The 113,953-nt window shown below is 52.4% G+C and carries 113 protein-coding genes and 5 tRNA genes (2 of these 118 cut by a window edge); 56 read left to right on the top strand and 62 right to left on the bottom strand.

All coding sequences use genetic code 11. From position 1 onward, the window contains the following. On the top strand, window positions 1-2 hold a 2-nt sliver of the coding sequence (gene csiR, locus GFB57_RS10125) for a DNA-binding transcriptional regulator CsiR (RefSeq protein ID WP_003037236.1). 685 nt of this gene lie to the left of the window's left edge; just 2 of its 687 coding nucleotides fall inside the window; its start codon lies beyond the left edge, outside the window; only part of the stop codon is in view: it crosses the left edge, with 2 bases visible at window positions 1-2. 12 nt (window positions 3-14) lie between these two features. On the opposite strand, the gene lysM is transcribed toward csiR, so the two are convergent. Next, window positions 15-464, bottom strand: coding sequence for a peptidoglycan-binding protein LysM (gene lysM / locus GFB57_RS10120; protein WP_003037241.1), 450 nt, complete (start codon window positions 462-464; stop codon window positions 15-17). Window positions 465-559: 95 nt separating this feature from the next. Then, window positions 560-718 carry a YqaE/Pmp3 family membrane protein gene (locus GFB57_RS10115; protein ID WP_003037242.1) on the bottom strand — a complete coding sequence of 53 codons (159 nt, stop codon included), beginning with the start codon at window positions 716-718 and terminating at the stop codon, window positions 560-562. Between the two features lie 184 nt (window positions 719-902). On the opposite strand from GFB57_RS10115, the gene GFB57_RS10110 reads away from it, so the two are divergent. The 3 genes from GFB57_RS10110 to GFB57_RS10100 all read left to right on the top strand — a co-directional run bounded on the left by GFB57_RS10110 (window position 903) and on the right by GFB57_RS10100 (window position 2,009). Beyond that, entirely contained in the window at window positions 903-1,202 is a 300-nt protein-coding gene (locus tag GFB57_RS10110) for a metalloregulator ArsR/SmtB family transcription factor (RefSeq protein ID WP_003037247.1), read from the top strand. A 9-nt stretch (window positions 1,203-1,211) separates the two neighbouring features. Next, entirely contained in the window at window positions 1,212-1,739 is a 528-nt protein-coding gene (locus tag GFB57_RS10105; RefSeq protein ID WP_003037250.1) for a rhodanese family protein, read from the top strand. 90 nt (window positions 1,740-1,829) lie between these two features. Further along, a complete protein-coding gene (locus GFB57_RS10100; RefSeq protein WP_003037253.1) occupies window positions 1,830-2,009 on the top strand; it encodes a hypothetical protein in 180 nt (59 codons plus the stop codon). Between the two features lie 36 nt (window positions 2,010-2,045). Here GFB57_RS10100 and stpA read toward each other — a convergent pair whose 3' ends face one another. Beyond that, window positions 2,046-2,447 carry a DNA-binding protein StpA gene (gene stpA, locus GFB57_RS10095; protein WP_003037256.1) on the bottom strand — a complete coding sequence of 134 codons (402 nt, stop codon included), beginning with the start codon at window positions 2,445-2,447 and terminating at the stop codon, window positions 2,046-2,048. 557 nt (window positions 2,448-3,004) lie between these two features. Here stpA and alaE point away from each other — a divergent pair. Next, a complete protein-coding gene (gene alaE / locus GFB57_RS10090; protein WP_003037259.1) occupies window positions 3,005-3,454 on the top strand; it encodes an L-alanine exporter AlaE in 450 nt (149 codons plus the stop codon). A 36-nt stretch (window positions 3,455-3,490) separates the two neighbouring features. Here alaE and GFB57_RS10085 read toward each other — a convergent pair whose 3' ends face one another. After that, a complete protein-coding gene (locus GFB57_RS10085) occupies window positions 3,491-3,841 on the bottom strand; it encodes a DUF2002 family protein (RefSeq protein WP_003037262.1) in 351 nt (116 codons plus the stop codon). 248 nt (window positions 3,842-4,089) lie between these two features. Then, window positions 4,090-5,424 (bottom strand): PLP-dependent aminotransferase family protein, encoded by a 1,335-nt coding sequence (locus tag GFB57_RS10080; protein ID WP_003037264.1) that lies wholly within the window; start codon window positions 5,422-5,424, stop codon window positions 4,090-4,092. A 90-nt stretch (window positions 5,425-5,514) separates the two neighbouring features. On the opposite strand from GFB57_RS10080, the gene GFB57_RS10075 reads away from it, so the two are divergent. The 14 genes from GFB57_RS10075 to emrB all read left to right on the top strand — a co-directional run bounded on the left by GFB57_RS10075 (window position 5,515) and on the right by emrB (window position 19,683). Then, complete coding sequence (locus GFB57_RS10075; RefSeq protein ID WP_003037267.1) at window positions 5,515-5,946, top strand: carboxymuconolactone decarboxylase family protein; 432 nt, start codon at window positions 5,515-5,517, stop codon at window positions 5,944-5,946. A 279-nt stretch (window positions 5,947-6,225) separates the two neighbouring features. Beyond that, the gene (gene nrdH, locus GFB57_RS10070) at window positions 6,226-6,471 is read left to right on the top strand and encodes a glutaredoxin-like protein NrdH (protein WP_003037270.1); all 246 of its coding nucleotides are present in this window, start codon (window positions 6,226-6,228) and stop codon (window positions 6,469-6,471) included. Further along, window positions 6,468-6,878 (top strand): class Ib ribonucleoside-diphosphate reductase assembly flavoprotein NrdI, encoded by a 411-nt coding sequence (nrdI, locus tag GFB57_RS10065; RefSeq protein WP_003037273.1) that lies wholly within the window; start codon window positions 6,468-6,470, stop codon window positions 6,876-6,878. Before nrdH ends, nrdI begins: the two co-directional genes overlap by 4 nt. Continuing rightward, complete coding sequence (gene nrdE, locus GFB57_RS10060; RefSeq protein ID WP_290366967.1) at window positions 6,851-8,995, top strand: class 1b ribonucleoside-diphosphate reductase subunit alpha; 2,145 nt, start codon at window positions 6,851-6,853, stop codon at window positions 8,993-8,995. Before nrdI ends, nrdE begins: the two co-directional genes overlap by 28 nt. Before the next feature lie 10 nt (window positions 8,996-9,005). Then, window positions 9,006-9,965 carry a class 1b ribonucleoside-diphosphate reductase subunit beta gene (gene nrdF / locus GFB57_RS10055; RefSeq protein WP_290366966.1) on the top strand — a complete coding sequence of 320 codons (960 nt, stop codon included), beginning with the start codon at window positions 9,006-9,008 and terminating at the stop codon, window positions 9,963-9,965. Window positions 9,966-10,319: 354 nt separating this feature from the next. Beyond that, window positions 10,320-11,522 (top strand): glycine betaine/L-proline ABC transporter ATP-binding protein ProV, encoded by a 1,203-nt coding sequence (gene proV, locus GFB57_RS10050; protein WP_003037282.1) that lies wholly within the window; start codon window positions 10,320-10,322, stop codon window positions 11,520-11,522. After that, window positions 11,515-12,579 (top strand): glycine betaine/L-proline ABC transporter permease ProW, encoded by a 1,065-nt coding sequence (proW, locus tag GFB57_RS10045; protein ID WP_003037285.1) that lies wholly within the window; start codon window positions 11,515-11,517, stop codon window positions 12,577-12,579. The genes proV and proW overlap by 8 nt, the downstream gene beginning before the upstream one ends. Before the next feature lie 68 nt (window positions 12,580-12,647). Next, complete coding sequence (gene proX, locus GFB57_RS10040; RefSeq protein WP_003037288.1) at window positions 12,648-13,643, top strand: glycine betaine/L-proline ABC transporter substrate-binding protein ProX; 996 nt, start codon at window positions 12,648-12,650, stop codon at window positions 13,641-13,643. Window positions 13,644-13,834: 191 nt separating this feature from the next. Next, entirely contained in the window at window positions 13,835-15,019 is a 1,185-nt protein-coding gene (locus tag GFB57_RS10035) for an MFS transporter (RefSeq protein ID WP_003037289.1), read from the top strand. Window positions 15,020-15,141: 122 nt separating this feature from the next. Beyond that, window positions 15,142-15,879: an AzlC family ABC transporter permease gene (locus GFB57_RS10030; protein WP_003037292.1), complete on the top strand. Its 738-nt coding sequence runs from the start codon at window positions 15,142-15,144 to the stop codon at window positions 15,877-15,879. Further along, on the top strand, window positions 15,869-16,204 hold the full coding sequence (ygaH, locus tag GFB57_RS10025) for an L-valine transporter subunit YgaH (protein ID WP_003037297.1): 336 nt from the start codon (window positions 15,869-15,871) through the stop codon (window positions 16,202-16,204). Before GFB57_RS10030 ends, ygaH begins: the two co-directional genes overlap by 11 nt. A gap of 90 nt (window positions 16,205-16,294) precedes the next feature. Beyond that, window positions 16,295-16,825, top strand: coding sequence for a multidrug efflux transporter EmrAB transcriptional repressor EmrR (emrR, locus tag GFB57_RS10020; protein WP_003037300.1), 531 nt, complete (start codon window positions 16,295-16,297; stop codon window positions 16,823-16,825). 130 nt (window positions 16,826-16,955) lie between these two features. Next, entirely contained in the window at window positions 16,956-18,128 is a 1,173-nt protein-coding gene (gene emrA / locus GFB57_RS10015; RefSeq protein ID WP_003037303.1) for a multidrug efflux MFS transporter periplasmic adaptor subunit EmrA, read from the top strand. Window positions 18,129-18,144: 16 nt separating this feature from the next. Next, entirely contained in the window at window positions 18,145-19,683 is a 1,539-nt protein-coding gene (gene emrB / locus GFB57_RS10010; protein WP_003037306.1) for a multidrug efflux MFS transporter permease subunit EmrB, read from the top strand. 48 nt (window positions 19,684-19,731) lie between these two features. Here emrB and GFB57_RS10005 read toward each other — a convergent pair whose 3' ends face one another. From GFB57_RS10005 to mltB, 16 genes are all read right to left on the bottom strand, one after another. After that, a complete protein-coding gene (locus GFB57_RS10005) occupies window positions 19,732-21,099 on the bottom strand; it encodes a carbohydrate porin (RefSeq protein WP_003037309.1) in 1,368 nt (455 codons plus the stop codon). Between the two features lie 346 nt (window positions 21,100-21,445). After that, window positions 21,446-21,961: an S-ribosylhomocysteine lyase gene (gene luxS, locus GFB57_RS10000; RefSeq protein WP_003037312.1), complete on the bottom strand. Its 516-nt coding sequence runs from the start codon at window positions 21,959-21,961 to the stop codon at window positions 21,446-21,448. A 149-nt stretch (window positions 21,962-22,110) separates the two neighbouring features. Continuing rightward, window positions 22,111-23,667, bottom strand: coding sequence for a glutamate--cysteine ligase (gene gshA, locus GFB57_RS09995; protein ID WP_003037314.1), 1,557 nt, complete (start codon window positions 23,665-23,667; stop codon window positions 22,111-22,113). Window positions 23,668-23,744: 77 nt separating this feature from the next. Beyond that, window positions 23,745-24,173 (bottom strand): YqaA family protein, encoded by a 429-nt coding sequence (locus GFB57_RS09990; protein ID WP_003037317.1) that lies wholly within the window; start codon window positions 24,171-24,173, stop codon window positions 23,745-23,747. Then, a complete protein-coding gene (yqaB, locus tag GFB57_RS09985; protein ID WP_003037319.1) occupies window positions 24,170-24,736 on the bottom strand; it encodes a fructose-1-phosphate/6-phosphogluconate phosphatase in 567 nt (188 codons plus the stop codon). Before yqaB ends, GFB57_RS09990 begins: the two co-directional genes overlap by 4 nt. Before the next feature lie 247 nt (window positions 24,737-24,983). After that, window positions 24,984-25,060 (bottom strand) — tRNA-Arg (locus tag GFB57_RS09980). Window positions 25,061-25,231: 171 nt separating this feature from the next. Further along, window positions 25,232-25,308, bottom strand: a tRNA-Arg gene (locus GFB57_RS09975). A gap of 39 nt (window positions 25,309-25,347) precedes the next feature. Continuing rightward, window positions 25,348-25,424: transfer RNA gene (locus GFB57_RS09970), tRNA-Arg, on the bottom strand. Window positions 25,425-25,514: 90 nt separating this feature from the next. After that, window positions 25,515-25,591 (bottom strand) — tRNA-Arg (locus GFB57_RS09965). Window positions 25,592-25,594: 3 nt separating this feature from the next. Then, a tRNA-Ser gene (locus GFB57_RS09960) sits at window positions 25,595-25,687 on the bottom strand. 351 nt (window positions 25,688-26,038) lie between these two features. Continuing rightward, entirely contained in the window at window positions 26,039-26,224 is a 186-nt protein-coding gene (gene csrA, locus GFB57_RS09955) for a carbon storage regulator CsrA (RefSeq protein WP_000906486.1), read from the bottom strand. Window positions 26,225-26,461: 237 nt separating this feature from the next. Further along, on the bottom strand, window positions 26,462-29,089 hold the full coding sequence (gene alaS, locus GFB57_RS09950) for an alanine--tRNA ligase (RefSeq protein ID WP_003037323.1): 2,628 nt from the start codon (window positions 29,087-29,089) through the stop codon (window positions 26,462-26,464). Window positions 29,090-29,217: 128 nt separating this feature from the next. Beyond that, on the bottom strand, window positions 29,218-29,718 hold the full coding sequence (recX, locus tag GFB57_RS09945) for a recombination regulator RecX (protein ID WP_003037326.1): 501 nt from the start codon (window positions 29,716-29,718) through the stop codon (window positions 29,218-29,220). Between the two features lie 86 nt (window positions 29,719-29,804). After that, on the bottom strand, window positions 29,805-30,869 hold the full coding sequence (recA, locus tag GFB57_RS09940) for a recombinase RecA (RefSeq protein WP_003037330.1): 1,065 nt from the start codon (window positions 30,867-30,869) through the stop codon (window positions 29,805-29,807). 92 nt (window positions 30,870-30,961) lie between these two features. Continuing rightward, complete coding sequence (pncC, locus tag GFB57_RS09935; RefSeq protein WP_003037333.1) at window positions 30,962-31,459, bottom strand: nicotinamide-nucleotide amidase; 498 nt, start codon at window positions 31,457-31,459, stop codon at window positions 30,962-30,964. A gap of 192 nt (window positions 31,460-31,651) precedes the next feature. Beyond that, a complete protein-coding gene (mltB, locus tag GFB57_RS09930; RefSeq protein WP_003037336.1) occupies window positions 31,652-32,731 on the bottom strand; it encodes a lytic murein transglycosylase B in 1,080 nt (359 codons plus the stop codon). A 265-nt stretch (window positions 32,732-32,996) separates the two neighbouring features. Between mltB and srlA the strand changes: the two genes are divergently transcribed. From srlA to gutQ, 7 genes are all read left to right on the top strand, one after another. After that, on the top strand, window positions 32,997-33,560 hold the full coding sequence (gene srlA / locus GFB57_RS09925; protein WP_003037339.1) for a PTS glucitol/sorbitol transporter subunit IIC: 564 nt from the start codon (window positions 32,997-32,999) through the stop codon (window positions 33,558-33,560). Beyond that, a complete protein-coding gene (locus GFB57_RS09920) occupies window positions 33,557-34,528 on the top strand; it encodes a PTS glucitol/sorbitol transporter subunit IIB (protein ID WP_003037341.1) in 972 nt (323 codons plus the stop codon). Before srlA ends, GFB57_RS09920 begins: the two co-directional genes overlap by 4 nt. Before the next feature lie 13 nt (window positions 34,529-34,541). Further along, window positions 34,542-34,904, top strand: a complete 363-nt coding sequence (gene srlB / locus GFB57_RS09915) for a PTS glucitol/sorbitol transporter subunit IIA (RefSeq protein ID WP_003846051.1) — start codon at window positions 34,542-34,544, stop codon at window positions 34,902-34,904. A gap of 17 nt (window positions 34,905-34,921) precedes the next feature. Further along, entirely contained in the window at window positions 34,922-35,701 is a 780-nt protein-coding gene (gene srlD / locus GFB57_RS09910) for a sorbitol-6-phosphate dehydrogenase (RefSeq protein ID WP_003037345.1), read from the top strand. A 55-nt stretch (window positions 35,702-35,756) separates the two neighbouring features. Further along, window positions 35,757-36,116, top strand: a complete 360-nt coding sequence (gene gutM / locus GFB57_RS09905) for a transcriptional regulator GutM (RefSeq protein WP_003037348.1) — start codon at window positions 35,757-35,759, stop codon at window positions 36,114-36,116. 137 nt (window positions 36,117-36,253) lie between these two features. Beyond that, window positions 36,254-37,027, top strand: coding sequence for a DNA-binding transcriptional repressor (locus tag GFB57_RS09900; RefSeq protein WP_003037350.1), 774 nt, complete (start codon window positions 36,254-36,256; stop codon window positions 37,025-37,027). Beyond that, window positions 37,020-37,985: an arabinose-5-phosphate isomerase GutQ gene (gene gutQ, locus GFB57_RS09895; RefSeq protein WP_003037353.1), complete on the top strand. Its 966-nt coding sequence runs from the start codon at window positions 37,020-37,022 to the stop codon at window positions 37,983-37,985. Before GFB57_RS09900 ends, gutQ begins: the two co-directional genes overlap by 8 nt. Here gutQ and norR read toward each other — a convergent pair. Further along, window positions 37,982-39,502: a nitric oxide reductase transcriptional regulator NorR gene (gene norR, locus GFB57_RS09890; protein ID WP_003037356.1), complete on the bottom strand. Its 1,521-nt coding sequence runs from the start codon at window positions 39,500-39,502 to the stop codon at window positions 37,982-37,984. The two genes, gutQ and norR, sit on opposite strands and share 4 nt — an antisense overlap. Window positions 39,503-39,690: 188 nt before the next feature. Between norR and norV the strand changes: the two genes are divergently transcribed. Both norV and norW read left to right on the top strand, forming a co-directional pair. After that, a complete protein-coding gene (gene norV / locus GFB57_RS09885) occupies window positions 39,691-41,139 on the top strand; it encodes an anaerobic nitric oxide reductase flavorubredoxin (protein WP_003037359.1) in 1,449 nt (482 codons plus the stop codon). Further along, window positions 41,136-42,269 carry an NADH:flavorubredoxin reductase NorW gene (norW, locus tag GFB57_RS09880; protein WP_003037362.1) on the top strand — a complete coding sequence of 378 codons (1,134 nt, stop codon included), beginning with the start codon at window positions 41,136-41,138 and terminating at the stop codon, window positions 42,267-42,269. The genes norV and norW overlap by 4 nt, the downstream gene beginning before the upstream one ends. Window positions 42,270-42,379: 110 nt before the next feature. Here norW and hypF read toward each other — a convergent pair whose 3' ends face one another. The 3 genes from hypF to GFB57_RS09865 form a co-directional block, all read right to left on the bottom strand. Continuing rightward, window positions 42,380-44,620: a carbamoyltransferase HypF gene (gene hypF / locus GFB57_RS09875; RefSeq protein WP_003037364.1), complete on the bottom strand. Its 2,241-nt coding sequence runs from the start codon at window positions 44,618-44,620 to the stop codon at window positions 42,380-42,382. A 143-nt stretch (window positions 44,621-44,763) separates the two neighbouring features. Then, window positions 44,764-45,309, bottom strand: a complete 546-nt coding sequence (gene hydN, locus GFB57_RS09870; RefSeq protein ID WP_003037366.1) for an electron transport protein HydN — start codon at window positions 45,307-45,309, stop codon at window positions 44,764-44,766. A 145-nt stretch (window positions 45,310-45,454) separates the two neighbouring features. Then, window positions 45,455-46,468, bottom strand: a complete 1,014-nt coding sequence (locus GFB57_RS09865) for a LacI family DNA-binding transcriptional regulator (protein ID WP_003037371.1) — start codon at window positions 46,466-46,468, stop codon at window positions 45,455-45,457. A gap of 264 nt (window positions 46,469-46,732) precedes the next feature. Here GFB57_RS09865 and ascF point away from each other — a divergent pair, with 264 nt between their 5' ends. The 3 genes from ascF to GFB57_RS09850 all read left to right on the top strand — a co-directional run bounded on the left by ascF (window position 46,733) and on the right by GFB57_RS09850 (window position 50,046). Beyond that, on the top strand, window positions 46,733-48,187 hold the full coding sequence (gene ascF, locus GFB57_RS09860; RefSeq protein ID WP_003037374.1) for a PTS cellobiose/arbutin/salicin transporter subunit IIBC: 1,455 nt from the start codon (window positions 46,733-46,735) through the stop codon (window positions 48,185-48,187). A 22-nt stretch (window positions 48,188-48,209) separates the two neighbouring features. After that, complete coding sequence (locus GFB57_RS09855; protein ID WP_003037376.1) at window positions 48,210-49,634, top strand: 6-phospho-beta-glucosidase; 1,425 nt, start codon at window positions 48,210-48,212, stop codon at window positions 49,632-49,634. A 172-nt stretch (window positions 49,635-49,806) separates the two neighbouring features. Further along, window positions 49,807-50,046 (top strand): SymE family type I addiction module toxin, encoded by a 240-nt coding sequence (locus tag GFB57_RS09850; RefSeq protein WP_003037379.1) that lies wholly within the window; start codon window positions 49,807-49,809, stop codon window positions 50,044-50,046. Window positions 50,047-50,102: 56 nt separating this feature from the next. Here the strand turns inward: GFB57_RS09850 and hycI are convergent, their stop codons facing one another. The 9 genes from hycI to hycA all read right to left on the bottom strand — a co-directional run bounded on the left by hycI (window position 50,103) and on the right by hycA (window position 57,981). Beyond that, window positions 50,103-50,573: a hydrogenase maturation peptidase HycI gene (hycI, locus tag GFB57_RS09845; RefSeq protein WP_003037382.1), complete on the bottom strand. Its 471-nt coding sequence runs from the start codon at window positions 50,571-50,573 to the stop codon at window positions 50,103-50,105. Further along, a complete protein-coding gene (locus tag GFB57_RS09840) occupies window positions 50,566-50,976 on the bottom strand; it encodes a formate hydrogenlyase maturation HycH family protein (protein WP_003037385.1) in 411 nt (136 codons plus the stop codon). The genes hycI and GFB57_RS09840 overlap by 8 nt, the downstream gene beginning before the upstream one ends. After that, window positions 50,973-51,740, bottom strand: a complete 768-nt coding sequence (gene hycG, locus GFB57_RS09835) for a formate hydrogenlyase subunit HycG (protein ID WP_003037388.1) — start codon at window positions 51,738-51,740, stop codon at window positions 50,973-50,975. The genes GFB57_RS09840 and hycG overlap by 4 nt, the downstream gene beginning before the upstream one ends. After that, on the bottom strand, window positions 51,740-52,282 hold the full coding sequence (gene hycF, locus GFB57_RS09830; protein WP_003037391.1) for a formate hydrogenlyase subunit HycF: 543 nt from the start codon (window positions 52,280-52,282) through the stop codon (window positions 51,740-51,742). Before hycF ends, hycG begins: the two co-directional genes overlap by 1 nt. Window positions 52,283-52,291: 9 nt before the next feature. Further along, window positions 52,292-54,001: a formate hydrogenlyase subunit HycE gene (gene hycE, locus GFB57_RS09825; RefSeq protein ID WP_003037393.1), complete on the bottom strand. Its 1,710-nt coding sequence runs from the start codon at window positions 53,999-54,001 to the stop codon at window positions 52,292-52,294. A 17-nt stretch (window positions 54,002-54,018) separates the two neighbouring features. Continuing rightward, on the bottom strand, window positions 54,019-54,942 hold the full coding sequence (locus GFB57_RS09820) for a respiratory chain complex I subunit 1 family protein (RefSeq protein ID WP_003037395.1): 924 nt from the start codon (window positions 54,940-54,942) through the stop codon (window positions 54,019-54,021). A gap of 2 nt (window positions 54,943-54,944) precedes the next feature. Continuing rightward, window positions 54,945-56,771: a formate hydrogenlyase subunit 3 gene (hycC, locus tag GFB57_RS09815; protein ID WP_003037397.1), complete on the bottom strand. Its 1,827-nt coding sequence runs from the start codon at window positions 56,769-56,771 to the stop codon at window positions 54,945-54,947. Then, window positions 56,768-57,379, bottom strand: a complete 612-nt coding sequence (hycB, locus tag GFB57_RS09810) for a formate hydrogenlyase subunit HycB (RefSeq protein ID WP_003037401.1) — start codon at window positions 57,377-57,379, stop codon at window positions 56,768-56,770. The genes hycC and hycB overlap by 4 nt, the downstream gene beginning before the upstream one ends. 143 nt (window positions 57,380-57,522) lie before the next feature. Next, a complete protein-coding gene (gene hycA, locus GFB57_RS09805) occupies window positions 57,523-57,981 on the bottom strand; it encodes a formate hydrogenlyase regulator HycA (protein WP_003037403.1) in 459 nt (152 codons plus the stop codon). Between the two features lie 198 nt (window positions 57,982-58,179). Here hycA and hypA point away from each other — a divergent pair, with 198 nt between their 5' ends. The 7 genes from hypA to GFB57_RS09770 all read left to right on the top strand — a co-directional run bounded on the left by hypA (window position 58,180) and on the right by GFB57_RS09770 (window position 64,690). Next, window positions 58,180-58,551: a hydrogenase maturation nickel metallochaperone HypA gene (gene hypA / locus GFB57_RS09800; protein WP_003037406.1), complete on the top strand. Its 372-nt coding sequence runs from the start codon at window positions 58,180-58,182 to the stop codon at window positions 58,549-58,551. 103 nt (window positions 58,552-58,654) lie between these two features. Continuing rightward, on the top strand, window positions 58,655-59,527 hold the full coding sequence (gene hypB, locus GFB57_RS09795; protein WP_003037409.1) for a hydrogenase nickel incorporation protein HypB: 873 nt from the start codon (window positions 58,655-58,657) through the stop codon (window positions 59,525-59,527). Further along, entirely contained in the window at window positions 59,518-59,790 is a 273-nt protein-coding gene (gene hypC, locus GFB57_RS09790; RefSeq protein ID WP_003037411.1) for a hydrogenase 3 maturation protein HypC, read from the top strand. Before hypB ends, hypC begins: the two co-directional genes overlap by 10 nt. Next, window positions 59,791-60,912: a hydrogenase formation protein HypD gene (hypD, locus tag GFB57_RS09785; RefSeq protein ID WP_003037413.1), complete on the top strand. Its 1,122-nt coding sequence runs from the start codon at window positions 59,791-59,793 to the stop codon at window positions 60,910-60,912. Further along, a complete protein-coding gene (gene hypE / locus GFB57_RS09780) occupies window positions 60,909-61,919 on the top strand; it encodes a hydrogenase expression/formation protein HypE (protein ID WP_003037416.1) in 1,011 nt (336 codons plus the stop codon). Before hypD ends, hypE begins: the two co-directional genes overlap by 4 nt. 219 nt (window positions 61,920-62,138) lie before the next feature. Then, window positions 62,139-64,217 carry a formate hydrogenlyase transcriptional activator FlhA gene (flhA, locus tag GFB57_RS09775; RefSeq protein ID WP_003037419.1) on the top strand — a complete coding sequence of 693 codons (2,079 nt, stop codon included), beginning with the start codon at window positions 62,139-62,141 and terminating at the stop codon, window positions 64,215-64,217. Window positions 64,218-64,261: 44 nt separating this feature from the next. Then, window positions 64,262-64,690, top strand: coding sequence for a TOBE domain-containing protein (locus GFB57_RS09770; RefSeq protein WP_003037421.1), 429 nt, complete (start codon window positions 64,262-64,264; stop codon window positions 64,688-64,690). A 120-nt stretch (window positions 64,691-64,810) separates the two neighbouring features. On the opposite strand, the gene GFB57_RS09765 is transcribed toward GFB57_RS09770, so the two are convergent. After that, a complete protein-coding gene (locus GFB57_RS09765; RefSeq protein ID WP_003037424.1) occupies window positions 64,811-65,155 on the bottom strand; it encodes a nitrous oxide-stimulated promoter family protein in 345 nt (114 codons plus the stop codon). 187 nt (window positions 65,156-65,342) lie between these two features. Here GFB57_RS09765 and GFB57_RS09760 point away from each other — a divergent pair, with 187 nt between their 5' ends. From GFB57_RS09760 to GFB57_RS09700, 13 genes are all read left to right on the top strand, one after another. After that, window positions 65,343-66,260: a metal ABC transporter substrate-binding protein gene (locus tag GFB57_RS09760; RefSeq protein WP_003037427.1), complete on the top strand. Its 918-nt coding sequence runs from the start codon at window positions 65,343-65,345 to the stop codon at window positions 66,258-66,260. Continuing rightward, complete coding sequence (gene sitB / locus GFB57_RS09755) at window positions 66,257-67,072, top strand: iron/manganese ABC transporter ATP-binding protein SitB (protein ID WP_003037430.1); 816 nt, start codon at window positions 66,257-66,259, stop codon at window positions 67,070-67,072. Before GFB57_RS09760 ends, sitB begins: the two co-directional genes overlap by 4 nt. A gap of 2 nt (window positions 67,073-67,074) precedes the next feature. Further along, entirely contained in the window at window positions 67,075-67,932 is an 858-nt protein-coding gene (gene sitC, locus GFB57_RS09750; protein WP_003037433.1) for an iron/manganese ABC transporter permease subunit SitC, read from the top strand. After that, entirely contained in the window at window positions 67,929-68,780 is an 852-nt protein-coding gene (gene sitD, locus GFB57_RS09745; RefSeq protein WP_003037436.1) for an iron/manganese ABC transporter permease subunit SitD, read from the top strand. Before sitC ends, sitD begins: the two co-directional genes overlap by 4 nt. A 766-nt stretch (window positions 68,781-69,546) precedes the next feature. Further along, a complete protein-coding gene (locus GFB57_RS09740) occupies window positions 69,547-69,876 on the top strand; it encodes a multidrug efflux SMR transporter (protein WP_225623509.1) in 330 nt (109 codons plus the stop codon). Continuing rightward, window positions 69,873-70,202 (top strand): multidrug efflux SMR transporter, encoded by a 330-nt coding sequence (locus GFB57_RS09735; protein WP_008322725.1) that lies wholly within the window; start codon window positions 69,873-69,875, stop codon window positions 70,200-70,202. The genes GFB57_RS09740 and GFB57_RS09735 overlap by 4 nt, the downstream gene beginning before the upstream one ends. 13 nt (window positions 70,203-70,215) lie before the next feature. Continuing rightward, a complete protein-coding gene (cutC, locus tag GFB57_RS09730) occupies window positions 70,216-72,594 on the top strand; it encodes a choline trimethylamine-lyase (RefSeq protein ID WP_003037444.1) in 2,379 nt (792 codons plus the stop codon). Continuing rightward, window positions 72,557-73,531 carry a glycyl-radical enzyme activating protein gene (locus tag GFB57_RS09725; protein ID WP_003037447.1) on the top strand — a complete coding sequence of 325 codons (975 nt, stop codon included), beginning with the start codon at window positions 72,557-72,559 and terminating at the stop codon, window positions 73,529-73,531. The genes cutC and GFB57_RS09725 overlap by 38 nt, the downstream gene beginning before the upstream one ends. A 284-nt stretch (window positions 73,532-73,815) precedes the next feature. Further along, window positions 73,816-74,583, top strand: coding sequence for a winged helix-turn-helix domain-containing protein (locus GFB57_RS09720; protein WP_003840308.1), 768 nt, complete (start codon window positions 73,816-73,818; stop codon window positions 74,581-74,583). Then, entirely contained in the window at window positions 74,580-75,059 is a 480-nt protein-coding gene (locus GFB57_RS09715) for a hypothetical protein (RefSeq protein WP_003034214.1), read from the top strand. Before GFB57_RS09720 ends, GFB57_RS09715 begins: the two co-directional genes overlap by 4 nt. Window positions 75,060-75,586: 527 nt before the next feature. Beyond that, a complete protein-coding gene (locus tag GFB57_RS09710) occupies window positions 75,587-76,672 on the top strand; it encodes an efflux RND transporter periplasmic adaptor subunit (RefSeq protein ID WP_003034211.1) in 1,086 nt (361 codons plus the stop codon). Next, a complete protein-coding gene (locus GFB57_RS09705; RefSeq protein ID WP_003034209.1) occupies window positions 76,672-79,725 on the top strand; it encodes an efflux RND transporter permease subunit in 3,054 nt (1,017 codons plus the stop codon). Before GFB57_RS09710 ends, GFB57_RS09705 begins: the two co-directional genes overlap by 1 nt. 64 nt (window positions 79,726-79,789) lie before the next feature. Next, the gene (locus GFB57_RS09700) at window positions 79,790-80,791 is read left to right on the top strand and encodes an AI-2E family transporter (protein ID WP_008322738.1); all 1,002 of its coding nucleotides are present in this window, start codon (window positions 79,790-79,792) and stop codon (window positions 80,789-80,791) included. Between the two features lie 82 nt (window positions 80,792-80,873). On the opposite strand, the gene GFB57_RS09695 is transcribed toward GFB57_RS09700, so the two are convergent. Continuing rightward, window positions 80,874-81,017 carry a hypothetical protein gene (locus GFB57_RS09695; protein WP_003034206.1) on the bottom strand — a complete coding sequence of 48 codons (144 nt, stop codon included), beginning with the start codon at window positions 81,015-81,017 and terminating at the stop codon, window positions 80,874-80,876. A 152-nt stretch (window positions 81,018-81,169) separates the two neighbouring features. On the opposite strand from GFB57_RS09695, the gene mutS reads away from it, so the two are divergent. Next, entirely contained in the window at window positions 81,170-83,731 is a 2,562-nt protein-coding gene (gene mutS, locus GFB57_RS09690; RefSeq protein ID WP_003034204.1) for a DNA mismatch repair protein MutS, read from the top strand. A gap of 109 nt (window positions 83,732-83,840) precedes the next feature. Here mutS and GFB57_RS09685 read toward each other — a convergent pair whose 3' ends face one another. From GFB57_RS09685 to GFB57_RS09670, 4 genes are all read right to left on the bottom strand, one after another. Next, entirely contained in the window at window positions 83,841-83,993 is a 153-nt protein-coding gene (locus GFB57_RS09685) for a Hok/Gef family protein (protein WP_003034202.1), read from the bottom strand. Between the two features lie 339 nt (window positions 83,994-84,332). Continuing rightward, window positions 84,333-84,569 carry a non-oxidative hydroxyarylic acid decarboxylases subunit D gene (locus GFB57_RS09680; RefSeq protein WP_003034200.1) on the bottom strand — a complete coding sequence of 79 codons (237 nt, stop codon included), beginning with the start codon at window positions 84,567-84,569 and terminating at the stop codon, window positions 84,333-84,335. A 10-nt stretch (window positions 84,570-84,579) separates the two neighbouring features. Beyond that, the gene (locus GFB57_RS09675; protein WP_003034198.1) at window positions 84,580-86,007 is read right to left on the bottom strand and encodes a non-oxidative hydroxyarylic acid decarboxylases subunit C; all 1,428 of its coding nucleotides are present in this window, start codon (window positions 86,005-86,007) and stop codon (window positions 84,580-84,582) included. After that, window positions 86,007-86,600 carry a non-oxidative hydroxyarylic acid decarboxylases subunit B gene (locus GFB57_RS09670; RefSeq protein WP_003034196.1) on the bottom strand — a complete coding sequence of 198 codons (594 nt, stop codon included), beginning with the start codon at window positions 86,598-86,600 and terminating at the stop codon, window positions 86,007-86,009. The genes GFB57_RS09675 and GFB57_RS09670 overlap by 1 nt, the downstream gene beginning before the upstream one ends. Window positions 86,601-86,757: 157 nt before the next feature. Between GFB57_RS09670 and GFB57_RS09665 the strand changes: the two genes are divergently transcribed. After that, window positions 86,758-87,162: a MarR family transcriptional regulator gene (locus tag GFB57_RS09665; RefSeq protein ID WP_003034194.1), complete on the top strand. Its 405-nt coding sequence runs from the start codon at window positions 86,758-86,760 to the stop codon at window positions 87,160-87,162. A 142-nt stretch (window positions 87,163-87,304) separates the two neighbouring features. Here the strand turns inward: GFB57_RS09665 and rpoS are convergent, their stop codons facing one another. The 12 genes from rpoS to cysD form a co-directional block, all read right to left on the bottom strand. Further along, on the bottom strand, window positions 87,305-88,297 hold the full coding sequence (rpoS, locus tag GFB57_RS09660; protein ID WP_000081498.1) for an RNA polymerase sigma factor RpoS: 993 nt from the start codon (window positions 88,295-88,297) through the stop codon (window positions 87,305-87,307). Between the two features lie 62 nt (window positions 88,298-88,359). Beyond that, complete coding sequence (gene nlpD / locus GFB57_RS09655) at window positions 88,360-89,442, bottom strand: murein hydrolase activator NlpD (protein ID WP_226999271.1); 1,083 nt, start codon at window positions 89,440-89,442, stop codon at window positions 88,360-88,362. A gap of 184 nt (window positions 89,443-89,626) precedes the next feature. Beyond that, window positions 89,627-90,253: a protein-L-isoaspartate(D-aspartate) O-methyltransferase gene (locus GFB57_RS09650; RefSeq protein WP_003034172.1), complete on the bottom strand. Its 627-nt coding sequence runs from the start codon at window positions 90,251-90,253 to the stop codon at window positions 89,627-89,629. Next, on the bottom strand, window positions 90,247-91,008 hold the full coding sequence (gene surE, locus GFB57_RS09645; RefSeq protein ID WP_003034170.1) for a 5'/3'-nucleotidase SurE: 762 nt from the start codon (window positions 91,006-91,008) through the stop codon (window positions 90,247-90,249). The genes GFB57_RS09650 and surE overlap by 7 nt, the downstream gene beginning before the upstream one ends. After that, window positions 90,989-92,038, bottom strand: a complete 1,050-nt coding sequence (gene truD, locus GFB57_RS09640; protein ID WP_003034168.1) for a tRNA pseudouridine(13) synthase TruD — start codon at window positions 92,036-92,038, stop codon at window positions 90,989-90,991. Before truD ends, surE begins: the two co-directional genes overlap by 20 nt. Continuing rightward, window positions 92,035-92,514 carry a 2-C-methyl-D-erythritol 2,4-cyclodiphosphate synthase gene (gene ispF, locus GFB57_RS09635; protein ID WP_003034167.1) on the bottom strand — a complete coding sequence of 160 codons (480 nt, stop codon included), beginning with the start codon at window positions 92,512-92,514 and terminating at the stop codon, window positions 92,035-92,037. Before ispF ends, truD begins: the two co-directional genes overlap by 4 nt. A gap of 55 nt (window positions 92,515-92,569) precedes the next feature. Then, a complete protein-coding gene (ispD, locus tag GFB57_RS09630; RefSeq protein ID WP_003034165.1) occupies window positions 92,570-93,265 on the bottom strand; it encodes a 2-C-methyl-D-erythritol 4-phosphate cytidylyltransferase in 696 nt (231 codons plus the stop codon). Window positions 93,266-93,283: 18 nt separating this feature from the next. Further along, window positions 93,284-93,595, bottom strand: a complete 312-nt coding sequence (gene ftsB, locus GFB57_RS09625) for a cell division protein FtsB (protein WP_003034163.1) — start codon at window positions 93,593-93,595, stop codon at window positions 93,284-93,286. A 215-nt stretch (window positions 93,596-93,810) separates the two neighbouring features. Continuing rightward, window positions 93,811-94,134 (bottom strand): DUF3561 family protein, encoded by a 324-nt coding sequence (locus GFB57_RS09620; protein ID WP_003034160.1) that lies wholly within the window; start codon window positions 94,132-94,134, stop codon window positions 93,811-93,813. A gap of 47 nt (window positions 94,135-94,181) precedes the next feature. Then, entirely contained in the window at window positions 94,182-94,787 is a 606-nt protein-coding gene (gene cysC, locus GFB57_RS09615) for an adenylyl-sulfate kinase (protein WP_003034157.1), read from the bottom strand. Next, window positions 94,787-96,214, bottom strand: a complete 1,428-nt coding sequence (cysN, locus tag GFB57_RS09610) for a sulfate adenylyltransferase subunit CysN (RefSeq protein ID WP_003034155.1) — start codon at window positions 96,212-96,214, stop codon at window positions 94,787-94,789. Before cysN ends, cysC begins: the two co-directional genes overlap by 1 nt. Before the next feature lie 9 nt (window positions 96,215-96,223). Continuing rightward, entirely contained in the window at window positions 96,224-97,132 is a 909-nt protein-coding gene (gene cysD / locus GFB57_RS09605) for a sulfate adenylyltransferase subunit CysD (protein WP_003034152.1), read from the bottom strand. Between the two features lie 254 nt (window positions 97,133-97,386). Here cysD and GFB57_RS09600 point away from each other — a divergent pair, with 254 nt between their 5' ends. Continuing rightward, the gene (locus GFB57_RS09600) at window positions 97,387-98,430 is read left to right on the top strand and encodes an aminopeptidase (protein WP_003034151.1); all 1,044 of its coding nucleotides are present in this window, start codon (window positions 97,387-97,389) and stop codon (window positions 98,428-98,430) included. A 44-nt stretch (window positions 98,431-98,474) separates the two neighbouring features. On the opposite strand, the gene cysH is transcribed toward GFB57_RS09600, so the two are convergent. From cysH to cysJ, 3 genes are all read right to left on the bottom strand, one after another. Continuing rightward, a complete protein-coding gene (gene cysH, locus GFB57_RS09595) occupies window positions 98,475-99,209 on the bottom strand; it encodes a phosphoadenosine phosphosulfate reductase (RefSeq protein ID WP_003034149.1) in 735 nt (244 codons plus the stop codon). Window positions 99,210-99,292: 83 nt separating this feature from the next. Next, window positions 99,293-101,005, bottom strand: a complete 1,713-nt coding sequence (cysI, locus tag GFB57_RS09590) for an assimilatory sulfite reductase (NADPH) hemoprotein subunit (protein ID WP_003034148.1) — start codon at window positions 101,003-101,005, stop codon at window positions 99,293-99,295. Then, entirely contained in the window at window positions 101,005-102,804 is a 1,800-nt protein-coding gene (cysJ, locus tag GFB57_RS09585) for an NADPH-dependent assimilatory sulfite reductase flavoprotein subunit (protein WP_003034146.1), read from the bottom strand. Before cysJ ends, cysI begins: the two co-directional genes overlap by 1 nt. Before the next feature lie 305 nt (window positions 102,805-103,109). Here cysJ and queD point away from each other — a divergent pair, with 305 nt between their 5' ends. Continuing rightward, window positions 103,110-103,472: a 6-carboxytetrahydropterin synthase QueD gene (gene queD, locus GFB57_RS09580; RefSeq protein WP_003034142.1), complete on the top strand. Its 363-nt coding sequence runs from the start codon at window positions 103,110-103,112 to the stop codon at window positions 103,470-103,472. A 91-nt stretch (window positions 103,473-103,563) separates the two neighbouring features. On the opposite strand, the gene queE is transcribed toward queD, so the two are convergent. From queE to GFB57_RS09565, 3 genes are all read right to left on the bottom strand, one after another. Further along, the gene (gene queE / locus GFB57_RS09575) at window positions 103,564-104,235 is read right to left on the bottom strand and encodes a 7-carboxy-7-deazaguanine synthase QueE (protein WP_003034139.1); all 672 of its coding nucleotides are present in this window, start codon (window positions 104,233-104,235) and stop codon (window positions 103,564-103,566) included. A 71-nt stretch (window positions 104,236-104,306) separates the two neighbouring features. After that, entirely contained in the window at window positions 104,307-104,996 is a 690-nt protein-coding gene (locus GFB57_RS09570; RefSeq protein ID WP_003034135.1) for an N-acetylmannosamine-6-phosphate 2-epimerase, read from the bottom strand. Then, a complete protein-coding gene (locus GFB57_RS09565; protein WP_003034134.1) occupies window positions 104,996-106,552 on the bottom strand; it encodes a maltose/glucose-specific PTS transporter subunit IIC in 1,557 nt (518 codons plus the stop codon). The genes GFB57_RS09570 and GFB57_RS09565 overlap by 1 nt, the downstream gene beginning before the upstream one ends. 165 nt (window positions 106,553-106,717) lie before the next feature. On the opposite strand from GFB57_RS09565, the gene GFB57_RS09560 reads away from it, so the two are divergent. Next, window positions 106,718-107,542, top strand: a complete 825-nt coding sequence (locus GFB57_RS09560; RefSeq protein ID WP_003034131.1) for a MurR/RpiR family transcriptional regulator — start codon at window positions 106,718-106,720, stop codon at window positions 107,540-107,542. 55 nt (window positions 107,543-107,597) lie between these two features. Here GFB57_RS09560 and eno read toward each other — a convergent pair whose 3' ends face one another. From eno to relA, 4 genes are all read right to left on the bottom strand, one after another. Continuing rightward, window positions 107,598-108,896: a phosphopyruvate hydratase gene (gene eno, locus GFB57_RS09555; protein ID WP_003034129.1), complete on the bottom strand. Its 1,299-nt coding sequence runs from the start codon at window positions 108,894-108,896 to the stop codon at window positions 107,598-107,600. Between the two features lie 87 nt (window positions 108,897-108,983). Beyond that, window positions 108,984-110,621: a glutamine hydrolyzing CTP synthase gene (pyrG, locus tag GFB57_RS09550; protein ID WP_003034127.1), complete on the bottom strand. Its 1,638-nt coding sequence runs from the start codon at window positions 110,619-110,621 to the stop codon at window positions 108,984-108,986. Between the two features lie 224 nt (window positions 110,622-110,845). Next, a complete protein-coding gene (gene mazG, locus GFB57_RS09545; RefSeq protein ID WP_003034125.1) occupies window positions 110,846-111,637 on the bottom strand; it encodes a nucleoside triphosphate pyrophosphohydrolase in 792 nt (263 codons plus the stop codon). A gap of 123 nt (window positions 111,638-111,760) precedes the next feature. Further along, a protein-coding gene (gene relA / locus GFB57_RS09540) for a GTP diphosphokinase (protein ID WP_003034123.1) crosses the window boundary here: on the bottom strand, window positions 111,761-113,953 show its 3' portion. Its footprint extends 42 nt past the window's final position; the window shows 2,193 of its 2,235 coding nt (coding positions 43-2,235); the start codon falls outside the window, past its right edge; the stop codon is at window positions 111,761-111,763.

Raw genomic sequence — 113,953 nt, 5'->3', positions numbered from 1 at the left:
AAGCCTGAATAATATTACTGCTCCGGAATACGTAACACCTGCCCAGGATAGATTTTATCCGGACTTTTCAGCATTGGTTTATTCGCTTCAAATATCTGGTTATACAGGTTGGCATTACCGTAAACCTGTTTAGCAATAGCGCTCAGGGTATCCCCTGATTTCACGGTATAAAACTGGCTTTCGCTCGCGGGCGCAGAGGTTTTAACCTGATCATCTACGCTGGCAATACCGGAGATATTACCAATCGCGATCAGAATTTTTTCTTTCGCCTCCTGACTTAATCCATCACCAGAAACAGTGGCTTTGCCTTCGTTAATTTGCACGTCCACTTTATCCGCATCAGGGATGCCAGTTTTGTTCAGGTGTTCCTGCACTTTTTTTGCCAGATCGGCTGTGTCATGGTTTCCAGTGACCGCATCCCACAGTTTTTCACCCGCATCTTTTACAAAATTGAAGAGTCCCATATCCACCTCGGTAATTAACAATTAACACCCAAAAGTGTAGCAGAGGAGAAAGGGGGCCAAAGAAAACGGCGCCAAAGCGCCGTAATTGAAAGGAATTAATTACGCGTCTGTATCCAGAAGGCATGGATCAAACCAGGGATGTAGCCCAGCAGCGTCAGAACGATATTGAGGATAAATGCCCAGCCGAACCCCTTCCCCAGCAGCACGCCAAGCGGGGGCAGAATAATAGTAAAAACGATTCTCCAGAAACCCATACACACTCCCTACAAGCAAAAAATTAATCATTGTTTAAAAAGAGATTTTATCTCTAAGAGTAGCCATTCTACCCAACTCTGCCAGCATTCCGCGGCTGTTTTACCCTCCTTTACGCTCTTTACGCTGGCGTACGTTGGTTGTTTATTTTAGAATATGCTTAATTTAGATTGTGCTTAAATACATATGACTGAACTTGAACAACTCCAGGCCAGCGCAGAACAAGCTGCCGCCCTGCTAAAAGCGATGAGTAACCCGAAACGGTTGCTGATTTTGTGCATGCTCTGCGGTTCACCCGGTACCAGCGCAGGCGAGTTAGCCCGTGTTACCGGCCTTAGCCCTTCCGCCACTTCCCAGCATCTGGCGCGTATGCGTGAAGAAGGTCTGATAGAAAGCCAGCGCGATGCCCAGCGCATCCTCTACTCCATTAAAAATGCGGCCGTGAATTCGCTGATCGCCACATTAAAAACACTGTATTGCCCATAAGGAGCCATCATGACTATTGGGACGATTTCCCCGCGCGAGGCGCAGACACTGGTCGCGCAAGGTGCAAAACTGATTGATATCCGCGACGCTGACGAGTATCTGCACGAGCATATTCCTGAGGCTCATCTGGCGCCGTTGTCCGCGCTTGAACAGGGATCGCTGCCTGCGAATTTACGCGCCGAGCAGGTGATTTTTCACTGCCAGTCAGGCAAACGTACACAAAATGCGGCAACAAAACTGAGCGCCATTGCTGCGCCCGCGCAGGTCTGGCTGCTGGAAGGTGGAATTGACGGCTGGAAAGCCGCAGGGTTGCCGGTGACGAAAGACAGTTCACAACCGTTACCGCTGATGCGTCAGGTGCAGATAGCCGCGGGTAGCCTTGCCTTACTCGGTGTTATTCTGGGTTACGCCGTCAGCAGTGCTTTCTTCCTGCTGAGCGGTTTTGTCGGGGCCGGGCTGATTCTCGCTGGCGTGACCGGCTTTTGCGGCATGGCGCGTCTGCTGGACAAAATGCCCTGGAACCGACGTACTCATTAAGCGGTAATCATTGAAACAACACTGTACCCGCCGGTTGACGTGATCTATGGTGAGTTCTGCGATAAATGATAAATAAAGGAGCGCAACAATATGTTTAAACCTGGCGATCTGGTTCAACCGCGTATGGGCGGTCCAAAACTGAAGGTTGTTGAAGTCAATGACGATCAAATTGTGGCGGTACAAGCCAGTAATGAAAACGGTGATAAATTCACGCTGAAAGCAGCTGATGTCACGCGATATACCGAAGAGGGTGATTTCGGCGTTTGCTGAAAATAAGCGGTGAGGATCTCCTCACCGCCTTCGTAATTAGATCAAAAAGTCATCAAGAGATTTACCGGCAGCCAGCGCCTGGGCAATTGGCTTCGGTGTGCGACCTTGCCCAGTCCATGTTTTCGTTTCACCATTGAGATCGATAAAACGATATTTCGCCGGGCGCGGTTGGCGTTTTTTAACTGAACGTGTCGTAGCCGGTGTTATGCTCAGCAGCTCCTCCGGGCTAATCCCGTCTGCCTGCATCTGCGCCAGCAAGGCATTAATTTTTGCCTGCTGTTCTGCGCGTTGGCGCTGTAGCTGTTCTTCTTCATCGCGCCGTTCTTTGGTCACTACCCTGAATTTTTCAAGCATATCTTCCAGTACATCAACGGAAAATTCACGAGCCATTGCACGCAGCGAGCGGATATTATTTAAGTTTTTTAACATTGAACTCATATTAACAAAACCTCTTTAACGTAAAACATAAAAACGGTATTACGCTAAATATTGTATGCAACTGATTATTATATTTCCAGTCTAATTTATTCACAGGTCATTAAACAAATAGCCAACTCTGATATTTATAGCATCCATTCTGCTATCGCTCAGACAATATATTCTATTACCCTGATTTCAGCTTTGAATATACCTGCAAGGTATCTCAGCGCGTCACTTAAGAAACAGGCCACAGCATCGCGTGGAACCAACGAGTATACATATTGCACATCAGTCAACATTCAGAAAAGGAGCGCAAAAAATTCAGAAAAACAAGCAAAAATAACTCTTTGATCTAAAAGAATTTTAATTAACACAGCAACGAAAACACCAAAACGAACAAAAAACAAACCATTGCAGAGCATTTTATCGACAAAAAGGCAATAAATAAAAATTTTAAGCTAGTTGCTAGTTATTATCCAGGCAGATATCCTATTAAAACACGAAAGCAGCAAGACAAATCACTAGCAGTTAAGGTATTCAAAACCTTTTTCCCCCTTTTTACAAGGAGCATTAACATGTTCTCTCCGCAGTCACGCTTGCGTCATGCAGTAGCAGACACGTTCGCGATGGTTGTTTATTGTTCTGTCGTGAACATGTTGATCGAAATATTCCTTTCTGGAATGAGCTTCGAACAGTCGCTGTATTCCAGATTAGTCGCTATCCCTGTCAACATACTGATCGCGTGGCCATACGGCATGTACCGTGATTTGTTCATGCGCGCGGCGCGTAAAGCCACGCAGGCAGGATGGGCAAAAAATCTGGCGGATGTGCTGGCTTATGTCACCTTCCAGTCGCCGGTGTATGTGATTATTCTGCTGACGGTTGGCGCGGACTGGCACCAGATTACGGCTGCAGTAAGTTCGAACATCGTGGTGTCAATGCTGATGGGCGCTGTCTATGGCTACTTTCTTGATTATTGCCGCCGCTTGTTTAAGGTCAGCAGCTATCATCAGGCTAAAGCCTGACACGCTTCTTTGCGACTGGCACTGCCAGTCGCGTTATTAGTTAGAATTAACGTCGCCAAACAACCCACTCAGATAACGCTCCAGCGCAATTCGCGAGCTAAAGCCGTGCGGAATACCATAATGTTCGTGTGTCTCACCGGCTAAATACAGTGGGAATTGCTGATAATGATCGCAGGTTTTAATATCCGTCGCTGGTTCTGCCAGCGAAGAGCTGCGCTCTTTTAGCGTGGGATGGATAATTAATGCGGTACGTCCCATGCGTGCTTCACGGTTAACGTACACATAATTTTCGCCACGACGATAGCCGTACGTTTTCTGCGTCACTACATCAACGGTAAAGCCCACTTTTTCAAGTACGCGCGCCACCTCATCAGGTCGTAAATACATATTATTTTCCTCGTTATCTTTTACTGCGGGCTTACCTTACCTGATTCAGCATTAGCAACGCTTTCAGAAAAGTCCATAAACGGGTGGCGATGGTGGGACGCATATCGTAAGAACCTTATATACCCTAAATAATTCGAGTTGCAGGAAGGCGGCAAGGGAGCGAATCCCCAGGAGCTTACTAAAGTAAGTGACTGGGGTGAACGAACGCAGCCAACGCACATGCAACTTGAAGTATGACGGGTATAGATTTATGTCAGCGCCATCCGCAGTTGGTACGCCGCCTGTTGCGCCATTTCCGCCGAGCTGATATTGGTAAATGACAGCAATATTCCCCCCTTTCCTTCTGACGTTATTCGCCAGCGGCTTAACGCCTGAACAGCTAACCCGGCCTGATTCGCTTTGCGCACCAGCGCAATATCATCTCCGTCCACACTCATCACCAGTTGAATCCCACCTTCCTGAGGAATGACGCTAAATCCTTGTTCGGTCAGGGCGTTTTCCATCCATTGTCGTCGTTCGGCATAATGTTGTCGCATACGTTTTAAGTGTCGCCAGAAGTGGCCGTCTCGCATAAAATCCGCCAGCGTTTGCTGCCATAGAACCGGAACGCTACAGGCCGTTAGCGCCGCTTGTTGGCGAAAGTGTTCAACCTGGGTCAGGGGCACCACCAGCCATGCCGTACGCAAAGCCGGAAACATCGATTTGCTGAACGTTCCGGCATAAATCACCCGCTGGGGCGCATCCAGACTTTTTAGCGGCGGCAACGGCTTACCGTGGTAACGAAATTCACTGTCATAATCATCTTCGATTACCCACGCCTGCGCACGAGTCGCCCACTCCAGCAACTGGTGGCGACGGTCTAAAGACAGTGCTACCCCCAGTGGGCTTTGATGTGCGGGAGTGAGCAGTACAAAACGCGCCTGCGGGTAGTCGCGGATCCCGGCGCTGACATCCAGACCATCGGCATCCACCGCTACCGGCTTCAACTCAATGCGTTCTTGAGCCACCACAGGCCGAATCAGCGGAAAGCCGGGATCTTCGACCCACATTCCCTCTCCGGGATGCGCCAGAGCGCGCAGGATTAGCGTCATTGATGCCGCATAGCCTGAAGTGATAAAAATCTGCTCTGGCTGGCATTCAATGCTGCGTGAGACCCGCAGGTAATCCACAATCGCCTGACGTAACGCCCGCTCGCCACACACATCGCCCACCGCCAGATCAAAACGCGTTTGGGTGCGTAAACGCCGTCCCATCACCCGCGCCCAGACTTCGCGCGGAAAAAGATCGAGTGCGGGTAATCCCATCTGAAAAGTTTGCGGTCTGGGATTTTCTCCGGCAAAAATGGCAGGAGAAGCAGGTGCCCTTTCTGGTCGCAGTTGCTCACTGACAAACGTTCCTGCCTGTCCACGCCGCGCGAGCCAGCCCTGCGCCACCAGCTCTGCATAGGCATTTTCCACCGTCGAGCGTGATACTCCCAGCTCCTGGGCCCAGGTCCGACTGGAGGGCAATCTGGTACCGGGCTTGAGTTCACCTTTCTCAATTGCGTTTTTTAACTGACGGGCGATTTGCTGATAGCGTGGCATTTATGGTCTGCTTTTTTGGCAACAATATGGCTCTCTGTAGCAGTCCATTATAGTGCTACATTGCGGGTCATCCAAACGAGGAGAAATACCATGACCATGTTACGCCAGCCCTATTATGAACTCAGCCCTGAAATCTATAACGCTCTGGTTCAGGCAAGCAAAGCGCTGGAGAATTGCGCGCTGGAACCTACGCTGACGGAACTGATTTACCTGCGGGTCTCGCAAATCAACGGCTGCGCCTTTTGTCTGGAAATGCACAGTAAAGCACTGCGCAAATCCGGAGTTGCGCAGGCCAAACTGGATGCGCTGGCAGGCTGGCGGGTGAGTCACCACTTCAGCGAGCAGGAACGTGCGGCGCTGGCGTGGGCCGAATCGGTCACTCAAATTGCCACTAGTCACGCCGAAGATGACGTTTATCTGCCGCTGCTCGACCATTTCAGCGCGAAAGAGATTAGCGACCTGACATTTGCCATTAGCCTGATGAACTGCTTTAACCGCCTGGCGGTGGGGATGCGCATGTGATTCTGCGCTTCCGGATGGCGGCATAAACGCCTTATCCGGCCTGGGAAGTGCTTTCCTGTAGGCCGGATTAGACGCGACGCGCGCCATCCGGCAACCTGCGATGGTACATATCACTTCCCCTGCCATGCCCATAACCCAGCCCATCATCAATCTAAAATTCCCATATCTTGTATGGTTGAATCTTTTTAAAACTACATCTAGTATCTTTCCTATCAGGACACACACAACCCGACGCCCTCTATCGCGCCGATCTTTTATTTTTAAATGGAAATACGAATCATGCGTATTATTATTTACACTCGCAATAACTGTGTTCAGTGTCATGCCACCAAACGGGCAATGGAAAGCCGTGGTTTTGACTTTGAGATGGTAAACGTCGATTTACAGCCCGATTTGGCTGATAACCTGCGCGATCAAGGGTTTCGCCAGTTACCGGTCGTAGTCGCGGGTGAAACCAGTTGGTCAGGGTTTCGCCCGGACATGATCAACCGTCTGCATCCGGAACACCGTGTGGCCAGCGCATGAGTCAGCTCGTCTACTTCTCCAGCAGCTCAGAAAATACGCACCGCTTTATGCAGCGTCTGGGGCTGCCTGCCATCCGCATTCCGCTTAACGAACGCGAGCCGATCCGAGTAGACGAACCTTACATATTAATCGTGCCGTCCTACGGCGGCGGCGGCACTGCTGGCGCGGTCCCAAGACAGGTGATCCGCTTTTTAAACGATACACACAACCGGGCGTTAATCCGTGGAGTGATCGCCTCCGGCAATCGTAATTTCGGTGACGCCTACGGTCGCGCGGGTGATGTCATCTCACAAAAATGCGGCGTGCCGTGGCTCTATCGCTTTGAGCTGATGGGCACCCAAAGCGATATCGACAACGTTCGAAAAGGAGTGAGCGAATTTTGGCAACGACAACCGCAGAACGTGTAATGCAGCCAACGCTGGATTATCACGCCCTGAACGCCATGCTGAATCTGTATGATAAAGCCGGGCGCATTCAGTTCGACAAAGACCATCAGGCGGTGGAGGCCTTCTTTGCCGCACACGTCCGCCCCAACTCGGTGGCGTTTGCCAGCCAGCAGGAGCGCCTGGAAACGTTGGTGGATGAAGGCTATTACGATGCCAGCGTGTTAGCCCGCTACGATCGCGCGTTCGTGCTGAAGCTATTCGCCCACGCCCACGCCAGCGGATTCCGTTTCCAGACGTTCCTCGGCGCATGGAAGTTCTACACCAGCTATACGTTGAAAACGTTCGACGGTAAGCGCTATCTCGAAGACTTTGAGGATCGGGTAACGATGGTGGCACTCACGCTGGCGCAGGGCGATGAAGCACTCGCGATGCAACTGACCGATGAAATGCTCTCCGGGCGCTTTCAGCCCGCCACGCCAACCTTTTTAAACTGCGGTAAACAGCAACGCGGCGAGCTGGTCTCCTGCTTCCTGTTTCGTATTGAAGACAACATGGAGTCTATTGGTCGGGCGGTCAACTCCGCACTTCAGCTCTCCAAACGCGGCGGCGGCGTGGCATTTTTGCTCTCCAACCTGCGCGAGTCAGGTGCGCCCATTAAACGCATTGAGAACCAGTCCTCTGGGGTGATCCCGGTAATGAAAATGCTGGAAGATGCGTTTTCTTATGCGAATCAACTCGGGGCACGTCAGGGCGCAGGCGCGGTGTATCTGCACGCACACCATCCGGATATTTTACGTTTTCTCGATACCAAGCGCGAAAACGCCGACGAGAAAATCCGCATCAAAACGCTCTCGCTTGGCGTGGTGATCCCCGACGTCACCTTCCGGCTAGCGAAAGAAAATGCCCGGATGGCACTGTTCTCACCGTATGACGTGGAACGGATTTACGGCAAACCGTTCGGTGATATCGCCGTGAGTGAGCGGTATGACGAACTGGTGGCCGACGAACGCGTGCGCAAAAAATACATTAACGCCCGCGAATTCTTCCAGCGGCTGGCCGAGATCCAGTTTGAGTCTGGTTATCCTTACATCATGTTTGAAGATACGGTGAATCGCGCCAATCCGATTGCCGGTCGGATCAATATGAGCAACCTGTGCTCGGAGATTTTGCAAGTTAACAGTGCCTCCACCTACGATGAAAATCTCAATTACGAGCAGATCGGGCACGATATCTCCTGCAATCTCGGCTCCTTGAACATTGCCCATACCATGGATTCACCCGATTTTGGTCGTACCGTGGAAACGGCGGTTCGCGGCTTAACCGCCGTTTCGGACATGAGCCACATCCGCAGCGTGCCTTCGATCGACGCCGGGAACAGCGCGTCGCACGCGATTGGTCTTGGGCAGATGAATCTGCACGGGTATCTGGCGCGGGAAGGGATCGCCTACGGCTCGTCGGAAGGGCTGGATTTCACCAATCTCTATTTCTACACCATCACATGGCATGCGCTGAATACGTCAATGAAGATCGCTCGCGAGCGGGGTCAAACCTTTGCCGGATTCAAACAGTCACGCTACGCCAGCGGCGAGTATTTTAACCAGTATCTGCAGAGCGACTGGCAGCCAAAAACCGACAAGGTCCGCACACTGTTTGCCGCCAGCGGCATTACGCTACCGACGCGCGAGATGTGGGCACAACTGCGTGAAGATGTGATGCGCTACGGTATTTATAACCAGAATTTACAGGCGGTTCCGCCCACCGGTTCTATCTCCTACATCAACCATGCCACGTCAAGCATTCACCCGATCGTGTCGAAAGTGGAGATTCGCAAAGAGGGCAAAACCGGGCGCGTTTACTACCCTGCCCCGTTTATGACCAATGAGAATCTGGCCTTGTATCAGGATGCCTACGAGATCGGTCCACAAAAAATCATTGATACCTACGCTGAAGCAACGCGACATGTCGATCAGGGGCTTTCACTGACGCTCTTTTTCCCCGATACCGCCACCACGCGCGATATCAACAAAGCGCAGATTTACGCCTGGCGTAAGGGCATCAAATCCTTGTACTACATCCGACTACGCCAACTGGCGCTGGAAGGCACCGAAATCGAAGGCTGCGTGTCATGCGCGCTGTAAGGAGGAGAAAATGACATTATCCCGCGTGAGCGCCATCAACTGGAACAAGATTGAAGATGATAAAGATCTTGAGGTATGGAACCGTCTGACCAGTAACTTCTGGCTCCCGGAAAAGGTCCCGCTCTCCAATGACATTCCGGCCTGGCAAACGTTGAACGCAGCCGAACAGCAGCTAACAATCCGCGTTTTTACCGGGCTGACGCTGCTCGACACCATTCAGAATGTTGCCGGAGCACCAGCGTTAATGACTGATTCGTTAACACCGCATGAAGAGGCGGTGCTGTCGAATATCAGCTTTATGGAGGCGGTGCACGCCCGTTCCTATAGCTCTATTTTCTCCACCCTTTGCCAGACCAAAGATGTGGATGCAGCTTACACCTGGAGTGAAGAAAATACCCCACTCCAGCGCAAGGCGCAGATCGTTTTGGCACATTACGCCAGCGACGAACCGTTGAAGAAAAAAATAGCCAGCGTGTTTTTGGAATCCTTCCTGTTCTATTCTGGCTTCTGGTTACCGATGTATTTCTCCAGTCGCGGTAAACTGACCAATACCGCCGATCTCATTCGTCTGATCATTCGTGATGAAGCGGTTCATGGGTATTACATTGGTTATAAATATCAAAAAGGTCTGGAGCATATTTCCGAATCAGCACGCGAAGAGTTAAAGCATTTTGCCTTTGACCTGTTGATGGAATTGTATGATAACGAAGCGCGTTATACGGAAGAATTGCATGCAGAGACCGGCTGGGTGGATGACGTCAAAGCCTTCCTTTGTTACAACGCCAATAAGGCATTAATGAATTTGGGATATGAGGCGCTATTTCCGCCTGAAATGGCGGAGGTTAACCCGGCAATCCTTGCCGCGCTGTCGCCCAACGCTGACGAAAACCACGATTTCTTCTCGGGTTCCGGTTCATCCTATGTGATGGGAAAAGCGGTCGAAACCGAAGATGACGACTGGAATTTCTAGCACTCATTTTCACGGGAAATACCGTACATTTTTCGCGGAAATATTTTAACAGGATCACACTTTTGTCGTGCAAATATAATTGTGTGATCTACACTCAATATCAGCCGCATTATTCGCCTGCATTCCAGCAATTCAGGCGATTTTTCATTGCCATTTACAAAAAATATTAAGCCGCTCACATTCGCGCTCAGCCCTTATATCATGGGAAGTCCCGCCACCTGGCCTTTGGCAATATTCATGCCACAACCAAATTCAGGGTTGTCTCAGATTCTCAGTATGTTAGGGTAGAAAAAGGTCACTATTTCCATCAGGTAATATATCGATATAAACAAATAACAGGAATCATTCTATTGCATGGCAATTAAATTAGAAGTTAAAAATCTCTATAAGATATTTGGAGAGCATCCGCAGAGAGCCTTCAAATATATTGAAAAAGGACTTTCAAAAGAGCAGATTCTGGATAAAACGGGGCTATCGCTTGGCGTTAAGAACGCCAGTCTGGCCATTGAAGAAGGCGAGATATTTGTCATCATGGGATTATCCGGTTCGGGTAAATCCACAATGGTACGCCTTCTCAATCGCCTGATTGAACCCACCCGCGGGCAGGTATTGATTGACGGCGTAGACATCGCCCGGATATCCGATGCTGAGCTTCGCGAGGTGCGCAGAAAAAAGATTGCGATGGTGTTCCAGTCCTTTGCCCTGATGCCGCACATGACGGTGCTGGACAATACGGCATTCGGCATGGAATTAGCCGGTGTTGGTGCGGATGAACGTCGTGAAAAAGCGTTAGATGCGCTACGTCAGGTTGGTCTGGAGAATTATGCTCACGGATATCCGGATGAACTTTCCGGGGGGATGCGTCAGCGTGTGGGCCTCGCCCGTGCATTAGCCATTAATCCTGACATCTTATTAATGGATGAGGCCTTCTCAGCCCTCGATCCATTAATTCGTACTGAGATGCAGGATGAACTGGTAAAACTACAGGCGAAGCATCAGCGCACCGTGGTCTTTATATCGCATGATCTCGACGAAGCTATGCGTATTGGCGACAGAATTGCCATTATGCAAAACGGTGAAGTGGTCCAGGTCGGCACGCCGGATGAAATCCTGAATAATCCAGCCAATGATTATGTACGCACCTTCTTCCGTGGCGTTGATATTAGCCAGGTCTTCAGTGCGAAAGATATTTCACGCCGTAGCCCCGAAGGTTTAATTCGTAAAACGCCCGGGGTGGGTCCACGTTCGGCGCTGCAATTATTGCAGGACAAAGATCGCGAATATGGTTACGTGATCGAACGCGGCAATAAATTCGTTGGCGTTGTTTCAATCGACTCCTTAAAAACAGCGTTAAGTCAGGCGCAAGGTATTGAAGCGGCATTGATCGATGAGCCGTTAGCCGTAGATGCACAAACTCCTCTCAGCGAGTTGCTTTCTCATGTCGGCCAGGCCCCGTGCGCGGTGCCGGTTGTTGATGAGGAACAGCAGTATGTGGGCGTCATTTCAAAACGCATGCTGTTACAGGCTTTAGATCGTGAGGGGGTAAACAATGGCTGATCAAACTAATCCGTGGGATACCACACCAGCGGCCGACAGCGCCGCACAAACTGCCGATGCCTGGAGCACGCCATCCGGTGCGCCCACTGATGGCGGTGGCGCGGACTGGCTGACCAGCGCCCCCGCGCCGGCACCAGAGCATTTCAATATTATGGATCCGTTCCATAAAACGCTGATCCCGCTGGACAGCTGGGTCACAGAGGGGATCGACTGGGTCGTTACCCATTTCCGTCCAGTCTTCCAGGGCATTCGTGTCCCGGTGGATTACATTCTCAACGGTTTTCAACAGCTGCTGTTAGGTATGCCAGCCCCGGTGGCGATTATCCTGTTCGCGCTGATTGCCTGGCAAATTTCCGGCGTTGGGATGGGCGTTGCTACGCTGATTTCCTTGATTGCCATCGGTGCCATCGGCGCGTGGTCGCAGGCCATGATAACCCTGGCGCTGGTGTTGACCGCGTTGCTGTTCTGCGTGGTGATCGGTCTGCCGATGGGGATCTGGTTGGCGCGCAGTCCACGGGCAGCAAAAATTGTTCGCCCGCTGCTGGACGCCATGCAAACCACACCCGCGTTTGTCTATCTGGTGCCGATTGTCATGTTGTTCGGTATTGGTAACGTCCCGGGCGTAGTGGTGACGATTATCTTCGCCCTGCCGCCAATCGTACGTCTGACTATTCTGGGAATTAACCAGGTGCCAGCCGATCTGATTGAAGCCTCGCGTTCGTTTGGTGCCAGCCCGCGTCAGATGCTGTTTAAAGTGCAGCTCCCGCTGGCAATGCCCACCATTATGGCCGGGGTTAACCAGACGCTGATGCTGGCGCTCTCAATGGTCGTCATCGCGTCGATGATTGCCGTGGGCGGGCTGGGTCAGATGGTTCTGCGCGGAATTGGTCGTCTGGATATGGGGCTTGCCACCGTCGGCGGAGTTGGAATTGTGATCCTCGCCATCATTCTGGATCGCCTGACGCAGGCCGTTGGTCGCGATTCGCGTAGCCGTGGCAACCGTCGCTGGTACACCACTGGTCCCGTTGGGCTTATCACTCGCCCTTTCACGAAGTAATTCACCCGTTGCCCGGTGGCGCATTGCTTACCGGGCCTACACGTCCCTCCAATAATTAAGGAACAACGATGCGACAGAAAGCAATTATTGCCACAGCGTTTGCCACCCTTGTCTCCACCAGCACTTTCGCTGCCGACCTGCCGGGCAAAGGCATCACCGTACAGCCAATCCAGAGCACTATCTCTGAAGAATCCTTCCAGACGCAGTTAGTCGCTCGTGCGCTGGAGAAACTGGGTTACACCGTTAACAAAACCAGCGAAGTTGACTACAACGTCGGCTATACCTCCATTGCCTCTGGCGATGCAACTTTTACCGCCGTGAACTGGCAGCCGCTGCATGATGATATGTACGCCGCGGCGGGCGGAGACAAAAAGTTTTATCGCGAGGGGGTATTCGTTACGGGTGCCGCACAGGGTTATCTGATCGACAAAAAAACCGCTGAGCAGTACAAAATCACCAATATCGCCCAGTTAAAAGATCCGAAGATCGCCAAAATCTTTGACACCAACGGTGACGGAAAAGCCGATATGATGGGCTGTTCACCAGGCTGGGGTTGTGAAGCAGTAATCAACCACCAGAACAAAGCTTTTGATTTGGAAAAAACCGTCGAAGTCAGCCACGGTAACTACGCAGCAATGATGGCTGACACCATTACCCGCTTCAAAGAAGGTAAACCCATTCTTTACTACACCTGGACACCGTACTGGGTCAGCGACGTAATGAAGCCGGGTAAAGATGTGGTCTGGCTGCAGGTGCCGTTCTCTTCCCTGCCAGGCGAGCAGAAAGATATTGATACCAAGCTGCCAAACGGTGCCAACTACGGCTTCCCGGTGAACACGATGCATATTGTCGCCAATAAAGCCTGGGCGGAGAAAAACCCGGCTGCGGCGAAACTGTTTGCCATCATGAAGCTGCCGCTGGCGGATATCAACGCGCAAAACGCAATGATGCACGACGGGAAAGCGTCTGAAGCCGACGTGCAGGGTCACGTTGACGGCTGGATCAAAGCCCACCAGCAGCAGTTTGACGGCTGGGTGAACGAAGCGCTGGCCGCGCAGAAATAACCCACTCGTAGGCCTGATGAGCGTAGCGTCATCAGGCACAATAACCATACCAATGCCGGATGGTGGCGCGATGCGCCTTATCCGGCCTATCCACCCTCCTCCAATCGCACAATCCATCACTCAACAAATCAGCAACATTTAATCACTTCCGTTATGATTGTTTTCTGCAATCCATTATTCAGTTGAAAACCATGACGAAAACAACTCAGGGACTTAGCCCTTCGCTAATCCTGTTAATGTCTATCGCCACCGGCCTCGCCGTCGCCAGTAACTATTATGCGCAGCCGCTGCTCGACACCATCGCGCGCAACTTTTCGCTCTCTGCCAGTACCGCAGGGTTTATCGTCACCTCGGCCCAGCTCGGCTACGCCGCCGGCCTGCTGTTCTTAGTGCCGCTCGGCGATATGTTTGAACGCCGGATGCTGATTGTCTCCATGACGCTGTTAGCGGCTGGTGGCATGCTGATCACCGCCAGCAGCCAGTCGCTGGGTATGCTGATCCTCGGTACAGCCCTGACCGGGCTGTTCTCGGTAGTGGCACAGATTTTAGTTCCGCTGGCGGCAACGCTTGCCACACCGGACAAGCGCGGTAAGGTCGTCGGCACGATTATGAGCGGCCTGCTGCTAGGTATTCTACTGGCACGCACCGTGGCGGGATTACTGGCGAATCTTGGCGGCTGGCGCACCGTATTTTGGGTCGCATCAGTATTAATGGCGCTGATGGCAGTTGCACTGTGGCGCGGCCTGCCGAAGATGAAATCCGATACCCATCTCAACTATCCGCAGCTGTTAGGCTCCGTATTCAGCCTGTTTATTCACGATAAATTGCTGCGTACCCGCGCGATGCTGGGATGCCTGACTTTTGCCAATTTCAGTATTCTGTGGACCTCGATGGCGTTTTTGCTCGCCGCGCCGCCGTTTAACTATTCGGAAGGAATGATTGGTCTGTTCGGTCTGGCGGGTGCCGCAGGGGCGTTAGGCGCACGTCCGGCGGGCGGTTTTGCCGATAAAGGTAAATCCCACCTGACCACAACTATGGGGCTGCTATTACTGCTGCTCTCCTGGCTTGCTATTTGGTTTGGGCACGCTTCAGTCCCCATGCTGATTATCGGTATTCTGGTGTTGGACCTCACCGTTCAGGGAGTGCACATCACCAACCAGACGGTTATCTATCGCATTCATCCTGACGCGCGTAATCGCCTGACAGCCGGATACATGACCAGCTATTTTATTGGCGGAGCGGCAGGTTCGCTGATTTCAGCCTCTGCCTGGCAGCATGCCGGGTGGGCTGGCGTTTGTCTGGCAGGTACGACCGTTGCCATACTCAACCTGTTGGTCTGGTGGCGAGGTTTTCACCGTCAGGAAGCCGTAAATTAAGCGTATAACGCATGTTTACCGCTGATTGGGCTCCACAGGGTGTTAAGGAGCCCATCAGTCTGCTAAGGTTATAACTCATTGAACCAAGTTATATTAATTTCGGTAATGAAACCTATAACCCTATGGAAAGCCCTGTACCCCAGTCTGAATCCAGTTCGGCAACGTTAACGGAAGGATTCAAAGACAGCCTGCCAATTGTTATCAGCTATATTCCGGTCGCTTTTGCATTTGGTCTCAATGCCACTCGCCTTGGCTTTACGCCGGTTGAAGGCGTCTTTTTCTCCTGCATTATCTATGCGGGAGCCAGCCAGTTTGTCATTACCACCATGCTCGCCGCAGGCAGTTCGCTGTGGGTCGCCGCGCTGACCGTCATGGCCATGGATGTCCGTCATGTTTTGTACGGCCCTTCCCTGCGTAGTCGGATCGCCCAGCGACTGAGTAAACCCAAAAGCGCGCTGTGGGCTTTTGGCCTTACCGATGAAGTCTTTGCCGCTGCAACGGCGAAACTGGTACGGGATAACCGGCGCTGGAGTGAAAACTGGATGATCGGCATTGCGCTATGCTCCTGGGTCTCCTGGGTGTTTGGTACGGTGCTCGGCGCGTTTTCCGGCAGTGGTTTACTCAAAGATTACCCGGCGGTTGAAGCGGCACTGGGCTTCATGCTCCCGGCGCTGTTTATGAGCTTCCTGCTCGCGTCATTCCAACGAAAACAGGCGCTCTGCGTGACTGCGGCCCTGGCCGGGGCGCTGGCTGGCGTCATGCTGTTTTCCATCCCTGCCGCTATCCTTGCAGGTATTGTCTGTGGATGCCTGACGGCGCTCATCCAGTCATTTTGGCAAGGAGGTCCTGATGAGCTATGAAGTTCTGCTACTTGGCCTGTTGGTCGGCTGCGTAAATTACTGTTTTCGCTATTTGCCGCTCCGTCTTGGGGTCGGCAATGTTCGCCCGACGAAGCGCGGCGCGACGGGCATATTACTCGACACTATTGGCATTACATCAATTTGCGCCCTGCTGGTGGTGTCTACCGCGCCAGAAGTGATGCACGACGCTCGTCGGTTCGTGCCTACTCTGGTGGGGTTTGTCATACTGGGTGCAAGCTTCTATAAGACCCGCAGCATCATCATTCCAACGTTACTGAGTGCTCTGGGCTATGGATTAGCCTGGAAAATGCTGGTTGTCTTATAGATAAAAACAATCATTTTAAATTAATAATACATTTACTTTATTTGTCACTGTCGTTACTATATCGGCTGAAATTAATGAGGTTATACCCAAATGGATAGTTCGTTTACGCCCATTGAACAAATGCTAAAATTTCGCGCCAGCCGCTACGAAGAGTTCCCTTATCAGGAAGTGCTTCTGACTCGTCTATGCATGCACATGCAGGGCAAGCTGCTGGAAAATCGCAATAAGATGCTGAAAGCTCAAGGGATTAACGAGACGTTGTTTATGGCGTTGATTACGCTGGAGTCTCAGGAAAACCACAGTATTCAGCCTTCTGAACTGAGTTGTGCGCTTGGCTCGTCACGTACTAACGCTACCCGCATCGCGGATGAGTTAGAAAAACGTGGCTGGATCGAACGTCGCGAAAGCGATAACGATCGCCGCTGTCTGCATCTGCAATTGACCGAGAAAGGCCATGCATTTTTGCAAGAGGTGTTACCGCCTCAGCATAATTGCCTGCACCAGCTCTGGTCGTCTCTTAGCACCACCGAAAAAGATCAGCTTGAGCAAATTACCCGTAAACTTCTGACCCGTCTTGATCAGATGGAGCAGGATGGAGCGGTGTTAGAAGCGCTGCGCTAAGGCGTCGACTCGCTCAGAAATCCAGATTTATAAATGAAAAAACCGACAGGCCAGCACGCATACTGCTGGCCTGTCTGATAAACAGGTCGGCTCAGCCGATGTGAATAAAAAGAAGATCGTGGAGAACAACATGAGCGCAAATGCGGAGACTCAAACCCCGCAGCAACCGGTCAAGAAGAATGGCAAACGTAAAAGTCTGCTTCTCCTTCTGACCTTGCTCTTTATTATCATTGCCGTGGCATATGGGATTTATTGGTTTTTAGTACTGCGTCATTACGAAGATACAGACGATGCGTACGTGGCAGGGAACCAGGTTCAAATCATGGCGCAGGTATCAGGCAGCGTGACGAAAGTCTGGGCTGATAACACTGACTTTGTAAAACAAGGCGATGTGCTGGTCACCCTCGACCAGACAGATGCCAAACAGGCATTTGAAAAAGCCAAAACTGCGCTGGCCTCCAGCGTGCGTCAGACGCACCAGTTGATGATCAACAGCAAGCAGTTACAGGCCAACATTGAAGTGCAGAAAACAGCTCTGGCGCAGGCACAAAGCGATTTTAATCGCCGAGTCCCGCTGGGCAACGCCAACCTGATTGGCCGCGAAGAGCTGCAACATGCGCGTGATGCCGTCGCCAGCGCTCAGGCTCAGCTTGATGTCGCAATCCAACAATATAATGCTAACCAGGCAATGATTCTCGGCAGCAAGCTGGAAGATCAACCCGCCGTACAACAGGCCGCCACCGAAGTGCGCGATGCCTGGCTGGCGCTGGAACGTACCAGAATTGTCAGCCCAATGACCGGTTATGTATCCCGCCGCGCCGTACAGCCTGGTGCGCAGATTAGCCCAACCACGCCGTTAATGGCGGTTGTTCCGGCCACCAACCTGTGGGTGGATGCCAACTTCAAAGAAACACAGCTCGCCCACATTCGTATTGGTCAACCCGCGACGGTTGTCAGCGATATTTATGGCGATGACGTGAAATATACCGGTAAAGTTGTCGGCCTCGATATGGGAACGGGCAGCGCCTTCTCCTTGCTGCCAGCACAAAACGCGACCGGGAACTGGATCAAAGTCGTCCAGCGTCTGCCGGTGCGTATCGAACTGGATGCGCAGCAGCTGGCACAGCATCCTCTGCGGATCGGTTTGTCTACGCTGGTTACAGTCGATACTTCCAATCGTGACGGACAAATTCTGGCAAGCCAGGTCCGCACCACGCCGGTATCAGAAAGTAATGCACGTGAAATCGACCTTGCTCCGGTCAATAAGATGATCGAAGAGATCGTGCGGGCCAACGCGGGCTAATTCAAAGGTGCGTGTGATGCAACAGCAAAAACCGCTGGAAGGCGCGCAGCTCGTGATAATGACGATCGCGCTGTCCCTGGCGACATTCATGCAGGTGCTGGACTCCACCATTGCTAACGTGGCGATCCCCACTATCGCCGGGAACCTCGGCTCTTCATTGAGCCAGGGAACCTGGGTGATCACCTCATTCGGGGTAGCGAACGCTATCTCTATTCCGATCACCGGCTGGCTGGCAAAACGCTTTGGCGAAGTAAGACTCTTTATGTGGTCAACTATCGCCTTCGTCATTGCGTCATGGGCATGCGGGATGTCCACCAGCCTGAACATGCTGATTTTCTTCCGCGTAATCCAGGGTATTGTCGCCGGTCCATTAATTCCGCTGTCACAGAGCCTGTTGCTGAATAACTATCCACCCGCCAAGCGTTCCATCGCCCTCGCGCTATGGTCGATGACGGTGATTGTTGCCCCGATATGTGGTCCTATTCTGGGGGGCTATATCAGCGACAACTATCACTGGGGCTGGATATTTTTTATCAACGTGCCAATCGGGGCTGCGGTGGTATTGATGACCCTGCAAACCCTGCGCGGTCGGGAAACCAAAACCGAGCAGCGGCGCATTGACGCCATTGGTCTGGCACTGCTGGTCATCGGTATCGGCAGTTTACAGATTATGCTCGACCGCGGCAAAGAGCTGGACTGGTTCGCCTCGCAGGAGATTATCATCCTGACGGTGGTCGCCGTGGTTGCTATCAGCTTCCTGATCGTCTGGGAGCTTACCGACGAGCACCCCATTGTCGATCTCTCGCTGTTTAAATCGCGTAACTTTACCATCGGCTGCCTGTGTATTAGCCTGGCCTATATGCTCTACTTCGGTGCCATCGTCTTGCTGCCGCAGCTGTTGCAGGAGGTATACGGCTATACGGCAACCTGGGCTGGTCTGGCGTCCGCACCGGTAGGGATTATTCCGGTGATCCTGTCGCCAATTATCGGCCGCTTCGCGCACAAGCTGGATATGCGTCGGCTGGTGACGTTCAGTTTTATTATGTACGCCGTCTGTTTCTACTGGCGTGCGTGGACGTTCGAGCCGGGTATGGACTTTGGCGCATCGGCCTGGCCGCAGTTTATTCAGGGGTTCGCAGTAGCCTGCTTCTTTATGCCGCTGACGACCATTACGCTGTCCGGTTTACCGCCTGAGCGTCTGGCGGCTGCATCGAGCTTGTCTAACTTTACGCGAACGCTGGCCGGCTCTATTGGTACATCGATTACAACAACGATGTGGACTAACCGTGAGTCGCTGCACCATGCTCAGCTAACGGAATCTGTTAACCCCTACAACCCAAATGCACAGGCTATGTACGATAAGCTGCAGGATTTAGGGATGACGCACCAGCAGGCGTCAGGGTGGATAGCTCAGCAGATCACTAATCAGGGTCTGATTATTTCCGCCAACGAAATCTTCTGGATGTCGGCGGGGATCTTCCTGGTTTTGCTTGGTCTGGTATGGTTCGCTAAACCGCCCTTCGGCGCGGGCGGCGGCGGCGGTGGAGCGCACTAACTCTCTGATAAAAGGGATCTGCGGATCCCTTTTTTATTGTGGCCAGCATCAGAAAAAATATTTGAATCTCAGGCGTCCACCGTAACGTGCATCTTCGCTGTTGTCGCCATTGTTCGGATCGGCCTCAACCCATGAGGCATAAGCACCGAGATAGATATTAAAGTTTTTCATATCCATCACATTGGGGAATAAATATGAGGCATGAATAGTGTGAATGTCATAATTGCCGGGATCGGTGATCCAGCAATCGTTCTCACAAACGGCATCTATATTGGTAGCATTGAAGGCTTCGATTTTGTTATGCGCATAGATATAGCCCAGTTCGAATCGATGCCACAACGCGTTCACCCCAGCGGTAAAATCGGTCTCATCGGTCGCGTCCATATAAGCAGTATTCAGGTTAATCACCGCGCCGTCTTCCGCATCGGTTTTTTGTCCGTCCCAGGTCATGGTAAAACCATACCCCGTACGATCGGACTGATCGATCCACTTCCCGTTCTCATAATAGCCGTAGGCGTTGTTAACGACGTTACTTTCCATCGCCACTGCCGTCGAGAAACGCCCGTTTTGCCAGGCGATCACCGGGCGCACGTAAGCCACGTTTTTATCATTGGTTAAGTCCATCCCGTGGTACTGCTTCTCGGTATAGAGCGTACTGCCATTTTCCATCAATGTATTCACTTCAAAATACCAGTTATCGATGGTTTTACTGATCAGGAAATTACCGCCGCTGTCGCTACGTCCACGCCCCTCTTTCATCATATAAATATAGCCATAACCATCACTGTAAAGATCATTCGCCGTATTACCTGAATATTCAATAAACGTATCCTGATTCAGCGGGAACATATCGTACGCTTCAAAACGTCCGACCTTAATTTGCCAGTCTTTTTCCTGACCAAAAAAGAACACTGCATCATCGAGATTCATTTTTCCGGTCAGGTCTGCCAGCGGCTGAACTGAGAAGCCGGCGAAATTACCGTTGTTCAGTCGTTGGTAGCCATCAAACCCTAATAGCAGACGCCCGTTGATATCCCAACGTTCATTCGTTCCCGGCGCCCAATCTTTATTTGCCGAAGTTCTGGTTGATGTCAGACTACCAGAGCGGCTTGCCGCATCCATATTAAACTCAACGTCGCCATAGAACTTGATATCGCTAAAACCGGATAGCGTTAACTTGGGTGGATTTTTCGTAGAGGCGGAGGGTTCAGCAGACTGTACTTGCACCGTCGGCGCTGCAGCTACCTGCTGCTGCCTCAGCGAGCGAATTTGCGATTCAGCATCTGCGGCTCGCTGTTCGGCATTAATCACGCGCTGCTCCAGTTCGACAAGACGCTGTTCAATAGCGGTATTTGCTGCCCAAAGGTTATGCGAAAAGCAAGCGCCGACCACAAGCGCTAAATATTTCACCTTCATTTTTTATCCCTAAAGTTTAATGTATACCAGATAAGATTTGATAAAAACCCCATCCACCAGCGATGAAAAGAGTCTTTTTATTACCTGGATACCTGGCGTATTCCATTATGTTTTTCTATTAATTATTTATGTTTTTTGATTTATGTGATCGGTGTGGGCTGGCATCGTTAATTATCCATTATTTTCTGTTTACCAGATCACGTTTTATTATTTAACAGGTCACCCATTAATTAACTGAAATTATATTCCTGTCGTAAATATAATAGATATAGATTATATGACGAAATAAAAAACCCCGGACATAAACCGGGGTTAATTTAAATACTGGAACAGCTAATCAATAAGACTAAATATGCAGTTCCTGCAATTTCTCTTTCGGCAGCGCCAGCTCTTCATTGCTGTTCACGCGTACATCCCGCTCCAGAATATGACGCGCGATATCCTGTGCTTCGCTAAGAGAGTGCATCTGATACGTACCGCACTGGTAAACGTTCAGCTCCGGGATCTGGTTCTGATCCTGTACTTTCAGCACGTCCGCCATTGCCGCTTTCCACGCATCGGCAACACGCTGCTCGTCCGGCGTACCAATCAGGCTCATGTAGAAGCCGGTACGGCATCCCATCGGAGAGATATCAATAATCTCAACGCCATTACCGTTCAGGTGGTTACGCATAAAACCTGCAAACAGGTGCTCCAGCGTATGGATACCTTTCTCAGGCATGACTTCTTTGTTCGGAATGCAGAAACGCAGATCAAACACGGTGATTGCGTCGCCATGCGGGGTATTCATCGTTTTTGCAACCCGGACTGCGGGAGCTTCCATCCGGGTGTGATCGACAGTAAAACTATCTAACAACGGCATTTAGCCACCTCCGATAAATTTTTTAAAAATAATCTGAACTCTTTGTTCCGGGGCGAGTCTGAGTATATGAAAGACGCGCATTTGTTATCATCATCCCTGTTTTCAGAGATGAAATTTTGGCCACTCCCGAGTGGCCTTTTTCTTTTGTATCAAGCGTGCTTTTCCAGCCACACGCTAAACGGCTCAGTATCAGCCGCTTCTATCTCCTGCTGACGACGCTTCGAAGCCTCGGTTTCAGCAATAAATTCAGCTTCCTGCAATATTTCTAATGGCTCTTCACGCAGCAGATTTCGGTAAGCCTCACCCAGCGCTTTGCCCGTACCGCCAATGCCTTCATCAATCATAGACCGTAGGATCCGGGCAGAGAAAGTCAGTTCAGGATTGTCAAAACAGACAACCAGTTCATCACAGACCTTCTGATACTCCTCTCCCCCATCGATGCTGTCCAGCGTTTGTGCCACGCGTTTCAGATCGCGGAACAAATCTTTCCCAACCTTAGGCAGCGGGAACTGGGCTGTTTCACAGCCAATACCTAACGTCAGTCCAGGCTTACGCCCTTCGAGAATCACACGGTTCCAGTTTTTACGCGTACACAGCAATTCATCACTGCTCATTTCCGGGGCATCGGCCAGCGCACACCAGACCATAAACAAATCGAGGAAGCGCACCTGCTGCTCGTCCACGCCGATCGGTGAGAACGGGTTGATATCCAGCGAGCGTACTTCGATGTACTCGATACCGCCACGCAGAAGCGCATCAGATGGTGTTTCACCACGACGAGTGACGCGTTTCGGACGAATAGGCGCATACAGCTCATTTTCAATCTGCAGAACGTTGCTGTTGATTTGCAGACGCTTACCGTCTTTCTCCAGACCGATCGCTGCGTACTCCTCGGAGGGCGTTTTAATCGCGCGCTTTAATCCTGCCACATACTCATGCAAATCGTTAAACGTAATTCCAAGATTGCTTTGCGACTTATTGGTATAGCCCAAATCACTCAGACGCAACGAGGTCGCGTACGGCAGGTAGTACATCCCGCAGTCGGTTTTTTCAAACGGCAGGGTTGTTGGTTTTCCTTGCAGGAATGAGGAACAAATGGCCGGAGAGGCGCCAAACAGATACGGGATCACCCAACCAAAACGGTAGTAGTTGCGAATCAGACGGAAGTAGCCCGCAGAGATCTTCTCTTTAGCATCTTCGCCTTCGGTTACGCCGCACTTCGCCTGCCAGAAAGCCATTGGCAGCGAGAAGTTGTAGTGTACGCCTGAGATAGTCTGCATCAACGCACCGTAACGGTTTTTAAGGCCTTCACGGTACAGCGTCTTCAGGCGACCGGTGTTCGACGTGCCGTACTGCGCCAGTTCGATATCCTGGCCTTCGGCAATATAGCAAGGCATGCTCAACGGCCACATACGCTCGTCGCCCAGGTTTCTGGCGGTATAACGATGCAGGTCGCGCATGAATGTGAGCATTTTCTCAATGTCATCGCCTGGCGGAGTGATAAATTCCAGCAGCGCTTCGGCAAAGTCAGTAGTTATCCATTTATGCGTTAGCGCTGAGCCTAACACCTCAGGATGGCCTGTCGTTGCTAATGACCCATCTGCATTAACACGCAGCGTTTCACGCTCCAGACCACGTTGAATCCCCTTTAACGCCTGAGGATGGTTTTCCAGCCAGGCCAGCGCCTGTGATACGTCCGGGATCAAATTGACCTCCCGCCTGTCAAAATCGTTTTAATTAGCATAATGGTATTGGTTACCCTGAAGGCTATCTCACAACACAATTAGTGCCACCACATAATGCCTTGCGTCGTAACCGCTGCGACAACAACATAGCGCAGCGCCTTGCCAAGGCATAAGAAAAAGAGAACTGGACCCCACGAGATGCGCATCCACCCGGCTAACAGGCACAATAAATCACCTACAACCGGCATCCAGCTTAATAATAGTGTGACAGCGCCATAGCGCTGCAGCCAGCCAGTGGCTTTTTCTTGCCAGCGCGATGTTTTACGCAAAGGAAAGAAACGCCCAAGGATAACGTTAGTTAACCCTCCAAGGCTATTACCCATTGTTGCTGTTAAGACTAAGACCCAGGGATGACTTATCCCGGAGACCAGCAAAGCAACTAAAACGACTTCAGAATTACCGGGTAATAGCGTGGCGCTGAGAAAACTGCTGGCAAACAGTGACAGGAGCGACAGTCCATCACTCACAATAACCGGACATCCACGGCGTCCATTCCCGCAGCGTGCGCCGCCTGTATTCCAAAATCGGCATCTTCAAACACGACGCAACGAGCCGGAATAACCCCCATACGTTCGGCACAAAGCAAAAACGTATCAGGAGCAGGTTTGTGGCGTTGTACGTGATCGGCTGCGACGACAGCATCAAAATAGCGACGCAGTCCAAGGTGAGCGAGCAGCGCTTCTGCAATTGCGCTTTCACTCCCCGTTCCTACCGCCATAGGCCGGCGACCATACCAGGCTTTCACGACGTCAACCAACGGTAGAGGCTGGACGCTATCCAGCAACATGCTTTTCACCTTGTCAGTTTTCTCGCGCGCTAAGGCATGGGGGTCAAGATCGGCATGATTCAATTCAATTACCGACTGGGCAATACGCCACGTTGGGGAGCCGTTGAGGGCGACCATGGCTTGTTCATCAAACCGCAGCCCATAATGCCCCAATACCTCATGCCACGCCTTACGGTGCGTTGGCTCAGTATCCAGGATGGTGCCATCCATATCAAAAATCAAACCCGCATAACGTTCGTACATCGTCTTCTCACAAGCCGAATGACCAGACGTTATTTTATCGTAATTGATTGATTTTGTCGCTGACAGCGAATTGAGGGGTGTTCAGAGAGTATGTGGAAATAATTTAAAGGGGGAGATGGTGCATCCGGGAGGATGACTCACTAGCGTTCGCCCTGCGGGCCGTTGCTGGAGCAACGTTATCCTTCCTGGTGCTCGCGATTATCTCGCAGACCATGAAACAACAGTTTTGCTGCTATCTCGGAGAAGATGGTGCATCCGGGAGGATTCGAACCTCCGACCGCTCGGTTCGTAGCCGAGTACTCTATCCAGCTGAGCTACGGATGCATCGGGAATTGCTGATTACTACTGATACTGCAAAGAAGATGGTGCATCCGGGAGGATTACTCGGCTGCGCCTCGCCCTGCGGGCCGTTGCTGAAGCAACGTTATTCTCCCTGGTACTGGCGATTATCTCGCAGACCATGAAACAACAGTTTTGCTGCTATCTCGGAGAAGATGGTGCATCCGGGAGGATTCGAACCTCCGACCGCTCGGTTCGTAGCCGAGTACTCTATCCAGCTGAGCTACGGATGCATCGGGAATTGCTGTTTACTACTGATACTGCGAAGAAGATGGTGCATCCGGGAGGATTCGAACCTCCGACCGCTCGGTTCGTAGCCGAGTACTCTATCCAGCTGAGCTACGGATGCATCAGGAAAACTTACTTACTGCAGATTTGATATCGCTACTAAAGTGATATCGATTTCCGTAACAACGCTAATGCGTTATTGCAGAGAAGATGGTGCATCCGGGAGGATTCGAACCTCCGACCGCTCGGTTCGTAGCCGAGTACTCTATCCAGCTGAGCTACGGATGCAAATGGCGGTGAGGCGGGGATTCGAACCCCGGATGCAGCTTTTGACCGCATACTCCCTTAGCAGGGGAGCGCCTTCAGCCTCTCGGCCACCTCACCAACACGCCTCTTGCGAGTGCTTCGAAGAACTTGTTTCTGCTCATCGTCGCTGCGTGGCGCACATATTACTTTCTGGGACTTATAAGTCAAACAATTTTTCCAGAGCTTTTATCGTTTGCACATTTCACGCGCAATTAGTCTGCAAAAACGGCAAAAAGAGTGTTTTATCAACAGATAAATTGGCAATTTCCTGAAGCAGTGAACAAACGGAAACTTCGTCGGGAAAGGCATTACGCCCAGTAGAATCGAAAAAATGGGGAGGACGAAGAAGAAAAGAGAAGAAAAGAAAAGAAAAGAAAAAGGGTGACTCAATCAGGTTGCGCCTCACCAGAAAGGTGAGACGCGAAAACCTTAGTAACTGGACTGCTGGGATTTTTCAGCCTGGATACGCTGGTAGATCTCTTCACGATGGACAGAAACTTCTTTCGGGGCGTTTACGCCAATGCGCACCTGGTTGCCCTTCACCCCTAAAACTGTCACGGTGACCTCATCGCCTATCATGAGGGTCTCACCAACTCGACGAGTCAGAATCAGCATTCTTTGCTCCTTGAAAGATTAAAAGAGTCGGGTCTCTCTGTATCCCGGCATTATCCATCATATAACGCCAAAAAGTAAGCGATGACAAACACCTAAGTGTAAGCAGTCACGGCATCACATTCTGTTAAACCTAAGTTTAGCCGATATACACAACTTCAACCTGACTTTATCATTGTCGATAGCGTTGATTCGCATGCCGTAACTTAGGGTTTCGGCATGCGCTGACGCTTATAGTTATTACAGTTTTGCGCTGACCCAGCCTTTCACACTGGCTAACGCTGCAGGCAGAGCCGCTGCATCCGTACCACCGGCTTGCGCCATGTCCGGACGACCGCCCCCCTTACCGCCGACCTGCTGAGCGACCATTCCAACCAGTTCCCCTGCTTTCACGCGATCTGTCACGTCCTTAGACACACCCGCAATCAGAGAAACCTTACCTTCCACTACCGTTGCCAGAACGATAACGGTAGACCCCAGTTGATTTTTCAGATCATCAACCATGGTACGCAACATTTTCGGCTCAACGTCCGCGAGTTCACTGACCAGCAGCTTCACACCGTTGATATCAACCGCTTTGCTGGAAAGATTTGCACTCTCCTGCGCCGCAGCCTGTTCCTTCAATTGCTGCAATTCTTTTTCCAGTTGACGTGTACGCTCCAGCACGGAACGAACTTTGTCAGCGATATTCTGGCTATCGCCTTTCAGCAGCTGCGCAACATCGCTTAAGCGATCGCTCTCAGCATGCACGGTTTGTATAGCGCCTTCACCGGTTACCGCTTCGATACGACGAACGCCTGCCGCAGTACCTGACTCGGACACTATGCGGAACAGACCGATATCACCCGTACGGCTGGCGTGAGTACCGCCACACAGTTCGGTAGAGAAATCACCCATGCTCAGAACGCGCACATGGTCGTCATATTTCTCGCCAAACAGCGCCATTGCGCCTTTGGCTTTTGCCGCTTCGAGATCCATGATGTTCGTTTCAATCGGCAAGTTGCGACGGATTTGCGCATTCACCAGATCTTCAACAGCACGGATTTCAGCAGGCTTCATCGCTTCGGTATGAGAGAAGTCGAAGCGCAGTAGTTTATCGTTAACCAGCGAGCCTTTCTGTGCCACATGTGTGCCCAGAACCTGGCGCAGCGCCGCGTGCATCAGATGCGTTGCGGAGTGGTTCAGGCGAATACGCGCACGACGTGCTTCATCCACATCAGCCTGTACTGCATCACCAATTTTCAGAGAACCCGCAGACAGCTTGCCAATGTGACCAATGGCCTGGCCATATTTCTGTGTGTCGCTAACGGCAAACGCAAAACCTGCGCCTTTCAGTTCACCCTTATCGCCAACCTGACCACCAGACTCCGCATAGAACGGCGTCTGATCCAGTACGACAACAGCGTCCTGACCTGCGTTAATTGCGTCTACCGCTTTACCATCAACAAACAGCGCGGTGACTTTGCCGTTCAGTTCCAGGTGCTCGTAGCCTTTAAATTCAGAGGCGCCATCAACACGAATCATTGCATTGTAGTCTGCGCCAAAACCGCTGGCTTCACGTGCGCGACGGCGCTGTTCTTCCATTGCAGCTTCAAAGCCAGCTTCATCAACCTTGATGTTACGCTCGCGGCAAACGTCTGCCGTCAGGTCAACCGGGAAACCGTAAGTGTCATACAGACGGAATGCGGTTTCGCCGTCCAGCGTATCGCCAGACAGTTTTGCCAGTTCTTCATCCAGCAGCGCCAGACCACGCTCCAGAGTACGTGCAAACTGCTCTTCTTCGGTTTTCAGAACCTGCTCAACCATAGCCTGCTGACGCTTCAGTTCTTCACCTGCAGAGCCCATGACGTCCACCAACGGACCAACCAGCTTGTAGAAGAAGGTATCCTTCGCGCCCAGCATGTTGCCATGACGTACCGCGCGACGAATGATACGGCGCAACACATAGCCACGGTTTTCATTCGACGGCACAACGCCATCAGCAATCAGGAACGCACAGGAACGGATATGGTCGGCGATAACGCGCAGCGACTTGTTGCTCAGATCGGTCGCGCCGGTGACTTTCGCCACGGACTCAATCAGTGAACGGAACAGGTCGATTTCATAGTTGGAGTTAACGTGTTGCAGCACGGCCGCAATACGCTCCAGACCCATACCGGTATCCACGGATGGTTTCGGCAGCGGTTCCATGGTGCCGTCAGCCTGACGGTTGAACTGCATGAAGACGATGTTCCAAATCTCAATGTAGCGATCGCCATCTTCTTCTGCGCTTCCCGGAGGCCCACCCCAGATATGGTCGCCGTGGTCGTAGAAAATTTCGGTGCATGGACCGCAAGGACCGGTATCACCCATCTGCCAGAAGTTGTCGGAAGCATAAGCCGCACCTTTGTTATCACCGATGCGGATGATACGTTCGCGCGGAATACCGACTTCTTTTTCCCAGATTTCATAGGCTTCATCGTCAGTTTCATAGACGGTGACCCACAGACGCTCTTTTGGCAGGGCAAACCAGTTTTCACCGGTCAGTAGTTCCCATGCATATTGAATAGCATCGTGTTTGAAGTAATCGCCGAAGCTGAAGTTGCCCAGCATTTCGAAGAAAGTGTGGTGACGTGCAGTGTAACCGACGTTTTCCAGGTCATTGTGCTTACCACCCGCACGTACACAACGCTGCGAGGTGGTTGCGCGGGAATAATTACGCTTGTCGAGGCCAAGGAAAACATCCTTGAACTGGTTCATCCCGGCGTTGGTAAACAACAAAGTAGGGTCATTGTTCGGTACCAGGGAGCTGCTGGCAACTACCTGGTGTCCTTTACTATGGAAAAAATCGAGAAACGCCTGACGGATCTCAGCGGTGCTCTTGCTCATAATTATCCTGAAGAAATCAAGCTAACGAAATGTCATTACCAGCATCGGCAAGCAAACTGCGCCTCTGGCAATCGAAAAGTGGGAATAAGATAAGTTTTCTTTACTGGGAAGTAAAATCCCGTATGCGGTCAATCGTCAAAATTTCGCCATATTGCCTGAATATCTTCCATCAGATAGCCGCGATAGAGCAAAAAACGCTGGACCTTTACCTTATCTGAAAAATCGACAGGTAAAGGTTCACCGTACTTCCGAATGGCCTGCTCACGCGCAAGCACTGCCCAGTCAATTTCGCACTCACGCATGGCCCGCTCGATAGCTTCACGCGTGATCCCTTTTTGGTTTAATTCCTGGCGCACCCGGGCAGGTCCATAACCTTTGCGGCTACGGCTGGCGATAAACTGTTGCACGAAGCGATCATCATCCAGATAACGACTTTCAATACACCAGGCGATGACCTTGTCGTAATCCTCCGGCGTGGCATCAATTTCTTCTGGTCCATTTTTCCCCATCACCGGAGCGGCCAGCTTGCGCCGCAGTTCCTGCTCGCTGTGATCGCGCATCGCCAGAATACGTACGGCGCGGTCAAGCAGTCGGGAATAAGCGGAACGGCGGGAAGTTGCTTCTGTCATAGTAAGCCTTCAGAAATGAAAAAGGGCTGCATGATATGCAGCCCTTTACTATATGCGATTCAAAACATGCGATTCAAAACAGATTATCAGAAATCTTCGTTCGTTTCTTTTACGTCTTCGCCGCTGTCATCAACGGAGAAATCAGGCGTTGAATCCTGGTTATTGAGCAGTAGCTCACGTAATTTCTTCTCAATTTCTTTCGCAGTTGCCGGGTTTTCTTTCAGCCAGTTGGTCGCATTCGCTTTACCCTGACCGATTTTCTCACCGTTGTAGCTGTACCATGCACCAGCTTTTTCAATCAGCTTCTCTTTCACGCCCAGGTCAACCAGTTCGCCGTAGAAGTTGATGCCTTCACCGTAAAGGATCTGGAATTCAGCCTGTTTGAACGGCGCTGCAATTTTATTTTTCACAACCTTAACGCGGGTTTCGCTGCCAACCACGTTGTCACCTTCTTTCACCGCACCAATACGACGGATATCCAAACGAACAGACGCATAGAATTTCAGGGCGTTACCACCGGTGGTGGTTTCCGGGTTACCGAACATAACGCCAATCTTCATACGGATCTGGTTGATGAAAATCAGCAGCGTGTTGGACTGCTTCAGGTTACCGGCCAGCTTACGCATTGCCTGGCTCATCATACGCGCCGCAAGGCCCATGTGAGAGTCGCCAATCTCGCCTTCGATTTCTGCCTTCGGCGTCAATGCGGCAACGGAGTCGACAACGATAACGTCAACCGCACCGGAGCGCGCCAGTGCATCACAGATTTCCAGCGCTTGTTCACCGGTATCCGGCTGAGAACACAGCAGGTTATCGATATCAACGCCAAGCTTACGGGCATAGACCGGGTCCAGTGCGTGTTCTGCATCGATAAATGCACAGGTTTTACCTTCACGCTGCGCAGCGGCAATAACCTGCAGGGTCAGCGTTGTTTTACCGGAGGATTCAGGCCCGTAGATTTCGACGATACGGCCCATTGGCAAACCGCCCGCGCCCAATGCGATATCCAGAGAAAGCGAACCGGTGGAGATAGTTTCCACATCCATGGAACGGTCTTCACCCAGGCGCATGATGGAGCCTTTACCGAATTGCTTTTCGATCTGACCCAGCGCTGCCGCCAACGCTTTCTGTTTGTTTTCGTCGATAGCCATTAATTACTCCTGTCATGCCGCTTTCGGGTTAAACCGCGAAACGTGATAGATAATGTTCTGTTGAGGCAATTATACTGTATGCTCATACAGTATCAAGTATTTTGTAGAAATTGTTGCCACAGGGTTTGTAACGCGTAGGCGGTCGCCTGTCGACGGACCGCATCGCGATCGCCGCTAAAGCATTCCCGGCGGGTAATCCCCTCGCCGCTCGCGCTGGCAAAGGCAAACCATACCGTTCCCACAGGTTTTTCTTCGCTACCGCCATCCGGCCCCGCAATACCGCTTATCGAAACAGCGAAATGCGCGCGGGCGGCTTTTAACGCGCCTATCGCCATCTCCACCACCACAGGCTCACTCACCGCGCCATGCTGGGCCAGCGTCTCTTCGCGCACGCCAATCATCTGCGCTTTGGCTTCATTGCTGTAGGTCACAAACCCGCGTTCAAACCAGGCGGAGCTTCCGGCAATATCCGTAATCGCTTTGGCTACCCAGCCGCCGGTGCAGGATTCCGCCGTCGTCACGGTTGCCCCGCGCGCTTTCAGCGCCAGGCCAACCTGCTCGCTTAACTGCATCAGTTCACTGTCGGTCATTTCAGCCTCTGTCAGTTAAAAAAATATGCCGGACAAGATAGCACTTTCATGACCAATGTGGGGATGGGGAGAACGTTTTACGAGGGGGATTCCAAAAATTGCTCCGTTGCACAAATAAGACCTGCCGGATGGCGATGCCAGGACATCTTATCCGGCCTACCAGAGATATCTTCCGGTAGGCCGGTGGAGCGATTACTGTACGCGCGCCAGCGCCACCGCCTGACCTAACTGCCAGACTGCCATCGCGTAATGCGTGCTGTGGTTATAGCGGGTAATCGTGTAGAAGTTCGGCAGTCCGTACCAGTACTGATAACCCGTGCCAATATCCAGGCGCAGCAGGCTGGCCTGCTGATGATTCCCCAACGACTGCTGCGGCGTCAGACCCGCGGCAGCAAGCTGAGAAATGCTGTACTGGGTTTTAAAGCCGTTCGCAAGCCCAGGTGCCTGACCATTTGCCGGAACCGCGACCGTATCGCCTTTCACCCAGCCGTGGCCCTTGAAGTAGTTCGCCACACTACCGATGGCATCAACCGGATCCCACAGGTTAATGTGTCCATCGCCATTGAAATCAACGGCATATTGTTTATAGGAAGACGGCATAAACTGGCCGTATCCCATTGCCCCCGCGAAAGAACCTTTCAAATCGAGCGGATCGTCGCTTTCATCTCGCGCCATCAGCAGGAAGGTTTCCAGTTCACCAGAGAAGTATTCCGCACGACGAGGATAGTTAAACGACAACGTCGCCAGCGCATCCAGAATCCGCGTTTTACCCATCACGCGGCCCCAGCGAGTCTCTACACCAATAATACCGACAATAATTTCCGGCGGAACTCCGTAGACCTGCCACGCACGGTTCAGCGCATCTTCATATTGATTCCAGAAAGCCACGCCGTTTTGCACGTTGTCAGGTGTGATGAACTGTTTGCGATAGCGCAGCCATGCGCCGTTAGGTCCGGCTGGCGGTTGAGTCGTCGGTGCCTGACGGTCCATCAAACGCAATACCGAGTCCAGACGCTTGGCCTGCGACAGGATCTCCTGCAGCTGCTGGCGGTCAAAGCCGTGCTTGTTCACCATTTTCTCGATGAACTGCTGCGCGTTCGGATTATTGGCAAAATCGCCGCCCGTTTGCATAACGTTGTGCTGTGGCTCAAGCAGGAAGCCGCCGGATGGCGCACCCGTAGTCGTTTGAGTCTCTGAAGGTTTAGGTTTGCTGCTACAGGCAGCGAGCAGTACGAAAAGGGGGAGTAACGCTACATAACGACGCTTGAACATGAGACATCCATTAAACAAATTCAGCCTGGGAGAAGTATGGTAAAGCATCCTCCGCCATACAAGGAAGCGGTAGTCGCTCTCCTTCACAGAATTTACATCCCCTTTCATCTCTGACCATCACATTTGCGAGCTTTCACGCAAAAACTTTCAAATTAAAATATTTATCTTTTATTTTGAGATCAAAACAACACTTTTATATCTTTCAATCTGATTAAAATCAGCCACCGTTTGGCAAGATAACTAAAAATCCCTACAGGAGAGAATAATGATCGACACCATCACACTCGGTGCTGAGTGGTTTATCGGGCTGTTCCAGAAAGGCGGAGAAGTGTTTACCGGCATGGTGACCGGTATTCTGCCCCTGCTGATCAGTCTGCTGGTCATCATGAATGCGCTGATTAACTTTATCGGTCAGCAGCGTATTGAACGTTTTGCCCAGCGTTGCGCCGGAAACCCGCTGTCGCGCTATTTGCTACTGCCGTGCATCGGCACATTTGTATTTTGTAACCCAATGACGCTGAGTCTGGGTCGCTTTATGCCAGAAAAATACAAGCCCAGTTACTACGCCGCCGCGTCTTACAGTTGCCATTCCATGAACGGCTTATTCCCGCACATCAACCCCGGCGAACTGTTTGTCTATCTGGGGATCGCCAGCGGACTGACCACGCTGGGGCTTCCGCTTGGCCCACTGGCGGTGAGCTATTTGCTGGTCGGTCTGGTGACCAACTTCTTCCGTGGCTGGGTGACCGATTTCACCACCACTATCTTCGAGAAAAAAATGGGCATTCAACTTGAGCAGAAGGTACATCTGGCGGGAGCAACATCATGACACGTATTCGTATTGAAAAAGGCACCGGCGGCTGGGGTGGCCCGCTTGAACTGGATGCCGTTCCGGGCAAGAAAATTGTCTATATCACCGCAGGAACTCGCCCCGCGATCGTCGACAGGATAGCAAGCCTGACCGGCTGGCAGGCCGTTGATGGCTTCAAAGAGGGCGAGCCGCCGGAGAGCGAAATTGGTGTGGCGATCATCGACTGCGGCGGCACGCTGCGCTGTGGGATCTATCCCAAACGTCGTATACCGACGGTGAATATTCACGCTACGGGTAAATCCGGCCCACTGGCTCAGTACATTGTCGAAGATATCTATGTCTCTGGCGTAAAAGAAGAAAACATTACTGTTGTCGGCGAAGCGTCCGCCACGCCAACGCCCGCAAGCAGCAGCATGGGACGCGATTACGACACCAGCAAGAAAATTACCGAGCAAAGTGATGGTCTGTTGGCAAAAGTGGGGATGGGCATGGGTTCAGCCGTTGCGGTTCTGTTCCAGGCCGGGCGCGACACCATCGATACCGTCCTGAAAACTATTTTGCCATTTATGGCGTTCGTCTCAGCACTGATCGGCATCATTATGGCTTCGGGTCTGGGAGACTGGATCGCCCATGGACTCGCACCACTGGCCAGCCATCCGCTGGGATTGGTCACTCTGGCACTGATCTGCTCTTTCCCACTGCTGTCGCCTTTCCTCGGCCCCGGTGCGGTTATCGCCCAGGTTATCGGCGTGCTAATCGGTGTACAGATTGGTTTGGGGAATATTCCCCCACATCTGGCGCTACCTGCCCTGTTCGCCATTAACGCCCAGGCCGCATGTGACTTTATTCCTGTCGGGTTGTCGCTGGCCGAATCGCGTCAGGACACGGTCCGCGTCGGTGTGCCATCTGTTCTGGTGAGCCGCTTTCTGACCGGCGCGCCAACCGTTCTCATCGCCTGGTTTGTTTCCGGCTTTATTTACCAATAAGAGGCACTCAAAAATGACCGTGATTTATCAAACCACCATCACCCGTATCGGCCAGAGCGCCCCGGATGCATTGTGCGACCAGATGCTGATTACCTTTCGTGAAGGCGCGCCCGCGGATATCGAGGAGTTTTGCTTCATCCATTGCCACGGCGAGCTGAACGGTTCGTTGCAAGCTGGGATCCAGTTTGAACTAGGCCAGCATCACTACCCGGTCACCGCCGTTGGCAGCGTGGCGGAACAAAACTTACGTGAACTCGGGCATATCACTCTGCGCTTTGACGGACTGAGTGAAGCGGAATTCCCCGGTACCGTACACGTTGCAGGTCCCGTACCGGACGGTATCGCGCCGGGCTGTATTTTGAAGTTTGTTGCTTAAGATTGAAGGAGATAAAGATGAATCAGGTTGCCGTTGTCATTGGTGGAGGCCAGACCCTTGGGGCATTCCTTTGCCGTGGGCTTGCGACAGAAGGATACCGCGTCGCGGTGGTGGATATTCAAAGCGATAAAGCCGCCAACGTGGCGCAAGAAATTAACGCCGAGTTTGGCGAAGGCACCGCCTACGGTTTTGGCGCAGATGCCACCAGCGAACAGAGCGTGCTGGCGCTGTCGCGCGGAGTGGATGAAATATTCGGTCGTGTTGATCTGCTGGTTTACAGCGCGGGTATCGCTAAAGCCGCGTTTATCAGCGACTTTCAGCTTGGGGATTTCGACCGCTCGCTGCAGGTCAATCTGGTTGGCTACTTCCTCTGTGCACGTGAATTCTCACGCCTGATGATCCGCGATGGTGTGCAGGGACGCATTATCCAGATCAACTCCAAATCAGGGAAAGTGGGCAGCAAACACAATTCAGGCTACAGTGCGGCAAAATTTGGCGGCGTGGGCTTAACCCAGTCACTGGCGCTGGATCTGGCGGAATACGGCATTACCGTGCATTCACTGATGCTCGGCAATCTGTTGAAATCACCGATGTTCCAGTCGTTATTACCGCAATATGCAACCAAACTTGGCCTTAAGCCAGATGAAGTTGAGCAGTACTACATTGATAAGGTTCCGCTTAAGCGCGGCTGCGATTATCAGGACGTGCTAAACATGCTGCTGTTTTACGCCAGTCCGAAAGCCTCTTACTGTACCGGGCAGTCCATCAACGTCACCGGCGGTCAGGTGATGTTTTAATGTTGAATTGCCGGATGGCGTCTGCGCTTATCCGGCAAAATCAAAGGAGTACGTAATGGTTTCCGCACTGATTACCGTCGCCGCTATCGCCTGGTGCCTGCAACTGGCGCTTGGTGGCTGGCAAATATCCCGCTTTAACCGGGCGTTTGATAGGCTTTGCCAACAGGGTCGGGTTGGTGTTGGTCGCTCCGGTGGGCGTTTTAAACCGCGCGTGGTAGTGGCCATCGCGCTGAATGAGCAGCAGCGGGTGACCGACACGTTATTTATGAAAGGTCTTACAGTATTCGCCAGACCCGGCAAAATTGCCACGATAACCGGCAAACATCTTGATGATTTACAGCCTGATGTGATCTTTCCCCATGATCCGTTAGCGCAGAATGCACTATCATTGGCGCTTAAACTGAAACATGGGTAATTTCGTTGTGAATGCTAATAGCTTGCGAAATTATCATTTTGCAACCTATACCCCAAATAATTCGAGTTGCAGGAAGACCAACGCACATGCAGCTTGAAGTATGACGGGTAAATACATAAGTCAGGGTAATCACGCCTATGAAACCTCGTCAGCGTCAGGCTGCCATATTGGAGCACCTGCAAAAGCAGGGAAAATGCTCGGTTGAAGAACTGGCCCACTACTTTGACACGACTGGCACGACCATTCGCAAAGACCTGGTCATTCTGGAGAACGCCGGAACCGTCATTCGTACCTATGGCGGCGTAGTATTAAATAAAGACGAATCCGATCCGCCAATCGATCACAAAACGCTAATTAATACGCATAAAAAAGAGCAGATTGCCGAAGCTGCCGTCCGTTTTATACACGATGGAGACTCTATTATCCTGGATGCGGGCAGCACCGTACTGCAGATGGTGCCGATGCTCACGCGCTTTAGCAATATCACCGTCATGACCAACAGTCTGCACATTGTTAACGCCCTTTCGGAGCTGGACAACGAGCAAACCATCCTGATGCCGGGCGGGACCTTTCGCAAAAAATCTGCGTCATTTCACGGTCAGCTGGCAGAAAACGCCTTTGAGCAGTTCAGCTTTGATAAACTCTTCATGGGCACCGATGGCATTGATCTCAATGCCGGCGTGACCACTTTTAATGAGGTGTTTAGCGTCAGTAAAGCGATGTGTAATGCCGCTCGCGAAGTGATTCTGATGGCTGACTCGTCAAAATTTGGGCGCAAAAGTCCTAATGTTGTATGCAGTCTGGAAAGCGTCGACAAGCTGATTACCGATGCAGGTATCGACCCTGCATTTCGTCAGGCGCTGGAAGCAAAAGGGATTGAAGTGATCATAACCGGAGAAACCAATGAGTGATGCACTACTGAACGCGGGCCGTCAGACGTTAATGCTGGAACTACAGGAAGCCAGCCGTTTGCCTGAGCGACTGGGCGATGATTTTGTCCGCGCCGCCAATACTATCATCCACTGTGAAGGCAAAGTCATTGTCTCCGGTATTGGTAAATCAGGTCATATTGGCAAAAAAATTGCGGCGACCCTCGCCAGTACCGGCACGCCTGCCTTTTTTGTGCATCCGGCGGAAGCGCTGCACGGTGACTTAGGGATGATCGAAAGCCGTGATGTCATGCTGTTTATCTCCTACTCCGGCGGTGCGAAAGAGCTGGATCTCATCATTCCGCGCCTGGAAGACAAATCCGTCGCCCTGCTGGCAATGACCGGAAAACCGACCTCACCGTTGGGCCTGGCCGCCAAAGCCGTGCTGGATATTTCCGTTGAGCGCGAAGCCTGTCCGATGCGCCTGGCACCGACGTCCAGTACCGTAAATACGTTGATGATGGGCGATGCGCTGGCAATCGCCGTAATGCAGGCGCGCGGCTTTAACGAGGAAGATTTTGCCCGCTCGCATCCGGCAGGTGCGCTGGGCGCTCGTCTGTTAAATAAAGTGCATCATCTGATGCGCCGTGACGATGCCATCCCGCAGGTGACGCTTACCACCAGCGTCATGGACGCGATGCTGGAGCTCAGCCGCACGGGTCTTGGCCTGGTCGCGGTCTGCGACGACCAGTCACTGGTGAAAGGGGTCTTTACCGACGGCGACCTGCGCCGCTGGCTGGTTGGCGGCGGAGCGCTCACCACTCAGGTTAGCGAAGCAATGACCCAGAATGGCATTACACTGCAGGCGCAGAGCCGCGCGATTGACGCCAAAGAGATCCTGATGAAGCGCAAAATCACTGCCGCACCGGTAGTCGATGAAAACGGTAAACTCACCGGTGCTATCAACCTGCAGGATTTCTATCAGGCCGGTATTATCTAATCCTTCAACCCCAGACGCTTCGCCAGCCGGTGCAGGTTGGCGACGTCTGTTTCCAGCGCCCGCGCACTTGCCGCCCAACTATGGTTATTTTGTGCCAGCGCCCGGCGGATCATCTCCCGCTGGAACGACTCTGTTGCTTCACGCAGGTTGTGATGCAGTGGAATCTCCGCAACAACTTCCGCCGCCGGTGTTACTGGCGCTTCATCCTGCAGGGCAAAATGCTTTGCCTCCAGCACCACTTCATCCCCTGCCCTGGTCGCCCTTGCCAGAACGACCGCCCGGTGAATGGCATGTTCCAGTTCACGCACATTCCCGGGCCAGGCGTAGCTCAACAGATGACTACGCGCACCGGGGCTTAACACCACGCGGGACAGTCCCAGCCGCAGCCGACATTGCTCGCAAAAATAGCCTGCCAGCAGCACCACGTCTTCGCCGCGTTCACGAAGAGGCGGTACCGAAAGGGGAAAGACGCTCAGCCGGTGGAACAAATCCGCACGGAAATTCCCGGCCAACACCTCTTCGCGTAAATCACGGTTCGTCGCCGCCAGCACTCGCACATCCACGCGCAAGCTGCGATCGTCACCCACGCGCTGAATATCACCGTACTGCAATACGCGCAGCAGCTTAGCCTGTAGCGCCAGCGAGAGTTCGCCTATCTCGTCGAGAAATAGCGTCCCATTGTCGGCCATTTCAAACTTACCGCTACGATTGCTGATAGCCCCGGTAAACGCGCCTTTTACGTGACCAAACAGTTCGCTTTCGGCAACGCTTTCCGGCAACGCCGCGCAGTTCAGATACACCAGTGGATTCACCGCGCGCGGTGAACCTTCATGGATAGCTTTAGCCACCAGCTCCTTCCCGGTCCCTGTTTCGCCGCTAATCAGCACGTTGAGATCGGACCCCGCCACAATCTCAATCTCTTTTTTCAACTGCATCATATTGGGCGACAGGCCAATCATCTGGGTTTCCGTCACCTGCTCGAAAGCCGTCGACGAACCTGGCAGCATATTCTGGCTTTCCAGCTGTTCAATCAGCAACGCATTGCTCAATGCGCCAGCCGCCAGCGCGGCAATCAGCCTAAGCTCCTCATCGCTGAAAACATCGAACTGATCGGGCTCCATGCCATCCAGGGTTAACGCACCAATCAAATTTTGACCGGCGAACAATGGCAGTCCAATACAGGCATGCACCTTCAGACTCTCCTGCCCCGGAATCAGACCATCATACGGGTCTGGCAAATCGCTGTCGGCAGGGAAACGAACCACGTCCCCGGCGCGGGCAATCGCCTCCAGACGCGGATGCCCTTCCAGAGTAAAGCGTCTGCCGAGAACATCCTGCGCCAGCCCATCGATCGCCAGCGGAATAAACTGTCGCGACTCGTAGCGCAGCAGTGCCGACGCGTCGCACTCCAGCACCTGACGCAAGGTGGTTATCAGTCGTTGAAAACGGTCCTGATGCCCAATACCGCTTTGTAATTCAATGGCGATGCCCGCCAGCACGTCTACGGAAAAGCTCATGGCTACCTCATTGTCATTTTGACAATTCATATTGTCATATTGACAATAAAACATATAGTCATTTTGACTACCACCTTATAGATGGTAAAAAAACTAATCCTTTAAAATCAAACAAATAAAAAGTTGGCACGTAACCTGCAATTAGCAAAACATCTTTTTTGAAAAACGCTGAATTAATTGAGGTTGTTATGTCTATTCTGGTTAAAAATAACATTCATTGGGTTGGCCAACGTGACTGGGAAGTGCGTGATTTCCACGGAACTGAATACAAAACGCTGCGCGGCAGCAGCTACAACAGCTATCTCATCCGTGAAGAAAAAAATGTCCTGATCGATACAGTAGACCACAAGTTTAGTCGTGAATTCGTGCAGAACCTGCGCAGTGAAATTGACCTCGCGGATATCGACTACATCATCATTAACCACGCTGAAGAAGACCATGCCGGGGCGCTGACCGAGCTGATGTCCTGCATCCCGGACACGCCGATTTACTGCACAGCCAACGCCATTGACTCTATCAACGGGCACCACCATCACCCGGAATGGAACTTTAACGTAGTGAAAACCGGTGATTCGCTGGACATTGGTAACGGCAAGCAGCTGATCTTCGTTGAAACGCCGATGCTGCACTGGCCGGATAGTATGATGACCTACATGACCGGCGATGCGGTGCTGTTCAGTAACGACGCCTTCGGTCAGCACTACTGCGACGAACGTCTGTTTAACGACGAAGTTGACCAGACTGAACTGTTCGAACAGTGCCAGCGTTACTACGCCAACATCCTGACGCCATTCAGCCGTCTGGTTACACCGAAAATTACTGAGATCCTCGGCTTCAACCTGCCGGTCGATATGATTGCCACTTCCCATGGCGTGGTATGGCGCGACAACCCGACACAAATCGTTGAGCTGTACCTGAAATGGGCGGCGGATTATCAGGAAGACCGCATCACCATTTTCTACGACACCATGTCCAACAACACCCGCATGATGGCGGACGCGATTGCCCAGGGCATCAACGAAGTTGACCCGAATGTAGCGGTGAAAATCTTTAACGTCGCCCGCAGCGACAAAAACGAAGTTTTGACCAACGTCTTCCGCTCTAAAGGCGTGCTGGTCGGGACTTCCACAATGAACAACGTGATGATGCCGAAAATCGCCGGTCTGGTGGAAGAGATGACCGGCCTGCGTTTTCGTAACAAGCGTGCCAGCGCCTTTGGTTCACACGGCTGGAGCGGCGGTGCAGTAGACCGTTTGTCCACGCGTTTGCAGGATGCAGGTTTCGAGATGTCACTGAGCCTGAAAGCGAAATGGCGTCCGGACCAGGATGCACTGGAACTGTGCCGCCAGCACGGCCGTGAAATCGCGCGTCAGTGGGCTCTGGCTCCATTGCCGGAAACAACCGTGAAAGCCGTAGCCCAGGAAGAAGCCTGTGCATGTGCCGCTGCGGCTGCCGCCGATCTTGGTCCAAGCATGCAGTGCAGCGTGTGCCAGTGGATTTACGATCCGGCGAAAGGCGAACCGTTGCAGGACGTTGCACCGGGTACGCCATGGAGCGAAGTTCCGGACAACTTCCTGTGCCCGGAATGCTCACTAGGTAAAGACGTCTTCGACGTACTGGCAACGGAGGCAAAATGAGTCACGGCATTGTCATCATTGGTTCGGGCTTCGCCGCCCGCCAGTTAGTCAAAAATATCCGTAAGCAGGATGCGAATGTTCCGCTGACCTTGATTGCCGCGGACAGCATGGATGAGTACAACAAGCCCGATCTCAGCCACGTTATCAGTCAGTCACAGCGTGCAGACGACCTCACCCGCCAGTCGGCGGGGGAGTTTGCCGAACAGTTTAATTTGCGCCTGTTCCCACATACCTGGGTAACCGACATCGATGCCGATGCCCACGTAGTGAAAAGTCAGGACAAGCAGTGGCAGTACGACAAGCTGGTGCTGGCGACGGGCGCTTCAGCCTTTGTACCGCCGGTTACCGGACGTGAGTTAATGCTCACGTTGAACAGCCAACAAGAGTATCGCGCTTGTGAAACGCAGCTGCGTGACGCCCAGCGGGTGCTGATTGTCGGCGGCGGCTTGATTGGTAGTGAACTGGCGATGGATTTTTGTCGTGCCGGTAAAGCGGTAACGCTTATCGACAACGCCGCCAGCATTCTGGCTTCGCTGATGCCGCCGGAAGTCAGCAGTCGCTTACAGCATCGTCTGACCGATATGGGCGTACACCTGCTGCTGAAATCACAGCTTCAGAGCCTGGAGAAAACCAGCACCGGTATTCGCGCCACGCTCGATCGTAGCCGCAACGTAGAAGTCGATGCAGTGATTGCCGCCACCGGCCTGCGCCCGGAAACCGCACTGGCGCGTCGCGCCGGATTGAACATCAATCGTGGCGTCTGCGTCGACAGCTACCTGCAAACCAGCCACCCGGACATTTATGCTCTCGGCGACTGTGCGGAGATTAACGGTCAGGTGCTCCCGTTCCTGCAGCCGATTCAGCTGAGCGCCATGTATCTGGCGAAAAACCTGCTCGGCGGCAATGCGCCATTGAAACTGCCAGCCATGCTGGTAAAAGTCAAAACGCCAGAACTGCCTTTACATTTGGCCGGGGAAACCCAGCGCCGCGATCTGAACTGGCACATCGCCGCCGAAGCACAGGGGATGGTCGCCAGAGGGATGAACGACGAAGGCCAGCTGTGTGCGTTTGTCGTCAGTGAAGACCGCATGAAAGAGGCCTTTGCGCTGCTGAAAACGTTGCCCGTGTAAGTCCAGAGTACCGTTGCTTGATTTATTAACCTCACGCACATGGATGTGCGTTGCCACTTGTCGGTATGCCCCGACATATTTTTCTTGCCCCGCCAGTCCCGGGGCTTTTTTTATTTTTGCGCCAACGTTCGCGCCGCGGCAATCACGCCCTGCCCCAATGACAGCCCGCCGTCACCCGCCGGTAAACGCTGCGGGAACAGTAAGGTAAAATCACGCAGATAAAACGCCAGCCGGGATGACAGCAAGCGGTTATGCATCACGCCACCGCTGAATACTAACGTTTTAATTCCGCGCGCTTCGGCCTGCTCACGCATCAGCGTGGCAAAACCACACGCCAGCGCGTCGTGAAACGCCCACGCTCTTTCTGCAGGGGCGGTCTGCCAGGTCAGCCATTGCTGCCAAAAAATTGCTAAGTCCAGTTGATTGCCATTAAGCGGCACCGTAACAGGGTGATCAACACCTGCACACTGCGATGCCAGCGCCTCCAGCGCACAGGCCGCCTCACCTTCATAACTCAACGATTCCGGCGCACAATGCAACGCGGCGGCAACCGCATCAAACAGTCGTCCGCACGACGATGCCAGCGGGGCATTGATTCCCCGCTCGATGGCGCGCGCCAGTACGTTCCAGTTTTGATGCTGTAGCCCCGATGTTTCTGGGTAACGCTGCCAGTCAGGAACAAAACGCAGGCACTGCGCGAGCAGATTGCGCCATGGCTGTTTTGCCGCTAAATCGCCGCCCGCCAGCGCTACCGCCGGTAAGCCGCCAAGGTGTTCGCATTCACGATAGTTGACCCGCAGACATTCGCCGCCCCACAACGCGCCATTTTCCCCCATGCCGATGCCGTCCAGCGTCAGAGCAATCACATCGCCGCCATCGAGCGGCCAGCCGTGCTCGGCAAGACATGCAGCGGCATGAGCATGGTGATGCAATACCGTTTCGGTTGGCAGATTCATTTCGCTGGCCCACTGGCTGGAAACATAGCCAGGGTGGGCATCATGTACGATACGCTGTGGCGTAAAATCATAAATATTCTGGATCAGGCGTAGCGCATCACGCCACTGCTGCTGAATGCCGTCATCGCTGAGATCGCCTAAATGCTGGCTGATAACCGCCTGTTCGCCACGCACCAGGCAGAAGGTATTTTTCAGATCCGCGCCTAAGCACAGCATCGGCGGCACGTCGCGAAATCCTGGCGGCAGCGCGACCGCATCCGGCACGTAACCCCGGGAACGACGCAGCATTTCCCCACTGTCACGCACCACGGAGTCATCCATCCGCTGCACAATTTCGCGGTTATGCAGCAGGAAACCATCAGCAATCGCACTTAAATCTTCCAGCGCCTGGGCGTTGGTAATGGCCGGAGGCCTGCCGCTGAGGTTGCCGGAGGTCATCACCAGTGGACAATTCATCTCTTGTAAGAGCAAATGCTGCAATGGATTCGCGGGCAGCATGACGCCCACTTCCGTTAACCCTGGCGCAATGCCCTCGCTCAATGCAGCGACATAGCGTTTCTGCACCAGCACGATCGGTGCGGCGGGGGTTGTGAGTAAACGACGCGCGGGTTCAGGCAGTCCGTCATCACCTGGCAGCATTACCGCCAGCGGTTTCGCCGGACGGTGTTTACGCAGCCTAAGCAGCGCGACGGCGTCATCATTGCGCGCATCGCACACCAGATGAAACCCACCAATGCCTTTAACCGCCACAATACCGCCTGCTTTCAGTCGCGATACCGCCGCCTGCAGCGCCTCTTCTTTCTCCGCCCGCTCATCCGTGCTGAACCACTCAAGATGAGGGCCGCACGCCGGACAGGCAACGGGCTGGGCATGGAAGCGACGATCATACGGGTCACGATACTCTTTGTCGCATTGCGCACAGAGTGGGAACGACGCCATCACGGTGAACGGGCGGTCATAGGGCATGGCGCGGATAATCGTAAAGCGTGGACCACAGTGGGTGCAGTTGATAAAGGGGTATCGGTAGCGACGTTCGCCGGGGGTATTCATTTCAACAAGGCATTCGGGACAAGTCGCGGCATCCGGAACGATTTGCGTATTCATCGTACCGCCAGCACTTTGACGAATCGAGAAATCGGCAGGCTGCTGCATCCAGGCGATTGCTTCGCTCTCAACGCTGTCAATGCGCGCCAGCGGTGGGCAGTGTTGATGTAACTGCGCAATAAATTCCGCCGGATCTTCCTGTAAACGCACAACCACACCATCACCGTCGTTACACACATCGCCATGCAGTTGTAACCGCTGCGCCAGTTGCCAGACGTAGGGGCGAAATCCGACGCCCTGTACTTTGCCGCGAATACGCAACTGTACGCCGGAGAGGGTGTTTATTGTCATTAGATTATTCCCGCAGTCATCAATCCCGGTTAGCCTGATGGCGCGATGCTTATCAGGCCTACGGGGATGCGAACAGTAGGCCGGATAAGGCGAAGCCGCCATCCGGCATAAGTACTACCGTATTTTACGCGGATTTTCAGATATCAGAACAGCAAAGATGCGGTGGAATCCAGCGCCGCGCGACGGCGTTTTTCCGCACTAAGTTGCTCAAGCTTATTGCGATCGACATAAATCAGCGCGTGAGTCGGGCACACTTCCATACAGGCAGGACCGGCCTCGCGATGGTGGCACAGGTCGCACTTATTGGCTTCAGCTTTTTCTGCACGGACGTTCAGACCCGCGCCGCTGTTACGCACAACCGGACGCACGACTACTTCCATTGCGCCGTAAGGACAAGCCACAACGCAAGTTTTACAGCCAATGCAGCGTTCCTGCATTACGTGAACAAAACCTTTATCACGGCTGATCGCACCGTTCGGGCAGACGTTAGCGCACGGCGCGTCTTCACACTGGCGGCACAGCGTCGCCGTGGAGACATTAACGCCTTTGATGACGTGAATGCGGGGTAAAAAAGTTTCAGGGGTCAGCGATGCGCAGTCCTGGTTATCCTGATGGGATACCACGCAGGCCACTTCACAGGTACGGCAACCAATGCATTTATTGGCGTCTGCAATGATGAAACGGTTCATCAATTTCTCCAGCAATGACAGAATATCTGCCGAAGCATTCACAAATCGTGCCAGAATTTAATTTACTGTTATTAAAGGGATTTTATTTTGAAGAACGCAAGAAGAGCGTGTCATCGTCACTAGTGACGATGACAAATGACAGCCGTCAGCGCGAAGCGGGCGGCGCAACTGAGTCGCGCTGGATGAGTTCACCGGTGAAAGTCTTTGGCGGCGTAAACGCCCCGTCACCCAACATAAAGATCAGGCGCCCAATCGTTTCCTGAATCATTTCTGTTACCGGAATTTTAACGCTGGAAAGCGCCGGAATAGTGTATGCCGCGAGGGCGATATCATCAAAGCCAATCACCGACACCTGTGCAGGAACGCTCACGCCATGCTCGTGCAACTGCTTCATCGCGCCGATCGCCATATCGTCATTACTAGCCACCAGCGCGGTAAAATTGACCTTGCGCGAAAGCAAAGTATCCACACCCGCTGCGCCGCAGGCTGGCGTCCATTTCCCTTTAACAATCAGATCATTATTTAGCGCGATACCTTGATGTGCCAGCGCGTCTTTATAACCTGAAAGTCGCTCCACGCCGGTTGGAGAATCCATCGAGCCGGTAATAAAACCAATCTCTTTATGCCCGGCGGCAATGAGCTGAGTAACGGCGTTAAAGCTGGTCTGCTTTTGATCACACCATACGCTGTGGCTACTGTTTTTCCGCAGGCGTCGATTAAGCACCATAATTGGCTGGCTGTGGGCATCGATGATATCGTCTATCTCATCCACGCTGAGAAAACGCGGATAAATCATAATCGCGTCACAGCGCAGGTCGAGCAGGTACTGGATCGCCTGACGCTCTTCCTCAGCGCTGTGCTTACCGTCAGCCAGCAACAACTGGCGTCCTTTATCTTCCGCCATCCGCGCGGTATGAAACAGCAGCTCGCTGAAATAGACGCCGTGATAAAGGGTATTTGTTACCACCAGGCCCAGCGTCTGCGTGGTTTTCGCCGCCAGACTGCGCGCCAGCAAGTTTGGGCGGTAACCACTCTCTTCAATGGCCTGAAACACGCGGTCTTTGGTCTCCTGGCTGACATAGCCGTTTCCGGAAAGCACCCGGGAAACTGTCGCTTTCGACACCCCGGCACGCTTCGCCACCTCCAGCATCGTGGTCATATTACTCATCCCTATTCTCTCAATGTGACGCAGTGTACTGCACCGTTTCGCCGCTGTCCTTGCTGCTAAATCGCAGACGCTGATATCTGGTGATCGGAGTCACAATTACAAAAAATGATCAAAATTAAATCTTGCTCACTACTGATATTTTAAACATTATTTTGTGGAACCGGTTTCCTATCTGCGTTTCATAACCCAGAAAAGCGACCCAACGTAAACGGATAAAACATAACGTACCCTACTGATAAAACAGGATTAAATCCGATGTCCAAGAATTATGCAGCGCTGGCGCGCTCCGTTGTGACGGCTCTGGGAGGCGTCGACAACATCACAGCAGTGACCCACTGTATGACCCGTTTGCGTTTCGTTATCAAAGATGACTCGCAGGTCGACAGCGCGACGCTGAAGACGCTTTCTGGCGTACTTGGCGTGGTGCGTAGCGATAACCAGTGCCAGGTGATCATCGGCAACACCGTTTCGCAGGCGTATCGCGAAGTGGTCAGCCTGTTGCCTGCCAATATGCAGCCCGCTGAGCCGCAAACCAAACCCCGACTGACGCTGAAGCGGATTGGCGCGGGGATCCTCGACGCGCTGATCGGCACCATGTCGCCGTTGATCCCGGCAATTATCGGTGGATCAATGCTCAAGCTGCTGGCAATGATCCTCGAAATGACCGGCGTGCTGGAGAAAGGATCGTCCACGCTCACCATTCTTACCGTTATCGGTGACGGCGCATTTTTCTTCCTGCCGCTGATGGTCGCCGCGTCGGCCGCTATCAAATTCAAAACCAACATGTCGTTGGCAATCGCCATCGCGGGCGTACTGGTGCATCCCAGCTTCATCGATCTGATGGCGAAGGCTGCGCAGGGTGAGCACGTTGAGTTTGCCCTGATCCCGGTGACGGCAGTGAAATACACCTACACGGTGATCCCGGCGCTGGTGATGACCTGGTGCCTGTCATACATCGAACGTTGGGTCGATCGTATTACTCCGGCGGTAACCAAAAACTTCCTCAAACCAATGCTAATCGTGCTGATCGCCGCGCCACTCGCCATCGTCATCATTGGCCCGATCGGTATCTGGATCGGTAGCGCAATTTCAGCGCTGGTCTATACCATTCACGGCTATCTCGGCTGGCTGTCGGTGGCCATTATGGGTGCGCTGTGGCCGCTGCTGGTAATGACCGGTATGCATCGCGTCTTCACGCCAACCATTATTCAGACCATTGCCGAAACCGGAAAAGAAGGCATGGTGATGCCGTCGGAAATCGGCGCCAACTTGTCGTTAGGTGGTTCATCGCTGGCAGTGGCATGGAAAACCAAAAACCCGGAACTGCGTCAGACGGCGTTAGCGGCAGCCGCCTCCGCCATCATGGCGGGGATTTCCGAACCTGCGCTTTATGGCGTAGCGATCCGCCTGAAACGACCACTGATTGCAAGTCTTATCAGCGGTTTTATCTGCGGTGCCGTTGCCGGAATGGCCGGACTTGCAAGCCACTCCATGGCAGCTCCTGGCCTGTTCACCAGCGTCCAGTTTTTCGATCCGGCCAATCCGATGACTATCGTTTGGGTATTTGGCGTGATGGCGCTGGCGGTAGTGCTTTCCTTTGTATTAACGCTGATTCTAGGCTTTGAAGATATCCCTGTCGAAGATGCAGCCGCGCAGGCCAGAAAAAACCAGGCCGCACAACCGGGCAATATCAATGGAGCCAGCATTTGACTGGTATGAACTGAGGTTAATTATGTCTGTTTTTCCGCAAGGATTTTTATGGGGCGGCGCACTGGCCGCCAACCAGTCTGAAGGGGCATACCGGGAAGGCGGCAAAGGACTGACTACCGTCGATATGATCCCCCACGGCACACATCGGATGCCCGTCAAGCTGGGTCAGGAAAAGCGCTTTGCGCTGCGGGATAACGAATTTTATCCTAGCCATCAGGCGATCGACTTTTATCATCGCTATAAAGAAGATATCGCGCTGATGGCAGAAATGGGTTTCACGGTATTTCGTACTTCCATTGCCTGGAGCCGTCTCTACCCTAACGGCGATGAGCTGACGCCGAATAAAGAGGGCATCGCGTTTTACCAGAGCGTGTTTGCCGAGTGTAAAAAATACGGTATTGAGCCATTAGTCACGCTGTGTCACTTCGATGTGCCAATGCATCTGGTCACCGAGTACGGCTCCTGGCGTAACCGCAAAATGGTTGAGTTCTTTACCCGCTACGCCCGTACCTGCTTCGAGACCTTTGACGGTCTGGTGAAGTACTGGCTGACGTTCAACGAAATCAACATTATGCTGCACAGCCCCTTTTCAGGCGCCGGGCTGGTATTTGAAGAAGGTGAAAATCAGGATCAGGTGAAATATCAGTCCGCTCACCACGAACTGATAGCCAGTGCCCTGGCGACTAAAATAGCCCATGAAATTAATCCGCAAAACCAGGTCGGTTGTATGCTGGCTGGCGGTAATTTTTATCCTTATTCCTGTAAACCAGAAGATGTGTGGACCGCGCTGGAAAAAGACCGCGAAAACCTGTTCTTTATTGATGTGCAGGCGCGCGGGGCCTACCCGGCTTATTCTGCCCGCGTGTTTCGCGAAAAAGGCGTGGTCATAGAAAAAGCCCCAGAAGATGACGACATCCTGAAAAACACCGTTGATTTCGTCTCGTTCAGCTATTACGCATCGCGCTGCGCCTCGGCGGAAATGAACACCGGCAATACCAGCGCCGCCAACGTGGTGAAGTCGCTGCGTAATCCGTATATTGCGGCCAGCGAATGGGGCTGGGGCATCGATCCGCTTGGTCTGCGCATCACCATGAATATGATGTATGACCGCTACCAGAAACCGCTATTTCTGGTGGAAAACGGGCTGGGAGCGAAGGATGAAATCGATGCCAATGGTGAGATCAATGACGACTATCGCATTAGCTATTTACGCGAACATATTCGCGCCATGGCAGACGCGATTGAAGATGGCGTGCCCCTGATGGGTTACACCACCTGGGGCTGTATCGATCTGGTTTCTGCCTCAACCGGTGAGATGAGCAAACGCTACGGTTTTGTGTATGTGGACCGCGATGACGCGGGCAACGGCACGCTGGAGCGCACCCGTAAGAAATCATTCTGGTGGTACAAAAAAGTAATCGCCAGCAACGGCGCCGATCTGGCATAACAGATCTGCCGGAGGGGGTTACAGTCTTCCGGCAGAATTACATATTTTCATTTCATTTATTACATTTCAGATGTGGAATCGTCCTTCCAGTTTCAGGTTTGCCCTCATCCTTTTTTACTGGCATTTTATTCAGTAGTTTTTAATCCTGGCCGTTCACCACAAGGAAGCGTGCATGTTTGATAAAAAGGGTAAATCAGCAGAGGTAATCACCAAACCGGTACGTCGCTTGAAAGTCAGCTATGTCAGAAAACGCCATGAAGATCCAAAAACGGGTTACACGCGACGAATCAGTCGGCACGCCTCGCTCACGCTGAACGGCGACTGGCTGGAACAAGCTGGATTTCCGACCGGTACGGCAGTGAATGTATCAGTGATGCAGGGGAAATTAATTATTGAGCAGGCAATTGAATGACGAGGATACACTGGGAAAACAGGCCGGATGTCGTTCACATCCGGCACTGATACAGTTTACTCTTCTGGCGCTTCCAGCTCGGAGAATCCACCGTGTCCTTCCCAACCGGCTAATCGCTGATAGACGGTATCAACAGCATCTTTGATCGGCTGTGTCATCGGGTAGTAAAAACCGACGATGTCCGGTTGAATGCCAAGGAAAATCACCTCACCAACGTCGTCTTTCAGCTGATCGACCAGGTAATTCAGCGGCATGTTATGGGTGGTCATCATGAACATCTCGGCAATGTCATCGGGATCGATAATGCGGATTTCACCAGGGTTTAGCCCCATATCGGTAGCATCAACAATCAATAAACGTTGCGGACGCAGTTCACGGATGGCGACAATATCGTTCTCTGGCGCACTGCCGCCGTCGATGACAACCCAGTTGCCTTGAGGATTTGCAGCACACATTTCAGCCAGCAGCGGGCCCGCGCCGTCATCGCCCATCATGCTGTTACCCACACATAATAAAACGTCAGTCACGGTGTCTCCTCACCATCAGATAGATGGCGCTTTCCTGGTGTATGTCGTGCAGCATGCTAAGCATCAGCTTGCTCCACTCCTGCTGCTGCGGGGTCTGTACGGCACGCGCATCATCGAACGCGCGTGCCAGCATTTGCACATGGTTGAAATCGATAACGATCTCGCCGTATTTCGGCACACCTTCCATTTTCCGGCGAGCTTCGCTTCCCTCAGCAAGGGTAGCAATCCATGCCAGATATTCGTCCCATGGACAAGTTAACGCCGCTTCCAGGCAATCGATGATCCCAAGGTGGTGACCAATCGCCAGGCTGTAATAGACAACCTGCTGCGCCTCAGCGGGCGTCGCATCGTTCTCATCAATAAACTTACGGCTCAGTTGACTGAACACCACCGTTTCACTCATCGGATACGCGCCTCTTCGACAACATGGTTAAGATGCGTGACGATCTCGGTCAGACGCGGATCGTTTTCCGCCTCCAGCCAGCGCGCCACCTGATGCTCGCCCTGCCCTAACTGCGTCATATAGTCATCAGCAATCTGGCGACCGTAGCGGTATCCCGCCAGACGGCGAGCTTCGCGATCCACCTTCACTCGCAGCGGCTGAACCATATCCGGATGCAGAATTTCGGCGGGCTGTTCGTCCAGTTCACCCGGCGCACGCGCGTGAATTTTTTGTTCCAGCAGACCCAGCGCCATGGCAAAACCATACAGCGTGGCTGCAGGCGTTGGCGGGCAGCCAGGGATATAGACATCCACCGGTACGATTTTGTCCGTGCCGCCCCATACGCAGTATAAGTCGTGGAAAATACCGCCGCTGTTACCGCAAGCACCGTAAGAGATACAAATTTTCGGGTCTGGCGCAGACTGCCAGGCGCGTAGCGCCGGAGAGCGCATGGCACGGGTTACCGCGCCGGTAAACAGCAGGATATCCGCATGACGCGGGGACGGTACCACTTTGATGCCAAAACGTTCGGCGTCAAACAGCGGAGAAAGCGTGGCGAAGATTTCGATTTCGCAACCGTTGCAACCGCCGCAGTCCACACGGTAAACGTACGCTGAACGCTTGATGCTTTTCAGCAGCGACGCTTTCATGCTGGCAATGGATTCATCCACCGTCATCGGTACCGGAATACCGTTGGCGTCACGTGGGCCTAATAAATTGCTCATCAGCTGGCCTCTTTCATATGGCGAGTCAGTTCAATACGATCAGACGGCACCAGGCATTTCTGGCGCTTACAGTCCGGGCAGGTCTCAAAGCTTTCACGGTGGTTTTCCGCGCGGCTATCACCGTTGTGCTTAAGCAGCGCAATGGCGTAATCAATCTCTTTTTGTACCGCAAACGGACGGTTACATACGCGGCAATTACACAGCGCAAAGCGGGACTGCTGCAGGAAATCCTCTTTCTTCCACACCGCCAGCTCATACTCCTGCGACAGCTTGATCGCCGCCGTCGGGCAAACTTCTTCGCAACGGGCGCAGAAGATGCAGCGACCGAGGTTGAACTGCCACGCCAGCTCATTGGTGGCCAGATCGGTTTCGACCGTCAGCGCGTTCGACGGGCACGCATTCACACAGGCCGCACAGCCGATGCACTGTTGCGGATTATGTTCCGGTTTGCCACGGAAGTTTTTATCGACCGCGATCGGCTCCAGCGGATACGACGACGTCGGTGCCCCGGTTTTGATGACTTTTTTGATAAAGGTAAACATGGCGATTCCTTATTTCAGCGGCGAGTTTTTACGCTCGATGCTGTAGCGCTCAAGTTCTTTGTACGGCACGACTTTGCTCTTCTTCTTACGTACATCGACCACGGTCATACGGTCAGTACAGGAGTAGCAAGGATCGAGGCTACCGATAATCAGCGGCGCATCGGAAACGGTATTACCACGCAGCATGTAGCGCAGCGTCGGCCAGTTGGCGTAGGTCGCCGCACGGCAGCGCCAGCGATACAGTTTCTGGTTGTCGCCGGTCATGCTCCAGTGAATGTCATCTCCGCGCGGCGCTTCAGCAAAGCCCAGTGCGAAACGGTGAGGAATGTAGGTAAAGCCTTCCACCATCAGCGGGCCGCCCGGCAGGTTATCCAGACCAAAGTCGATCATATTTAGTGCGGTGTAGACTTCATTAATACGAACTTTCAGACGAGAAATAACATCGCAGCCTTGCTCGCTATGAACTTCCATCGGCAGCAGACCATAGCCGACAAACGGGTGATCGGCGCGGGTGTCACGCGCGTGGCCGCTGGCGCGAACCATCGGGCCGACGTTACTGAAGTCACGGGCAATTTCCGGATCCAGACGACCAATACCAACGGTACGCTGTTCCATATTCGGCGTACTGAGCAGCATATCGACCAGTTCCTGCACGTCACGACGCATCTGCTGCGCCAGTTGACGGGTCTGGATCATATCTTCTTTCAGCAGATCACGACGGATACCGCCGATCAGGTTCAGACCGTAAGTTTTACGTGCCCCGGTGAGGATCTCCGCCATCTTCATCGACGTTTCACGCACGCGGAAGAACTGCATAAAGCCGGAGTCAAAACCGGTGAAGTGACAGGCCAGGCCGAGGTTCAGCAGGTGCGAGTGCAGACGCTCAACTTCCAGTAGAATGGCACGGATCATCTGCGCACGTTCCGGCACCACGATACCCATCGCATTCTCAACGGAGGTGGTATAGGCGGTGCTATGCGCAAAGCCGCAGATGCCACACACGCGATCTGACAGGAACGTCACTTCGTTGTAACCCATACGGGTTTCCGCCAGTTTCTCCATGCCGCGGTGGACATAGAACAGACGGTAGTCGGCATCGATAATGTTCTCGCCGTCCACGAACAGGCGGAAGTGACCGGGTTCATCGGAGGTGACGTGCAACGGGCCAATCGGCACCACGTTATTTTTCTTGTCGCCCAGTTCGTTGATGAACTCGTAGGTTTCAGCATCGGTAGTCGGCGCCGGGCGCTGACGATAATCCATGCTGTCTTTACGCAGCGGATAGAGTTCGTCCGGCCAGTCATCGGGCAGTACCAGACGGCGCTCATCCGGCAAACCAACCGGGATCAAACCGTACATATCGCGCACTTCGCGCTCGCCCCAGACCGCAGCCGGAACGCGCGGCGTGACGGACGGGAACTCCAGCTTGTTGGCATCGACTTCAACGCGGACGGTTATCCAGCATTTGGTGCCCTGCTCCATCGACATCACGTAATAAACAGCGTAATGGCCGCACAGCTGGCGTTCGTCGTTACCAAACAACACGGACAACCAGCCGCCCTGTTTGTAGTACAGGAACTCCACCACTTCCGGCAGGTAGTTCACCTTGACGGTGATCGTCAGCTGATCTTTGGTCTGCCAGGCTTCATCCAGTACCACGCCCGGAAAGGCCTGATGCAGCGCAGCGAGATATTGTTGACCTAATTTTTCTTCAGACATGCTCAAACTCTCTTAAATCACGCCACCAGCAAGGAGACGAACGCTAAAAACGCAAACCCAAAACCGGCCCAGGTCACGCGTGAAGTGGCGCAAAAACGCAAACGCGCCATGCTGTTTTCGAACAGGGCGATGACCAGCACGCCGAGGACCAGCTTAACGACGGCAATCACCAGCGCCAGCAGCAGCCCACCCGCGGTGAAGGTTTCCATCTGTCCCCACGGCAGGAACACACCAACGAACATTTGCAGAACGACCAGTTGCTTGAGGCTAATGCCCCATTTCAGCACGGCAAAACCGCTGCCGCTGTATTCAGTCAATGGACCTTCCTGCAGCTCTTGCTCTGCTTCTGCCAGATCGAATGGCAGTTTGCCCATTTCGATAAAGGTGGCGAAAGCACAGGCACACAGTGCCAGAATCAGCGGGATGCTGTGCGCAGCAGGCCAGTGGTAAATGGTATCGGCGATATTGCTGATATGGGTTGAACCCGCAACCTGTGCCGCTACCCACAGCCCCAGCAGCAGGATAGGTTCAACCAGCACGCCAAGCATCGCTTCACGGCTGGCACCAATGGCGGTAAACGGGCTACCGGTATCCAGTCCCGCGATAGAGAAGAAGAAACGGGCAATGGCGAACAGGTAAATTAAGGTGATCAGATCACCCAGTTGGGGCAGCGGTGAGCCAACGGTCACTACCGGTAGCGCAGTGGCGATAGTCAGCATCACGCCCACCATCACAAACGGCGTCAGGCGGAAGACCCAACTGGAATCCGCAGGCGCAATGCTCTGACGACCCAGCAGTTTGATAATGTCGCGGTATTCCTGCAAAACGCCAGGACCACGGCGATTGTGCAAACGCGCACGCGCCACGCGGGTAACGCCGGACAGCAGCGGCGCAACGGCAAACAGCACGAGCGCCTGAATTAACGGATATAAAACACTCATTTTCAGGCTCCTCGTGAAACCACAATCACCACCAGCACCGCCAGCTCAATCAGCGCCAGGCGACGGAACAGCACCGGCGCAGCCGCATTCTGCCAGCCCGGAACCAGTGATACCGGATTCAACCACTTACGCAGTTTGAGTACCGGGGCAAAGGCTTCTTTCACCGGCATGGCAAAACCGTGCGCGGTAATGACCATTGACTGCTCGTGATCGTAACCACACACCCATGCCGCACCGCGTGAACGCGACGGCAGACGGTTGCCTTTGAAAATTGCCATGATGATGAACGGCAGCAGCGGACATGCGATCAGCAGCAGCGTGATCATCGGCTGAGAAACGGTGGTGTTCGCAGTTTCCAGCGGCAGCGGAACGGCAGAGGAGATCATCGGCAGCAGCCACGGCGCAGCCACGCCGCCAATCACGCAGCAGATAGCCAGCGCAACGACGCTCACGCTCATCAGGATTGGTGCGCAGCAGGCGTTTTCAGCTTCCTTCGTACGCGGTGCGCCAAGGAACGTTACGCCATAGACTTTCGCCATACACATCACCGCCAGCGCGCCGGTAATTGCCAGCCCAACCGCCAGCAACGGCCCTAACAGACGACCGACAAACGCCCCGCTGTTACCCAGCTTGAAGAAGGATTGATAGATAACCCACTCACCGGCAAAACCGTTCAGCGGCGGCAGCGCGGCCATCGCCATCAGGCCAACCAACATCGCCAGAGAGATAACCGGCATGCGTTTGCCGATACCGCCCAGTTTTTCGATATCACGATGACCGGTACGGAACCAGATGCTGCCTGCGCCCAGGAACAGAACGCTTTTGAACAGGCTGTGGTTTACCAGGTGGTACAGACCGCCGGTCAAACCCAGCGCAATCAGCGCCGGTTGATTCAGGGAAATCCCGGTCACGCCAGCGCCCAGCCCCAGCAGAATAATGCCGATGTTTTCCAGCGTGTGGTACGCCAGCAGGCGCTGGATATTGTGTTCCATCAGCGCATACAGACCGCCAACAAATGCGGTGATCATGCCCAACACCAGAAGCGTAACACCCCACCACAGCGGTGCATTACCGCCCAGCAGCGACAGGGAGAGAATACCCAGTAGACCGACCTTCATGACGACGGTAGAGAACAGTGCCGCAGCCGGTGCGCTGGCATTGGCGTGTGCCTGTGGCACCCAACCATGCAGAGGAATAATCCCGGCCAGCAGGCCAAAACCTGCCACGCCCAGCAGCCAGATGTCAGACCCGAGCGGCAGCTCCTGGGTGCGCAGGTCTAGCAGACGCAGCTCCAGAGTGCCGTAACGTTGCCACACAAGGTAGCAGGCAACCACCAGCAGCAGCGTACCAATACGCCCCAGCGCAAACCACAGTTTGCCTTCTTTACTGCAGCCGGTGAGGAACACGGCACACAGCGCCATGATTTCCGCCATCACCACCAGCGTACCGAGGTTGCTGGCAACCACCGCACATACCGCCGCGGCCATCAGCAGATTCACCAGCAGGCCGTTAGCTTTCACCTGCGGATGACGATGCCAGTCAATGTTGTACAGGCTGACAAACAGGCCGCACAGTCCCAGCGTAATCAGCCAGATAGCATTCAGCGGAGTAATTTGCAGACTGTGCCCAATAAACGGCATCACGCCGCTCACCGCCAGCGCATTAGTCAGAACGGTAAAACCAGCGGCTGCCGTACACAAGCTGCCGACCGCACCGCCAACTCCAGCAATCCAGCCGCTCAGCGATTTATGAAATGAAAACAGAAATGCCAGAACCGCAGCCGCTGTAAACCAGGCCACGCCGCTGTTAATCAGTGAAATTGCGCTCATTTTGCATCCCCACTCTGAGCCTGCTGAAACAAGGTGAGATCGCCGAAATCGGTATTGAAAGTCAGCTCACGCTTACGTTTGCTGGCGCGGGCGATATCCATGTTGCTCACCAGGTGCAGGGCTTTGGTCGGACACATGCGCACGCAGGCCGGACCAAGCTCGTCAAAACTGCACAGATCGCATTTCACCGCGATGGCACGAACGCCTGGAACCCAGTCCAACAGCGAACTCACGCGAGCAGGCGCTGGCGGAGCCGGAGGCGCTTTTGGCGTATTGGCGTTTGCCGGGATATGCAGCGGACGGCTACCAGAAAACTCTATCGCGCCAAACGGACAAGCGATCCCGCACAGTTTGCAGCTTACGCACAGGCTTTCATTCAGCTGTACGGCGCCATCAACGCGGTTAATGGCATTAACCGGACACACGGTGGCGCAAGGCGCATCTTCACACTGGTGGCAAAGCTGCGGCGCGGATTCTTTTTCATTTAACATCACTTTCAGGCGCGGCATTGACTGCAGGCCATGCTGGCGATGTGTCTCTGAGCAGGCAGCTTCACATGTGTGGCAGCCAATACAAAGAGTGGAGTCAGCAATTACAAAACGATTCACCAGGCATTCCTCAGGTGATAGTCATTTTTGACGAAAACATGTCTGCAAAATGTCATTTCGACATTTTTCGACATGCCCATTCCCTAAAACATCGTGACGCAGTATGTAAACCGCATCATGACAAAGTGGACAGCACCTGAGGCTTAAGCCGGGCTATGTCCCTCAACCAGTTGGCTTAAATTCACCGGCATATTGTTCTCAACCGCGGTGTACAGGCTGTCGTAGACGGTGGCGATTTTCTCGAGATAGTGCTCCAGCACCTGTTCGCGATCGCGGTTACTGAAACGCTCATCGACTTGACCGTCGATGGTCAACTGTGCCTGTGCAATCAGTTGCTTATCATCATCATCTTTTGTTTCGACGTAGTACTCGATGGTGTGGCTATTGAAGCCATCCGCCAGCGTGACGTAGATAGTGAAGTGTTCAAAAAGGACAAAGCAGAGATCTTTGTCCGGCGCACAGCTCATTGCATGATGCAAACGCGCTTTCGACAGGGTGATCCCCTGAACCAGCGAGTTACAGTAAATACGCCACTGGTCCTGTAGGCGACGATGCCGTTCAGCGATGTAATCGGCTTTTTCGCTTATTTCCCAAATAGTCATGTCAGGTTACCCGTTTAGCAGAGATGAACAGCCTTAAGCACATTTCATGCCAAAATTAAATTTCTTGATTTTCATATAGATAAAAAATTAAAGGCGGGTGACGACATGTCATTTCGTCATTGTCGTCATTGTCACGAATGAAAAAAATCAACCTGGCATGCTTATTGCTTTTGATACGGCAACTTCACAGGAGGCGGTATGCACGAAATAACCCTCTGCCAACGGGCACTGGAATTGATTGAACAACAGGCCACGCAACACGGTGCTCAGCGAGTAACTGGGGTCTGGCTCAAAATTGGCGCATTTTCTTGCGTAGAAACCAGCGCTCTCTCCTTTTGTTTTGATCTGGTATGCCGCGGGACCCTTGCAGAAGGTTGTAAACTCCACCTCGAAGAACAAGAAGCCGAATGTTGGTGCGAATCTTGTCAACAATACGTCACGTTACTGACGCAACGCGTGCGCCGATGTCCGCAATGCAACAGCGATATGCTGAGAATTGTGGCCGATGACGGCTTACAGATTCGACGTATTGAAATAGATCAGACTCCAGCGCCGGATGGCGACGCTTAAGCGTTTTATCCAGCCTACAGAAAGAGCTCGTTTGTAGGCCGGATAAGGCAACGCAGTCATTCGGCAACAGATGTATCGCAAGTAAAAAGATCAGGAGTGAGCGATGTGTACGACATGTGGTTGCGCTGAAGGCAACCTATATATAGAGGGTGATGAGCATAATCCCCACTCGGCGTTTCGCAGCGCGCCATTTGCCCCAGCGGCTCGTCCAGCGCTGAATATTACCGGTGTGAAGACCTCAAATTTCACACCGAGCCAGACCGAAGAAGGCGATTTGCACTACGGTCACGGTGAGGCAGGAACCCACGCACCAGGTATGAGCCAACGCCGTATGCTGGAAGTGGAAATTGACGTACTGGACAAAAACAACCGCCTGGCCGAACGCAACCGTGCCCGCTTTGCGGCCCGTCAGCATCTGGTGCTGAACCTTGTTTCAAGCCCGGGCTCCGGTAAAACCACGCTGCTGACCGAAACGCTGATGAAGCTGAAAGATAGCGTGCCGTGCGCCGTTATTGAAGGTGACCAGCAGACGGTGAACGATGCTGCCCGTATTCGCGCCACAGGCACGCCCGCCATTCAGGTCAACACCGGTAAAGGTTGCCACCTTGACGCACAAATGATCGCTGACGCCGCGCCGCGTTTGCCGCTTGACGATAACGGCATTCTGTTCATTGAAAACGTCGGCAACCTGGTCTGCCCGGCCAGCTTCGACCTCGGCGAGCGCCATAAAGTGGCCGTGCTTTCCGTCACCGAAGGTGAAGACAAACCGCTGAAATATCCACATATGTTTGCCGCCGCATCGCTGATGCTGCTCAACAAAGTGGATCTGCTACCGTACCTCAATTTTGACGTTGAAAAATGCATCGCCAGCGCCCGGGAAGTGAACCCGGGAATTGAGATTATCCTGATTTCCGCCACCAGTGGTGAAGGGATGGATCAATGGCTCTCCTGGCTGGAGACGCAGCGATGTGCATAGGTGTTCCGGGTCAAATCCGCACCATTGATGGCAACCAGGCCAAAGTCGACGTTTGCGGTATTCAGCGCGACGTCGACCTGACGCTGGTCGGTAGCTGTGATGAACATGGCCAACCGCGCCTCGGCCAGTGGGTACTGGTCCACGTCGGTTTTGCCATGAGCATCATTAATGAAGCTGAAGCGCGCGATACGCTCGACGCGCTGCAAAACATGTTTGACGTTGAGCCGGATGTCGGCGCGTTGCTGTACGGCGAGGAAAAATAAATGCGTTTTGTTGACGAATACCGCGCACCAGAGCAGGTGATGCAACTGATAGAGCACCTGTCTGAACGTGCCGCCCACCTCCCCTACACGGCTGAACGCCCACTGCGCATCATGGAAGTTTGTGGTGGTCATACCCACGCTATCTTCAAATTCGGCCTCGACCAGTTGCTACCGGAAAACGTGGAGTTTATTCATGGTCCGGGTTGCCCGGTTTGCGTTCTGCCGATGGGTAGAATCGACAGCTGTGTAGAAATCGCCAGCCATCCAGAAGTGATTTTCTGCACCTTTGGCGATGCGATGCGCGTCCCGGGTAAGCAAGGCTCCCTGCTGCAAGCCAAGGCGCGCGGTGCAGATATCCGTATCGTCTATTCACCGATGGATGCGCTGAAGCTGGCACAGGAAAACCCAACACGTAAGGTGGTGTTCTTTGGTCTGGGTTTTGAAACCACAATGCCAACGACCGCTATCACTCTGCAACAGGCAAAGCAGCGTGACGTGCAGAACTTTTACTTTTTCTGCCAGCACATCACGCTTATCCCTACGCTGCGCAGCCTGCTGGAACAGCCGGACAACGGTATTGACGCCTTTTTAGCACCAGGCCACGTCAGCATGGTGATTGGCACAGATGCCTATAATTTCATTGCTTCAGACTTCCATCGTCCGTTAGTGGTCGCCGGTTTTGAACCGCTCGATCTCCTGCAAGGCGTGGTGATGTTAATTGAGCAGAAAATTGCCGCGCACAGCCAGGTAGAAAACCAGTACCGTCGCGTGGTACCGGACGCCGGTAACGCGTTAGCGCAACAGGCCATCGCCGAGGTGTTCTGCGTCAATGGCGACAGCGAATGGCGCGGTCTGGGCGTTATCGAATCCTCTGGCGTTCACCTGACGCCTGACTATCAGCGCTTTGATGCCGAAGCCCATTTCCAGCCAGCGCCGCAGCAGGTGTATGACGATCCGCGCGCGCGTTGTGGGGAAGTGCTGACGGGCAGATGTAAACCACATCAGTGCCCATTATTTGGCAAAACGTGTAACCCGGAGACCGCGTTTGGCGCCCTGATGGTCTCCTCAGAAGGCGCATGTGCCGCCTGGTATCAGTATCGTCAGCAGGAGTGTGAAGCATGAGCAGCGTACAACTCGCCCACGGTAGCGGCGGTCAGGCTATGCAGCAGTTGATCAACAGTCTGTTTATGGAGGCATTCGCGAATCCGTGGCTGGCGGAACAAGAAGATCAGGCACGTCTGGAACTGGCGCAACTGGTCGCTGAAGGCGATCGTCTGGCGTTTTCAACCGACAGCTATGTTATCGATCCGTTGTTCTTCCCGGGCGGTAATATCGGCAAGCTGGCTATCTGTGGTACGGCTAACGACGTGGCGGTCAGCGGCGCGATCCCGCGCTATCTCTCCTGCGGTTTTATCCTCGAAGAAGGTTTACCAATGGAGACGCTGAAAACCGTCGTTAACAGCATGGCGGCAACCGCGCGCGAAGCGGGTATCGCCATCGTCACCGGCGACACCAAGGTTGTACAGCGCGGCGCGGCGGACAAGCTTTTTATCAACACCGCCGGAATGGGCGCGATCCCCGCCAACATTCACTGGGGCGCACAGACCCTGAGCGTGGGCGATGTGCTGCTGGTCAGCGGTACGCTTGGCGATCACGGCGCAACCATCCTTAACCTACGCGAACAGTTGGGTCTGGATGGCGAACTGGTCAGCGACTGCGCGGTATTGACGCCGCTTATCCAGACGCTGCGTGATATTCCTGGCGTGAAGGCGCTGCGTGACGCGACCCGTGGCGGCGTGAATGCGGTAACGCATGAATTTGCCGCATCATGCGGGTTTGGTATTGAGCTGTCTGAAGCAGCCTTGCCCGTGAAGCCCGCGGTGCGTGGAGTTTGCGAACTGCTGGGACTGGATGCGCTCAACTTTGCTAACGAAGGTAAGCTGGTGATTGCCGTTGAACGTCAGGCCGCTGAAACGGCGCTTGCCGCGCTGCGCGCGCATCCATTAGGACGCGATGCCGCAATGATTGGCGAAGTGGTAGAACGCAAAGGTGTGCGTCTGGCCGGACTTTACGGCGTGAAACGAACCCTCGATTTACCACACGCCGAACCTTTACCTCGTATATGTTAGCAGCCAGTTGGCAGCATGCTGTAGGCCGGATAAGACGTATTTACGTCGACATCCGGCATTAACGCTGCATTATCGCCTGATGGCGCTTTGCTTATCAGGCCTACGGATTGCGTGACCAGCGAGTTCGCGGTCAGCTATCCGGCAATAATTTACGACTTATACCTATAATTCATTTACCGTTTTCGCACCGTTCTGCGGTGCTTTTCCTGGAAAAGCAATATGTCGTATACACCGATGAGTGACCTCGGACAGCAAGGCCTGTTCGATATTACTCGTACATTATTACAGCAGCCCGATCTCCCGTCTCTTAGCGAGGCGCTTTCGCAGCTGGTCAAGCGTTCAGCTCTGGCCGACTGTGCGGCTATTGTCTTATGGCAGGCACAAACGCAGCGTGCGCGTTATTTTGCGACGCGTGAAAATGGTAAACCCATCGATTATGAAGACGAAACGGTACTGGCCCATGGCCCGGTACGCCGTATTTTGTCTCGCCCCGATGCGCTGCACTGCAACTATCATGAGTTTACGGAAACCTGGCCACAGCTGGCTTCAGGTGGACTGTATTCTGAATTTGGCCACTACTGCCTGCTGCCGCTGGCGGCAGATGGGCGCATCTTTGGCGGTTGCGAGTTCATCCGTAACGAGGATCGTCCGTGGAGTGAAAAAGAATATAACCGTCTACAGACCTTCACCCAGATAGTCGGCGTCGTTGCTGAACAAATTCAAAGCAGGGTCAGCAACAACGTCGATTACGATCTGTTGTGCCGCGAGCGTGATAACTTTCGCATCCTGGTCGCCATCACCAATGCGGTACTCTCCCGCCTGGACATTGACGAACTGGTCAGCGAAGTCGCCAAAGAGATCCATCACTACTTCGACATTGATGCCATCAGCATCGTGTTACGCAGCGATCGCAAAAACAAGCTCAGCATTTATTCCACCCACTATCTGGATGAACATCATCCAGCGCACGAACAAAGTGAAGTGGACGAAGCGGGCACGCTCTCTGAACGCGTTTTCAAAAGCAAAGAAATGCTGCTGATTAATCTGAGCGAACGCGATACGCTCGCCCCTTACGAACGGATGCTGTTCGAAACCTGGGGCAACCAGCTACAAACCCTGTGTCTGTTACCGCTGATGTCCGGCAATACTATGCTCGGCGTACTCAAGCTGGCACAGTGCGAAGAGAAAGTTTTCACTACCGCCAACCTCAAGCTATTGCGCCAAATTGCCGAGCGTGTGGCAATTGCCGTGGATAATGCGCTTGCCTATCAGGAGATTCACCGCCTGAAAGAACGTCTGGTAGATGAAAACCTGGCGCTGACAGAACAACTCAACAATGTAGAGAGTGAGTTCGGTGAAATCATTGGCCGCAGCGAAGCGATGTACAGCGTGCTCAAACAGGTCGAAATGGTGGCGCAAAGCGACAGCACCGTCCTGATTCTGGGTGAAACCGGAACGGGTAAAGAGCTGATCGCACGGGCCATTCACAACCTGAGCGGACGTAACGCCCGTCGGATGGTGAAGATGAACTGCGCGGCAATGCCTGCCGGATTACTGGAAAGCGATCTGTTTGGTCATGAGCGTGGCGCGTTTACCGGCGCCAGCACGCAGCGGATTGGTCGTTTCGAGCTGGCAGATAAAAGTTCGCTGTTCCTCGATGAAGTTGGCGATATGCCGCTGGAGCTTCAGCCTAAGCTACTGCGCGTTCTGCAAGAGCAGGAGTTTGAACGTCTGGGCAGTAATAAGCTGATCCAGACCGACGTGCGCTTGATCGCCGCCACTAACCGCGATCTGAAAAAGATGGTCGCCGATCGCGAGTTTCGTAACGATCTCTACTATCGACTGAACGTCTTCCCGATCCATCTGCCGCCGCTGCGTGAGCGCCCGGAAGATATCCCGCTGCTGGTGAAAGCTTTCACCTTTAAAATTGCTCGCCGGATGGGGCGCAATATCGACAGCATTCCCGCCGAGGCGCTGCGTACGCTGAGCAGCATGGAGTGGCCGGGCAACGTGCGCGAACTGGAAAATGTGGTGGAGCGCGCGGTTCTGCTTACCCGAGGCAACGTGCTGCAGCTGTCCCTTCCGGATATTGCCCCTTTGATGCCGTCTACGCCTCCGGTGGCAACCGAAGTCGCACAGGACGGCGAAGATGAATACCAGTTGATTACGCGCGTATTGAAAGAAACCAACGGTGTGGTTGCCGGTCCCAAAGGCGCGGCACAACGGCTGGGGCTGAAACGTACAACGTTACTCTCACGCATGAAGCGATTGGGTATTGATAAGGATGCACTGGTTTAGCCAGTGTGGCTATACTGGGTGATATCTCAACGAAAGGAGGCAGTATGGCGGTATCAGCACGTAATCAATTAACCGGTACAGTGAGCGCAGTCGCTACAGGCGCAGTGAATGATGAAGTTGAACTGACGCTGGCTGGCGGCGCAAAACTGGTCGCGATTGTGACCCATAGTAGTCAGCAGGCACTGGGTCTGGCGAAAGGAAAAGAAGCCATTGCGCTGATCAAAGCGCCGTGGGTGACGCTGGCGACTGAAGACTGTGGCCTGAAATTCTCTGCCCGTAACCAATTTGCCGGTAGCGTTTCACAGGTAACCGAAGGCGCCGTTAACGCCACCGTACACATCAAAACTGATGCCGGTTTTGACATTGTCGCGGTCGTGACGAACGAAAGTCAGCAAGAGATGAAACTGAGTCAGGGAAGCCGGGTCATCGCGCTGATCAAAGCCTCGGCCATTCTGATTGCCACCAAAGCGTAATCGCCATTCATCACCGCATGGCCAGATTACCCGATGGCGCTACGCTTATCGGATTTACACAACGGTTCCGTTTACCTTGTAGGCCGGATAAGGCATCGCCACCATCCGGCCACAAAGACGCTATTTTTTCCGCTGGTATTTCTCTGGCAATTCCGGGACAGGGCGTTTGTCATCAATCAGATGACGCACGGTCAGAATCGGATGACGCCAGAGCATTCTTGGCCCAGCCCAACGCATAATTTGCTTCATCTCTTCGCGTTTGGCAGATTGATAGCAGTGCACCGGACACTGCTTACAGGCCGGTTTTTCCTCACCAAAGACGCACTTATCGAGGCGCTTTTGCGCATAGGCAAACAACGCATCGTAATGCCCCGGCTCGTCTGAAGCCTGCGGACACTGGCGCTCGTAGAGTGAGATCATTCTCTGGATCGTCATTTTTTCACGTGCAATACGTTTGCCGGACATGATGCCTCCATAATTAAGTTGCATAAATAATACACCTTAACTAAGCACAGGACTATTGCTGGAGGTCATCTATTCCTTAGCACCCTACGCAAATAAGAATTATTTTCATTTATTTATGCCATGTGCTATATAACATAGCAAAGGCTATATTCGATGATAAATTAACCACTTTGTTGTGAGGGATACTATGCCGCATCTGCCCCATCTCAAGTCATTTCTCCTTGCCAGCGCGTTAACAGCGCTGACGCTGTCACCCGCCTGGGCAAAAGAAAAATTCAAAGTGGTAACCACCTTTACGGTGATTGCCGATATGGCAAGCAATGTAGCAGGTGACGCGGCGGACGTTAGTTCCATCACCAAACCTGGCGCAGAAATTCACGAATATCAACCAACCCCAGGTGATATTAAACGAGCGCAAGGCGCACAGCTTATTCTCTCCAACGGTCTTAACCTCGAGCTATGGTTTGCCCGCTTCTACCAAAATTTGTCCGGCGTACCAGAAGTGATGGTCTCAAACGGCGTCCAGCCAATGGGCATCAGCGAAGGACCGTACAACGGTAAACCAAACCCGCATGCCTGGATGTCAGCGGAGAACGCACTTATCTACGTGGATAACATTCGCGATGCGCTGATGAAATACGATCCGGACAATGCCGCGACCTACCAGAAAAATGCACAGAATTATAAAGCGAAAATCCAGCAGACCCTGGCGCCACTGCATACAGAACTGGCAAAGCTCCCTGCTGATAAACGCTGGCTGGTCACCAGTGAAGGCGCGTTCTCCTACCTGGCACGTGATAACAGCCTGAAAGAGCTGTATCTGTGGCCGATCAATGCCGATCAGCAAGGTACGCCGAAGCAGGTACGCAAAGTAATCGATGCGATCAGAGAGCATCATATCCCAACGGTATTTAGCGAAAGCACCGTGTCCGACAAACCAGCGCGTCAGGTTGCCCGTGAATCTGGCGCGTATTACGGAGGCGTGCTGTATGTCGATTCGCTCAGCGCTGCCGATGGTCCGGTACCGACCTATCTGGATTTACTGCGCGTCACCACGCAAACCATTGTTAACGGCATCAACAAAGGTCTGGAGAGCCAACAATGAGTCACTCTGCGATTACCGTAAATCAGGTTACGGTGACGTATCGCAACGGTCATACCGCATTGCGGGACGCCACTTTTCAGGTTCCGGGCGGCTCAATTGCCGCTCTGGTCGGCGTAAACGGGTCGGGAAAATCAACGCTTTTTAAAGCGCTGATGGGTTTTGTCCGCCTGGCGCAAGGGGAAATCTCAATTCTGCAACAGCCGGTAAATAAGGCGCTCAAACAGAATCTTATCGCCTATGTCCCTCAGTCAGAAGAGGTGGACTGGTCGTTTCCAGTACTGGTGGAAGATGTGGTGATGATGGGACGCTTTGGCCATATGGGCTGGCTGCGTCGGCCAAAACAGATCGACCACGCCTGCGTGGATGCGGCGCTGGCGCGGGTTGATATGCTGGACTATCGCCATCGTCAGATAGGTGAACTGTCCGGTGGGCAGAAAAAGCGTGTTTTTCTGGCAAGGGCAATCGCACAGGACGGACAGGTTATTTTACTGGATGAACCCTTCACCGGCGTGGATGTAAAAACCGAGGCCCGGATCATCGACCTGCTGCGTGAACTGCGTGATGAAGGTCGAACCATGCTGGTCTCTACCCATAATCTGGGATCCGTCACCGAGTTTTGTGATTACACGGTGATGATTAAGGGCACGGTGCTGACAAGTGGACCAACCGATACCACCTTTACCCCCGAGAATCTCGAGCTGGCATTCAGCGGCGTACTGCGTCACGTTGCGCTGAGCGGCGGCGAACAACACGTGATTACCGACGATGAACGCCCGTTTATTTCGCGACGTGCGGCAAGCGAGGGGGAATAATCATGAACTGGCTGACAGAGCCGTTTAGTTACCAGTATATGCTCAACGCCATGTGGGTCTCGGCGATGGTCGGCGGCCTGTGCGCGTTTCTCTCCTGCTATTTGATGCTCAAAGGCTGGTCGCTGATCGGCGATGCGCTGTCGCACTCTATTGTTCCGGGCGTGGCAGGCGCTTATATGTTAGGGCTTCCCTTCGCGCTTGGCGCATTTCTTTCCGGTGGGCTGGCAGCGGGCAGTATGCTGTTTCTTAATCAGCGTTCACGCCTGAAGGAAGATGCGATTATCGGGCTGATTTTTTCGTCTTTCTTCGGTATCGGGCTGTTTATGGTGTCGCTCAATCCGATGTCGGTGAACATCCAGACCATTATTCTCGGTAATATCCTGGCAATTGCGCCGGAAGATATTCTGCAACTGGCCATCATCGGGGTTATCTCGCTGACTATCCTGTTTTTGAAGTGGAAAGATCTGATGGTGGTCTTTTTTGATGAAAACCACGCGCGCTCTATCGGTTTGAATCCGGGGCGTTTAAAACTGCTGTTTTTTACGCTGCTCTCCGTTTCCACAGTCGCCGCACTGCAAACCGTCGGTGCATTTCTGGTGATTTGCCTGGTGGTTACGCCCGGAGCGACGGCCTGGCTGCTGACCGATCGTTTTCCACGCCTGCTCACCATCGCCGTAGCTATCGGCAGCCTGACCAGCTTTTTCGGCGCCTGGCTGAGCTACTGGCTGGACGGCGCAACCGGCGGAATTATCGTCGTTCTGCAAACATTGCTGTTCCTGCTGGCATTTGTCTTCGCACCAAAACATGGTCTGCTGGCGAATCGCCGACGCGCCCGACTGGTGAACAAGGAGTCAGTATGATCTTAACAACGCTATTAGAACCCTTTCAGTTTAGCTTTATGGTCAATGCGCTGGTTATCTCCACCATTGTCGCCGTGCCCTGCGCGCTGCTGTCGGTATTTTTAGTACTCAAAGGCTGGGCGCTGATGGGCGATGCCATGAGCCATGCGGTTTTTCCAGGGATCGTTCTGGCTTATATCGCAGGCATCCCGCTGGCAATTGGCGCATTTGTCGCTGGATTGTTCTGCGCGATAGCAACCGGATACCTCGACGATAACAGCCGCATTAAGCGCGACACCATCATGGGCATTGTTTTCTCCGGGATGTTCGGTGCGGGACTGGTGCTGTATGTTTCCATTCAGTCGGAAGTGCATCTGGATCATATTCTGTTCGGCGATATGCTCGGTATATCACTGACCGATATCATGCAAACAACGGCGATCGCTTTGGGGATCGCGCTTATTATTGGGCTTAAGTGGAAAGATCTGCTACTGCATGCGTTCGATCCGCATCAGGCAAAGGCCAGTGGGCTTAACACCCCCTTACTGCACTACGGCATGTTGTGCATGATCGCCCTGACGATTGTCGCCACGCTAAAATCTGTCGGGATTATTTTGTCGATTTCTTTACTGATTGCTCCCGGCGCCATCGCGATCTTAATGACGCGAAAATTTTCTCACGCCTTGTGGCTGGCGGTGGTGATGTCGGTCATTACCTCATTTATGGGGGTGTATCTGTCATTTTTCATCGACAGCGCACCGGCTCCCACCATCGTCGTATTATTTTCCCTGCTGTTTGTGATTACTTTTATTTATGCAACCCTGCGCGATCGGCGTTTAGAGAATCAACTTCAGGTGCATGATGTATAAATAATGCTTCATAATATGTCAGCTAATGATGTTTATGCCTCTAGAGCCTCGTTTCCACATCCTGACGGGTATTATCGTTATTCCATAAGATAAAAAAGAGCAACCACGAAATGAAAGAGTAATTTGATACAAACTTCACCGGCCACACCACAATGGTAAATTAGGGTGTGGCATTGATACTTGAAGTTCATCTGTTAAAGATAAAGAAATCGACTCATTAACCAGTTTTTAATTAACTATCTAATTTTATGATCATTATTTCTCCACTCACTGAAGAAATATAATCTGCAGGTTTATAGATAAATCCATGCAACATCGGCAAAGCTCATATCACACCCCAGAAAATAATTAATAATTTTTTATTAAGCCATACTAGTGCGGGTTATGGCTCCAAAATCCTTCGCCGCACCAAACACCCCATAACTGAACCGTATATACACTCTAAGCATTCACGTACGCTCTTTGAGCTGCCTGGGCAGACATTAATCTCAAAGGTTAAATTACATCAACATCATTATTTAGCCTGCACTTCGGGAAATGATATCAGGTATAAAAGCAATACTGAGAGGTACTCGTCCCACATCATTAAAAGATGAAATTTAACGCTTCATAAGCAAATAAACAAAGAATAAAAAACTATAATCTCCAATTTTTTCGAATTATATGGCTAGAAAAATAAAAATACTGTTTCATGTCCGTCATCCAATCCGACCTGTAACCAGGCTCATTAATCAGGAAAGTTAATATGACGTTAAGAAAGACATACATGAAACTTGCTCTGGCTATTTTGTTCGAAATATTTGCAACAACTATGCTGGTCCTTTCTGAAGGATTTACTCGCATCCTTCCTTCTATTTTATCCATAATAGGGTATGGGCTTTGCTATTATATCCTAACTTATGTATTCCGCAGAATGCACCTTGGCGTTGCTTATGCGATCTGGTCTGGTGTGGGTATCGTCGCAGTAAATATAATTGGCGTGTTAAATTTCGGCTATTCAATAAGTGGCGGCCACTTACTGGGCATGTGGTTAATCGTCGCCGGAGTTATTGTTATTAATTTTTCCGCAAAATATAAAACGATGGAAAACACATGATTCAAATAATACTCATGAGTACAACATGGTTATTTATTGCCATTCTTACTGAAGTTTTTGGTACTGCCATGCTACCCAAAACCCGACATTTTCGGAGACTCGCCCCAACCATATTTTGTGCGTTAAGTTACGTAGTTTGTTTTTATGCCCTGGGGCAAGCAATGAAATTAATGACACCAGGTATCGCTTACGCAATCTGGTGTGGTATGGGCACAGTATTAATTACTGTGATAAGTAGTATTTATTACGACATGCATACCAGCATATTTGAAAAAGCAGGTATTGCACTGATCCTGAGTGGTACGCTGCTGATGGGATTTGCATAAAAGGAGTTATTAAATGGAAAAGCAACTTACCGATCGTATTGACGCCCTGAAAGCCCAATATTTCAGCGCAAAGCCGTTTATCTCTGTTTCAAGGGCACAGGCGGTTACAGAGGTCTATAAAAACAACCCCGGGCTGGATCTGATTATGTTACGGGCACTTGCCTTTCGGCGCGCCTGCGAACGGGCACCTTTATGGATTGCCGAGAATGAGCTTATTATCAGCCACCCGGCAGGCGGTCCGCGCGGTGGAGAAGTATCACCTGAGCTCAGCTGGCGCTGGGTAGCTGAAGAACTGGATACCGTAAAAGAGCGTAAACAGGATCCCTATCAGATAAGTGACAGCGCAAAGCGTATTCTCAGAGAAGAAATCTTCCCTTTTTGGCGCGGTCGCTCGCTGGATGAAATCGCGGAAACTCAACTCCGTCATGCAGGCCTCTGGGAATGGTGCAATGAATACGGCGTCTGCGACGTAACCATTAAAACCCAGAATGGCGGAGGTGATACCTGTCCGGGTTACGACACGTTATTACTGACAGAAGGTATGGGCGGTTTGCGTGACAGGGCTATTCACGCAATTGAACAGCTAAGTTTAACCTGCGCAGAAGATATGGAACGCCACCAATTTTATCTGGCAACGAAAGAGACCTGCGATGCGGTGATCCATTACGCCCATCGTTACAGCGACTACGCCGCACAACTGGCTGATGAACAAACCGATCCTCAACGCAGAGTAGAATTGAACCGTCTCGCTGACATTTGTCGCCGTGTACCTGAACACGCGCCGCGTAATTTTTATGAGGCGCTTCAGTCCCTGTGGATTGTACAGTCTCTGTTTTGTCTTGAAGAAAACCAGACCGGTATTTCACTGGGACGCGTCGATCAGTATCTCTGGCCATTACTGGAGCGTGACCTGGCAGAAGGGACATTGACTCATGCCCACGCAGAAGAATTACTGTGTTGCTGGATGATTAAAATGGCAGAGAGTTTGTGGATCTGTAGTGAGTCTACAGCAAAATATTTCGCTGGATATCAACCATTTATCAATATGGTTGTTGGCGGGCAAAAACGTGAGGGCGGCGATGCCACTAATCAGCTAACAATGATGATTATGGCCTGCTCACGGAAATTGAAAATTTATCAACCCAGCCTGGCTGTAAGGATACATAACCAGTCGCCGTGGCACTATCTGCGGGAAATTGTGGAAGTTATCCGCGGGGGAACGGGTTTTCCGGCCTGCCATTTCGATGACGCGCATATCAAAATGATGCTGCGCAAGGGATTTGATTATGAAGATGCACGTGATTATTGCCTGATGGGCTGTGTTGAGCCTCAAAAGTCCGGAAAAATGTATCAATGGACATCTGTAGGCTATACCACGTTTACTCGGCCACTGGAACTGGCGTTTAGTAATGGTTATGGGCCACAGGGTGAGCGTATCGGTCCCCAGACCGGCGAACTGACAGAGATGACCAGTTACAACGATTTTGAAGCGGCAGTAAAACAGCAACTGGCGGCTATTACGGCTAAAGCGGCCCAAGCCACACTCATAATTCAGAAGTTGCACAGACAGTATGCCCCAAAACCGCTTATTTCCTGCCTGATTGAGGGATGCCTGGAAAAAGGTCGCGATGTTACCGCGGGCGGAGCGTGGTTAAACAACGGCCCCGGGCTTATCTGGACAGGTCTGGCTGATTTAGCGAACGGGTTGATGGCCATTAAAAAAGTGGTGTATGAGCAAGAGCAGGTCACTTTGTCTGAGCTGGATGAAGTGTTGAAAGCCAATTTTGTTGGGCATGAAGCGCTTCGCCAGCGCTGCCTGCGAGCACCGAAATACGGCAATGATATTGCAGAAGTTGACGAACTGGCGCGTTCCCTTATTCATTACACTGAGCAAGAGCATCGCCGCTATCACATGCTTTATGGCCGCTTCACGCATGGCACGCTATCTATTTCAAATAATACGCCGTTCGGACTGGCAACCGGTGCGTTACCTAGCGGCAGACTGGCTCATAAACCTCTGGCCGACGGAATAAGCCCATCGCAGCAAACCGATATCAATGGCCCGACGGCAGTGATTAACTCGGTGAGCAGGATAAACGTTGAAGAGATGGAAATCGGCATGGTGCATAACCTCAAACTAATGCACGGTATGTTGGAAAGCGATGAAGGCATTAATCAACTGATTAACCTGCTTCGCACCGCCAGTATGCTTGGTAATGGGCAAATGCAGTTTAGCTACGTCGATAATGAAGAGCTGAAGCGCGCGCAGGCACGTCCGGAGGAGTATCCGAATTTGATGATTCGTGTGGCCGGATATAGCGCATTTTTTGTTGAACTCAGCCGTGAGGTGCAGGATGAAATCATTAGCCGTACCGTTCAACATGAATGCTGAGCCGCTAACAGGCCGCGTCTTTAATATTCAGCGCTTCTCGTTACATGATGGCCCGGGTATTCGCAGCGTCGTATTCCTTAAAGGATGTCAGATGAGCTGTATTTGGTGCGCGAATCCCGAAGGATTGCGTCAGGATAATGACGTACTGTGGCGTGCCAGTAGTTGCCAGCACTGCGGGGCCTGCGTTGATGCCTGCCAGAAAGGTATTCATCAGTGGAGTAATAAGAATCACGTTATTGATCCCAGTATGTCGTGTGATGGCTGCCGTCTTTGTGAAGAAGCTTGCCCGTCCCAGGCGCTTAAGATTGTCGGACGTCAGATGTCAGTTGATGAGGTACATCAAGAGGTCGTAAAAGATGTAGCTTATTATCAGTTATCAGGAGGAGGCGTTACGCTCAGCGGCGGTGAAGTGATGCTTCAACCGGATTTTGCAGTCCAGGTACTACAAAACTTACGCCGGGAGGGTATCCATACCGCGGTGGAAACGGCAGGGTTCGCCCCCTGGTCAGCGGTTGAGAAAGTCAGTACTGTGGCTGATCTGGTGCTCTATGATCTCAAGCTGGCGGATGACACACTTCATCAACGATTTACCGGGGTCAGTAATATCCGTATTTTACGCAATCTTGAAAAATTACTGACGTTGAATACTCCAGTACGCCTGAGGATCCCAGTAATTCCCGGCGTTAACGATTCATCACATGAAATAAATAATATGCTCCTGCTTATCAGCAATCTTACTGCCGGAAAGACATCTTTTCAGGGTATTGATTTATTGCCTTACCATGCTTACGGCGTACAAAAATACTCACTGCTGGGACGCGATTACCCGGCCAGTACTATTATCAGGAAGGGTACAGAAAGTAATGGCGCAACATTCCTTCAGATTGCAAAAGACAGAGGAATCTCCGCTACGCTTTCAACCAGCCTGGTGGGTTAAAAGAACTGTGCCGCAATTGCACAACTTTGGCTTAACAACATTACTCATTTTTTCAGCAAACTGTCTGTTATCTGTAGTGATTTTGCTTATAAGCTAATAACTGAGAATATTACTACTTCGGGCTAAATTCATTAGCAACTGTTAAATTCGTTAATAATTACCAGTTATATTGATGAGAATTTTCATAAATGTAACCAATGTACGGGAGGCAATTTAGCGCATAATCACCCGGATATCTGTGTTATAATTTTCTGTAATAACGCAGGTATCTGGTAATTGCTAATATGATTTTTTTAATTGCGGAGAAAATAAAGTTTAATCCAGAGGATGGATCGCTAACCCATTGCGCCACAAAGGAAACGGTAAAACTCACCCTAACGGCCAGCCGCTTGCTGGAAACCCTATTAAGGGCGTCAGAAGGGATACTATCACGTGAGAAATTATTAACTATGGTCTGGGACGATTATGGTTTACAGGCGTCCAATAGCAGCCTTAATCAGTATATCAGTATCTTACGTCGCGCATTATCTGCATTCGGCTGTGAAGAACTGATAATTACTGTACCGAAGATGGGGTTCAGGCTAAATCCTGACATCACACTTCAGTTAACCCAGACAGTGCCGCTCAGTATACCTGAACAGGTCACTTCTCAACGTACCGGGAAACTGTTTTCTTTAAAAAATGCGTACCTCACGATGATTATCGTTCTGACATTATTCATTTGCGGTGCGATCGTTTTTTTTAATACCGTCTCATCGGTCAGTACCAGTCACTACCCGTTGTATAAAGACAGTCTGGCGACCGGGTGCGAGGTGGTGTATATGAAAAATCTGAGTGAGCGAGATCGGGAGAAAGCCAGGAAGAATATTGCTGCCATTCTTAAGGACAATGCCGCCACCTGCGGCCCTGAACAAAAGGTGATATTTGACAGCAATGACTCCTTTACCGCGCAAAGCGCCGGGCGCACCCTTTTTTCGCTTTGCACAGCAGGAAAAAATAATCAAATTATCGCGTGTGACAACGTCTACTACCACAACTGGAAGCAATCATGAAAATTAAATGGATAGTGTGCATGGGTCTTGTCCTGATTGCTGTCTGCCTGGGTGTTTCATTTAACTATGCCCATGGAATCAGTAACTTCAAATGTACGAATCAGTCACGCTATCGTATAACAAGAAATTCAGTGGTATATGATTTCTATGTTAAGCAAACCATTCAATTATATGAAGATAATACGGGTTTTATTTCATTTAATGGTAAGGTTGTGGGAGGCGATGTAACACAAAGCGTGAGCCGTAAAATTCTTCTGCGGGATGGTCATCAGATAGATAACCATACTCTCCAGTACCAGAATGACGGCATTCGCAGATTACCGGCAGATCATGTTGAGGATGATATTTTTCAAATCTTACTGGCAGAAGTCAGCGGTGATGACGCAACCCTGATTTTTGAGCGAGAAAGAATTGATAACCACGCCTGGCTTATCGGTAATCCGGATGCCTGGGTTCTCACTTGTGTTGAATATTAAAACAATAAAAGCGTGACTGCAGAGTTAAATAATTAAACCTGTAATGACATTAAATCACTTCCTTTGTTTTAATATTAAATCACAGCAGTATTAAACAACATCCTGAATTTACCATACCATGTACCAGTGGCTACTCCTCATTACGGTTGCGGATACGGTATTAATTAAAAATCACATATTAAAGAATCTGTTAAGTATTAGTGAGATTGGAATTCACAATTTATCAGAGATCCGGTTTCATCTAAATATAACATTGTTATATACACAGTGATATTGAAGGCGGCGAATGAAATTTTACCAATAAGAATTTGAATTAACTTGTCCATTCCTCCGGAGTAAGGACCGTGTTGTATCTGTTTCTTCTTGTACGACAAGAATGCATGTAACTAGCGGAAAAACTAAAGGAAGTTATATACCAACCAAACTGAGTCTGCATTGTGTCAGCCTCTGGCTGGCATTCTGCTTTCATTCGCTCACATATATAACCCTACAAAATTAACTACATCATTATCGCTGAGGATATAAAATTGGCTCGTTATTTACCCCTGATTATCTTTGCCGTTTTTTTAATTACAGCGTGCGAGCAGAAAGAAATAGATTTACCCATTCAGCCTCGCACAATTAAAGTTGTGGAGGTGGGAAAGTCTGAAAAGGCCCGTCAACGTATTCTCCCCGCAAGAATTGAGTACAGTGATTCCACCGCACTATCTTTTGAACGCTCGGGCCGTATTGAATGGCTTGATATCCGCCAGGGAACTCCAGTGGCGAAAGGACAAGTGATCGCCCGGCTCTCTAGCGATGAAGCCCGGCAACGGGTAAAAGAACGGCAGACCACCGCCGACCTCGCACAGCGACAGTTTGAACGCTTCCAGGCATTGTCTGCGCGCCATGCCGTCTCACGTGATGAGATGGATGTACAACGTGCCAAAAGAGATGCTGCAAACGCGGCGCTACAGATCGCTCGTGAAGAACTGAACCAAATGATACTCACCGCCCCGTTCTCCGGTATCGCTGTCAGTGTAAATGCTCGAAGCCATCAGGTTGCGACAGCCGGACAAACTATCGCCACTCTGGCTCGCACCGACATGCTCGATGTGGCATTCAGCGTACCGGAAAACCTGTTTACCGCAATGGACATTCGCAATGTGACCTATCGACCACTGGTGCAAATCACTGCACTGCCTGGCCGCCAGTTTCAGGCTGATTACAAAGAGCACTCGGCTAGCAGCAACAATAACACGCTCACCTGGAAGATGATTTTAACCATGCCACGACCGTCTGACTTCCCTGCTGTTGCTGGGGTCAGTGGTACGGTCACCATCGATCTGTCAAAACTGCCAGTCAGTACCTTGCGTGAAAAGCTGGTCGTGCCAGTTGAAGCTGTGTTTAACCCGGACAACAGCCCACTCAATCACCCCCACGTCTGGGTGGTAAAGGGCAGCGGCGAGCAGCTTACGCTGGAAGAACGCAGTGTAACCACTGGTGAACTCACCGAGGGCGGTATCGTAATAACCCACGGTCTAACAAACGGTGAACGGGTGGTCGCTGCCGGGGTGAATGAAATACATGCTCAGCAGCAGGTCCGTATCTGGACACGTGAAGGGGGACTGTAATGGATATCTCCCGACAGTTTATTAATAATCCCGTCCGTGTCTGGCTGCTCATTCTGTTACTAGGTATCGGCGGTATTTTTGCACTACTTAACATCGGTCGTCTTGAAGATCCAGAGTTTGCTATTAAAAGCGCCGTGGTTGTTACCCTCTATCCAGGGGCATCCGCCGAGCAAGTAGAAGAAGAAGTAACACTGCCACTGGAAAAAGCCCTGCAGCAACTGCCCTATCTGGATAACATCAGTTCGATTTCATCCAACGGGATGTCGCAAATCACAGTGAACATCGCTTCGCACTACCACTCGGATAAATTACCCCAAATCTGGGACGAATTACGTCGTCGGGTAGGTGATGCAGGACGCGTATTTCCGCCTGGTGTCATGCAGCCTTTCGTAAACGACGATTTTGGCGATGTTTTTGGATTTTTTTTCTCAATTTCCGGTGACAATTTCAGCAATAAAGAGCTTGCACAATATGCCGAACAGCTGCGACGTGAGCTGGTACTGGTGCCTGGCGTAGGCAAGGTCATGACCGGAGGAATCATAACGTCACAGATCAATGTAGAGGTGTCACTGATAAAAATGGCTGCGCGCGGCATCACGCCGGCTCAGCTATCCGCTGCGCTGAGTCGACTGAATGTTGTGTCAAACGCTGGGGTGATAAAATCTGGTACAGAATCAATCCGTATACATTCCACTGGCGAATTCGAAAATCTTGATGAACTGGGCCATCTACTTGTTAGCCCAGCGGGTGACAGCGCCAGCACACGCCTGAAAGATATAGCCACACTCACGCGCGGTCTCGCTGATTCGCCCTCCAGCATTTATCACGCCAACGGTCAACCCGCCGTGATGATGGGGGTATCATTTATACCCGGCGTGAATGTGATTGACGTGGGACAAGCGCTGAAATCTAAGTTACTACAGATGTCTGAGGAAAAACCCGCCGGTATACAGATCGGTGTATTTTACGACCAGTCTGCTGAAGTGGCATCTTCAGTAAATGGCTTTCTTACTAATTTTCTAATGGCGCTAACGATAGTCATCGGAATATTGGTGATATTCATGGGGCTGAGCAGCGGCATTATTATAGCCCTGTCATTAGCGCTCAATGTGCTGGGCACGTTGTTTATTATGTATCTGTGGGGACTTGAGCTTCAGCGCATCTCCCTGGGGGCGCTGATAATCGCGCTGAGTATGCTGGTAGATAATGCGATAGTGGTTGTGGAGGGATTACTCATTTCGCGTCAGCAGGGCGTGTCAGGGGTAAAAGCGCTAAACTTAATTATTCGGCGATCCGCACTTCCGCTGTTGGGAGCCACAATTATTGCTATCCTGGCATTTGCTCCTATTGGCCTGTCACAGGACTCAACGGGCGAATACTGTAAATCGCTGTTTCAGGTATTGTTAATTTCACTGATGCTGAGCTGGTTCACGGCCCTAACCATTACGCCAGCACTGGTTAAATGGTGGCTATTTAAAACCGAATCCCCTCTTAAGCAGCCATCAGAATTCGCTCCCTATAGTGGCAGTTTTTACCGACTCTATCAGCGTATCCTGAATACACTGTTGGCACACAAAACAGCCACACTTTCAGTCATGGCAGTACTGCTGGCGTTGGCAATCTGGGGCTTTGGCTCGGTACGACAAAATTTCTTTCCTTCAGCCAGTACACCGATTTTTTTTGTGGATCTGTGGCTACCTTATGGTTCGGACATCACCTCCACGGAAAAGATGGCTAGTGATATTGAAAAAATAATTGACGGTCGCCCGGGCGTGGTTTCCACGGTGTCAACGATAGGTCATGGCAGCATGCGGTTTATCCTGACTTACAACGGTCAGCGCCAGTACAGCAATTACGCACAAATCATGGTAAGAATGGACAATGAGCGCAATATTGGGGTACTGACGAGCCAGTTGGATACCGTTATCGCGCAGGATTACCCGCAGGTCAATGCCAGTACCAATCGCGTGATGTTTGGCCCTGCGGGCAGTAGCAGTATTGAGGTACGCATCAGAGGGACAGCGCCCGATATCATGCGCCAGATTGCCAGCAAAGTAAGTACTATTCTGGCCGACAATCGCGATACCAGTAGTGTAAGTAACGACTGGCAAAACCGCAGTAAAGTCATTCGCCCACAATATAATCCAGTGCTCGGTCAAGAGTTAGGTGTGGATAAAAAAGAAGTAGATGACGCGTTGGAAATGAATTTTTCCGGCAGTCGCATCGGGCTATATCGCGAAGGCACGGATATGATGCCGATAGTGGTGCGTCCGCCCGAAAACGAGCGGCATGACATTAATCATCTTAATAATGTCCAGGTCTGGAGCCAAAATCAGCAACGCTACATTCCGCTCAGTAACGTGGTCGATGGGTTCATATTACAGTGGGAAAATCCACTGATTCTGCGTCGCGATCGCAGCAGGGTTATGACCATCATGACCAACCCTGACCCACTGAGCAATGCCACTTCCGCCGATATTCTGGCACGCGTTCGCCCACAGATTGAACAGATTCCGTTGCCGCACGGTTACAACATTACGTGGGGAGGAGATGCGGAAAGTTCAAGCGAGGCACAGCAAGGCCTGTTCTCTACCCTGCCGTTAGGTTATCTGGTGATGTTCACCATTACCGTGTTGATGTTTAGTTCGCTGAAAAATGCTTTCGCCATCTGGCTTACCGTGCCGCTGGCATTAATTGGCGTCACAACAGGGTTTTTACTTATCGACATTCCGTTTGGCTTTATGGCCCTGATAGGTTTGCTGAGTCTGAGTGGAATGTTGATCCGTAACGGGATTGTCCTGGTTGAGGAGATTGAGCATCAGAAACAGGTGAAGCCGCAACATGAAGCGCTTATATCCGCCGCCACTTCACGTTTACGTCCTGTTCTGCTCACAACCTTCACCACTGTACTGGGTTTCGCGCCGCTGCTGAGGGATGTCTTTTTTCAGGGCATGGCCGTGGTTGTTATGTTTGGTCTGGGTTTTGCGACAATCCTTACCTTAATGGTTCTGCCGGTCCTCTATGACTGCCTGCACCGTCCGGAGACACCATGAAACATCACGGGGTAAATGTTAAAAATCGACAGGCTGCTTGTCGTTTACAGGAGAACAGACGTCAATGCATCAGAGCGGGTTAAAATCATTAACGCCCCTTATTCAGGGGCTACTTTTGCTGACATGTTTGACCATACTATTGGCTGGATTGCACATGGCAGCACCACTGGTTAATCAGGTCCTCCTGGCGCTGTTTCTCGCCGTGATGCTTGATCCACTGATCGAACGCCTGGAGAAACACGGACTCCCTCGACTCCTTACTTCGCTATCAGTGATTGTGGCTCTGCTGTTACTGATCGTTATTATCATCAGCTCGCTCAGCGCCTCAGCACCGGGGTTAATTCAGCTCAGTCGCCTGGCATCGGTTCAGATCGCCACCCAGCTTCATGCTCTGACATTTTTTCTGAGCGAGGCGGGTATTTTCCTTTCCACCAATCTGGTGCTTAGTTTCATCGATACCAGTGCAATACTTCGTCTGATAACCAGCCAGCTGTCGCTGATTCCGGGCATGTTGTCCTGGTGGCTGATAGTATTTCTTATGCTGCTATTTATGTTGTACGAACTGCCAGTGTTAAAAACCACTCTGCGCACCACTCAACATCGTTCGGGTGTGATCCGTGCGCTGCTGGAAGGCATACAAAGCGTGATCGTTTATGCACGCGTAAAAACGCTGACGGGACTGCTCGGTGGCCTGGTTGTCTGGGCCGCCGCCTGGCTACTGGGTTTAAAGTTTGCTTTTCTCTGGGGCATGCTGATGTTTATTTTCAATTATGTCCCGGTGGTCGGCTCCTTACTTGCCGCGATTCCGCCGGTCCTTCAGACGATGATCTTTTTCGATATACAGGCCGGCCTGTTGGTCGCTGGATTTTTCGTGGTGCTAAACCTTTCCCTGAGTTCAGTGATGGAACCACTTATGCTCGGCAAACGGTTGAATTTACCACTGACGGTTCAACTACTGGCATTCCTGATCTGGCAGGCACTACTTGGCATAACTGGAGCTATACTGGCCATTCCACTCACCTTTTTACTGAAAAAAGTGTGGCAAGCATTACGTGAACTGGAATGACGTATATATGCAGACGAGAGAAGTTGTGGAAAGTTACCAATTTTAAACTGAATAAGTTTACCAGTCGGGGACTCGCGTAACGTTAGAAAAAAGACTTCATCCTGGTGGCACCAGATGAGAGACGTAAACCACGATTTTCGCCTACGTCAGCTTCATCTTTGCCACCAGGCTTCATCATTTTTACCGCTTTAAACGAAAGTGGCTTTCCCTCTTGTTTTCCTGCCATAAAGACTCCGTTATCATGCACCTCATACCGTCATGAAATCCTACTGTTAACTGTAGGATTTCATGATATTCGATGAGACAACGTGAAACCTAATGATAACCATAAAATTCACTAACTCATGAAAAATTAAGAAATATGGACATCACACTCCAATGAGTACAATAGAAAACCTAGACTCTCACACGCCGATGATGCAGCAGTATCTCAAGCTGAAGGCTCAGCATCCGGAAATACTGCTTTTTTACCGCATGGGCGACTTTTACGAACTGTTTTATGACGATGCGAAACGCGCATCTCAGCTACTTGATATCTCCCTGACGAAACGCGGTGCATCTGCTGGCGAGCCAATCCCGATGGCGGGCATTCCTCACCATGCGGTCGAGAACTACCTCGCCAAGCTGGTTAATCAGGGTGAATCTGTCGCTATTTGTGAGCAGATTGGCGATCCGGCAACCAGTAAAGGTCCGGTTGAGCGCAAAGTGGTACGCATTGTCACGCCTGGCACCATCAGTGATGAAGCGCTGTTGCAAGAACGCCAGGACAACCTGCTGGCTGCCATCTGGCAAGACAGTAAAGGCTACGGCTACGCCACGCTGGATATCAGCTCCGGGCGTTTTCGCGTCAGCGAACCGGCCGACCGCGAGACCATGGCCGCAGAGCTGCAGCGCACCAACCCTGCTGAATTGCTGTATGCCGAGGATTTCGCTGAAACGTCACTGATTGAAGGGCGCCGCGGCCTGCGTCGTCGTCCGCTGTGGGAATTTGAAATTGATACCGCCCGCCAGCAGTTGAACCTGCAGTTTGGCACGCGAGATCTGATTGGCTTTGGCGTAGAAAATGCCCCGCGCGGATTATGCGCCGCCGGCTGTCTGCTGCAGTACGTCAAAGATACCCAGCGTACCTCGCTGCCGCATATTCGTTCCATCACCATGGAACGTCAGCAGGACAGCATCATTATGGATGCCGCCACACGCCGCAATCTGGAGATCACGCAGAACCTGGCGGGCGGCGTTGAAAACACGCTGGCGTCAGTCCTCGACTGCACCGTGACGCCGATGGGCAGCCGTATGCTCAAGCGCTGGCTGCATATGCCGATCCGTGACACCAAAGTCCTCATCGAGCGCCAACAAACCATCGGCGCGCTGCAGGATGCCACCAGCGAATTGCAACCCGTGCTGCGTCAGGTAGGCGATCTGGAACGTATCCTGGCGCGTTTGGCCCTGCGTACTGCGCGTCCGCGCGATCTGGCCCGTATGCGTCATGCCTTCCAGCAATTACCGGAACTGCGCGCGCAACTGGAAAGTGTAGACAGTGCCCCCGTGCAGATGCTGCGCGAGAAAATGGGTGAGTTTGCAGAGCTGCGTGAACTGCTGGAACGCGCCGTTGTGGAAGCTCCGCCAGTGCTGGTTCGCGACGGTGGCGTCATCGCCCCGGGCTATAACGAAGAACTGGACGAGTGGCGAGCGCTGGCTGATGGCGCAACTGACTATCTGGACAGACTGGAAATCCGTGAGCGCGAGCGCACCGGTCTGGATACGCTGAAGGTTGGGTTTAACGCCGTTCATGGCTACTACATTCAGATCAGCCGTGGGCAGAGCCATCTGGCGCCGATTAACTATGTGCGTCGTCAGACGCTGAAAAACGCCGAACGCTACATTATTCCGGAACTGAAAGAGTATGAAGACAAAGTTCTGACGTCAAAAGGTAAAGCACTGGCGCTGGAAAAACAGCTGTACGATGAGCTGTTCGACATGCTGTTGCCGCATCTGGCTGATTTGCAACAGAGCGCCAGCGCGCTGGCGGAGCTGGACGTACTGGTCAACCTTGCAGAACGCGCTTATACCCTGAATTACACCTGCCCGACCTTCACCGATAAACCCGGCATTCGTATTACTGAGGGACGTCATCCGGTGGTTGAACAGGTGCTAACCGAGCCGTTTATCGCCAACCCGCTTAACCTCTCGCCTCAGCGACGGATGCTGATCATCACCGGTCCGAATATGGGGGGTAAAAGTACCTATATGCGCCAGACCGCGTTGATTGCGCTGTTGGCCTACATCGGCAGCTACGTTCCGGCGCAGAAAGTGGAAATAGGCCCGATCGATCGGATCTTTACCCGCGTGGGCGCGGCGGATGATTTGGCATCCGGTCGTTCTACCTTCATGGTAGAAATGACCGAAACCGCCAACATTCTGCATAATGCCACCGAGAACAGCCTAGTGCTGATGGATGAGGTTGGACGCGGCACCTCCACCTACGACGGCCTGTCGCTGGCATGGGCGTGCGCGGAAAACCTGGCCAATAAAATCAAAGCATTAACGTTGTTTGCCACCCACTACTTCGAACTGACTCAGTTACCGGAAAAAATGGAGGGCGTCGCGAATGTGCATCTGGATGCGTTAGAGCACGGCGATACCATCGCCTTCATGCACAGCGTACAGGATGGTGCGGCGAGCAAGAGCTATGGTCTGGCAGTAGCTGCCCTGGCAGGCGTGCCGAAAGAGGTTATTAAACGCGCGCGGCAAAAACTGCGCGAACTGGAAAGCATTGCGCCAAACGTTGCCGCGACCCAGGTCGATGGTACACAGATGTCGCTGCTTTCAGTGCCTGAAGAAACCTCGCCCGCCGTTGAAGCGCTGGAAAACCTCGACCCGGATTCACTAACGCCTCGCCAGGCGCTGGAGTGGATCTACCGGTTGAAAAGTCTGGTGTAACGTTGTAATGCCCGATGGCGCTTTGCTTATCGGGCCTACGGCAATGCGAGAATGGGTGCAAGAGGACGAAACCAGACCATCAAGACGCGGGGTTTCCCCCGCGTTGTTGCTACTTCTTCGGTTCGTAAGCGAGAACAGCTTTAAACTCCATACCACGTTCTTTAATGCTTAACTCGCACAACGAATCTCGCACCATTAACGTGAATCCCAGCGCCGTGAAACACAGCACTACAATTGCCACAAGGGCATATTTTGTCAGCATATCTTGCCTCCCTGCAAAGAAGAGACTAACATCCAAATGGTCTAGGTTTGAACGCTAGCCTCAGGTTGATAGAACTATCTCCTGGGGCTTTTGTCTTTCCGGGACCTTACAAATGCTCAAAGCCCAGAAAGCCTCAAGCACCCGCAGCTATTCTATTGCAGATGTCATCTCTTCGAACAAATTAAGCCATTTGCTACGAGCCGGCTCGCAAAATAACAAGCCCCGGATATTCCGAGGCTTAATATTGGTGTGTCCTTCCCGATGGCGCTATGCTTATCGGGCCTACAAAATACCGCTATATGTAGGTCGGGTAAGGCGAAGCCGCATCCGGCGTGTTGATTAGCGCTTATCTTCTGCCAGCAGCGGTGGAATACTCGGCACCATCGGTGCGTCATCCATATCTTTTTGCGTCATACGAAACGCCTCCGGGTAGTGCTCGCGGCTGGTACGGCGTAGCGGCTCGGTGTCACGCCAGGTGTACAGACAATGCTGGCACTGATATACCGTCCAGACACCTTTTACCGGCGAGTTTGCCATCACTTCAATATGTTCATCGGCACAACGTGGACAAATCATCTGCTACTCCTTATTTACGGTTGGCCAGCATGGCGGTCAGTTTTTCTGCCCAGGCTTTCGTTTCCGGTAAATCACATACCGGCTGGCTGTAGTGCCCACGGTTATCCGGCGCGACCGGCGTGGTGGCATCAATAATTAACTTGTCGGTAATCCCCGCCGGACTGGAACCCGGATCAAGCTCCAGCACCGACATATTCGGCAGTTGCACCAGATCGCCCGCCGGATTGACCTTCGAAGACAGCGCCCACATCACCTGTGGCAGGTTGAACGGGTCAACATCCTCATCAACCATAATCACCATTTTCACGTACCCCAGGCCATGCGGCGTCGTCATTGCGCGCAGCCCCACCGCGCGGGCAAAGCCGCCGTAGCGTTTTTTGGTGGAGATAATCGCCAGCAAACCGTGGGTGTACATGGCATTCACCGCCTGCACTTCCGGGAACTCGGCTTTCAGCTGTTGATACAGCGGTACGCAGGTTGCCGGCCCCATCAGGTAGTCAATCTCCGTCCACGGCATCCCCAGATATAGCGATTCAAAAATCGGTTTGGTGCGATAAGAGACTTTATCGATACGTACGACCGTCATATTACGTCCACCGGAATAGTGCCCGGTAAACTCGCCAAATGGCCCTTCGATTTCACGCTTACGGCTTTCAATGACTCCTTCGAGGATCACTTCCGAACCCCAAGGTACGTCAAAGCCGGTAAGCGGTGCGGTAGCGATCGGGTACGGGCTTTCACGCAGCGCTCCCGCCATTTCGTATTCCGACTGATCGTACTTCAGCGGCGTGGCCCCCATCAGGGTGATGATAGGATCGTTACCCAGCGTGATGGCAATCGGCAGATCTTCACCGCGCTCTTCAGCTTTATGCAGATGCAGCGCGATATCATGCATCGGCACCGGCTGCAGGCCAAGCTTGCGTTTGCCCTTCACTTCCATACGATAAATGCCGACGTTCTGTTTGCCGAAGTTGTCCGGATCCAACGGATCGCGCGACACCACGCAGGCTTTATCAAGATAGAAACCGCCGTCACCATCGTTCAGACGAAACAGCGGCAGAATATCAAACAGGTTGATCTCCTCACCATCAACACAGTTTTCAGCCCACGTCGGGTTGGCACGACGCTCCGGTGTAACCGGAAATTTATCCCAACGGCGAATAAACTCATCAATTTGTTTTTTCACCGGCGTATTGGGCGGCAGGCCTAATGAAATGGCATGATTCTGCCATGAGCCGATGGTATTCATCGCCACGCGGGCGTCGGTAAAACCACGAATATTGTCAAACCACAGCGCTGGCGCACCATCACCAATACGTCCAGTCGCGTTAGCCGCCGCAGCCAGATCCGGCTCAGCGTTGACTTCTTCACTGATTTTCAGCAATTGTCCCTGGTCGTCCAGCGCTTGTAAAAAGCTGCGCAAATCATCAAATGCCATTATTCATTCTCCTGTGAAAAATTCTGCGCCTGCCGTAAACCCTGCCAGCGACGGGCGTTTGGATGTTCCAGACCAAACTGATCGAGCACACGCGCAACGATATGCTGAGTGATGTCATCGACCGTTTGCGGGTGGTTGTAAAACGCGGGCATCGGCGGGACCATCGCCACGCCCATGCGGGAAAGTGCGAGCATGTTTTCCAGATGAATAGTGCTGAGCGGCATTTCACGCGGAACCAGAACCAGCTTGCGCCCTTCTTTCAGCACCACATCAGCAGCGCGCCCCACCAGTCCTTCCGCGTAGCCTGCTCGAATACCGGCCAGCGTTTTCATACTGCAGGGGATAATGATCATGCCGTCAGTACGAAACGATCCTGAGGATATGGTCGCCGACTGGTCCGCCGGGTTGTGGCAATAATCGGCCAACGCCGACACATCACGGACGCTGTACGGCGTCTCCAGTTCAATGGTGGTTTTGGCCCACTTTGACAGCACCAGATGGGTTTCTACCCCCGGCATTTCCCGCAGCGCCAGCAATAGCGACACACCAAGCGGTGCGCCGGTCGCCCCGGTCATTCCTACAATCAGTCTCATTTAGCCCTCAATTTTGTTCGTGTACGAACATTTTATTAAAATACTCCCTCGATGCATTCCGGACAAGAGCACCTCGCACAGATTGCTAAAGCAGCAATGGTTAAACTATGACGCGTTACCCGTTAAGATAGAGACTGACAGATATTCCGGAGCTCTCATGCCGTTAAGAAACACAGCCTTTCACCTTTTACGTCAGCTTTTTCAGCAACATACGGCTCGCTGGCAACATGAATTACCGGATCTGACCAAACCGCAGTATGCGGTGATGCGCGCCATTGCCGAGCATCCCGGCATTGAGCAGGTCGCCCTGACCGAAGCCGCAGTCTGTACCAAGGCAACGCTTGCGGAAATGCTGAGCCGGATGGAAAAACGGGAGTTGGTCAGACGTGAACACGACCCGGCGGATAAGCGTCGGCGGTTTGTTTATTTGACCGCGCAAGGAGAAGCATTACTGACCAGCGCAACCCCGTTAGGCGATAGCGTGGATGATGAGTTTCTGGGGCGATTATCTGATGAAGAACGTGAGCAGTTCATACGTCTGGTGCGTAAGATGATGAACTAATCTGCCGGATGGTGACATAAATGTCTTATCCGGCCTACAAAGTCCTGCTCCCCGTAGGCCTGATAAACGCAGTGCCATCAGGCAACAAACATAGAAAAAGGCCAGTCTCAATGAGACTGGCCTTTCTTGATAGAACTTGTGCTTACTCGCGGAACAGCGCTTCGATATTCAGTCCCTGAGTCTGCAGGATTTCACGCAGACGACGCAGACCTTCAACCTGAATCTGGCGAACACGTTCACGGGTGAGACCAATTTCGCGGCCCACATCTTCCAGTGTCGCAGCTTCATACCCCAGCAGACCAAAGCGACGTGCCAGTACCTCACGCTGTTTGGCGTTCAGTTCGAACAGCCATTTGACGATGCTCTGTTTCATATCATCGTCTTGCGTGGTGTCTTCCGGGCCGTTTTCCTTTTCATCGGCCAGAATATCCAGCAACGCTTTTTCGGAATCGCCACCCAGCGGGGTGTCTACCGAGGTAATACGCTCGTTGAGTCGGAGCATACGGCTGACGTCATCAACCGGTTTGTCCAGTTGTTCAGCAATCTCTTCTGCGCTCGGTTCGTGGTCCAGTTTATGCGACAACTCACGCGCGGTACGCAGATAGACGTTCAGCTCTTTTACAATGTGAATTGGCAGTCGGATCGTACGGGTTTGGTTCATAATCGCCCGTTCGATCGTCTGGCGGATCCACCAGGTTGCGTATGTTGAGAAGCGGAACCCGCGTTCCGGGTCAAACTTCTCGACTGCACGGATCAGTCCCAGATTGCCCTCTTCAATCAGGTCCAGCAATGCCAGACCACGATTGCCATAACGACGAGCAATTTTCACCACCAGACGCAGGTTACTTTCAATCATGCGACGGCGGGATGCGACATCCCCACGCAGTGCGCGACGCGCAAAATAAACTTCTTCTTCGGCTGTTAACAGTGGTGAATAACCAATCTCACCAAGGTAAAGCTGAGTCGCGTCCAACACACGCTGTGTGGCCCCCTGCGATAACAGCTCTTCTTCAGCCAGGTCGTTATCACTGGGTTCCTCTTCACTCAAGGCTTTTTCATCAAAAGCCTCTACTCCGTTCTCATCAAATTCCGCATCTTCATTTAAATCATGAACTTTCAGCGTATTCTGACTCATAAAGGTGGCTCCTACCCGTGATCCCTAACGGAACTAGCACGTGAAAGCCTGGTTCCGCCGAATTATCGCTGCGGTAAATAACGCAGCGGGTTTACGGATTTCCCCTTGTAACGAATTTCAAAATGCAAGCGTGTTGAACTGGTTCCGGTACTACCCATGGTAGCTATTTTCTGCCCCGCCTTGATTTCTTGTTGTTCCCGGACCAGCATTGTATCGTTATGGGCGTAGGCACTCAGGTAATCATCGTTATGTTTGATGATAATAAGATTACCGTAACCACGCAGCGCGTTACCGGCATAGACGACGCGTCCATCTGCGGTCGCGACAATAGCCTGTCCCTTGCTGCCTGCAATGTCGATCCCTTTATTGCCACCTTCGGTAGCCGCAAAGTTTTCGATCACTTTGCCCTCGGTCGGCCAGCGCCAGGTAGAGATTGGCGAGCTGGTTGACGTTGAGCTTGCAGTTGATTCGGTTGCGCTAACTGCTGGAGCCGTTACAGGCGCTGTGACCACAGTCCCAGCAGGCTTGTTGTTCGGCAACATTTTATTAGCACTTTGTTCACCTGAATCCTCAGAATACGTAATTGTTGGTTTCGAAGCAACAGCAACGGTGGAATTTTGTGCAGGGTTGGTCACAACTCCTTGCTGTGCTGCATCCGCCTGGGTGATGGCATTTCCACCGGTAATCGGTGCGCCAGACGCATTGCCCACTTGCAGAGTTTGACCGACATTCAGGCCATACGGGGCCGGAACGTTATTGCGTTGTGCGAGATCACGGAAATCGTTCCCGGTAATCCAGGCAATATAGAAAAGGGTATCGCCTTTCTTAACAGTATAGGTACTGCCGCCCGTATAGCTACCTTTCGGAATGTTCCCATACTTACGGTTGTACACAATACGACCGTTTTCCATCTGCACAGGTTGTTCCGCAACAGGCTGGATCTGTGTTGACTGTGTGGTCGGACGCTGCACCGGCTGGATCTGCGGCGTTTGCTGTACTGTCGACGTCGAGCCCATTTTTGGTGGAGGCGTAATCAGCATACCGGAATTGGTGTTCGTTGATGCACCGCCATCAACGGAACTGACCGGTGCAGGTGGATTCGAGGTATTTGAACAACCTGCCAGCCATAATGAAACCAGTGACAATGCCGCAATGCGGCGAACGGTAAATTTGTGGCTTCCCGCGCTCATTTATCCCCCAGGAAAATTTGGTTAAAACCAGTGACGTAATCACCGTGCAAGGCATCGGACTGGGCACTGGAAACGTGACCACGATACGCTTACTAATTCCAGAATATCCAGGAAAACTCCAGGTATTCAGAGCCTGTATCTACGCAAGCTCCCCTTTTACTAAGGGAACGAAGCGTACGGCCTCCACGGTATCGATAATAAATTCGCCTCCCCGACGACGCACCCGTTTCAGAAACTGGTGCTCGTCACCCACGGGTAAGACGAGAATGCCGCCTTCATCCAACTGCATCATCAATGCGGTTGGGATCTCAGGCGGCGCTGCCGTAACAATGATAGCGTCAAAAGGGGCTCGCGCTTGCCAGCCTTGCCATCCATCACCATGACGGGTAGAAACATTATGTAAATCAAGCTGTTTAAGTCGACGACGCGCCTGCCACTGCAAACCTTTAATGCGCTCAACAGAGCACACATGGTGCACCAGGTGCGCCAGAATCGCCGTTTGGTAGCCAGAGCCGGTACCAATTTCCAGCACCCGGGACTGTGGCGTTAACTCCAGCAGCTCGGTCATCCGTGCAACCATATAGGGCTGCGAAATCGTCTGCCCCTGACCAATCGGCAGGGCAATATTGTCCCAGGCCTTATGTTCAAACGCCTCATCAATGAATTTTTCACGCGGCACGGCGGCGAGTGCATCGAGAACAAGCTCATCTCTGATGCCCTGCGCACGTAATTGTTCAAGAAGAGTGTGTACGCGTCTGCTTACCATTGCGTGTCGGCTCCCACGCTGTCTAACCAGTCAGAAACAACTTCATGCGCGCCGTATGCGGTTAAATCGACATGCAGCGGCGTGATGGAAACATAGCCTTCATCGACGGCGGCAAAATCAGTATCCGGTCCGGCGTCGCACTTTTCGCCCGGTGGCCCGATCCAGTACAGCGTATTACCGCGCGGGTCCTGCTGTGGTATCACCTCATCCGCAGGATGGCGACTACCGCAGCGGGTGACGCGAATACCTTTAATCTGATCCAGCGGTAAATCCGGCACGTTGATATTCAAAATGCGCCCGGTGCGCAGCGGTTCACGACTCAGCGCCCGTAAGATACGGCAGGTTACTGCGGCAGCAGTATCGTAGTGTTTATGCCCATCAAGTGAGACAGCCAGCGCAGGGAAGCCCAGGTGACGACCTTCCATCGCCGCCGCAACGGTACCGGAATAGATAACATCATCGCCGAGATTAGGACCTGCGTTAATACCAGACACGACAATGTCCGGACGCGGACGCATTAATGCGTTAACGCCCAGATAGACGCAATCGGTAGGTGTACCCATTTGTACGGCGATATCACCGTTATCATAGGTGAACGTGCGAAGTGAGGATTCCAGCGTCAGCGAGTTGGACGCGCCACTGCGGTTACGATCCGGGGCAACCACCTGTACGTCAGCAAACTCACGCAGCGCTTTCGCCAGCGTTTGTATACCGGGTGCGTGAACCCCATCATCGTTACTCAGCAATATACGCATAATCACCCATTGTGTTAATAAGTTCCCTTACAACACTGGTGGCGAAGCTACCTGCCGGTAGCCAGAAACGTAACTCAACGGTTACGTCATCCCACCAGTTCCAGCTTAATTGTTGTGGATACAGCAACATAGCGCGACGCGACGCGTCGACTTTCTCGCGCAATAACAGAGACTGCAGCGCGGTTTCATCAGCAACAGCGGCTTCTTCAAACGCCAGCGCGTCGCGTTGAGTTCCCCACTCACCGCTGCCCAGTAATGCCGCTGTAATCATCAATTCTTTCTCATCGACGCGACGCTGTAATTCAGTTTGTTCTTCCTGTGTGGCGACAAACCAGCTTCCGCGCCCCGATAATTGTAGCGCATCGCCGTCAACAACTTGATTAAAGTCTGTTTTTTTCAGGCGTTCACTGACTATCTGATTAAACAACGCGCTACGGGCCGCCGACAACCAAAAACTGCGTTTATTGCGATCGCGCACCGGCGCATCGCTTTGCGCCCAGCGCAGCGCCCCTTGCAGGTTGCTGCCGCCGATACCAAAACGCTGAGCGCCAAAATAGTTCGGAACGCCGCGCTCGTTAATTGCCTGCAAACGCGCTTCAACATCATTTCGCTCGCTCACTTCACGCAGCACCAGCGTAAATTCGTTGCCTTTCAGCGCCCCTAAACGCAGCTTACGCTTGTGGCGTGCGTACTCCAGCACTTTACAGCCTTCAAGCTCAAATTTGCTTAAATCAGGCATCGCATTGCCCGGCACACGCGCACACAGCCACTGTTCCGTGACCGCATGCTTGTCTTTCTGACCAGCAAAGCTCACTTCGCGGGCATGAATTTTCAGGAATTTCGCCAGCGCGTCAGCCACAAAACGGGTGTTACAACCGTTTTTCAGGATACGCACCAAAATGTGCTCGCCTTCGCCATCGGGTTCGAAGCCTAAATCTTCGACGACGACAAAGTCTTCCGGATTCGCTTTCAGAACGCCATGGCCTTGTGGTTTGCCATGGAGATACGTCAGATCTTCAAACGCAGTCATTTCGTTGCCTTAATGAGTAACGCCACCGCTTCACAGGCAATCCCTTCCCCACGCCCGGTAAAACCGAGTTTTTCCGTGGTGGTCGCTTTCACGTTAACATCATCCATATGGCAGCCGAGGTCTTCGGCAATAAACACTCGCATTTGTGGAATGTGCGGCAGCATCTTCGGCGCCTGGGCAATAATTGTCACATCCACATTACCAAGCGTATAGCCTTTGGCCTGAATACGCCGCCAGGCTTCACGCAATAATTCACGACTATCAGCACCTTTAAAGGCCGGGTCGGTGTCCGGGAATAGCTTACCGATATCCCCCAGCGCAGCCGCGCCCAGCAGAGCATCGGTTAACGCGTGTAACGCCACGTCGCCATCAGAATGCGCCAGCAATCCTTTTTCATACGGGATGCGCACACCACCAATGATAATTGGGCCAACTCCTCCAAAAGCGTGTACGTCGAAACCGTGTCCAATTCGCATTATGCCTTCTCCTGATATACACAGCGTCCTCCAAGCAGCCTGAAGGATGTTGTATCTAGATAGTTCGGGTCAGATAAAATTCCGCCAGCGCCAGATCTTCCGGGCGGGTGACTTTGATGTTGTCAGCACGCCCTTCGACCAGCTGCGGATGAAAGCCGCAATATTCCAGCGCCGAAGCTTCGTCTGTAATAGTTGCACCTTCGTTGAGTGCACGCGTCAGGCAATCGTGCAATAACTCGCGCGGGAAAAACTGCGGCGTCAACGCATGCCATAAATCGGTACGATCGACCGTATGGGCGATGTCTGTTCGCCCCGGCTCCGCGCGCTTCATTGTGTCACGTACCGGTGCGGCAAGGATCCCGCCGGTACGGCTGCACTCGCTAATTGCCAGCAAACGGGCCAAATCATCCTGGTGCAGGCACGGACGCGCGGCGTCATGCACCAGCACCCAACGGGCCTCCCCTGCGGCTTGCAACCCGGCAAGGACAGAATCGGCACGCTCGTTGCCGCCATCCACCACCGTAATTTGCGGGTGCGCAGCAAGTGGAAGTTGGGCAAAGCGACTGTCGCCTGGGCTGATAGCGATGACGACTCGCGTCACCCGGGGATGAGCCAGCAGCGCATCAACCGAGTGTTCAAGAATGGTTTTATTGCCAATAGAGAGGTACTGCTTAGGACACTCTGTTTGCATTCGGCGGCCAAACCCGGCAGCCGGCACCACGGCGCAAACGTCCAATAAAGTGGCTGCCATGTTAAATCCCTGGACGGTTTATCGATTGTTTTGCCCTGCAGTCTGAGCGCGTTTAGACGCGTCAGGCACCAGACGATAAAAGGTTTCGCCCGGCTTAGTCATACTGAGTTCGTTGCGCGCACGCTCCTCAATAGCCTCTTGTCCGCCATTGAGATCGTCAATTTCGGCAAAGAGCTGATCGTTACGCGCTTTAAGTTTCGCGTTTGTAGCTTGCTGCGCAGCAACATCATCGTTGACGCGACTATAGTCATGTATGCCGTTCTTACCGAACCACAGCGAATACTGCAGCCAGACTAATAAAGCCAGCAGCAGCAGCGTTAGTTTACCCATCCTGCCCCCTGAAAAACGGCATTAATATCCCATAACTTCCGCAGACAACTTTACATCAACGGTCGGGAATGCCGCGACAACGCGGGCAAATGTACCACATTTGCCCGTTGTTACGTATACCCCGTGTAAGGAGAACATAATCTCATTGTTGGTTACGGTTTGAATTATGACCAGAGAGTGAACAACGTCGGCGATTGTTAAAAAAAGGCGTTTGCCTAACCCAATAACCATAAAAATAGTGCGCCAAACATCGCCCCAACCACCAGCAGGGTACAGGTAATGCTCAGCAGCAACCTCCCCTTCAATAGCGAGTGCAAGGCAATACCCGCGACAATCGCCACGGGCAGCAATGCGAGGAAAAAGGGCCAGGTATAAATGAAGAAAAACAGTGTATTAGGGCCATACATCAGACACGGGAATCCCAGCGCCAACAACCACGCGATAAAACCGACCACCGCCCCCGGTAGTGACCAGGTGGTTTCGTCGTCGGCGGCGAAGGTATCTGACTCTGTAATAGTAATGTTATGGCTGTTACGCATATCTAATCCTGTGACCGTGACTGACCGGGCATGTGAGCTCGGGTGTCTCAGGATCTGATAATATCTTCCTGCCTCAGCAGGTCTAATAATTGGGGTACCAAATTTGTTACCAATTGTTCACCATCAAGATGAATCTCTGGCGATTCAGGCGCTTCGTATACCGAATCAATTCCGGTGAAATTGCGTAACTCACCCGCCCGCGCTTTTTTATACAGACCTTTTGGATCGCGTGCTTCACACGTTGCTAATGGCGTATCGACAAAAACTTCAATAAAACGCCCTTCGCCAACCCGCTCACGAACCATTTTGCGCTCAGCGCGATGCGGTGAGATAAAGGCGGTCAACACCACAAGCCCCGCATCCACCATCAGGTTAGCCACTTCACCAACCCGGCGAATATTCTCCTTACGATCGGCATCACTAAATCCAAGATCGCTGCACAGACCGTGACGCACGTTATCGCCATCCAAGAGATAAGTACTCACCCCCAGCTTATGCAACGCTTCTTCAAGCGCCCCTGCTACCGTGGATTTACCGGAGCCTGACAGCCCGGTAAACCACAGCACAACACCACGATGACCGTGGCGTTGTTCCCGCTGTTGCGGTGTAACAGGATGGGCATGCCAGACGACGTTTTCGTCATGCAGCGCCATTATTTTCCTCCCAGCAGATCGCGCGCACCCCAGTGTGGGAAGTGGCGACGCACCAGTGCATTAAGCTCCAGCTCAAACGCGCTGAACTGGGAAGCCGCGGCGTGCTCCTGAACAAGTGGCTCACGCACCAGTCCCGCGCCAACGGTAACGTTGGTCAGGCGGTCAATAATTATCAGCCCGCCCGTCACCGGGTTCTGCTGATAGGTATCCAGCACCAGCGGTTCATCAAAAGTCAGATTAACCAGACCGATGCCGTTCAGCGGTAGCGCTTCAACGTCACGTTGGGTCAGGTTGTTTATATCGACCTGATATTGCACGCTATCAACGCGTGCGCGGGTCTTCTTGCCTGCGATTTTTATGTCGTAGCTCTGCCCTGGCGACAACGGTTGTTCCGCCATCCACACCACATCAACGGCAGCGCTTTGTACTGTCGGCAGCGTTTCACCGGCATCAAGTAACAGGTCGCCCCGGCTGATATCGATCTCATCTTTTAGCACCAGGGTGATCGCTTCACCTGCATGCGCTTCCTGTAAATCGCCATCAAAGGTCACGATCCGCGCTACGCTGGACTCAACGCCGGACGGCAGCACTTTGACGCGCTGCCCGACCTTCACGCTACCGGAGGCCAGCGTTCCGGCATAACCACGAAAATCCAGATTCGGTCGGTTCACATACTGCACCGGGAAGCGCATCGGCTGAGTATCAATACTGCGCTGGATCTCAACGGTTTCCAGCACTTCCAGCAGCGTCGGACCGCTGTACCACGGCATACTGGCGCTTTGCGAAGCCACGTTATCGCCTTCCAGCGCAGAGAGCGGCACAAACCGGATATCCAGGTTGCCCGGAAGTTGTTCAGCAAAAGTAAGATAGTCTTCGCGAATACGGTTAAATGTCTCTTCGCTAAAGTCCACCAGATCCATTTTGTTGATCGCCACCACCAGGTGTTTGATCCCAAGCAGCGTGGAGATAAAGCTATGACGACGAGTCTGATCCAGCACACCTTTACGCGCATCGATCAATAGGATCGCCAGGTCGCAGGTCGACGCACCGGTCGCCATGTTACGGGTGTACTGTTCATGCCCGGGAGTGTCCGCAATAATAAATTTACGCTTCTCGGTAGAGAAATAACGGTAAGCCACGTCGATGGTGATGCCCTGCTCGCGCTCGGCCTGCAAGCCGTCAACCAATAACGCCAGATCAAGCTTTTCGCCCTGAGTGCCGTGACGTTTACTGTCATTGTGCAGCGATGAAAGCTGGTCTTCATAAATCTGACGCGTGTCATGCAGCAAGCGACCAATCAGGGTGCTTTTCCCGTCATCCACGCTACCGCAGGTTAAAAAGCGCAGCAGACTTTTGTGTTGCTGGGCGACCATCCAGGCTTCAACGCCGCCTTCATTAGCAATTTGTTGTGCAAGTGTCGTATTCATGGCGGCTCCTTAGAAATACCCCTGACGTTTCTTCAGCTCCATGGAGCCCGCCTGGTCGCGGTCAATCACGCGGCCCTGACGTTCACTGGTGGTTGAGACCAGCATCTCTTCGATAATTTCCGGCAGCGTCTGCGCATTCGACTCCACCGCGCCTGTCAGTGGCCAACAGCCGAGCGTACGGAAACGCACCATGCGTTTTTTAATCACTTCCCCGGGTTGCAGATCGATTCTGTCGTCATCAATCATCATCAACATGCCGTCGCGTTCAAGCACCGGACGCTCCGCCGCCAGGTACAGTGGCACGATGTCGATGTTTTCCAGCCAGATGTACTGCCAGATATCCTGTTCGGTCCAGTTGGAGAGCGGGAAGACGCGAATACTTTCGCCTTTGTTAATTTGTCCGTTGTAGTTGTGCCACAGCTCCGGGCGCTGATTTTTAGGATCCCAGCGATGAAAACGATCGCGGAAAGAGTAAATACGCTCTTTGGCACGTGATTTCTCTTCGTCACGACGAGCACCGCCAAACGCGGCATCAAAACCGTATTTATTGAGCGCCTGCTTCAGCCCTTCGGTTTTCATAATGTCGGTATGCTTGGCGCTGCCGTGGACGAACGGGTTGATGCCCATCGCCACCCCTTCCGGGTTTTTATGCACCAGCAGTTCGCAGCCGTAGGCTTTCGCCGTACGGTCACGAAACTCGTACATTTCGCTGAATTTCCAACCGGTATCAACGTGCAGTAATGGGAACGGCAGCGTGCCAGGATAAAACGCTTTACGCGCCAGATGCAGCATTACGCTGGAATCTTTGCCGATGGAATACATCATCACCGGATTAGAAAACTCGGCGGCCACCTCACGAATGATATGAATGCTTTCCGCTTCCAGTTGCCGCAGGTGGGTAAGTCGTTTTTGATCCATAACCGTTCCTATGTAATGCCGTTATTTTGCTAACGATGCTCAGATAACCTGACTATAGGGAGGGCAAGAGGGCGAATGAAATTACGAATTGGAATGAGTAGTTCCTCAAAGGAATAACGATCCGGAAAAGCAAATATCAAAAAGTGCTTAAGCTACCGGATTTCGGGCATTTAGGAGCAAATGAAATTGTTTTACCTCGATCACAGTTTCATACTAGCGGCTGAAAATTTCTGCTTGGTATTTAAGGACTCATTATGTTTTCCGCAACGCGCCACCTTATTGCTGCCATGGCGCTCGGCGCGTGTTTTATCCTTCCTGCACAGGCAACATCCTCCAAACCTGGCGATATCGCAAATACCCAGGCTCGATATATCGCAACGTTTTTCCCGGGCCGCGTGACGGGATCTCCGGCTGAAATGTTATCTGCTGATTATATACGTCAGCAATTTCAGCAGATGGGCTACAGCAGTGATATTCGGACGTTTAATAGCCGTTATGTTTATACCGCCAAAAATAACCGTAAAAACTGGCATAACGTAACGGGAAGCACCGTTATTGCAGCACATGAAGGCAAAGCGCCGCAGCAGATTATTATTATGGCGCACCTCGACACCTACGCCGCACAAAGCGATGCCGATTCAGATGCCAATCTGGGTGGATTAACCCTGCAAGGGATCGACGACAACGCTGCAGGTGTTGGCGTGATGCTGGAACTGGCGGAAAAACTCAAAGACGTGCCGACGCAGTACGGCATCCGATTTATCGCCACCAGCGGCGAGGAAGAAGGCAAACTGGGCGCGGAGAACATCCTGAAGCGAATGAGCGCCGCCGAGAAGAAAAACACGCTGCTGGTTATCAACCTCGATAACCTGATTGTCGGTGATAAGCTCTATTTCAACAGCGGTAAGAAAACCCCGGAAGCGGTGCGAAAACTGACGCGCGACCGGGCACTGGCTATCGCGCATAGTCGCGGCATTGTAGCCAGCACCAATCCAGGCCTGAACAAAGACTATCCGAAGGGAACAGGATGTTGTAACGATGCGGAGGTCTTCGACGACGCGGGTATTGCTGTGCTCTCCGTTGAAGCGACCAACTGGAACCTGGGCAAGAAAGATGGCTACCAACAGCGCGCCAAAAGCGCCTCGTTCCCGTCTGGCAACAGCTGGCATGATGTGCGACTGGATAACCAGCAGCATATCGATAAAGCCTTACCGGGCCGGATAGAGCGCCGTAGCCGCGACGTAGTACGCATTATGCTGCCGCTGGTAAAAGAACTGGCGAAAGCAGGTAAATCCTGAAGAAGAAGCCCGGTAATAAGTAAACGTTACCGGGCTTTTAACAGTTAGCCTTCGTGCAGCCCGCACTCTCTTTTCAGCCCAAAAAACCGCGTCTCTTCTTCCGCCATTCCCGGCTCCCATTTGCGGGTGGTATGGGTATCGCCGACTGACAGATAGCCCTGATCCCACAGTGGATGGTACTTCAGACCATGCTTTTGCAGATACTGGTAAACCGTACGGTTGTCCCAGTCGATGATCGGCAGAACTTTAAACACACCACGCTGAATAGCCAGCACCGGTAAATGCGCACGACTGCCCGATTGCTCACGGCGCAGACCGGCAAACCAGGTCTGCGCGTCGAGCTCCTGTAGCGCCCGGTTCATCGGCTCGACTTTGTTGATGTCATTGTATTTTTCAATGCCCTCAACGCCCTGCTCCCACAGTTTGCCATAGCGCGCTTCCTGCCAGGCCGCACTTTCCTTCGCCCGGTAGACTTGCAGATTAAGCTTGAGCTTGTCCGTTAACTCGTCAATAAACTGGTAGGTTTCCGGGAACAGATAACCGGTATCGGTGAGGATCACCGGGATATCCGGGCGAACCTGATTTACCAGGTGCAGGCTCACTGCCGCCTGAATACCAAAACTTGATGACAGTACATATTCGCCAGGCAGGTTTTCCAGCGCCCACGCCACGCGATCCTCGGCGCTCAATTTTTCCAGTTGGTCGTTGGTTTGCGCCAACGCCATAACGCGTTCAACTTTCGGCAGTTCGTTCAACGCGTTGAGATCGAGTTTGGACATAAGTTCCTCACTGTTTGCCTTGCCTGATGGCGCTGCGCTTATCAGGTCTGCCGATTCAGCAGACCCGATAAATCAATTTCACATTATTCCCAGAAATCCCGGGCAGGATCGAGCACCGGGCGAATAATGCCCGCACGCACCGTAAAGTCACCGAAGCCTTCACCCGCTTCGCGCTCTTTCGCCCAGCGCCCAATCAGTTCATCCAGCGATGCCAGAATTTCCGGCTCGGTGATGTTCTCTTTAAACATCCGGGGAATGCGAGTTCCAATACGGTTGCCCCCTAAATGGAGGTTGTAACGTCCGGGCGCTTTCCCCACCAGACCAACTTCCGCCAGCATCGCGCGGCCGCAACCGTTCGGGCAGCCAGTCACACGCATGACAATATTTTCATCACTCAGGCTGTGCTTCGCCATCAGCGTGTCGATGTTGTCGATAAACGTTGGCAGGAAGCGCTCGGCCTCCGCCATCGCCAGCGGACAGGTTGGGAACGACACGCAGGCCATCGAGTTTTCACGCTGCGGAGTGACCGCATTCATTAAGCCACTCTTCTGCGCAATCTTCTCGATCTTCGCCTTTTCACTCTCAGGAACACCTGCAATGATCAGGTTCTGGTTCGCGGTAATACGGAACTCACCTTTGTGGATCTTCGCGATCTCAAGCAGACCGGTTTTCAATGGACGGCCCGGATAATCCAGGATACGGCCGTTTTCAATAAACAGCGTCAGATGCCATTTATTGTCGATCCCTTTCACCCAGCCGATACGATCGCCGCGACCGGTGAACTCGTACGGGCGGATAGGCTCAAACTTGATCCCCGCGCGGCGCTCAACTTCAGCTTTAAAGGTCTCAACGCCTACGCGTTCCAGCGTGTATTTGGTTTTGGCGTTTTTACGATCGGTACGGTTACCCCAGTCACGCTGAGTCGTCACCACCGCTTCCGCCACGGCCAGTGTATGCTCAAGCGGCAGATAACCAAATTCGCTTGCCGTCCGGGCGTAAGTTTTCTTATTGCCATGCTCAATGGACAAACCGCCGCCCACCAGCAGGTTAAAGCCCACCAGCTTGCCGTTTTCCGCAATCGCCACGAAGTTCATGTCGTTGGCATGCAGATCGATGTCGTTCTGCGGTGGGATCACCACCGTGGTTTTAAACTTACGCGGCAGATAGGTTTGACCGAGGATCGGCTCCTCGTCAGTGGTCGCAACTTTTTCCTGATCAAGCCAGATCTCTGCATAGGCGCGGGTGCGCGGCAGCAGATGTTCGGAGATCTTTTTCGCCCACTCGTAGGCTTCGGCGTGCAGCTCAGATTCATACGGGTTGGAGGTGCACAGCACGTTACGGTTCATATCGTTGGCGGTCGCCAGTGCGTCCAGGCCGACGGAATGCAGCATCTGGTGTACCGGTTTAACGTTCTTCTTCAGAATGCCGTGAAACTGGAAGGTCTGACGGTTGGTCAGACGAATGCTGCCGTAAATAGTGTTGTCATGGGCGAACTTGTCGATCGCCTGCCACTGTTTGGTGGTGATCACCCCACCCGGCAGACGACAGCGCAGCAGCATCGCGTGACGCGGCTCCAGCTTTTGCTCGGCACGTTCGGCGCGAATATCGCGGTCGTCCTGCTGGTACATACCGTGAAAACGGATCAGCAGGAAGTTGTCGCCTTTAAACCCGCCGGTCAGGCCGTCGTTTAAATCTTCGGCAATGGTACCGCGCAGATAGTTGCTTTCCAGCTTCATACGCTCAGCGTCGGACAGTTTGCCTTCGACCACCAATGGTCCTGGATGTTTTTCGCTCATTAGTAGACATCTCGCTGATAACGGCGCTCAATGCGCAGCTCACTTAAAAATTCATCCGCCGCTTCGATATCCATACCACCGAATTCGGCAATCACTTCCAACAACGCCTGCTCAACGTCTTTCGCCATACGATTGGCGTCGCCGCAGACATAAATGTGGGCACCGTCGTTAATCCAGCGCCACAGTTCCGCGCCCTGTTGGCGCAGTTTATCTTGTACGTAGACTTTTTCTTTTTGATCGCGGGACCAGGCGAGATCGATACGGCTCAGTACGCCCTCTTTGACGTAACGCTGCCATTCCACCTGATACAGGAAATCTTCGGTAAAGTGCGGGTTACCGAAAAACAGCCAGTTTTTGCCTTCGGCTCCATCAGCCGCACGCTGCTGCATGAAGGCACGGAACGGTGCAATTCCCGTACCCGGGCCAATCATAATTACCGGCGTCTGCGGGTTTGACGGCAGGCGGAAATTGTCGTTGTGTTCAATGAACACGCGAACTTCACCTTCTTCTTCCACGCGGTCGGCGAGGAAACTGGAAGCACCACCAGCACGGGCGCGACCTTCTATCTCATAACGCACCACGCCCACGGTGACGTGCACTTCGCTTTCCACTTCCGCCTGAGAAGAGGCAATGGAGTACAAACGCGGCGTCAACGGACGCAGAAGATCAACTAACGCCTGAGCATCCAATTGCGCCGGGGAAAAGCGCACCATATCGACGATGGGCGTGGTGGCGGCATAATGCTGCAACTGTGCTTTGTCACCCACTAACGGCAGCAATGTTTCGCTGCGGGTTAAGGTGGCATAGTTCTCCACGATATTGCCGGTATTCACCGTCAGCTCGAAATGCCACTGCAACGCTTCAGCGAGCGACAAGGTTTTGCCTTCAACCGTCACCGGCTCATCACCTTTCAGCCACAGCAGTTCAACCAGTTCTTTAACCAGATCCGGGTCATTCTGATACCAGACGCCCAATGCATCGCCCGGCTGATAACGCAGGCCGGAATCGCCTAAATCAATTTCAATATGGCGTACGTCTTTTTCAGAGTCACGGCCGGTAATTTTCTGATTCACCGCAAGCGACGCCGTCAGCGGCGCTTCTTTGGTGTACGGGCTGGTGTGTACTTCATTTACCGCACCGCTCGCAGCAACTTGCACAGACGGTACTGCAGGCGCACGTGCTTTCAGGACATCAATCAAACGGGCACGCCACTGCGCGGCGGCGGCCTGATATTCGACGTCGGCATCTACACGATCGAGCAGACGTTCACCGCCCAGCTCAGCCAGTTTCGCATCGAAGTCTTTTCCTGACTGACAGAAAAACTCATAGGAGGTGTCGCCAAGACCAAACACGGCAAAAGCGGTGTTATCGAGCTTTGGCGCTTTTTTCGAGAACAGGAATTTATGCAACGCCACGGCTTCTTCCGCCGGTTCACCTTCCCCTTGCGTCGACGCCACCACGATCAGCAGTTTTTCATTGGCGATTTGTTTGAATTTATAGTCGCCAGCGTTGATCAGAGTGACGTTGAGCTTCGCGGCGATCAGATCATCGCGCAGGGCTTCCGCCACACGACGCGCATTACCGGTTTGCGAGGCGGAGATAAGCGTAATGCCTGGCATTTCAGCGACAGGCGCAAGCGCCGCTGTATTGCTACCAGGCTGCTGATTCAGCACGCCCCAAAAATAGCCAGAAACCCACGCAAGCTGTGCGGGAGTGAAATCGGTCGTGGCTGCCTGAAGGCGTGCCAGTTGCTCCGGGTTTAGCGGTAGCAGAGCGGAAGGTGGGGCCTGTGTCGTCATGCGTTGTCATGTTCCAGTAAGCAAAGCGGATTTCAGCAATAAAACCCAAACTGAAGATAAGGTTAACGGCGGGGATAGTAACAATTAAAGAAGGGATAGAAATAACAAATAACCAAATGGACTAACCTGTTTTAGTTATAGTCATTAACGACAAAACCGATTTAATAACTATATGATATATAAATAGTTATCAAACATTAACAGCGTAAATATGACGTTCTGATGCTTAGCGCCCTTTTAACTAATGATAAAAATTGTGCTTTACGGTACCCTACGGCGGTTTTTCGCATTCTTGAGAGTAAATAATGTCCACCACCTTGTTTAAAGATTTCACCTTCGAAGCCGCTCACCGCCTGCCGCACGTACCGGAAGGGCATAAGTGTGGCCGCCTGCATGGTCACTCATTTATGGTGCGTCTTGAAATTACCGGTGAAGTCGATCCGCATACCGGTTGGATCATGGATTTTGCTGAGTTAAAAGCCGCGTTTAAGCCGACTTACGACAGACTCGATCACTACTATTTGAACGATATTCCTGGATTAGAAAATCCAACCAGTGAAGTGCTGGCCAAATGGATTTGGGATCAGATTAAACCTGTGGTCCCTCTGCTAAGTGCTGTAATGGTGAAAGAAACCTGCACAGCAGGCTGCGTGTACCGCGGCGAGTGATTGTAGGCTTGCCGGATGGCAATGCGTCTTATCCGGCCTGCAACAAGCAACAAACTCTGGCCGGGTAAGCGAAACGCTCCCGGCACAGTTATCAGGCAATATTCAGATATTTATGGGTTTGCATCGACAGACGCCAGTTGCGCGCAATACAGGTATCAATACACAAACGCGTCGCATCTTCTTTCTGGCTGATTGGCTGTAAGGCGATGATTCGTGGTTTGTCGTCGCTCAACGTCGCCAGCAGTTCATCCAGCGCTTCAATATCGCGAACGCGACCAACCGGATGTTTGATTTCATTCGCGCGCTCCAGCGCCTGCGACAGCACATCATAACCGCCACGCATATTTACCTTCGGCGATACGGTCACCCAGGTATTCGGCGTACAGCGTACTTCGTGGGTGCCACTGGTTTCAATCTGGCAGCTAAAGCCGTTCTTTTCCAGCAGGTCAGTCAGCGGCATCAGGTCATGAATGCAAGGCTCGCCGCCGGTGATCACCACATGACGGGCGGTATACCCCTGACGCGAAATGACCGCCAGCAGATCCTCACTGCTCGCCGCCCCCCATTTGTCGCTTTCTTTGGTCTTGGCCAGGATGCTGTACAGGGAGACTTCCCGATCCTCAAGCTTATCCCAGGTGTGTTTGGTATCGCACCAGGCACAGCCAACCGGGCATCCCTGTAAACGAATAAAAATGGCGGGGACGCCGGTAAAGTAACCCTCACCTTGCAGGGTCTGGAACATCTCGTTAATCGGGTACTGCATAGCGCTCTCAATATGGGGATAAACGATAATTATCGCAGATCCCCGCCAAAGTATCATGCCCCATCGATGCTTTACGAGGCGATCGCCGCGACAAAGCGTGCCGTTATCTGCTGCGGACGCGTGATTGCGCCACCAACCACCACGGTATGGGCACCTAATTCCAGGCATCGTGCGGCACGTTCCGGAGTATCGACGTTTCCTTCTGCCACGACAGGTACGCTGACCGCCGCCAATACCTCACGTAAAAAACCGCAGTCGTTTTCCGCCAGCACATGCCCGGCAGTGTCATCGGTATAGCCGTAGAGCGTGGTGCCCACGCAGTCAAAACCCAGACGCTCAGCTGTCACCGCCTCGTCTATGGTGGCGATATCCGCCATCAGCAGCACAGACGGGTAGCGAGCGCGGATTTGCATAACTAATTCTTCCAGCGTTTGTCCACCAGGGCGCGGGCGCGCTGTCGCATCCAGAGCAATAATCTCCGGCTCAACGGTCATTAGCTCATCCACTTCCTGGAGCGTAGCCGTGATAAACACATCGCTACCCGGATAATCACGCTTGATAATCCCAATCACCGGCAGGGAGACGCTCTGTTTGATCGCGCGAATATCCACCACGCTGTTCGCACGAATACCTACAGCACCTCCCTGCGCTGCCGCCAGTGCCATACGCGACATAATAAACGGACTGTGCAGGGGCTCATTTTCCAGCGCCTGGCAGGAGACGATTAATTTACCTTTCAGGGAATCCAGTACAGTTTTCATTACGATAAGATCTCTTCGACTTCGTTTTTGATGATGGTGACATGCGGGCCATAAATCACCTGAACCCCGTTGCCGCGAATAATTACGCCACGCGCTCCGGTCGCTTTCAGCGCCGCTTCATCGACCTTGCTACTCTCTTTTACCGTCACGCGCAGACGTGTGGCGCAACAGTCCACCTCTTCCAGATTCTCTTTACCTCCCAGTCCGGCAATCACAGCCGCAGCACGCTCACTTTGCGGCAGGCCGGATTCAGTCGGTGCTGCGTTTTCACGACCAGGCGTCAACCAGTTAAAGCGGTTAATCAAATAGCGGAAGGTGAAGTAGTAAAGGAAGAACCACGGGATCCCCACCATAGGGACGTACATCCAGTTGGTTTTAGCTTCCCCCTGTAGCACACCGAAGAGGAGGAAATCGATAAGCCCACCCGAAAAGGTTTGCCCGATGGTGATATGTAAAATATGCGCCATCATAAACGCCAGACCATCGAAGAAGGCGTGAATGACGTATAACACAGGTGCGACAAACAGGAAGGAGAACTCGATAGGCTCAGTGATCCCCGTCAGGAAAGAGGTCAGGGCCGCAGACAACAGCAGTCCGGCGACAAGCTTTCTGTTCTCTGGTTTTGCAGTATGGTACATCGCCAGACATGCGCCAAGCAGGCCAAACATCATGGTGATAAAGCGCCCGGACATAAAGCGCGAGGTGCCCGCATAGAACTGCTGCGTATTCGGATCGGCAAGTTGCGCGAAGAAAATACGCTGCGTGCCTTCAACCAACTGGCCGTTGACGATTTCACTTCCGCCAAGCGCTGTGGTCCAGAACGGTAAATAAAAGATATGGTGTAACCCCAGTGGGCCAAGCATACGCAGGATGAAGCCGTACAACAGCGTACCCAGATAACCGGTCGCATCCACCAGACCACCCAGTCCAAAAATGAGTTTCTGGAAATGCGGCCAAACCACCGTCATGACCGCACCCACTACAATCGCGGCAAGGGAGCTAATAATCGGCACAAAGCGCGAACCGCTGAAGAAACCAAGGAACTGAGGCAGCGAGACTTTATTGAAACGGCTATGCAGCGCGCAGGTGACAAGCCCAATCACCACCCCACCAAATACGCCTGTTTCCAGCGTCTGAATACCCAGCGTCATCCCCTGGCCTACGGCACCGGGATTCTCGTGCGCCAGCGTTCCGTTGAGTGTCAATAAAGCGTTGATGGTGGCGTTCATCACCAGAAATGCCAGCAATGCAGCAAGCCCGGCGGTGCCTTTGTCCGTTTTCGCCAATCCTACTGCCACACCCACCGCAAAAAGCACCGACAGGTTGGCAAACACAATAGAACCTGCGCTGGTCATGATCGTGAAGATTGCCTGTAACCAGTCAACGTCCAAAAACGGATACGCCGTCAATGTGTTTGGATTCGACAGCGCACCGCCAATCCCTAACAACAGCCCCGCAGCGGGCAGTACCGCAATCGGCAGCATGAACGATTTGCCAAACCGCTGTGCCTTTTCAAACCATGCGCCCGATGAGGCGCCGCTAAACATTTGCATCATTTTTTCATCTCCCCGATTAATGATGAAAATTTTTACCATAATTAATTTTATAAATGAAAATTATCATCAAAAACCAGGAAGCCGATCATACTTTTTTAAAATGACTGGCATCTCTCCCCTGCTTTCCGCCACACTATCAGCAGAGAAACGCATTAAGGATTTTGCATGTCAGAAAATGAAAACCTGCTGCTGAGATTGCGCCAGGGCGTTGACGGATATAGCCGAACACAGCAGAAGCTGGGAGAGTTTGTGCTTAGTGATCCGGCAAAAGTTGTCTACCTGACGATTACCGAACTGGCGCGTGAAAGCGACACCAGCGAGGCGAGCGTCACACGTCTGTGCCGCACGCTTGGGTGTAAGGGTTATAACGAATTCAAAATGGCGCTGGCTCTCGATCTCCAGCAAGGACAGCCGGTAGAGCACAGCGGGGATGAAATTGACAATGTGGTCAATGAATCCGTGCAAGCGCTGCAGGACACAGCAAAGTTACTCGACAGGACATTACTGGAATCCGCCGCTCTGGCGCTACATCAGGCTCAGTCGGTACAGATTTATGGCGTAGCGGCCAGCGCTATTCTGGGGGAGTATTTACATTACAAACTCCTGCGCCTCGGCAAACCCGCGCAACTGTTCAGCGACATGCACCGCGCAGCCATGAATGCCACTACGCTTAGCAAAAATACGCTCGTGGTAGCGATCTCCAGTTCAGGCTCCACGCGCGATCTGCTGCATGTCGTGAAACTGGCGCGTAAGCAAGGCGTGCGCGTACTGGCGCTAAGTAATACACCACGCAGTCCGCTGGCTTCGCTGAGCGATATTCAACTGGTCGCAGCCAAACCAGAAGGTCCGTTGAGTGCTGGTGCGCTAAACGCCAAGGTGGGTGTGATGCTGTTGGTAGAACTTCTCACCACGTCGCTGATTGCGCTGGATGAAAAGTACAGTGATGTGAGCCAGCAAACAGCCAGCGCAACACTTCCTCTACTGCTTTAAAAGCATAAAAAAACCCGCCGCAGCGGGTTTTTAAGTTAAGAGTTAAAGAACAGGATTACGCCTGACCTTTGATCTCTTTACGACCGTTGTACGGTGCTTGTTCACCCAGAGCTTCTTCGATACGAATCAGCTGGTTGTACTTAGCAACGCGGTCAGAACGGCTCATAGAACCAGTTTTGATCTGGCCTGCAGCGGTACCAACAGCCAGGTCAGCGATGGTAGCATCTTCAGTTTCGCCAGAACGATGAGAGATGACAGCGGTGTAGCCAGCGTCTTTCGCCATTTTGATCGCAGCCAGAGTTTCGGTCAGAGAACCGATCTGGTTGAATTTGATCAGGATGGAGTTAACGATGCCTTTTTCGATGCCTTCTTTCAGGATCTTGGTGTTGGTTACGAACAGATCGTCACCAACCAGCTGGATTTTGTCGCCCAGTACTTTAGTCTGGTATGCGAAACCGTCCCAGTCAGACTCGTCCAGACCATCTTCGATGGACACGATCGGGTACTGTTTGGTCAGTTCTTCCAGGAAGTGAGTGAATTCTTCGGAGGTGAATGCTTTGTTGCCTTCGCCAGCCAGAACGTATTTACCGTCTTTGTAGAATTCAGAAGCTGCACAGTCCATCGCCAGAGTGATGTCTTTACCCAGCTCGTAGCCAGCTGCTTTAACCGCTTCAGCGATTACAGCCAGAGCTTCAGCGTTGGAACCCAGGTTCGGCGCGTAGCCACCTTCGTCACCAACTGCAGTGTTCATACCTTTAGCTTTCAGAACTTTAGCCAGGTTGTGGAACACTTCAGAACCCATACGAACGGCTTCTTTCAGAGTCTTAGCGCCAACCGGCTGAATCATGAATTCCTGGATGTCGACGTTGTTGTCAGCGTGCTCACCACCGTTGATGATGTTCATCATCGGAACCGGCATGGAGTATTTACCCGGAGTACCGTTCAGTTCAGCGATGTGTGCATACAGCGGCAGGCCTTTAGCAGCAGCTGCTGCTTTGGCGTTCGCCAGGGACACAGCCAGGATGGCGTTTGCACCGAAGTTGGATTTGTTTTCAGTACCGTCCAGATCGATCATGATCTTGTCGATGCCAGCCTGATCTTTAGCATCTTTACCCAGCAGAGCCTGAGCAATTGGGCCGTTAACAGCTGCAACAGCTTTCAGTACGCCTTTACCCATGAAACGGGATTTGTCGCCATCGCGCAGTTCCAGTGCTTCGCGGGAACCAGTAGAAGCACCTGACGGAGCTGCTGCCATACCAACGAAACCACCTTCCAGGTGTACTTCGGCTTCAACAGTCGGGTTACCACGGGAGTCGATGATTTCACGACCGATGATTTTAACGATTTTGGACATTAGATTTTCCTCAGTACAAGTTAAACTAAAACTCCAGACAAACAATGCACCCTGATGGGTGCATTGCCGTTCTAACTTATTTACTTCTTACTTCGCCTGACGCTTCTGATGTTCACTGGCGGCTTTCACAAAGCCGGCAAACAGCGGGTGCCCATCACGTGGCGTGGAAGTAAATTCCGGGTGGAACTGACAGGCCACGAACCACGGATGATTCGGTACCTCAATGATCTCGACCAACTGATCATCACCGGAACGGCCTGCAATACGCAGACCCGCAGCTTCAATCTGTTTCAACAGCATATTGTTGACTTCATAACGGTGGCGGTGGCGTTCAACAATTGTCGGCGCGCCGTACAGTTGACGAACCAGGCTATCGTCGCTCAACTGACACTGCTGCGCACCAAGACGCATAGTGCCGCCCAGATCGCTCTTCTCGGTACGGACTTCGACGTTGCCGTCTTCATCGCGCCATTCGGTAATCAGGGCCACCACCGGGTACTTACAGTCTGGCACAAATTCCGTGGAGTTGGCGTTGTCCATACCCACTACGTTACGTGCAAACTCAATCAACGCAACCTGCATACCCAGGCAAATGCCCAGATAAGGAATATTGTTCTCACGCGCAAAGCGCGCCGTCGCGATTTTACCTTCAACACCACGGTAGCCGAAGCCGCCAGGGATCAGGATGGCATCAAGACCTTTCAGGATCTCAACGCCACGCGTTTCGACATCTTGTGAATCGATCAGCTTGATATTGACGGTGACACGATTCTTCAGACCGCCATGCTTCAGCGCTTCGATAACTGACTTATAGGCATCCGGCAGTTCAATGTACTTGCCGACCATACCGATAGTCACTTCGCCTGCCGGATTAGCTTCTTCGTAGATAACCTGTTCCCATTCTGACAGATTAGCTTCCGGACAGTTCAAGCTGAATCGTTTACAAATATAATCGTCAAGGCCCTGAGATTTCAACAGGCCCGGGATTTTATAGATGGAATCGACATCTTTCAGAGAAATCACCGCTTTTTCCGGAACGTTACAGAACAATGCAATTTTTGCACGTTCATTAGCCGGAACTGCGCGATCGGAGCGGCAAATCAGGATATCTGGCTGAATACCGATAGAAAGCAGCTCTTTTACAGAGTGCTGAGTCGGTTTAGTTTTGACTTCACCTGCCGCCGCCATGTACGGAACCAGCGTCAGATGCATAAACAGCGTGTGCTCGCGGCCAATTTCTACGGCCATCTGGCGAATCGCTTCAAGGAACGGCAGAGATTCGATATCCCCAACGGTTCCGCCGATTTCAACCAGAACAACATCATGACCTTCACCGCCTTCCAGAACACGCTCTTTAATTGCATTCGTGATGTGCGGGATAACCTGAACGGTCGCGCCCAGGTAGTCGCCACGGCGTTCTTTACGCAGAACGTCGGAGTAGATACGACCCGTAGTGAAGTTGTTGCGGCGGCTCATTTTGGTACGAATGAAGCGCTCATAGTGACCCAGGTCCAGGTCGGTTTCAGCGCCGTCTTCGGTAACGAACACTTCCCCGTGTTGGATTGGGCTCATAGTACCTGGATCGACGTTGATGTACGGATCCAGTTTCATCATGGTTACATTGAGGCCACGGGCTTCAAGAATGGCTGCCAGGGAGGCTGCGGCAATGCCTTTTCCCAGAGAGGATACGACCCCGCCGGTCACAAAAATATAGTTCGTTGTCATGCTGGACCTGAGAAGTTAGGGTGAAACGATGGAATTACCAAGACGGGAAAGTAGTATACCCGAACATGACGAGCGCCACAAACTTTCATTATTCCTCCTCTTCACCAGGCTCACATTAACATCGGGAGTGAGAAAATAGCCCCTTTGGGGTAAATGTTTTTGACGTAAATCAAGCGCTTGTTATTTAAAAAATCACACAAATCGCCCTTGACCGACGAAATCCCTTAGAGATCAATTTCCTGCCGTTTTACCTGTTGCCAGACTTCTTCCATAGTTTCCAGATCAACACCAGTCATTTCCAGACCGCGAGCAGCCACAATTCGCTCAACCTCACGAAAACGTCGCTCAAATTTCTCGTTCGCTTTTTGCAAAGCAGTCTCTGCTTTAGTGCCTAAATGCCGGGCCATATTGACCGTGGCAAACAGCAGATCGCCCATTTCCTCCTCCAGTTTAGCCTGGTCGACAACAGCCTGCTTCGCCTCAAACATGACTTCGTCGATCTCTTCGTAAACCTTGTCGACAACCGGTCCTAATGTTTTCCAGTCGAAGCCAACATTTGAGCAGCGTTTCTGGATTTTTTGGGCGCGCATTAATGCCGGTAAACTACGGGGAATATCGTCGAGCGCGGAATGCTGTGCCTTCTCAGCACGTTCTTCGGTTTTGATTTGCTCCCAACGGGTAAGCACCTCGGTGCTGTTACTGGCAGAAACGTCAGCAAAAACATGCGGGTGGCGGCGTTCAAGCTTATCGCTTATCGCTGCGCAGATATCATCAAAGTTGAAGCGCCCTTCTTCCTGAGCCATCTGGGCGTAAAACACCACCTGGAACAGCAGATCCCCCAACTCTCCACGCAGGTCGTCGAAGTCTTCTCGCGCAATCGCGTCCAGCACTTCATAAGTCTCTTCGAGGGTGTAAGGAGCAATAGTGGCGAATGTCTGCTCTTTGTCCCACGGACAACCGTTCTCCGGGTCGCGCAGGCGCTGCATAATACCGAGCAGTCGGTTGATTTGATTCATTGGAATATCCTGAAATTTCAATACAGTAGGCCGGATAAGGCAACATCCGGCAACATAGCAATGCCTGATGGCAACGCTAACGCGTCTTATCAGGCCTACAAGGTTATCCGGCCTACATTATGATTAATTACCGTGCAGACGACGTGCGTCGATCACATCCGGTACCTGGTTCAGCTTGCCGAGCACGCGCCCGAGCACCTGCAGGTTGTAGATTTCGATGGTCATATCAATGGTGGCAAGCTGTTGTTTGGTATCACTCCGGCTGGCAACTCCCAGCACGTTTACCTTCTCGTTGGCGAGAATCGTGGTGATATCACGTAACAAGCCACTGCGATCGTTGGCCTGGACGCGAACCACCAGCGAATACCCTGCAGAGTAACTTTCGCCCCAGACCGCATCAACAATACGTTCCGGCGCATGGGAGCGCAGCTCAGTCAGCTGTTCACAATCCGCCCGGTGCACAGAAATACCGCGTCCCTGGGTAATAAACCCGACAATCTCATCGCCTGGAATCGGCTGGCAGCAGCGAGCGATGTGGTGCATCAGGTTACCTACCCCTTCCACCACGACACGACCGTCGTCTTTACGGCGACTCTGCGGTGCGTGCGTTTTCTGCTGAAGCTGTTTCAGCGCGGCGGCATCCTGTTCGGCAGCGCTTGGCTTATTAAACTGCGCCTGCAGGAAATTCACCATCTGGTTGAGGCGGATGTCTCCTCCGCCAATCGCCGCCAGCAGTTCATCCAACTCATTGAAACTGTAGCGCGGCAGCAGATGTTTTTCCGCTTCTTTCAGGCTGATGCCTAAATGCGCCAGTTCATCGTCGAGGATCTGGCGACCTGCAAGAATGTTCTTATCACGGTCCTGTTTACGGAACCAGGCGTGGATCTTCGAACGCCCACGACTGGTGGTTACGTAGCCAAGGTTAGGGTTCAACCAGTCGCGGCTTGGGTTTGGCTGTTTCTGGGTGATAATTTCAATTTGATCGCCCATCTGTAGTTGGTAGGTAAACGGTACGATGCGTCCACCAATTTTCGCGCCAATGCAACGATGCCCCACATCACTATGAATGTGGTAAGCAAAATCGAGCGGCGTGGAGCCTGCAGGCAGATCCACAACGTCGCCTTTCGGTGTAAAGACGTACACGCGATCATCAAAGACCTGGCTACGAACTTCATCCAGCATTTCACCGGAATCTGCCATCTCTTCCTGCCAGGCGATCAGCTTACGCAGCCATGCAATGCGATCTTCATGACCAGAGCGCGCCGCGCCTGAAGCAGTGCCCTCTTTGTACTTCCAGTGTGCCGCGACGCCCAGTTCGGCATCTTCGTGCATCTGTTTGGTACGGATCTGAATTTCAATGGTTTTCCCGCCCGGCCCCAGCACAACCGTATGGATTGACTGGTAGCCGTTGGGTTTCGGGTTCGCGACGTAGTCATCAAACTCATCCGGCAGATGGCGATAGTGAGTATGTACTATCCCGAGCGCGGCATAGCAGTCCTGTAAACGCTCTGCCACGATACGCACTGCGCGCACATCGAACAGTTCATCGAAGGCCAACTGCTTTTTCTGCATTTTGCGCCAGATGCTGTAGATATGCTTCGGACGCCCGTACACTTCAGCTTTGACGCCTTCCGTTTTCATCTCTGAGCGCAAATGACCAACGAACTCATCAATGTAATGCTCCCTGTCGATACGACGTTCATGCAGCAGCTTGGCAATGCGTTTGTATTCAGCCGGGTGCAGATAACGGAAGCAATAATCTTCCAGCTCCCATTTTAATTGCCCGATTCCCAAACGGTTGGCCAGCGGTGCATAGATATTGGTGCACTCTTTTGCCGCCAGAACGCGTTCATCTTCCGGCGCGTCTTTCACTTCACGCAGATGGGCAATCCGCTCTGCCAGCTTGATGACCACACAGCGAAAGTCATCCACCATTGCCAGCAGCATGCGGCGGACGTTATCGACCTGCTCGGAAGAAACTGAATCGGTATGCGTGGCTTTAAGCTGGCGTATCGCCGCCATATCACGCACGCCGTGGATAAGATGAACAATGGATTTGCCCACGCTCTCGCGCAGGATGTCTTCACTTACCACGTTGGCATCAGCCAGAGGGAACAGCATTGCTGCACGCAGCGTGTCGATATCCATGCTCAACATGGAGAGAATTTCTACCATCTCCACGCCACGCCACAGCAGCAGATCCGCATCCGGATGCCCCTGTGTCTGCTGGAGGCAGTACGCCCAGGTTTCGGCTAAGCGTTCACACGACTGCTGGCTGGAGATCCCCAGACTCGCGATCCATTTCTTGGGATCAAA

Origin of the sequence: Citrobacter sp. S39 (assembly GCF_009495675.1) — a bacterium.
Classification (GTDB): Bacteria; Pseudomonadota; Gammaproteobacteria; order Enterobacterales; family Enterobacteriaceae; genus Citrobacter; species Citrobacter freundii.
The sequence above is the reverse complement of the archived record's forward strand: the minus strand, read 5'-3'. Positions and strand labels throughout refer to the sequence as shown.

What these genes read in the sequence shown, in the direction of transcription:
- GFB57_RS09760 (WP_003037427.1), top strand. Translation starts at nt 65,343, where the DNA reads ATGCCGCATCTGCCCCATCTCAAGTCATTTCTCCTTGCCAGCGCGTTA.
- srlD (WP_003037345.1), top strand. Translation starts at nt 34,922, where the DNA reads ATGAATCAGGTTGCCGTTGTCATTGGTGGAGGCCAGACCCTTGGGGCA.
- cysC (WP_003034157.1), bottom strand. Translation starts at nt 94,787, where the DNA reads ATGGCGCTGCATGACGAAAACGTCGTCTGGCATGCCCATCCTGTTACA.
- GFB57_RS09855 (WP_003037376.1), top strand. Translation starts at nt 48,210, where the DNA reads ATGTCTGTTTTTCCGCAAGGATTTTTATGGGGCGGCGCACTGGCCGCC.
- hycF (WP_003037391.1), bottom strand. Translation starts at nt 52,282, where the DNA reads ATGTTTACCTTTATCAAAAAAGTCATCAAAACCGGGGCACCGACGTCG.
- GFB57_RS10075 (WP_003037267.1), top strand. Translation starts at nt 5,515, where the DNA reads ATGACCATGTTACGCCAGCCCTATTATGAACTCAGCCCTGAAATCTAT.
- GFB57_RS09700 (WP_008322738.1), top strand. Translation starts at nt 79,790, where the DNA reads ATGCATCAGAGCGGGTTAAAATCATTAACGCCCCTTATTCAGGGGCTA.
- hycA (WP_003037403.1), bottom strand. Translation starts at nt 57,981, where the DNA reads ATGACTATTTGGGAAATAAGCGAAAAAGCCGATTACATCGCTGAACGG.
- srlA (WP_003037339.1), top strand. Translation starts at nt 32,997, where the DNA reads ATGATCGACACCATCACACTCGGTGCTGAGTGGTTTATCGGGCTGTTC.
- GFB57_RS09765 (WP_003037424.1), bottom strand. Translation starts at nt 65,155, where the DNA reads ATGTCCGGCAAACGTATTGCACGTGAAAAAATGACGATCCAGAGAATG.
- norR (WP_003037356.1), bottom strand. Translation starts at nt 39,502, where the DNA reads ATGAGCTTTTCCGTAGACGTGCTGGCGGGCATCGCCATTGAATTACAA.
- mazG (WP_003034125.1), bottom strand. Translation starts at nt 111,637, where the DNA reads ATGAATCAAATCAACCGACTGCTCGGTATTATGCAGCGCCTGCGCGAC.
- GFB57_RS10100 (WP_003037253.1), top strand. Translation starts at nt 1,830, where the DNA reads ATGTTTAAACCTGGCGATCTGGTTCAACCGCGTATGGGCGGTCCAAAA.
- csrA (WP_000906486.1), bottom strand. Translation starts at nt 26,224, where the DNA reads ATGCTGATTCTGACTCGTCGAGTTGGTGAGACCCTCATGATAGGCGAT.
- mutS (WP_003034204.1), top strand. Translation starts at nt 81,170, where the DNA reads ATGAGTACAATAGAAAACCTAGACTCTCACACGCCGATGATGCAGCAG.
- GFB57_RS10105 (WP_003037250.1), top strand. Translation starts at nt 1,212, where the DNA reads ATGACTATTGGGACGATTTCCCCGCGCGAGGCGCAGACACTGGTCGCG.
- ispD (WP_003034165.1), bottom strand. Translation starts at nt 93,265, where the DNA reads ATGGCAGCCACTTTATTGGACGTTTGCGCCGTGGTGCCGGCTGCCGGG.
- GFB57_RS09695 (WP_003034206.1), bottom strand. Translation starts at nt 81,017, where the DNA reads ATGGCAGGAAAACAAGAGGGAAAGCCACTTTCGTTTAAAGCGGTAAAA.
- GFB57_RS10115 (WP_003037242.1), bottom strand. Translation starts at nt 718, where the DNA reads ATGGGTTTCTGGAGAATCGTTTTTACTATTATTCTGCCCCCGCTTGGC.
- GFB57_RS09685 (WP_003034202.1), bottom strand. Translation starts at nt 83,993, where the DNA reads ATGCTGACAAAATATGCCCTTGTGGCAATTGTAGTGCTGTGTTTCACG.
- GFB57_RS09865 (WP_003037371.1), bottom strand. Translation starts at nt 46,468, where the DNA reads ATGACCACGATGCTGGAGGTGGCGAAGCGTGCCGGGGTGTCGAAAGCG.
- alaE (WP_003037259.1), top strand. Translation starts at nt 3,005, where the DNA reads ATGTTCTCTCCGCAGTCACGCTTGCGTCATGCAGTAGCAGACACGTTC.
- proX (WP_003037288.1), top strand. Translation starts at nt 12,648, where the DNA reads ATGCGACAGAAAGCAATTATTGCCACAGCGTTTGCCACCCTTGTCTCC.
- proV (WP_003037282.1), top strand. Translation starts at nt 10,320, where the DNA reads ATGGCAATTAAATTAGAAGTTAAAAATCTCTATAAGATATTTGGAGAG.
- cysH (WP_003034149.1), bottom strand. Translation starts at nt 99,209, where the DNA reads ATGTCCAAACTCGATCTCAACGCGTTGAACGAACTGCCGAAAGTTGAA.
- proW (WP_003037285.1), top strand. Translation starts at nt 11,515, where the DNA reads ATGGCTGATCAAACTAATCCGTGGGATACCACACCAGCGGCCGACAGC.
- GFB57_RS09705 (WP_003034209.1), top strand. Translation starts at nt 76,672, where the DNA reads ATGGATATCTCCCGACAGTTTATTAATAATCCCGTCCGTGTCTGGCTG.
- queD (WP_003034142.1), top strand. Translation starts at nt 103,110, where the DNA reads ATGTCCACCACCTTGTTTAAAGATTTCACCTTCGAAGCCGCTCACCGC.
- cysI (WP_003034148.1), bottom strand. Translation starts at nt 101,005, where the DNA reads ATGAGCGAAAAACATCCAGGACCATTGGTGGTCGAAGGCAAACTGTCC.
- GFB57_RS09770 (WP_003037421.1), top strand. Translation starts at nt 64,262, where the DNA reads ATGGCGGTATCAGCACGTAATCAATTAACCGGTACAGTGAGCGCAGTC.
- hypF (WP_003037364.1), bottom strand. Translation starts at nt 44,620, where the DNA reads ATGACAATAAACACCCTCTCCGGCGTACAGTTGCGTATTCGCGGCAAA.
- hydN (WP_003037366.1), bottom strand. Translation starts at nt 45,309, where the DNA reads ATGAACCGTTTCATCATTGCAGACGCCAATAAATGCATTGGTTGCCGT.
- sitC (WP_003037433.1), top strand. Translation starts at nt 67,075, where the DNA reads ATGAACTGGCTGACAGAGCCGTTTAGTTACCAGTATATGCTCAACGCC.
- nrdF (WP_290366966.1), top strand. Translation starts at nt 9,006, where the DNA reads ATGACATTATCCCGCGTGAGCGCCATCAACTGGAACAAGATTGAAGAT.
- GFB57_RS10085 (WP_003037262.1), bottom strand. Translation starts at nt 3,841, where the DNA reads ATGTATTTACGACCTGATGAGGTGGCGCGCGTACTTGAAAAAGTGGGC.
- hypE (WP_003037416.1), top strand. Translation starts at nt 60,909, where the DNA reads ATGAGCAGCGTACAACTCGCCCACGGTAGCGGCGGTCAGGCTATGCAG.
- recA (WP_003037330.1), bottom strand. Translation starts at nt 30,869, where the DNA reads ATGGCTATCGACGAAAACAAACAGAAAGCGTTGGCGGCAGCGCTGGGT.
- queE (WP_003034139.1), bottom strand. Translation starts at nt 104,235, where the DNA reads ATGCAGTACCCGATTAACGAGATGTTCCAGACCCTGCAAGGTGAGGGT.
- GFB57_RS10005 (WP_003037309.1), bottom strand. Translation starts at nt 21,099, where the DNA reads ATGAAGGTGAAATATTTAGCGCTTGTGGTCGGCGCTTGCTTTTCGCAT.
- cysN (WP_003034155.1), bottom strand. Translation starts at nt 96,214, where the DNA reads ATGAATACGACACTTGCACAACAAATTGCTAATGAAGGCGGCGTTGAA.
- GFB57_RS09715 (WP_003034214.1), top strand. Translation starts at nt 74,580, where the DNA reads ATGAAAATTAAATGGATAGTGTGCATGGGTCTTGTCCTGATTGCTGTC.
- mltB (WP_003037336.1), bottom strand. Translation starts at nt 32,731, where the DNA reads ATGTTCAAGCGTCGTTATGTAGCGTTACTCCCCCTTTTCGTACTGCTC.
- hypB (WP_003037409.1), top strand. Translation starts at nt 58,655, where the DNA reads ATGTGTACGACATGTGGTTGCGCTGAAGGCAACCTATATATAGAGGGT.
- GFB57_RS09735 (WP_008322725.1), top strand. Translation starts at nt 69,873, where the DNA reads ATGATTCAAATAATACTCATGAGTACAACATGGTTATTTATTGCCATT.
- GFB57_RS09675 (WP_003034198.1), bottom strand. Translation starts at nt 86,007, where the DNA reads ATGGCATTTGATGATTTGCGCAGCTTTTTACAAGCGCTGGACGACCAG.
- hypA (WP_003037406.1), top strand. Translation starts at nt 58,180, where the DNA reads ATGCACGAAATAACCCTCTGCCAACGGGCACTGGAATTGATTGAACAA.
- gutM (WP_003037348.1), top strand. Translation starts at nt 35,757, where the DNA reads ATGGTTTCCGCACTGATTACCGTCGCCGCTATCGCCTGGTGCCTGCAA.
- GFB57_RS09840 (WP_003037385.1), bottom strand. Translation starts at nt 50,976, where the DNA reads ATGAGTGAAACGGTGGTGTTCAGTCAACTGAGCCGTAAGTTTATTGAT.
- ispF (WP_003034167.1), bottom strand. Translation starts at nt 92,514, where the DNA reads ATGCGAATTGGACACGGTTTCGACGTACACGCTTTTGGAGGAGTTGGC.
- GFB57_RS09850 (WP_003037379.1), top strand. Translation starts at nt 49,807, where the DNA reads ATGTTTGATAAAAAGGGTAAATCAGCAGAGGTAATCACCAAACCGGTA.
- gutQ (WP_003037353.1), top strand. Translation starts at nt 37,020, where the DNA reads ATGAGTGATGCACTACTGAACGCGGGCCGTCAGACGTTAATGCTGGAA.
- eno (WP_003034129.1), bottom strand. Translation starts at nt 108,896, where the DNA reads ATGTCCAAAATCGTTAAAATCATCGGTCGTGAAATCATCGACTCCCGT.
- GFB57_RS09680 (WP_003034200.1), bottom strand. Translation starts at nt 84,569, where the DNA reads ATGATTTGTCCACGTTGTGCCGATGAACATATTGAAGTGATGGCAAAC.
- nrdI (WP_003037273.1), top strand. Translation starts at nt 6,468, where the DNA reads ATGAGTCAGCTCGTCTACTTCTCCAGCAGCTCAGAAAATACGCACCGC.
- flhA (WP_003037419.1), top strand. Translation starts at nt 62,139, where the DNA reads ATGTCGTATACACCGATGAGTGACCTCGGACAGCAAGGCCTGTTCGAT.
- cysJ (WP_003034146.1), bottom strand. Translation starts at nt 102,804, where the DNA reads ATGACGACACAGGCCCCACCTTCCGCTCTGCTACCGCTAAACCCGGAG.
- yqaB (WP_003037319.1), bottom strand. Translation starts at nt 24,736, where the DNA reads ATGTACGAACGTTATGCGGGTTTGATTTTTGATATGGATGGCACCATC.
- pncC (WP_003037333.1), bottom strand. Translation starts at nt 31,459, where the DNA reads ATGACCGACAGTGAACTGATGCAGTTAAGCGAGCAGGTTGGCCTGGCG.
- GFB57_RS10110 (WP_003037247.1), top strand. Translation starts at nt 903, where the DNA reads ATGACTGAACTTGAACAACTCCAGGCCAGCGCAGAACAAGCTGCCGCC.
- norV (WP_003037359.1), top strand. Translation starts at nt 39,691, where the DNA reads ATGTCTATTCTGGTTAAAAATAACATTCATTGGGTTGGCCAACGTGAC.
- GFB57_RS09560 (WP_003034131.1), top strand. Translation starts at nt 106,718, where the DNA reads ATGTCAGAAAATGAAAACCTGCTGCTGAGATTGCGCCAGGGCGTTGAC.
- emrB (WP_003037306.1), top strand. Translation starts at nt 18,145, where the DNA reads ATGCAACAGCAAAAACCGCTGGAAGGCGCGCAGCTCGTGATAATGACG.
- hycE (WP_003037393.1), bottom strand. Translation starts at nt 54,001, where the DNA reads ATGTCTGAAGAAAAATTAGGTCAACAATATCTCGCTGCGCTGCATCAG.
- ygaH (WP_003037297.1), top strand. Translation starts at nt 15,869, where the DNA reads ATGAGCTATGAAGTTCTGCTACTTGGCCTGTTGGTCGGCTGCGTAAAT.
- GFB57_RS09600 (WP_003034151.1), top strand. Translation starts at nt 97,387, where the DNA reads ATGTTTTCCGCAACGCGCCACCTTATTGCTGCCATGGCGCTCGGCGCG.
- srlB (WP_003846051.1), top strand. Translation starts at nt 34,542, where the DNA reads ATGACCGTGATTTATCAAACCACCATCACCCGTATCGGCCAGAGCGCC.
- GFB57_RS09820 (WP_003037395.1), bottom strand. Translation starts at nt 54,942, where the DNA reads ATGAGTGTTTTATATCCGTTAATTCAGGCGCTCGTGCTGTTTGCCGTT.
- hycC (WP_003037397.1), bottom strand. Translation starts at nt 56,771, where the DNA reads ATGAGCGCAATTTCACTGATTAACAGCGGCGTGGCCTGGTTTACAGCG.
- recX (WP_003037326.1), bottom strand. Translation starts at nt 29,718, where the DNA reads ATGACAGAAGCAACTTCCCGCCGTTCCGCTTATTCCCGACTGCTTGAC.
- pyrG (WP_003034127.1), bottom strand. Translation starts at nt 110,621, where the DNA reads ATGACAACGAACTATATTTTTGTGACCGGCGGGGTCGTATCCTCTCTG.
- luxS (WP_003037312.1), bottom strand. Translation starts at nt 21,961, where the DNA reads ATGCCGTTGTTAGATAGTTTTACTGTCGATCACACCCGGATGGAAGCT.
- GFB57_RS09920 (WP_003037341.1), top strand. Translation starts at nt 33,557, where the DNA reads ATGACACGTATTCGTATTGAAAAAGGCACCGGCGGCTGGGGTGGCCCG.
- norW (WP_003037362.1), top strand. Translation starts at nt 41,136, where the DNA reads ATGAGTCACGGCATTGTCATCATTGGTTCGGGCTTCGCCGCCCGCCAG.
- rpoS (WP_000081498.1), bottom strand. Translation starts at nt 88,297, where the DNA reads ATGAGTCAGAATACGCTGAAAGTTCATGATTTAAATGAAGATGCGGAA.
- stpA (WP_003037256.1), bottom strand. Translation starts at nt 2,447, where the DNA reads ATGAGTTCAATGTTAAAAAACTTAAATAATATCCGCTCGCTGCGTGCA.
- GFB57_RS09740 (WP_225623509.1), top strand. Translation starts at nt 69,547, where the DNA reads ATGAAACTTGCTCTGGCTATTTTGTTCGAAATATTTGCAACAACTATG.
- GFB57_RS10080 (WP_003037264.1), bottom strand. Translation starts at nt 5,424, where the DNA reads ATGCCACGCTATCAGCAAATCGCCCGTCAGTTAAAAAACGCAATTGAG.
- lysM (WP_003037241.1), bottom strand. Translation starts at nt 464, where the DNA reads ATGGGACTCTTCAATTTTGTAAAAGATGCGGGTGAAAAACTGTGGGAT.
- cysD (WP_003034152.1), bottom strand. Translation starts at nt 97,132, where the DNA reads ATGGATCAAAAACGACTTACCCACCTGCGGCAACTGGAAGCGGAAAGC.
- hycG (WP_003037388.1), bottom strand. Translation starts at nt 51,740, where the DNA reads ATGAGCAATTTATTAGGCCCACGTGACGCCAACGGTATTCCGGTACCG.
- cutC (WP_003037444.1), top strand. Translation starts at nt 70,216, where the DNA reads ATGGAAAAGCAACTTACCGATCGTATTGACGCCCTGAAAGCCCAATAT.
- GFB57_RS10035 (WP_003037289.1), top strand. Translation starts at nt 13,835, where the DNA reads ATGACGAAAACAACTCAGGGACTTAGCCCTTCGCTAATCCTGTTAATG.
- GFB57_RS09725 (WP_003037447.1), top strand. Translation starts at nt 72,557, where the DNA reads ATGAAATCATTAGCCGTACCGTTCAACATGAATGCTGAGCCGCTAACA.
- emrR (WP_003037300.1), top strand. Translation starts at nt 16,295, where the DNA reads ATGGATAGTTCGTTTACGCCCATTGAACAAATGCTAAAATTTCGCGCC.
- GFB57_RS09570 (WP_003034135.1), bottom strand. Translation starts at nt 104,996, where the DNA reads ATGAAAACTGTACTGGATTCCCTGAAAGGTAAATTAATCGTCTCCTGC.
- GFB57_RS09720 (WP_003840308.1), top strand. Translation starts at nt 73,816, where the DNA reads ATGATTTTTTTAATTGCGGAGAAAATAAAGTTTAATCCAGAGGATGGA.
- sitD (WP_003037436.1), top strand. Translation starts at nt 67,929, where the DNA reads ATGATCTTAACAACGCTATTAGAACCCTTTCAGTTTAGCTTTATGGTC.
- truD (WP_003034168.1), bottom strand. Translation starts at nt 92,038, where the DNA reads ATGACTGCGTTTGAAGATCTGACGTATCTCCATGGCAAACCACAAGGC.
- GFB57_RS09670 (WP_003034196.1), bottom strand. Translation starts at nt 86,600, where the DNA reads ATGAGACTGATTGTAGGAATGACCGGGGCGACCGGCGCACCGCTTGGT.
- GFB57_RS10030 (WP_003037292.1), top strand. Translation starts at nt 15,142, where the DNA reads ATGGAAAGCCCTGTACCCCAGTCTGAATCCAGTTCGGCAACGTTAACG.
- alaS (WP_003037323.1), bottom strand. Translation starts at nt 29,089, where the DNA reads ATGAGCAAGAGCACCGCTGAGATCCGTCAGGCGTTTCTCGATTTTTTC.
- nrdH (WP_003037270.1), top strand. Translation starts at nt 6,226, where the DNA reads ATGCGTATTATTATTTACACTCGCAATAACTGTGTTCAGTGTCATGCC.
- hypD (WP_003037413.1), top strand. Translation starts at nt 59,791, where the DNA reads ATGCGTTTTGTTGACGAATACCGCGCACCAGAGCAGGTGATGCAACTG.
- GFB57_RS09900 (WP_003037350.1), top strand. Translation starts at nt 36,254, where the DNA reads ATGAAACCTCGTCAGCGTCAGGCTGCCATATTGGAGCACCTGCAAAAG.
- hypC (WP_003037411.1), top strand. Translation starts at nt 59,518, where the DNA reads ATGTGCATAGGTGTTCCGGGTCAAATCCGCACCATTGATGGCAACCAG.
- GFB57_RS09650 (WP_003034172.1), bottom strand. Translation starts at nt 90,253, where the DNA reads ATGGTAAGCAGACGCGTACACACTCTTCTTGAACAATTACGTGCGCAG.
- surE (WP_003034170.1), bottom strand. Translation starts at nt 91,008, where the DNA reads ATGCGTATATTGCTGAGTAACGATGATGGGGTTCACGCACCCGGTATA.
- ascF (WP_003037374.1), top strand. Translation starts at nt 46,733, where the DNA reads ATGTCCAAGAATTATGCAGCGCTGGCGCGCTCCGTTGTGACGGCTCTG.
- emrA (WP_003037303.1), top strand. Translation starts at nt 16,956, where the DNA reads ATGAGCGCAAATGCGGAGACTCAAACCCCGCAGCAACCGGTCAAGAAG.
- GFB57_RS09565 (WP_003034134.1), bottom strand. Translation starts at nt 106,552, where the DNA reads ATGATGCAAATGTTTAGCGGCGCCTCATCGGGCGCATGGTTTGAAAAG.
- ftsB (WP_003034163.1), bottom strand. Translation starts at nt 93,595, where the DNA reads ATGGGTAAACTAACGCTGCTGCTGCTGGCTTTATTAGTCTGGCTGCAG.
- sitB (WP_003037430.1), top strand. Translation starts at nt 66,257, where the DNA reads ATGAGTCACTCTGCGATTACCGTAAATCAGGTTACGGTGACGTATCGC.
- GFB57_RS09665 (WP_003034194.1), top strand. Translation starts at nt 86,758, where the DNA reads ATGCCGTTAAGAAACACAGCCTTTCACCTTTTACGTCAGCTTTTTCAG.
- GFB57_RS09620 (WP_003034160.1), bottom strand. Translation starts at nt 94,134, where the DNA reads ATGCGTAACAGCCATAACATTACTATTACAGAGTCAGATACCTTCGCC.